This window comes from Bradyrhizobium sp. AZCC 1577 (genome assembly GCF_036924575.1).
Taxonomy (GTDB): domain Bacteria; phylum Pseudomonadota; class Alphaproteobacteria; order Rhizobiales; family Xanthobacteraceae; genus Bradyrhizobium.
This window is the reverse complement of record NZ_JAZHRQ010000001.1, coordinates 3650882-3764960: the sequence shown is the minus strand read 5'-3', so window position 1 is coordinate 3764960 and position 114079 is coordinate 3650882. Positions and strand designations below refer to the sequence as shown.

The 114079-nt window shown below is 62.9% G+C and carries 107 protein-coding genes and 2 pseudogenes (2 of these 109 cut by a window edge); 52 read left to right on the top strand and 57 right to left on the bottom strand.

What is annotated here, in order from left to right; all coding sequences use genetic code 11:
* Nucleotides 1-309 carry the 5' portion of a xanthine phosphoribosyltransferase gene (gene gpt, locus V1278_RS17470; protein ID WP_334363508.1) on the bottom strand. Its footprint begins 210 nt before the window's first position, so the window shows 309 of its 519 coding nt (coding positions 1-309); the start codon lies at nt 307-309; its stop codon lies off the left edge, out of view.
* A 54-nt stretch (nt 310-363) separates the two neighbouring features.
* Nucleotides 364-1104, bottom strand: a complete 741-nt coding sequence (locus tag V1278_RS17465) for a competence/damage-inducible protein A (protein ID WP_334363509.1) — start codon at nt 1102-1104, stop codon at nt 364-366.
* 219 nt (nt 1105-1323) lie between these two features.
* Here V1278_RS17465 and V1278_RS17460 point away from each other — a divergent pair.
* The 3 genes and pseudogenes from V1278_RS17460 (at nt 1324) to V1278_RS17450 (ending at nt 4675) form a co-directional block, all read left to right on the top strand.
* Nucleotides 1324-2743, top strand: a pseudogene (locus V1278_RS17460) (circularly permuted type 2 ATP-grasp protein).
* Nucleotides 2744-2759: 16 nt separating this feature from the next.
* Complete coding sequence (locus V1278_RS17455) at nt 2760-3704, top strand: alpha-E domain-containing protein (protein ID WP_028349886.1); 945 nt, start codon at nt 2760-2762, stop codon at nt 3702-3704.
* 131 nt (nt 3705-3835) lie between these two features.
* Nucleotides 3836-4675, top strand: a complete 840-nt coding sequence (locus tag V1278_RS17450; RefSeq protein ID WP_334381679.1) for a transglutaminase family protein — start codon at nt 3836-3838, stop codon at nt 4673-4675.
* 115 nt (nt 4676-4790) lie between these two features.
* Here V1278_RS17450 and V1278_RS17445 read toward each other — a convergent pair whose 3' ends face one another.
* Nucleotides 4791-6191: an ABC transporter substrate-binding protein gene (locus V1278_RS17445; protein WP_334381678.1), complete on the bottom strand. Its 1401-nt coding sequence runs from the start codon at nt 6189-6191 to the stop codon at nt 4791-4793.
* Between the two features lie 490 nt (nt 6192-6681).
* On the opposite strand from V1278_RS17445, the gene V1278_RS17440 reads away from it, so the two are divergent.
* The 3 genes from V1278_RS17440 (at nt 6682) to V1278_RS17430 (ending at nt 9571) form a co-directional block, all read left to right on the top strand.
* Nucleotides 6682-7440 carry a proteasome-type protease gene (locus V1278_RS17440; RefSeq protein WP_028349888.1) on the top strand — a complete coding sequence of 253 codons (759 nt, stop codon included), beginning with the start codon at nt 6682-6684 and terminating at the stop codon, nt 7438-7440.
* A gap of 13 nt (nt 7441-7453) precedes the next feature.
* Nucleotides 7454-8218: an SDR family oxidoreductase gene (locus tag V1278_RS17435; protein ID WP_065747999.1), complete on the top strand. Its 765-nt coding sequence runs from the start codon at nt 7454-7456 to the stop codon at nt 8216-8218.
* Between the two features lie 102 nt (nt 8219-8320).
* Entirely contained in the window at nt 8321-9571 is a 1251-nt protein-coding gene (locus tag V1278_RS17430) for a NupC/NupG family nucleoside CNT transporter (protein WP_334381677.1), read from the top strand.
* 51 nt (nt 9572-9622) lie between these two features.
* Here V1278_RS17430 and V1278_RS17425 read toward each other — a convergent pair whose 3' ends face one another.
* The gene (locus tag V1278_RS17425; protein WP_334363517.1) at nt 9623-10168 is read right to left on the bottom strand and encodes a cupin domain-containing protein; all 546 of its coding nucleotides are present in this window, start codon (nt 10166-10168) and stop codon (nt 9623-9625) included.
* A gap of 154 nt (nt 10169-10322) precedes the next feature.
* The gene (locus tag V1278_RS17420; RefSeq protein ID WP_212422107.1) at nt 10323-10610 is read right to left on the bottom strand and encodes an usg protein; all 288 of its coding nucleotides are present in this window, start codon (nt 10608-10610) and stop codon (nt 10323-10325) included.
* Between the two features lie 381 nt (nt 10611-10991).
* Between V1278_RS17420 and V1278_RS17415 the strand changes: the two genes are divergently transcribed.
* From V1278_RS17415 to V1278_RS17400, 4 genes are all read left to right on the top strand, one after another.
* A complete protein-coding gene (locus V1278_RS17415) occupies nt 10992-11306 on the top strand; it encodes a co-chaperone GroES (protein ID WP_334363520.1) in 315 nt (104 codons plus the stop codon).
* 90 nt (nt 11307-11396) lie between these two features.
* Nucleotides 11397-13040 (top strand): chaperonin GroEL, encoded by a 1644-nt coding sequence (gene groL, locus V1278_RS17410; RefSeq protein WP_334363521.1) that lies wholly within the window; start codon nt 11397-11399, stop codon nt 13038-13040.
* 372 nt (nt 13041-13412) lie between these two features.
* On the top strand, nt 13413-13910 hold the full coding sequence (locus tag V1278_RS17405; protein ID WP_334381676.1) for a phasin family protein: 498 nt from the start codon (nt 13413-13415) through the stop codon (nt 13908-13910).
* Nucleotides 13911-14371: 461 nt separating this feature from the next.
* Nucleotides 14372-14569: a hypothetical protein gene (locus tag V1278_RS17400; RefSeq protein WP_334363526.1), complete on the top strand. Its 198-nt coding sequence runs from the start codon at nt 14372-14374 to the stop codon at nt 14567-14569.
* A 92-nt stretch (nt 14570-14661) separates the two neighbouring features.
* Here V1278_RS17400 and V1278_RS17395 read toward each other — a convergent pair whose 3' ends face one another.
* From V1278_RS17395 to V1278_RS17380, 4 genes are all read right to left on the bottom strand, one after another.
* The gene (locus V1278_RS17395; protein ID WP_334410925.1) at nt 14662-15423 is read right to left on the bottom strand and encodes a Crp/Fnr family transcriptional regulator; all 762 of its coding nucleotides are present in this window, start codon (nt 15421-15423) and stop codon (nt 14662-14664) included.
* A gap of 611 nt (nt 15424-16034) precedes the next feature.
* Nucleotides 16035-17192 (bottom strand): DUF2778 domain-containing protein, encoded by a 1158-nt coding sequence (locus V1278_RS17390; protein ID WP_334381675.1) that lies wholly within the window; start codon nt 17190-17192, stop codon nt 16035-16037.
* A 265-nt stretch (nt 17193-17457) separates the two neighbouring features.
* Nucleotides 17458-18798 carry an RtcB family protein gene (locus V1278_RS17385; protein WP_334381674.1) on the bottom strand — a complete coding sequence of 447 codons (1341 nt, stop codon included), beginning with the start codon at nt 18796-18798 and terminating at the stop codon, nt 17458-17460.
* Nucleotides 18799-19131: 333 nt separating this feature from the next.
* Nucleotides 19132-19827, bottom strand: a complete 696-nt coding sequence (locus V1278_RS17380) for a DUF899 family protein (protein WP_334381673.1) — start codon at nt 19825-19827, stop codon at nt 19132-19134.
* 286 nt (nt 19828-20113) lie between these two features.
* Between V1278_RS17380 and V1278_RS17375 the strand changes: the two genes are divergently transcribed.
* Together V1278_RS17375 and V1278_RS17370 are read left to right on the top strand one after the other, a co-directional pair.
* The gene (locus V1278_RS17375) at nt 20114-20635 is read left to right on the top strand and encodes a FecR domain-containing protein (protein ID WP_334381672.1); all 522 of its coding nucleotides are present in this window, start codon (nt 20114-20116) and stop codon (nt 20633-20635) included.
* Between the two features lie 11 nt (nt 20636-20646).
* Nucleotides 20647-22542 carry a CHASE2 domain-containing protein gene (locus tag V1278_RS17370; protein WP_334381671.1) on the top strand — a complete coding sequence of 632 codons (1896 nt, stop codon included), beginning with the start codon at nt 20647-20649 and terminating at the stop codon, nt 22540-22542.
* Nucleotides 22543-22556: 14 nt separating this feature from the next.
* Here the strand turns inward: V1278_RS17370 and V1278_RS17365 are convergent, their stop codons facing one another.
* The 3 genes from V1278_RS17365 to V1278_RS17355 form a co-directional block, all read right to left on the bottom strand.
* Nucleotides 22557-24056, bottom strand: a complete 1500-nt coding sequence (locus V1278_RS17365) for a glycosyltransferase family 39 protein (protein ID WP_334381670.1) — start codon at nt 24054-24056, stop codon at nt 22557-22559.
* Between the two features lie 7 nt (nt 24057-24063).
* Nucleotides 24064-25194 (bottom strand): glycosyltransferase family 2 protein, encoded by a 1131-nt coding sequence (locus tag V1278_RS17360; protein ID WP_334363534.1) that lies wholly within the window; start codon nt 25192-25194, stop codon nt 24064-24066.
* Between the two features lie 244 nt (nt 25195-25438).
* Nucleotides 25439-25636: a hypothetical protein gene (locus tag V1278_RS17355; protein ID WP_334363535.1), complete on the bottom strand. Its 198-nt coding sequence runs from the start codon at nt 25634-25636 to the stop codon at nt 25439-25441.
* 216 nt (nt 25637-25852) lie between these two features.
* Here V1278_RS17355 and V1278_RS17350 point away from each other — a divergent pair, with 216 nt between their 5' ends.
* Nucleotides 25853-26461, top strand: coding sequence for a phasin family protein (locus V1278_RS17350; protein ID WP_334381669.1), 609 nt, complete (start codon nt 25853-25855; stop codon nt 26459-26461).
* A 204-nt stretch (nt 26462-26665) separates the two neighbouring features.
* Nucleotides 26666-27490 carry a DUF72 domain-containing protein gene (locus V1278_RS17345; RefSeq protein ID WP_334381668.1) on the top strand — a complete coding sequence of 275 codons (825 nt, stop codon included), beginning with the start codon at nt 26666-26668 and terminating at the stop codon, nt 27488-27490.
* Nucleotides 27491-27498: 8 nt separating this feature from the next.
* Here the strand turns inward: V1278_RS17345 and V1278_RS17340 are convergent, their stop codons facing one another.
* The gene (locus tag V1278_RS17340; RefSeq protein ID WP_334381667.1) at nt 27499-28464 is read right to left on the bottom strand and encodes a Bug family tripartite tricarboxylate transporter substrate binding protein; all 966 of its coding nucleotides are present in this window, start codon (nt 28462-28464) and stop codon (nt 27499-27501) included.
* A 144-nt stretch (nt 28465-28608) separates the two neighbouring features.
* Between V1278_RS17340 and V1278_RS17335 the strand changes: the two genes are divergently transcribed.
* A complete protein-coding gene (locus V1278_RS17335; protein WP_057843701.1) occupies nt 28609-29073 on the top strand; it encodes a DUF488 domain-containing protein in 465 nt (154 codons plus the stop codon).
* A 111-nt stretch (nt 29074-29184) separates the two neighbouring features.
* Here V1278_RS17335 and V1278_RS17330 read toward each other — a convergent pair whose 3' ends face one another.
* From V1278_RS17330 to V1278_RS17305, 6 genes are read right to left on the bottom strand one after another with little or no spacing between them, the layout of a single operon-like run.
* On the bottom strand, nt 29185-30099 hold the full coding sequence (locus V1278_RS17330) for a PhzF family phenazine biosynthesis protein (protein ID WP_334381665.1): 915 nt from the start codon (nt 30097-30099) through the stop codon (nt 29185-29187).
* Between the two features lie 11 nt (nt 30100-30110).
* A complete protein-coding gene (locus V1278_RS17325) occupies nt 30111-31448 on the bottom strand; it encodes an adenylate/guanylate cyclase domain-containing protein (protein ID WP_334381664.1) in 1338 nt (445 codons plus the stop codon).
* Between the two features lie 6 nt (nt 31449-31454).
* Nucleotides 31455-32621 carry an ABC transporter permease gene (locus V1278_RS17320; RefSeq protein ID WP_334381663.1) on the bottom strand — a complete coding sequence of 389 codons (1167 nt, stop codon included), beginning with the start codon at nt 32619-32621 and terminating at the stop codon, nt 31455-31457.
* Nucleotides 32618-33562 carry an ABC transporter ATP-binding protein gene (locus V1278_RS17315; protein WP_334381661.1) on the bottom strand — a complete coding sequence of 315 codons (945 nt, stop codon included), beginning with the start codon at nt 33560-33562 and terminating at the stop codon, nt 32618-32620. The genes V1278_RS17320 and V1278_RS17315 overlap by 4 nt, the downstream gene beginning before the upstream one ends.
* On the bottom strand, nt 33559-34344 hold the full coding sequence (locus V1278_RS17310) for an HlyD family secretion protein (RefSeq protein WP_334381659.1): 786 nt from the start codon (nt 34342-34344) through the stop codon (nt 33559-33561). The genes V1278_RS17315 and V1278_RS17310 overlap by 4 nt, the downstream gene beginning before the upstream one ends.
* Entirely contained in the window at nt 34341-35048 is a 708-nt protein-coding gene (locus V1278_RS17305) for a TetR/AcrR family transcriptional regulator (protein ID WP_334363547.1), read from the bottom strand. Before V1278_RS17305 ends, V1278_RS17310 begins: the two co-directional genes overlap by 4 nt.
* Before the next feature lie 619 nt (nt 35049-35667).
* Between V1278_RS17305 and V1278_RS17300 the strand changes: the two genes are divergently transcribed.
* Entirely contained in the window at nt 35668-36963 is a 1296-nt protein-coding gene (locus tag V1278_RS17300) for a Spy/CpxP family protein refolding chaperone (protein ID WP_334381658.1), read from the top strand.
* Nucleotides 36964-37022: 59 nt separating this feature from the next.
* Here the strand turns inward: V1278_RS17300 and V1278_RS17295 are convergent, their stop codons facing one another.
* Nucleotides 37023-38111, bottom strand: a complete 1089-nt coding sequence (locus V1278_RS17295) for a TRAP transporter substrate-binding protein (protein ID WP_334381657.1) — start codon at nt 38109-38111, stop codon at nt 37023-37025.
* A gap of 205 nt (nt 38112-38316) precedes the next feature.
* Between V1278_RS17295 and V1278_RS17290 the strand changes: the two genes are divergently transcribed.
* Entirely contained in the window at nt 38317-39393 is a 1077-nt protein-coding gene (locus V1278_RS17290) for a cyclase family protein (protein WP_334381656.1), read from the top strand.
* Between the two features lie 76 nt (nt 39394-39469).
* On the opposite strand, the gene V1278_RS17285 is transcribed toward V1278_RS17290, so the two are convergent.
* The 3 genes from V1278_RS17285 to V1278_RS17275 form a co-directional block, all read right to left on the bottom strand.
* The gene (locus V1278_RS17285; RefSeq protein ID WP_334363551.1) at nt 39470-39682 is read right to left on the bottom strand and encodes a hypothetical protein; all 213 of its coding nucleotides are present in this window, start codon (nt 39680-39682) and stop codon (nt 39470-39472) included.
* 237 nt (nt 39683-39919) lie between these two features.
* Complete coding sequence (locus V1278_RS17280) at nt 39920-40270, bottom strand: hypothetical protein (protein ID WP_334381655.1); 351 nt, start codon at nt 40268-40270, stop codon at nt 39920-39922.
* Nucleotides 40267-41583: a sulfite oxidase gene (locus V1278_RS17275; RefSeq protein WP_334381654.1), complete on the bottom strand. Its 1317-nt coding sequence runs from the start codon at nt 41581-41583 to the stop codon at nt 40267-40269. The genes V1278_RS17280 and V1278_RS17275 overlap by 4 nt, the downstream gene beginning before the upstream one ends.
* Nucleotides 41584-41970: 387 nt before the next feature.
* Here V1278_RS17275 and V1278_RS17270 point away from each other — a divergent pair, with 387 nt between their 5' ends.
* Nucleotides 41971-42288 (top strand): hypothetical protein, encoded by a 318-nt coding sequence (locus V1278_RS17270; RefSeq protein ID WP_334363554.1) that lies wholly within the window; start codon nt 41971-41973, stop codon nt 42286-42288.
* A gap of 231 nt (nt 42289-42519) precedes the next feature.
* The gene (locus tag V1278_RS17265; RefSeq protein ID WP_334363555.1) at nt 42520-42708 is read left to right on the top strand and encodes a hypothetical protein; all 189 of its coding nucleotides are present in this window, start codon (nt 42520-42522) and stop codon (nt 42706-42708) included.
* Nucleotides 42709-42771: 63 nt separating this feature from the next.
* Here V1278_RS17265 and V1278_RS17260 read toward each other — a convergent pair.
* The 12 genes and pseudogenes from V1278_RS17260 to V1278_RS17205 all read right to left on the bottom strand — a co-directional run.
* Nucleotides 42772-42906: pseudogene (locus tag V1278_RS17260) on the bottom strand (DUF2000 family protein); the annotation flags it as partial.
* Nucleotides 42907-42971: 65 nt separating this feature from the next.
* A complete protein-coding gene (locus tag V1278_RS17255) occupies nt 42972-43838 on the bottom strand; it encodes an SMP-30/gluconolactonase/LRE family protein (protein WP_334363556.1) in 867 nt (288 codons plus the stop codon).
* A 221-nt stretch (nt 43839-44059) separates the two neighbouring features.
* Complete coding sequence (locus tag V1278_RS17250) at nt 44060-44470, bottom strand: DUF2000 family protein (RefSeq protein WP_334381653.1); 411 nt, start codon at nt 44468-44470, stop codon at nt 44060-44062.
* A 114-nt stretch (nt 44471-44584) separates the two neighbouring features.
* Nucleotides 44585-44974, bottom strand: coding sequence for a DUF4189 domain-containing protein (locus V1278_RS17245; protein ID WP_334368946.1), 390 nt, complete (start codon nt 44972-44974; stop codon nt 44585-44587).
* A gap of 238 nt (nt 44975-45212) precedes the next feature.
* A complete protein-coding gene (locus V1278_RS17240) occupies nt 45213-46817 on the bottom strand; it encodes a molybdopterin-binding/glycosyltransferase family 2 protein (RefSeq protein ID WP_334381651.1) in 1605 nt (534 codons plus the stop codon).
* Nucleotides 46814-47518: an XdhC family protein gene (locus V1278_RS17235; protein WP_334381650.1), complete on the bottom strand. Its 705-nt coding sequence runs from the start codon at nt 47516-47518 to the stop codon at nt 46814-46816. Before V1278_RS17235 ends, V1278_RS17240 begins: the two co-directional genes overlap by 4 nt.
* A complete protein-coding gene (locus tag V1278_RS17230; RefSeq protein ID WP_025589337.1) occupies nt 47515-47844 on the bottom strand; it encodes an XdhC family protein in 330 nt (109 codons plus the stop codon). The genes V1278_RS17235 and V1278_RS17230 overlap by 4 nt, the downstream gene beginning before the upstream one ends.
* An 11-nt stretch (nt 47845-47855) precedes the next feature.
* Nucleotides 47856-49085, bottom strand: coding sequence for a vWA domain-containing protein (locus tag V1278_RS17225; RefSeq protein WP_442893641.1), 1230 nt, complete (start codon nt 49083-49085; stop codon nt 47856-47858).
* A gap of 38 nt (nt 49086-49123) precedes the next feature.
* Nucleotides 49124-50029, bottom strand: a complete 906-nt coding sequence (locus V1278_RS17220) for an AAA family ATPase (RefSeq protein ID WP_334381649.1) — start codon at nt 50027-50029, stop codon at nt 49124-49126.
* Nucleotides 50030-50078: 49 nt separating this feature from the next.
* On the bottom strand, nt 50079-50882 hold the full coding sequence (locus tag V1278_RS17215; RefSeq protein WP_334363561.1) for an FAD binding domain-containing protein: 804 nt from the start codon (nt 50880-50882) through the stop codon (nt 50079-50081).
* Nucleotides 50883-50951: 69 nt separating this feature from the next.
* A complete protein-coding gene (locus tag V1278_RS17210; RefSeq protein WP_028349934.1) occupies nt 50952-51431 on the bottom strand; it encodes a (2Fe-2S)-binding protein in 480 nt (159 codons plus the stop codon).
* Between the two features lie 204 nt (nt 51432-51635).
* A complete protein-coding gene (locus V1278_RS17205; protein ID WP_334363563.1) occupies nt 51636-52082 on the bottom strand; it encodes a CoxG family protein in 447 nt (148 codons plus the stop codon).
* 167 nt (nt 52083-52249) lie between these two features.
* On the opposite strand from V1278_RS17205, the gene V1278_RS17200 reads away from it, so the two are divergent.
* The 3 genes from V1278_RS17200 (at nt 52250) to V1278_RS17190 (ending at nt 54908) form a co-directional block, all read left to right on the top strand.
* The gene (locus tag V1278_RS17200) at nt 52250-53605 is read left to right on the top strand and encodes a 3-carboxy-cis,cis-muconate cycloisomerase (RefSeq protein WP_334381648.1); all 1356 of its coding nucleotides are present in this window, start codon (nt 52250-52252) and stop codon (nt 53603-53605) included.
* Between the two features lie 17 nt (nt 53606-53622).
* Nucleotides 53623-54405, top strand: a complete 783-nt coding sequence (gene pcaD / locus V1278_RS17195; RefSeq protein WP_334381647.1) for a 3-oxoadipate enol-lactonase — start codon at nt 53623-53625, stop codon at nt 54403-54405.
* Nucleotides 54406-54515: 110 nt separating this feature from the next.
* On the top strand, nt 54516-54908 hold the full coding sequence (locus V1278_RS17190; RefSeq protein WP_334363568.1) for a carboxymuconolactone decarboxylase family protein: 393 nt from the start codon (nt 54516-54518) through the stop codon (nt 54906-54908).
* A gap of 202 nt (nt 54909-55110) precedes the next feature.
* Here the strand turns inward: V1278_RS17190 and V1278_RS17185 are convergent, their stop codons facing one another.
* Nucleotides 55111-55272 (bottom strand): hypothetical protein, encoded by a 162-nt coding sequence (locus V1278_RS17185; RefSeq protein WP_171578229.1) that lies wholly within the window; start codon nt 55270-55272, stop codon nt 55111-55113.
* 275 nt (nt 55273-55547) lie between these two features.
* Between V1278_RS17185 and V1278_RS17180 the strand changes: the two genes are divergently transcribed.
* The 7 genes from V1278_RS17180 (at nt 55548) to V1278_RS17150 (ending at nt 68963) form a co-directional block, all read left to right on the top strand.
* On the top strand, nt 55548-56465 hold the full coding sequence (locus V1278_RS17180; RefSeq protein WP_028349939.1) for an ABC transporter permease subunit: 918 nt from the start codon (nt 55548-55550) through the stop codon (nt 56463-56465).
* A complete protein-coding gene (livM, locus tag V1278_RS17175; RefSeq protein WP_334381646.1) occupies nt 56465-57796 on the top strand; it encodes a high-affinity branched-chain amino acid ABC transporter permease LivM in 1332 nt (443 codons plus the stop codon). Before V1278_RS17180 ends, livM begins: the two co-directional genes overlap by 1 nt.
* The gene (locus tag V1278_RS17170; protein WP_334381645.1) at nt 57793-58626 is read left to right on the top strand and encodes an ABC transporter ATP-binding protein; all 834 of its coding nucleotides are present in this window, start codon (nt 57793-57795) and stop codon (nt 58624-58626) included. Before livM ends, V1278_RS17170 begins: the two co-directional genes overlap by 4 nt.
* A 148-nt stretch (nt 58627-58774) precedes the next feature.
* Nucleotides 58775-59509 carry an ABC transporter ATP-binding protein gene (locus V1278_RS17165; RefSeq protein ID WP_334384201.1) on the top strand — a complete coding sequence of 245 codons (735 nt, stop codon included), beginning with the start codon at nt 58775-58777 and terminating at the stop codon, nt 59507-59509.
* A 281-nt stretch (nt 59510-59790) separates the two neighbouring features.
* Nucleotides 59791-60909 carry a branched-chain amino acid ABC transporter substrate-binding protein gene (locus V1278_RS17160; protein WP_334381644.1) on the top strand — a complete coding sequence of 373 codons (1119 nt, stop codon included), beginning with the start codon at nt 59791-59793 and terminating at the stop codon, nt 60907-60909.
* Nucleotides 60910-61168: 259 nt separating this feature from the next.
* On the top strand, nt 61169-67453 hold the full coding sequence (locus tag V1278_RS17155) for a HAMP domain-containing protein (protein ID WP_334381643.1): 6285 nt from the start codon (nt 61169-61171) through the stop codon (nt 67451-67453).
* Between the two features lie 16 nt (nt 67454-67469).
* Nucleotides 67470-68963: an HWE histidine kinase domain-containing protein gene (locus V1278_RS17150; protein ID WP_334384200.1), complete on the top strand. Its 1494-nt coding sequence runs from the start codon at nt 67470-67472 to the stop codon at nt 68961-68963.
* Between the two features lie 5 nt (nt 68964-68968).
* Here the strand turns inward: V1278_RS17150 and V1278_RS36980 are convergent, their stop codons facing one another.
* Together V1278_RS36980 and V1278_RS36975 are read right to left on the bottom strand one after the other, a co-directional pair.
* A complete protein-coding gene (locus V1278_RS36980; RefSeq protein ID WP_442893642.1) occupies nt 68969-69124 on the bottom strand; it encodes a hypothetical protein in 156 nt (51 codons plus the stop codon).
* Between the two features lie 53 nt (nt 69125-69177).
* The gene (locus tag V1278_RS36975; RefSeq protein WP_442893643.1) at nt 69178-69366 is read right to left on the bottom strand and encodes a response regulator; all 189 of its coding nucleotides are present in this window, start codon (nt 69364-69366) and stop codon (nt 69178-69180) included.
* A 290-nt stretch (nt 69367-69656) separates the two neighbouring features.
* On the opposite strand from V1278_RS36975, the gene V1278_RS17140 reads away from it, so the two are divergent.
* Nucleotides 69657-72050 (top strand): MASE4 domain-containing protein, encoded by a 2394-nt coding sequence (locus tag V1278_RS17140; protein ID WP_334381642.1) that lies wholly within the window; start codon nt 69657-69659, stop codon nt 72048-72050.
* Nucleotides 72051-72119: 69 nt separating this feature from the next.
* Nucleotides 72120-73115, top strand: a complete 996-nt coding sequence (locus tag V1278_RS17135; RefSeq protein ID WP_334381640.1) for a P1 family peptidase — start codon at nt 72120-72122, stop codon at nt 73113-73115.
* A gap of 12 nt (nt 73116-73127) precedes the next feature.
* On the opposite strand, the gene V1278_RS17130 is transcribed toward V1278_RS17135, so the two are convergent.
* Nucleotides 73128-73874, bottom strand: a complete 747-nt coding sequence (locus V1278_RS17130) for an EF-hand domain-containing protein (protein ID WP_334381639.1) — start codon at nt 73872-73874, stop codon at nt 73128-73130.
* A 261-nt stretch (nt 73875-74135) separates the two neighbouring features.
* On the opposite strand from V1278_RS17130, the gene rpe reads away from it, so the two are divergent.
* Together rpe and V1278_RS17120 are read left to right on the top strand one after the other, a co-directional pair.
* Nucleotides 74136-74837 carry a ribulose-phosphate 3-epimerase gene (gene rpe, locus V1278_RS17125; protein WP_334363579.1) on the top strand — a complete coding sequence of 234 codons (702 nt, stop codon included), beginning with the start codon at nt 74136-74138 and terminating at the stop codon, nt 74835-74837.
* 281 nt (nt 74838-75118) lie between these two features.
* Nucleotides 75119-75499, top strand: coding sequence for a hypothetical protein (locus tag V1278_RS17120; protein WP_334381638.1), 381 nt, complete (start codon nt 75119-75121; stop codon nt 75497-75499).
* A gap of 32 nt (nt 75500-75531) precedes the next feature.
* On the opposite strand, the gene V1278_RS17115 is transcribed toward V1278_RS17120, so the two are convergent.
* On the bottom strand, nt 75532-76731 hold the full coding sequence (locus V1278_RS17115; RefSeq protein ID WP_334381636.1) for an NAD(P)/FAD-dependent oxidoreductase: 1200 nt from the start codon (nt 76729-76731) through the stop codon (nt 75532-75534).
* Between the two features lie 173 nt (nt 76732-76904).
* On the opposite strand from V1278_RS17115, the gene V1278_RS36970 reads away from it, so the two are divergent.
* Nucleotides 76905-77351, top strand: coding sequence for a GFA family protein (locus V1278_RS36970; protein WP_442894634.1), 447 nt, complete (start codon nt 76905-76907; stop codon nt 77349-77351).
* Between the two features lie 42 nt (nt 77352-77393).
* Here the strand turns inward: V1278_RS36970 and V1278_RS17110 are convergent, their stop codons facing one another.
* The 5 genes from V1278_RS17110 to V1278_RS17090 form a co-directional block, all read right to left on the bottom strand.
* Nucleotides 77394-79064 carry a LuxR C-terminal-related transcriptional regulator gene (locus V1278_RS17110; RefSeq protein ID WP_334381635.1) on the bottom strand — a complete coding sequence of 557 codons (1671 nt, stop codon included), beginning with the start codon at nt 79062-79064 and terminating at the stop codon, nt 77394-77396.
* Between the two features lie 155 nt (nt 79065-79219).
* Entirely contained in the window at nt 79220-79816 is a 597-nt protein-coding gene (locus V1278_RS17105) for a TetR family transcriptional regulator (RefSeq protein ID WP_334363585.1), read from the bottom strand.
* 346 nt (nt 79817-80162) lie between these two features.
* Nucleotides 80163-80771, bottom strand: a complete 609-nt coding sequence (locus V1278_RS17100; protein WP_334381634.1) for a hypothetical protein — start codon at nt 80769-80771, stop codon at nt 80163-80165.
* Nucleotides 80764-81438 carry a hypothetical protein gene (locus V1278_RS17095; protein WP_334363587.1) on the bottom strand — a complete coding sequence of 225 codons (675 nt, stop codon included), beginning with the start codon at nt 81436-81438 and terminating at the stop codon, nt 80764-80766. The genes V1278_RS17100 and V1278_RS17095 overlap by 8 nt, the downstream gene beginning before the upstream one ends.
* A complete protein-coding gene (locus V1278_RS17090) occupies nt 81435-82202 on the bottom strand; it encodes a MotA/TolQ/ExbB proton channel family protein (protein ID WP_334381633.1) in 768 nt (255 codons plus the stop codon). The genes V1278_RS17095 and V1278_RS17090 overlap by 4 nt, the downstream gene beginning before the upstream one ends.
* A gap of 204 nt (nt 82203-82406) precedes the next feature.
* On the opposite strand from V1278_RS17090, the gene V1278_RS17085 reads away from it, so the two are divergent.
* From V1278_RS17085 to murI, 4 genes are all read left to right on the top strand, one after another.
* Nucleotides 82407-83777, top strand: a complete 1371-nt coding sequence (locus V1278_RS17085) for a histidine kinase (protein WP_334381632.1) — start codon at nt 82407-82409, stop codon at nt 83775-83777.
* The gene (locus tag V1278_RS17080; RefSeq protein WP_334363590.1) at nt 83777-84430 is read left to right on the top strand and encodes a response regulator transcription factor; all 654 of its coding nucleotides are present in this window, start codon (nt 83777-83779) and stop codon (nt 84428-84430) included. The genes V1278_RS17085 and V1278_RS17080 overlap by 1 nt, the downstream gene beginning before the upstream one ends.
* A 168-nt stretch (nt 84431-84598) precedes the next feature.
* Nucleotides 84599-85906 (top strand): adenylosuccinate lyase, encoded by a 1308-nt coding sequence (gene purB / locus V1278_RS17075; RefSeq protein WP_334381631.1) that lies wholly within the window; start codon nt 84599-84601, stop codon nt 85904-85906.
* A gap of 200 nt (nt 85907-86106) precedes the next feature.
* Nucleotides 86107-86895 (top strand): glutamate racemase, encoded by a 789-nt coding sequence (gene murI / locus V1278_RS17070; RefSeq protein WP_334381630.1) that lies wholly within the window; start codon nt 86107-86109, stop codon nt 86893-86895.
* A gap of 91 nt (nt 86896-86986) precedes the next feature.
* Here the strand turns inward: murI and V1278_RS17065 are convergent, their stop codons facing one another.
* Nucleotides 86987-89827: an ATP-binding protein gene (locus V1278_RS17065; RefSeq protein ID WP_334381629.1), complete on the bottom strand. Its 2841-nt coding sequence runs from the start codon at nt 89825-89827 to the stop codon at nt 86987-86989.
* Nucleotides 89828-90134: 307 nt separating this feature from the next.
* On the opposite strand from V1278_RS17065, the gene V1278_RS17060 reads away from it, so the two are divergent.
* The 3 genes from V1278_RS17060 (at nt 90135) to V1278_RS17050 (ending at nt 92305) form a co-directional block, all read left to right on the top strand.
* Nucleotides 90135-90554 carry an organic hydroperoxide resistance protein gene (locus tag V1278_RS17060; RefSeq protein ID WP_334363597.1) on the top strand — a complete coding sequence of 140 codons (420 nt, stop codon included), beginning with the start codon at nt 90135-90137 and terminating at the stop codon, nt 90552-90554.
* Nucleotides 90555-90624: 70 nt separating this feature from the next.
* Entirely contained in the window at nt 90625-91662 is a 1038-nt protein-coding gene (locus tag V1278_RS17055) for an alpha/beta fold hydrolase (RefSeq protein ID WP_334384199.1), read from the top strand.
* Nucleotides 91663-91744: 82 nt separating this feature from the next.
* Nucleotides 91745-92305 (top strand): cytochrome P460 family protein, encoded by a 561-nt coding sequence (locus V1278_RS17050; protein ID WP_334363598.1) that lies wholly within the window; start codon nt 91745-91747, stop codon nt 92303-92305.
* Nucleotides 92306-92416: 111 nt separating this feature from the next.
* Here V1278_RS17050 and V1278_RS17045 read toward each other — a convergent pair whose 3' ends face one another.
* Both V1278_RS17045 and V1278_RS17040 read right to left on the bottom strand, forming a co-directional pair.
* A complete protein-coding gene (locus V1278_RS17045) occupies nt 92417-92887 on the bottom strand; it encodes a GlcG/HbpS family heme-binding protein (RefSeq protein ID WP_334363599.1) in 471 nt (156 codons plus the stop codon).
* Nucleotides 92888-93058: 171 nt separating this feature from the next.
* Entirely contained in the window at nt 93059-94222 is a 1164-nt protein-coding gene (locus tag V1278_RS17040; protein ID WP_334381628.1) for a mandelate racemase/muconate lactonizing enzyme family protein, read from the bottom strand.
* Between the two features lie 98 nt (nt 94223-94320).
* Between V1278_RS17040 and V1278_RS17035 the strand changes: the two genes are divergently transcribed.
* Complete coding sequence (locus V1278_RS17035) at nt 94321-95217, top strand: LysR family transcriptional regulator (RefSeq protein WP_334381627.1); 897 nt, start codon at nt 94321-94323, stop codon at nt 95215-95217.
* Between the two features lie 35 nt (nt 95218-95252).
* Here the strand turns inward: V1278_RS17035 and V1278_RS17030 are convergent, their stop codons facing one another.
* Nucleotides 95253-96119 (bottom strand): ThuA domain-containing protein, encoded by an 867-nt coding sequence (locus V1278_RS17030; RefSeq protein ID WP_334381626.1) that lies wholly within the window; start codon nt 96117-96119, stop codon nt 95253-95255.
* Nucleotides 96120-96200: 81 nt separating this feature from the next.
* Between V1278_RS17030 and V1278_RS17025 the strand changes: the two genes are divergently transcribed.
* From V1278_RS17025 to V1278_RS17005, 5 genes are all read left to right on the top strand, one after another.
* Nucleotides 96201-96980, top strand: coding sequence for an HpcH/HpaI aldolase family protein (locus tag V1278_RS17025; RefSeq protein WP_334381625.1), 780 nt, complete (start codon nt 96201-96203; stop codon nt 96978-96980).
* A gap of 191 nt (nt 96981-97171) precedes the next feature.
* Nucleotides 97172-97951 carry an acyltransferase gene (locus V1278_RS17020; protein WP_334381624.1) on the top strand — a complete coding sequence of 260 codons (780 nt, stop codon included), beginning with the start codon at nt 97172-97174 and terminating at the stop codon, nt 97949-97951.
* A 211-nt stretch (nt 97952-98162) separates the two neighbouring features.
* Nucleotides 98163-98780, top strand: coding sequence for a 30S ribosomal protein S4 (rpsD, locus tag V1278_RS17015; RefSeq protein WP_334363606.1), 618 nt, complete (start codon nt 98163-98165; stop codon nt 98778-98780).
* A 116-nt stretch (nt 98781-98896) separates the two neighbouring features.
* Nucleotides 98897-100042 (top strand): alpha-hydroxy acid oxidase, encoded by a 1146-nt coding sequence (locus V1278_RS17010; RefSeq protein WP_334381623.1) that lies wholly within the window; start codon nt 98897-98899, stop codon nt 100040-100042.
* A gap of 41 nt (nt 100043-100083) precedes the next feature.
* Nucleotides 100084-101151, top strand: coding sequence for a threonine aldolase family protein (locus V1278_RS17005; RefSeq protein WP_334381622.1), 1068 nt, complete (start codon nt 100084-100086; stop codon nt 101149-101151).
* Between the two features lie 25 nt (nt 101152-101176).
* On the opposite strand, the gene V1278_RS17000 is transcribed toward V1278_RS17005, so the two are convergent.
* On the bottom strand, nt 101177-102763 hold the full coding sequence (locus V1278_RS17000) for a glycoside hydrolase family 17 protein (RefSeq protein ID WP_334381621.1): 1587 nt from the start codon (nt 102761-102763) through the stop codon (nt 101177-101179).
* A gap of 268 nt (nt 102764-103031) precedes the next feature.
* On the opposite strand from V1278_RS17000, the gene V1278_RS16995 reads away from it, so the two are divergent.
* Complete coding sequence (locus V1278_RS16995) at nt 103032-104450, top strand: GH1 family beta-glucosidase (protein WP_442893645.1); 1419 nt, start codon at nt 103032-103034, stop codon at nt 104448-104450.
* A gap of 11 nt (nt 104451-104461) precedes the next feature.
* Here V1278_RS16995 and V1278_RS16990 read toward each other — a convergent pair whose 3' ends face one another.
* Genes V1278_RS16990 through grxD form a run of 4 tightly spaced genes read right to left on the bottom strand, consistent with a single transcriptional unit; the run spans nt 104462 to nt 107965 of the window.
* The gene (locus V1278_RS16990) at nt 104462-105769 is read right to left on the bottom strand and encodes a serine hydrolase domain-containing protein (protein WP_334381620.1); all 1308 of its coding nucleotides are present in this window, start codon (nt 105767-105769) and stop codon (nt 104462-104464) included.
* Entirely contained in the window at nt 105750-107033 is a 1284-nt protein-coding gene (locus tag V1278_RS16985) for a serine hydrolase domain-containing protein (protein WP_334381619.1), read from the bottom strand. Before V1278_RS16985 ends, V1278_RS16990 begins: the two co-directional genes overlap by 20 nt.
* Nucleotides 107034-107075: 42 nt before the next feature.
* Nucleotides 107076-107630 carry an O-acetyl-ADP-ribose deacetylase gene (locus V1278_RS16980; RefSeq protein ID WP_334384197.1) on the bottom strand — a complete coding sequence of 185 codons (555 nt, stop codon included), beginning with the start codon at nt 107628-107630 and terminating at the stop codon, nt 107076-107078.
* The gene (gene grxD / locus V1278_RS16975; protein WP_334381618.1) at nt 107627-107965 is read right to left on the bottom strand and encodes a Grx4 family monothiol glutaredoxin; all 339 of its coding nucleotides are present in this window, start codon (nt 107963-107965) and stop codon (nt 107627-107629) included. Before grxD ends, V1278_RS16980 begins: the two co-directional genes overlap by 4 nt.
* Before the next feature lie 301 nt (nt 107966-108266).
* Here grxD and egtB point away from each other — a divergent pair, with 301 nt between their 5' ends.
* On the top strand, nt 108267-109517 hold the full coding sequence (gene egtB, locus V1278_RS16970; protein WP_334381617.1) for an ergothioneine biosynthesis protein EgtB: 1251 nt from the start codon (nt 108267-108269) through the stop codon (nt 109515-109517).
* A gap of 48 nt (nt 109518-109565) precedes the next feature.
* Entirely contained in the window at nt 109566-110537 is a 972-nt protein-coding gene (gene egtD / locus V1278_RS16965; protein WP_334381616.1) for an L-histidine N(alpha)-methyltransferase, read from the top strand.
* A 969-nt stretch (nt 110538-111506) separates the two neighbouring features.
* Here egtD and V1278_RS16960 read toward each other — a convergent pair.
* Entirely contained in the window at nt 111507-112685 is a 1179-nt protein-coding gene (locus V1278_RS16960) for a low temperature requirement protein A (protein WP_334381615.1), read from the bottom strand.
* Nucleotides 112686-112707: 22 nt separating this feature from the next.
* Nucleotides 112708-112962, bottom strand: a complete 255-nt coding sequence (locus V1278_RS16955; RefSeq protein ID WP_025590827.1) for a BolA family protein — start codon at nt 112960-112962, stop codon at nt 112708-112710.
* Between the two features lie 185 nt (nt 112963-113147).
* Between V1278_RS16955 and V1278_RS16950 the strand changes: the two genes are divergently transcribed.
* Nucleotides 113148-113507: a DUF427 domain-containing protein gene (locus V1278_RS16950; RefSeq protein WP_334381614.1), complete on the top strand. Its 360-nt coding sequence runs from the start codon at nt 113148-113150 to the stop codon at nt 113505-113507.
* A gap of 144 nt (nt 113508-113651) precedes the next feature.
* Here V1278_RS16950 and V1278_RS16945 read toward each other — a convergent pair whose 3' ends face one another.
* Nucleotides 113652-113825, bottom strand: a complete 174-nt coding sequence (locus V1278_RS16945) for a DUF1328 domain-containing protein (protein ID WP_028349982.1) — start codon at nt 113823-113825, stop codon at nt 113652-113654.
* Nucleotides 113826-114011: 186 nt separating this feature from the next.
* Here V1278_RS16945 and V1278_RS16940 point away from each other — a divergent pair, with 186 nt between their 5' ends.
* Nucleotides 114012-114079 carry the 5' portion of an acyltransferase family protein gene (locus tag V1278_RS16940; protein WP_334381613.1) on the top strand. The gene runs 1117 nt beyond the window's last position, so 68 of the gene's 1185 nt are visible here — the first part of the coding sequence; its start codon is at nt 114012-114014; the stop codon falls past the right edge of the window.

Sequence of the window (114079 nt, the reverse complement as noted above, 5' to 3'; positions counted from 1 at the left end):
CTTGCCGGTGCCGCCGCCAAGTTTGGCGACATCGGGCGAGACGCCCTTCAGCACCTGCAGATCGCCCTGCTTGTCGTGGTCGTAGCTCGCGACACAGACCGTATCGATCACCCGCAAGCCCAACTCGCGGGCCACGATCGCAGCCGGCACCAGGCCGCCGCGGGTGATCGCGATCACGGCGTGAAACGGCCCGACCTCGTTGAGCCGCCAGGTCAGCGCCCGGCAATCCCGGTGAAACTGGTCCCAGGACACCGGAAAGGGCCGGCCGGCCTTCGCCTCGGCGCTCGGTTCGTAATTGTTGTCTGCCACGCTGCTTCGCCTTGTCGCTTCGTCTTGTCGCTTCGTCTTGTCCTGGCCTGTCTGCTACCGGGTGGTGACGTTCAATGCCGCCAGCATCTCCTTCACCGCGGCCATCGCGGCGTTGAGCTTGTCGGGATCGCGCGAGCGAACGACGAGGTTGGTGTTCGGCTTCTTGTCCTCGTCCATGAACGGATAGCTGCCGATGATGGTGTCGGGATGGGCGTTGGCGATCTCCCGCAACGGCCCGCCGATGTCGCCTTCGCGCGCATTGGCGCGTACCGAGTCCGACAGCATCCGCACGCCCGATTTCAGCTTGGGCGCGACGATGTCCATCATCGCCTGCATGATCGAGGGGATGCCGGCCATGACTATTACATTGCCGAGCTTGAAACCGGGCGCCAGGATGGTCGCGCTCTGGATCAGTTCGGCGCCGTCGGGCACACGCGCCATGCGCAGCCGCGCCTCGTTCAGATCCTGCTCGCTCCAGCGCTCGCGGAAGCGCGCCACCACCTCCGGATGATGACCGATCCCGACACTGAAGGCCTTAGCGACGCTGTCAGCGGTGATGTCGTCATGGGTCGGTCCGATGCCGCCGGTGGTGAAGACGTAGGTGTAGCGATTCCGCAGTGCATTAAGGGCGTCGACAATGTCGGTCTCGTCGTCGGCGACGATGCGGACCTCCTTGAGGTCGATCCCGATATTGGTCAGGTATTCGGCGATGAACCCGATATTCTTGTCCTTGGTACGGCCGGACAAGATCTCGTCGCCGATGACCAGAATACCCGCCGTGACGATCTCGCTCATGACTTCTCCCCACCTGCCCCGTACTTTGCGCAAGCAACGCATTGAAGTCACGGGGGTTTGCTGCCGAAATAAGCACCCGGCAGCCATTTTTTAGGGCAGCGCGGCCGGCTACCCACACGAAATGCCGCAAGCCAATGCATATCGCGCTGGCCCGAGCCTTGCTACCATCCTGTGAACTCATGCACCGTGCCGCATGGCTTCGAGAGATAGTCAGGATTTATGGCAGTTGCCTTCGATGAAATGAACGGGCCCGGCGGCGACCTCCGCCCGGCCTACCAGGAGCTCTCCCGCTGGCTGAAGGAGACGCCTCCGGATGCCCTGGAATATCGCCGCCAGGAGGCGGAACTGTTGTTCCGCCGGATCGGCATCACCTTCGCCGTCTATGGCGACGCCGAGGCGCAGGAGCGGCTGATCCCCTTCGACGTGATCCCGCGAATCATGTCGGCGAAGGAATGGGCCGTTCTGGAGAAGGGCCTGAAGCAGCGGGTCCGCGCGCTCAACATGTTCCTGCGCGATATCTATCACGGCCGCGACATCCTGCGCGCCAACATCATTCCCGACGACCTGATCTTCCAAAAACCCGGTCTTCCGCCCTGAGATGAACGGCCAGAGCGTGCCGCATGACGTCTACGTGCACATCGCAGGGATCGATATCGTCCGGGTCGACGCCGACAATTTCATCGTGCTGGAGGATAACGCGCGGACGCCCTCGGGCGTCTCCTACATGCTCGAAAACCGCGAAATCATGATGCGGCTGTTTCCCGACCTGTTCGCCCGCCACCGCGTTGCACCTGTAGAGCGATACCCGGACGAATTGTTGTCGGCGCTGCGCTCGGTGGCGCCGCTCTCCGCCTCGGCCGAGCCGACGGTCGCGCTGATGACGCCGGGCGTCTACAATTCCGCCTATTACGAACACTCTTTCCTCGCCGACAAGCTCGGCATCGAGCTGGTCGAGGGCCGCGACCTCATCGTCAAGAACGACGAGGTGTTCATGCGCACCACAGAGGGGCTGAAACGCGTCGACGTGATCTACCGCCGCGTCGACGACGATTTCCTCGACCCCCTCACCTTCCGGCCGGATTCGGCGCTCGGCGTGCCCGGGCTGATGTCGGCCTATGCGGCCGGCAATATCACGCTGGCGAACGCAGTCGGCACCGGGATTGCCGACGACAAGGCGATCTATTCCTACATGCCGGAGGTGGTAAAGTTCTATCTCGGCGAAGAGCCGATTCTGAAGAACGTGCCGACCTGGCGCTGCCGCGAGCCAAAAGACCTGTCCTATGTGCTCGACAATTTGAGCGAGCTGGTGGTGAAGGAAGTGCACGGCTCCGGCGGCTACGGCATGCTGATCGGCCCGGCCGCGACGAAGGCGACGATCGAGGCGTTCCGCGACAAGCTCAAGCGCGAGCCGGAGGGTTTTATCGCCCAGCCGACGCTGGCGCTCTCGACCTGCCCGACCTGCACCGCCTCCGGCCTCGCCCCGCGCCATGTCGATTTGCGCCCGTTCGTGCTGACCGGCAGCAAGCACGTCACCATCGTGCCGGGCGGACTGACTCGCGTGGCGCTGAAGGAAGGCTCCCTGGTGGTCAATTCCAGCCAGGGCGGCGGCACCAAGGACACCTGGATACTGGACGAATAGAGAGCGAAATCTTCGTATGCTGTCGCGCACTGCCGAAAACCTGTACTGGCTGGCCCGCTATGTCGAGCGCGCCGAATATATCGCGCGCACCATCGATGCGACCTTGCGAGTCACCGCGCTTCCCGCCGCCTATATCGGCAAGACCAATGAGTGGGAATCGGCGCTGCTGACGGCCGGGGTCAGCGCAAGCTTCTACGAGGCCTATCCGGAAGCCACCGAGCAGAACGTCGTCGAATATCTGGCATTCTCGCCTTCCAATCCTTCCTCGATCAAGAACTGCATCGAGGCCGCGCGGCTCAATTCGCGCTCGGTGCGCACCGCGCTGACATCGGAGATGTGGGACACCATCAACTCGGCGTGGATCGAATTGCAGGAAGTCTGGGGCAAGGGCACCTCCAGCCGCGAGGAACTGGCGCGATTCCTCCGCTTCGTGCAGGAGACCTCGCTGCGGTTCGACGGCTCGGCCTACCGGACCATGCTGCGCAACGACGCCTATTGGTTCTCGCGGCTCGGGCTGCACCTGGAGCGCGCCGACAACACCGCGCGCATTCTCGACGTGAAATATCACGTGCTGCTGCCCGAGGAAGAGCACGTCGGTGGTCCCCTGGACTACTACCAGTGGACCTCGATCCTGCGCTCGGTCTCCGCGCTAACCGCCTATCACTGGGTCTACCGCGAGACGCTAAAGCCGTGGCTGATCGCCGACCTCCTGATCCTCAACGACACGCTGCCACGCTCGCTGGCGAGCTGCTACAGCAATCTGGTGCGCAATCTCGACCAGATCGGCGTCGCCTACGGTCGCCAGGGCGCCGCCCAGCGCCACGCCCGCGGCGTCCGCAACCGGCTTGAACACAGCCATATGGACGATATCTTCCAGCACGGCGTCCATGAGTTCATCCAGGAGTTCATCGCGGACAATGCGCGGCTCGGTGAGATCATCACCAAGCAGTATTTGATTTGAGATTTCGGACGAACAAAACCAACCGCCGTCATGGCCGGGCTTGTCTCGGCCATCCACGTCTTGCTATGCCAACCGAAGAACGTGGATGCCCGGGACAAGCCCGGGCATGACGATCCGAACCTGGTCAAGCCATGCGCCTGCGAATTGCCCACTCCACCAGCTATCGCTACGAGCCGCCGGCCACGGGCGTGATCCAGATCCTGCGGATGACGCCCGGCAGCCATGACGGGCAGTATGTCGCCGAATGGCAGATCGACGTCTCGACCGACTCTCGCCTCGACATGCACCAGGATGCATTCGGCAACGTCACGCATGTGCTCACCCACGGGCCGATCGCCGACCTCACCATCAATGTCGAGGGCCTGATCGAGACCCATGACACCGGCGGCGTGCTGCGCGGTACCGACGAGCGCTTTCCGCCGAGCCTGTTCCTGCGCCAGACCGCGCTGACCGAAGTCAATCCGGCGATGGCGATCTTCGCCCGCGAGCTGCGGTCGGAGTCCGATGGCGACGTGCTCGGTTTCCTGCATGCGCTGATGGTGCAGATCAACGAGCACATGACATTCGACGAAGACCCCACCCACTCGGGCACCTCGGCGGCGGAGGCGTTCGCGCTCAGGCGCGGCGTCTGCCAGGACTATGCGCACATCTTCATCGCCTGCGCCCGATCCGGCGGCGTGCCGGCGCGCTTCGTCTCCGGCCATTTCCTGCGCTCCGACGGAATGGTGCACCAGCAGGCGGGTCACGCCTGGGCGGAAGCCTACGTGGCCGATCTCGGCTGGGTCGGCTTCGATGCCGCCAACGGCATCTGCACCACCGACGCCCACGCCCGCGTCGCGATCGGGCTCGACTATCTCGGCGCCGCCCCGGTACGCGGCACCCGCTATGGCGGCGGCACGGAAACGCTAACGGTTGCGGTCAAGGTCGAACAGGCCGGCCGGCCGGGGCAGTGGCAAAGCCAATCGCAGTGACGGCCCCGGACCTTCCCAACCGTCATTGCGAGCGCAGCGAAGCAATCCATCTCGCCGCTTGCTGAAGCGTGGATTGCTTCGTCGCTTCGCTCCTCGCAATGACGGTGGAGGGATGTCACTTATCCAACCACACATCCTCGAACCGCAGGTTGTTGTACTGGCTATTATCATGCGGCCGGAAATTCTTCACGTAAGGCTGCCAGCAATTGCCGGCCGAGGAGTGCAGGATGATCGGCCGCGCGGCGTCCTCGACCAGTAGCCGCTCGATATCCCAGACGAACTTCCTGCGCTTTTCCTTGTCGAGCTCGCGCGATTGCGCCGCCAGCAATCTGTCGACCTCGGCATTGCAGTATTGGGTATAGTTGCGCTCCGATTTGCAGGAATAGTTCTCGACGATATTGCCATCGGGATCGTCGACGCTGACGCCGGTCAAGTTCAGCCCAATCGTGTAGTCTTTCTTCGCCAGCCGCGCGTACCAGCGCGGCGTATCGAGGATGTCGAGCTCGCCCGTGATGTAGATCTTCTTCAACTGGTCGATCAGGATCACGGCGGGATCGCGATAGGTCGGCAGGTTCCTGGTCTGGATCTTGATCTGCAGCGGTTTGGCGTCGCTATAGCCGAGCTTCTGCATGATCGCTTGCGCCTCGGCGATGTCCTTCTCGGTATCGGGGCCGTAGCCGGTCAGCGACGACACCATGTCCGGCGGCATGCCCCACTCGCCCGCGGGCTTGGCCAGCATTGCCCCGCCCATCCGCGCCAGTCCTTCCATCAGGATCGTGTTGAAGGGTTTTCGGTCCAGCGCCAGCGACATCGCTTTGCGGATCTCCGGATTGTCCAACGGCGCATTGACGCGGTTGACCATCAGGTTGATCTGCACTCCCGTTGTCGTCATCTCGCAGATCGCGTGCGGCGCGCGTGCCTTCACATCCTTCATCAGGGGAATGCTGACGTCGGACGGAAAGGTGATGTCGTAATCGCCGGTGGCAAAGGCCAGCATCCGCGTTGCGCGGCTGTCGATCATCCGGAACGTGATCTCGTCGAGATATGGACGATCCTTCTTCCAGTAGTCGGGATTGCGTACCAGGCGAATCGACTCACCGCGCCTGAACTCAACGAATTTGAACGGCCCGGTGCCGATCGGCTTGGTGCGCATCACCTGCTGCGATACATGGCAGGGATAGACCGGCGAGAACGCGCTCGCCAGCAGCACCGGCAAGCTCGGCTGCGGCTCGCTCAACTCGAAGGTCGTCTCATGATCGCCGTTGATCGAGACGTCCTGCAGCTTCGTGTACCAGACCTTGCGCGGGTTGCGCTTGAAGTCCTGGGTCTCGGCCTTGCCGATCAGCATCCGCCAGGTGCACTGCACGTCCTTGGCCGTAAACGGCTGGCCGTCGTGCCATTTCACGCCCTGCCGTAGCTTGAACGTCAATTTCGTATTGGTGGAATCCCACGACCAGGTTTCGGCGAGTTCCGGAATGACCGTATCGATGCTTTCGTGGACCTTGGCCGGGATCAAACACCACGAGGTTGTTGAAGATGGCGGCGAACGGCGTCACCGAGGCGATGGTCGCTTCCTCGTGCAGCGAGGTCGAGGGCGGATTGTCGTTGTGATAGAGCCTGAGCGTGCCGCCCTTTTTCTGCGCTGAGGCGGGAACCGCCGTGAGCAATGCGATGCAAAGCATCGCCACAGAGATGGTGAGTTCGCCCGACAGCCGGCTGGCGCGCATGATGGCCTCCCAATGCTTTTTGTTCTTGTGGGAGAGCCAGCGTGCCGGAGGCCGCGGACATAATCAATATTCGCAGGCTCGATAGTTGGAGGCGGCGCAGGCCTCAGCCAAGCCTCAGTCATGGCTTAGGCCTGCGACATCGTCCCGATCTGGGTTTGCGCCTTCGGATTGCCCGCTTCCGCCAGCGGGCGGATCAGCCGGATCGAATTGGGGTTGGATGGCCCCTCGAAATTGGCTACTAGTTGGCGCCGAAAAATCAGGCGCGTTCGGGGATCTGGAATGACCTATTGCTGCGGAATTCTGGTGCGGGACGGTCTCGTCATGATCGCGGATACGCGCACCAATGCCGGCCTCGACAACGTCTCGACCTTCCGCAAACTCCATATTTTCTCAAAACCCGGCGAGCGCATCATGGCGGTCGCCAGCGCCGGCAATCTGGCGATCAGCCAGTCGGTGCTGTCGACGCTCACCGAGGGCATGGAAGATCCGCACACCGGCGAGCTCGAAACGCTGATCAACGCGCCGACCATGTTCCAGGCCGCGCAACGCATCGGCCGCGCCATCCGCGCCGTGCACGCCACCGAAGGCGAGGCGCTGCGATCCGAAGACGTCTCCTTCGATGTCTCCTTCCTGTTCGGCGGCCAGATCAAGGGCTCGCGGATGCGGCTGTTCATGGTCTACACCGCCGGCAATTTCATCGAATGCACCACCGACACGCCTTACCTGCAGATCGGCGAGCACAAATACGGCAAGCCGGTGCTGGATCGCGCGATGCATTACGACGTCGAACTGTATGAGGCGCTGAAGACCGGCCTGATCTCGATGGATTCAACCATGCGCTCCAATCTCGGCGTCGGCTTGCCGATCGACGTGCTGGTGGTGCGCGCAGATGCTTGCGAGGCCGACCTCAACCACCGCATCGAGGCCGGCGAGCCCTATTTCCACGACCTGCGTTCGCGGTGGTCGGCGGCCTTGCGGGCGGCACACCAGAATATTCCGAGACCACCCTACAAATCCGAAACAGAAACCAAGAACTGAAGGCGAGGAAACAATGGCCGAAGCAACCAACAAGATCGCGCTCGTGACCGGTGCCGGCACCGGCGTCGGACGCGCGGCATCGCTGGCGCTGATGAATGCCGGCTTCACCGTGGTGCTCGCCGGGCGTCGCATGGAGATGCTGGAAGAAACCAAGAAGCTCGGCGACAATGTCGGCAAGAGCCTGTGCGTTTCTGCTGACATGACCAAGCCCGAGTCGATTGCGGCCCTGTTTCAAAAGGTCAAGGACACCTACGGCCGGCTCGATGTTCTCTTCAACAACGCCGGCATGGGCGCGCCGCCGGTCAATTTCGAGGATCTCAGCCTCGAGCAGTGGCAGGCGGTGGTGAACACCAACCTCACCGGCCCGTTCCTGTGCACCCAGCATGCCTTCCGCATCATGAAGGACCAGACCCCGCGCGGCGGCCGCATCATCAATAACGGCTCGATCTCGGCGCACGCGCCGCGGCCCTTCTCCGCGGCCTATACGTCGACCAAGCACGCGATCACCGGCCTCACCAAGGCTTCCAACCTCGACGGCCGCATGTACGACATCGCAGTCGGCCAAGTCGACATCGGCAATGCCGCAACCCCAATGACCGACCGCATGGTCGCCGGCCCCGGTGTGATGCAGCCCGATGGCACGATGAAACACGAGCCGCGCATGGACGCGAAGGCGGTCGGCGATGCGGTGGCCTATATGGCGGGCCTGCCGTTAGATGCCAACGTGCTGTTCATGACCGTCATGGCGACCAAGATGCCGTTCGTCGGACGGGGCTGACTTTCGTGCCCCGGGCGCGGCGCATCGCGTCCGGCACACGAGTTGGGCTTTCACAAATCGACAAGGTTGGCATAATCGCTCCCCAGGGGTTTCGGGGGATTCATGCTGCAACTGCAATCGGCGTTTGGCGTGCTGGCGTTGCTGGCGATCGCATGGGCGTGCGGCGAGAACCGCCGCGCCGTGTCGCTCCGTCAGGTGGCGATCGGGCTGGCCGTCACCATCGTCACCGCGCTGGTGCTGCTCAAGCTGCCGCCGGTGGCAAAAGCCTTTGGCGCCATCAACGACGCCGTCGGCACGATCGCGGCGGCGACGCGCGCCGGCACTTCCTTCGTGTTCGGCTATCTCGGCGGGGGCGCGCTGCCGTTCGATCTCAAGGCGCCGGGCGCGGATTTCATCCTGGCATTTCAGGCGCTGCCGATCGTGCTGGTCATGAGCGTTCTGACCACGCTGCTGTTCTACTGGCGCGTACTGCCCCCGATCGTGCGCGGCATGGCGTGGCTGTTGGAGCGCACGCTCGGCGTCGGCGGCGCGGTCGGGCTATCGGCCGCGGCCAATATCTTTCTCGGCATGGTCGAGGCACCGCTGTTCATCCGCCCCTATTTGGCGCAACTCACGCGCAGCGAGTTGTTCCTGGTGATGACCGGCGGCATGGCCGGCATCGCCGGCACCGTGCTGGTGCTCTACGCCACATTCCTGGCGCCGCTGATCCCGGACGCGGCGGCGCATTTTGTCATTGCGTCCGTGTTGGGCGCGCCGGCCGCGATACTGATCAGCCTGATCATGGTGCCGGAGACTTCCGACAAGCGCACTGGCGGTTCGCTCAGTGATCCCGACATGCATGCGTCCTCGACCATGGATGCAATCACCAAGGGCACTGCGGCCGGGCTCGAACTGCTGCTCAACATCGTCGCGATGCTCTTGGTGCTGGTGGCGCTGGTTTATCTCGTCAATGCGATCCTCGGGCTGTTGCCCGAGATCGGCGGCGCCAAAATTTCGCTGCAGCGGCTGCTGGGGCTCGTGATGGCGCCGGTGTGCTGGCTGATGGGCCTGCCCTGGCCGCAAGCCGTCACGGCCGGAAGCCTGATGGGCACCAAGACCGTGCTCAACGAGCTGATCGCCTATCTCGACCTCTCGAAACTCGGCACGGACGCGCTCGATCCGCGCTCGCGGCTGATCATGCTCTACGCGATGTGCGGCTTTGCCAACTTCGCCAGCCTCGGCATCATGATCGGCGGCCTCGGCACCATGGCACCGGATCGGCGCGAGGAGATCAATGCGCTGGGATTGAAGTCGATCGTGTCGGGTACGCTGGCGACGTGTTTGATGGGGGCAGTGGTGGGGGTGATGACCTAGCGGTCATTTCGGGGCGATGCGAAGCATCGCCCGGAATGACGACCGCGAGAGTCAACTCGCTAATTCCACCGTCTTGAACTCCGCCGGTAGGATCACCTCCAGCAACTCGACATCATCGGAATAATCCATGATCAGATGCTTGATGCGCGGCGGCTGGGTCCAGGCGCTGCCTTCCTTCATCAGCGTCTCGCCCTGCCCTTCCATATAGGTCTTCACCCAGCCCTTGAGCACATAGACCATCTGGAACTCGACGTCGTGGTAATGCAGTTTTGAAACTTCCGCCGGGTTGCACGGGCCGACCAAGCGGATGACATGCGCCTGCGCCAGGCCGTGGGTCGCGTCGGCAATCCCGAGGTCGCGGTACTTTGCATAAGTGCGCAGGCCGTCGGCCTTGAAATCTTCTTCGCGGTGATGGCTGATGGCGATGCGCTGCTTCGGCCGGGCTTTGGTCGTCGTGTTTTTCGCAGCGGAAATGCGTCCCTTGGACTTGATGGTCTTGCGCGCGGAGGACTTGGCAGCGCCTTTGTACCCCGCCCATTTCTTCCTGACGGCGGTTTTGGCTGCGGCTCTTGAAGTCGCCTTCTTCGGCTTGGACATTGCCTACCTCCCTCATTCGTTTGATGTCGGAGGCTAACACAAAACTTTTTTGTAGGGTGGGCAAAGCGCAAGCGTGCCCACCGTAGCGGGCGGAGTCAGATGGTGGGCACGGCGCAAGCGCGCCTTTGCCCACCCTACGGCGCCGACCACAAAATCAATGCAGCCTGAATACCCCGTCGACTGCACGCAGCTCAGCCGGCTTGATCAGCCTGGAATGCGCCACCGTCACGGAATACAGCGGGCCATCAAGCTTTTCCTGCCAGAACGCGAGGAAGTCCTTCAGCGCCGGGAATTTCGGAAACAGATCGTAGTTCTGCCAGACATAGGTCTGCAGCAATGAAGGATGATCCGGCATCCGATACAGAATTTGCGCCGTCGTCAGCCCGTAACCCAGCACCTGCTTCCGGAAATCGTCGGAAGCAACTCCAACCCGCGAGACCATGCCAAACCTCCATTGCTGGAAGCGCATTTCACGTGGTGGCCACACACCGAGCTACCCCGGCGGAGATGCGCTCACATGAGAGAAATGTGACGCACGATACCAACCCATCACAAGCCTAAATGTTTAATGAATTGTTGAAAATTCACGCGTTAGCAGCAGCTTACCGCACGTGCTAATACGGGTCCGGAGGCTTCCGCCGCCGCGTTAATCATGCCGAACAAAATTGGCAGACGACATATTTGAGTGCCAATTTTTCTGCTAGAAGCCCTTGTCCCCCGAAGAATACTGGCCTAAATCAGCCGCAGCCGGGTTGGCACTCGCTGGCCCGGACTGCCAAAATTCCAGAATTCTACAACATTCCCAGACGTTTAGGAGGACTGCATGAACTTCCGTCCGCTTCACGACCGCGTCGTGGTCAAACGCATCGACGCCGAAGAGAAGACCGCTGGCGGCATCATCATTCCGGACAGTGCCAAGGAAAAGCCCTCCCAGGGCGAAGTCATCGCCGTCGGCCCGGGTGGCCGTGACGAAGCCGGCAAGCTGATCCCGATCGACCTCAAGGTCGGCGACCGCGTGCTGTTCGGCAAGTGGTCGGGCACCGAGGTCAAGATCGACGGCCAGGAACTCCTGATCATGAAGGAGTCCGACATCATGGGCGTGCTCGACGCCACCTCGGCCAAGAAGAAGGCCGCCTAAGACATCGCCTGCCACGCTCACCCTGAGGAGCGCCCGCAAGGCGCCTCCCCGACAGGGTGAGAAACAAAGACTAACTCAGGGAAACCAAATATGTCAGCCAAAGAAGTCAAATTCGGCGTCGACGCCCGCGACCGCATGCTGCGCGGCGTCGATATTCTCGCCAACGCCGTGAAGGTCACGCTCGGCCCGAAGGGCCGCAACGTCGTGCTCGACAAGTCGTTCGGCGCTCCGCGTATCACCAAGGACGGCGTCACCGTCGCCAAGGAGATCGAGCTCGACGACAAGTTCGAGAACATGGGCGCGCAGATGGTGCGCGAAGTCGCCTCCAAGTCCGCTGACGCGGCCGGCGACGGCACCACCACCGCGACCGTGCTCGCGGCTGCGATCGTCCGTGAAGGCGCCAAGTCGGTTGCCGCCGGCATGAACCCGATGGACCTGAAGCGCGGTATCGACCTGGCGGTGGAAGCCGTGGTCGCCGACCTCGTCAAGAACTCCAAGAAGGTCACCTCGAACGAGGAAATCGCCCAGGTCGGCACCATCTCCGCCAACGGCGACGCCGAAATCGGCAAGTTCCTGGCTGACGCCATGAAGAAGGTAGGCAACGAGGGCGTGATCACGGTTGAGGAAGCCAAGTCGCTCGAAACCGAACTCGACGTCGTCGAAGGCATGCAGTTCGACCGCGGCTACATCTCGCCCTACTTCGTCACCAACGCCGACAAGATGCGCGTTGAAATGGACGACGCCTACATCCTGATCAACGAGAAGAAGCTCTCCTCGCTGAACGAGCTGCTGCCGCTGCTCGAAGCCGTGGTGCAGACCGGCAAGCCGCTGGTCATCGTCGCCGAAGACGTCGAAGGCGAAGCCCTCGCCACCCTCGTCGTCAACCGCCTGCGTGGTGGTCTGAAGGTCGCGGCCGTCAAGGCTCCGGGCTTCGGCGATCGCCGCAAGGCCATGCTGCAGGATATCGCGGTGCTGACCGGAGGTCAGGCGATCTCGGAAGATCTCGGTATCAAGCTCGAGAACGTCACGCTGCAGATGCTCGGCCGCGCCAAGAAGGTGATGATCGACAAGGAAAACACCACGATCGTCAACGGCGCCGGCAAGAAGGCCGACATCGAGGCGCGCGTGCAGCAGATCAAGGCGCAGATCGAGGAAACCACCTCGGACTACGACCGTGAGAAGCTGCAGGAGCGTCTGGCCAAGCTCGCGGGCGGCGTAGCCGTGATCCGCGTCGGCGGCGCGACCGAAGTCGAGGTGAAGGAGCGCAAGGATCGCGTGGATGACGCGATGCATGCGACCCGCGCGGCCGTTGAAGAAGGCATCGTGCCGGGCGGCGGCGTCGCCCTGCTCCGTGCCACCGAGCAGCTCAAGCGCCTCAAGACCCAGAACGACGACCAGAAGACCGGCGTCGAGATCGTGCGCAAGGCGCTGTCCGCGCCGGCCCGCCAGATCGCGATCAACGCCGGCGAAGACGGCTCCGTCATCGTCGGCAAGATCCTCGAGAAGGAGCAGTACAATTACGGCTTCGACTCGCAGACCGGCGAATACGGCAATCTGGTCTCCAAGGGCATCATCGACCCGACCAAGGTGGTCCGTGCGGCGATCCAGAACGCAGCTTCCGTCGCGGCTCTCTTGATCACCACCGAAGCCATGATCGCCGAACTGCCGAAGAAGAACGCCGGCGCCGGCGCCGGCATGCCCCCGGGCGGCGGCATGGGCGGCATGGACTTCTAAGCGACGAAGTCGTCCCGGACGCGGTGCACCGCAGAGCCGGGATCTCGCTCCAACAAATGCAAACCCCGGCAGAAATGCCGGGGTTTTTCGTTTGCGCGGATCCGGACTGCAACGGCGCGGTGTTTCTGCAACGTCACGCTGAAGCAAAACCTTCCCGCCGCTTGAGATATCCCGGTTATGCACAGCGCGGCGTAAAATATACCAGCGTATGCGTTGACAACTTCAAAAAAACTTCTGGCGAGAGTCGCAAACCGAACCGACAGTCCCGATACTCCTGGGCAAAGTAAGATCGAGGGCTGGGCAAAATCCTCATCCACAATCTGATCGAACGCGGAGCGCGAGCTCTCGTGACGAAAGCGAACGTCGCGAGGAATGCTTTCGCTTGGGAAAGGTGATGTCGCCGTGAGTGAAAGTGAAATGAAAGTCACCGTGAACGGAACGAATATTCTCGGAATGCCGTGGTTGGACTTCTCCAAGATCGCCGCGCCTGGCGTGGTTAGCGAGCTTACCGAGCAGGGCTTCGCCCGCGCACGTGAAGGCTGCGAGAAAATCAAGGCCGCGTCAGAGGAAATGACGGAAGCGCTGCGCGAGAGCTATTCAAGCAATGCGAGGGGCGCGACCGATTACGGGCTCAAGCTGTTCGAAATCTCAAACGCCAATGCCGCCTCCACGCTTGAATACTTAGTCCGTCTGTTCGGCAGCAAGTCAGCCACTGACGTTCTTAGCGTATCCGCGGCGCAAGCGCGCAAGGCGTTCGACACCGCTTCTGACCAGAACAGGGAATTGTGGGTGCTTGCCCAGAAGCTTGCGACGGAAACGGGTGAGCCGATCAGGAAGCACTTCACCAAGGTTCTCCACCAAGCCGGCTAAAGACCGGCGTTCAATTCACACCCGAGACTACGTCAAGGAGGAATCCGGCCGGTTGGAACGAGTCCAAGCGATGAGCATGCGGCCCACTACCGATGCTCCATCAGACGCGGTGCGCGATGCCCCCCAAGTAACCCGCACCGACAAGTGACGCACTCCAACCGGCCGGTGCTTTTTCAAGCAAGAAACCAATCTCTAGGGAGGGCGATATGGGAATGGTCATGGTCAAATGTCCGCGAACCGGACATGCGATTCCCACCGGCATCAAGACTGATCGCGAGAGCTTCAGCCGCAGCGCAGTGTTTTTCTCTCGGACCCGTTGCGTGATCTGCCACGCCGATCACGCCTGGTTTGCCCGTGAAGCCTGGGTCGACGAGCCGAGCATCCGTGTGCGGAATCGCAGCGCCGGCTCCCCGGCGTAAGCATCGACACAGATCAAGTGATGATCGCGATGGAGGGGCGCCATGCCGCGCATGCAAATCTCAACCGACACATCTACCTGGCTGCTGCAGGCAAAGGAATTTCTTGACGAGGCACGACGGCTGAAGCCGGGCCCTGAGCGCGATGAGCTGCGCCAGACAGCGAAGGTGCTGCGCGAGATTGCGAAGCTCGAGGCGACATCCGAGTCAGCGCTCGAACGTGATCGGCGGCAGAGAACCTGATCTGGCGGAGAAAATCCGCCCTTCGATGTGCGTTCCGGAATGCCGCAGCAGCAAGTCGCGACGCGGAAGGTCGAGCGGTCGCGGAAACGCGCTCAGATGGCTTCGCGCGATTTAATTCCCGGAATCCGCCGATCGTCGGGCAGAACCGCCGCGCGAGATCGGGCCGAATGGAGCGCGAACATCTCCTCGACTCCGAGATGCATGACGTTGTGGCATTCGCACGCGACCGTCGCGAGCCGCGCCGGATCGATCTCGATCAGGCCTCGTCGATCGGACTTGATCGCTCCGCACGCGCGCAACTTGCGCATCAGGAGCGTCACAGTCGTGCGTCGCACACCGACTATTTGTGATAGCGCCTGCTGGGTGAGCGGGAGCACATCATGGTCGACGCGGTCGCGAAGCTGGAGCAACCAGCGAGCCATGCGCGCCTCGACCGGGTGAAGCGCATTGCAGGCTGAACCGAGTTGAAGCTGCATCAGCATAGCCCTGACGTGAATCTGGACCGCGTGCCGGATCGCGGGGCTCCGGTTGAACGCGGCGTGAAATCGCGATGCGGGGATCCGAAAGGCGGTGCCCGCCGCACGAACGATCGCCGTCATATCTGAAGGTGACGGCCCGAGCACCGAAAGCATGCCTACTGCCCCCTCACGCCCGACTGCGGCGGAGGCGACCGTGTGTCCGTCCGCCATGTCGATCATCAGCGAGATGGCGCCGCTATGAGGGAAGTAGACGTACTCGATTGCGTCACCCGCTCGCGAAAGGACCGCGTCCTGATTGAGCGCGATCGTCTCAAGCTCGGGCTCCAGCAGATCGAAGTCCGATGCCGGCAATGCTGCAAGAAGGCGATTTCCCATTCCTCGGCGAGACGTCACCGCGGGGAACCCATGGTGAGGCGTCCGCGACCATCTCCGTCTGGCGCGTCGTGGAACGGGAGCTTTAACACAAGTTTGAAAATGCCTTCCTTACGCATACTCACTCAAACGTGCTCTCAATCTCTAACAACAAATTCCAAACGCTCGGGCGCGAGGCAGGCCGCTCGGGGCGTCTCAAGAAGTTAGATGCAAATGGGCTACCGGACGCAACCGTAAAATGCGCATGGGTAACACCGTAAGCTTACGGGGACCGTATGGTTCCATTCCGGCCCACGGCAAGTCGCGGTCAAAAAGGCTGTTCCATTTTTGAAACTGCCGATCCGTGCGCTCAGAGAGATCAAACCTCGGGCGCAATGCGTCGCGAGATCGCGAACTCATATTCAGTGTGTCGCCCCTGCGAACGCAGGGACCCATAATCACAAATGCGAATTGGGAAATGAAGCTGGAGCCCGCGATCGTATCAACAACCACGAGCAGTGGTTATGGGTCCCCTGAGTTCGCAGGGACGACACCCGATGTTAGGCTCTTAGGTAATGACGTCAAATCCGTCCTCGTCATTGCGAGTAGCAGAGCGACGACTTGTTCGCATCCGCCTATTGGACCTTCACCAGCACGGCGAGCCGGCGGATGCCCTTGTTGCGATAGGCGTCGAGGAAGGCATAGTAGTCCTTGAACGAGACGCAGCCGTTGGACTGGCCGCTCGGCCCGAGCATGTAGCTGTGCGCGAGCAGTCCGTCGCGGCCGTAGATTTTTTCCTCGCCGCCGATCGGCGTCAGCCGCAGCGCCGGCACGCCGTGAAACAGCGCCTCGCGCGGCTTCAGTTCGTAAATATGCGGCGGCGTTACGCCCTGCATCCGCACATGCGAATATTTGGGATCGTCCATCTTCGAGCCCAGTCCCGAATGCGCCTCGAGCTGGGTACCGTCGGGCAGATAGACCTTGCGCGCGGTGATGTCATAGACGGCAGTCTGGCGATCATAGGGCGGCGAGCCGCCCATCATCGGGTTCTGGCTTCGCGTATCGATGATGCTGCCGGTGACGTTGGCGTCGGCGGATGCGAAAGCGAGCAGCGAGTTCTGCGAAGGCTGCTTGCCCCACAGTTTTTCAACCATGGTCTGCTTGTCGTTGGAAGCAATCGACATCACGGCGGCCTTGGCGCGCTGTGCCATATCGCGAACGGTGGAGCCGGATGCCTTCGCGGTCTTGGCTTCAGTCTCTGCCGGCGCCGGCGCAGGTGCGTTCAAGGCGAGCTTGGTGGCAGGGGCAGAAATCTTCGGCTTCGCCGCTTCCACGAGCTTCGGAGCTTGAACGGCTTTCGGCGCTTCGGCCGGCGGCGAAGCTTCCGCCAGTTTCGTCGGTTCGACGGGCTTAAATTCGACCGCTCTCGAGGGCTCGCCTTGCGCGGCGGCGGCTGCGAACCTTTCGTTGAACATCAGCGAACTCGCGACGTTCTCCGGGGCGGGCATCACCAGCGACTGTTGCGGCAGCGAGGCGAAAATCTCATTGAAGGCCGGCCGCACGGCATGCACCGCGACGGTGCTCGGGTTGTTGACGGCGGGCGCCTCGAAGCCGGCGTTGTTCACGGATGGATAGATGCTGGCGCCGAGCACGTTGGTGTAGACGGTCCAGGCGCAGCCCAGCACGAGGCCTGCGACCGCGATGCCGCCGAGAAAATATTGCGGAATGCCTTTGCGGGAGGATTTCCTGCGGCTGCGGGCCGCAGGACCGAACGCACGCGTACGCTTACTCATTCACACAACGCCCAGAACAACAATTCCACCAAGTCCCCTTTGATGCTGCGTCCGGAGACGTTGCCTGCAGCATCTCGCAGAGGCACAGAGCGTCATTAAGGCGACTTTTAGTTAAATCCGGCTTAAACGCGGGCGGATGTAAGGCGGGCTCAAATCCATGGAACTATTGGAGAAATTTCCCCACAATGATGCGGGCGCTGGTCCCCATCAGGGACACCCGGCGTGACGTAAACGCCGGATGTCCCATAACGGGCCAAGTTCGGCCTCAATCCTTGAATGGATCCAACTCGTTCTCGCCCGCCATCGCCACGGCGAACGGACGCAGCGTGTGCTGCACCCTGATCGAGCCGGCGTGCTCCGCGATCACCTCCGGCAATCGGCGATAGGCCATCGGGCTTTCATCGAGGTCCGCGCCGATCAACGCCACGCCACGCGATTGCAACCATGCGTCCATCTCGGCCCGCGTGAACCGGCGCTTGGCCTCCCTGCGGCCAAACAAACGACCCGCGCCGTGCACGGTCGAGTAGAGCGAAGCCTTCGCCTCGTCGCTGTCGACACCTTCGACGATGACAGCGTCGTCGCCCATCGATCCGCCGATGAAGCCACGCTGTCCCGGAAATGCCGGGGTCGCGCCCTTGCGAACCACCCACAAATCCTTGCCGCCATGGTTCTCCCGCCACGCGTAATTGTGGTGGTTGTGAACCATGTCGGTGATCGCGCCGCCGATGATCCGACGCACGCGCTCGACCACCCATTCGCGGCCGGCAGAGGAGTAGCGCCCGGCGAGTTGCATCGCCGCGATGTAGCGCCGCCCGATCTCGCTGTCCTCGTCGATGACGGCGGGCGGCACGTTCATGCCGTCCTTACCGCCGGCGGCCTTGAGATAGCGGGTCGCGCTGGTATGGCCGAGGCCACGGCTGCCGAAATGCACGCCGATCCAGACAAAGCCCTCCTCGTCGCGCATCAGGTCGACGTAGTGGTTGCCCGATCCGACGGTGCCGAGTTGCGACACTGCCTTCTGCCGATAGGCGCCCATGTCGGATTCACGCCACGCGTCATCATCGTCGAACAGTTCATGCTCGACCCGCTCGTCGTTGGTGCGACCGACGCCGAACGAAATCACGCTGTGCACGTCCCTGATGATCGTGCCGACATTGCTTTCGATCTGGCTGAACGGCGTATCGAGGCGCACGGCCATGTTGCCGCAGCCGATGTCGAAGCCGACGCCGGAGATGCTGATCTGCTTCTCATAGGCAATCACGCCGCCGACTGGCTGCGCATAACCGAGATGGCCGTCCGCGCAAATGACGCCGGCGACGGCGTTGCCGACCGACATGCAATTGCGCATCTGCGCGATCGTTGCGTCCTCGTGCTTGCCGAAGATCTTGAGCGGGCTGTTCTGGTATTGCGCCGCCTGCGGCTTGCTGGCGATGTCAGTGGCAACAGCCTCCGCATCGCGCACGAGCTTTTCCTTGCGCGCGGCGTCGCGAAACAGGCACCAGGTCGGCATCGGCCGCTGGCCGGGCCGGTCGATCTTGGCGTCGGGATCGAGCCCCGCTTCAACGGCCAAAGCCCTCGCGCGCTCCTGGTAGGGATCGGATCGCATCTCATCCTCCTTCACAACAATACTTCAATCCGAAGGCCGTTCCGGACTCCGGTGCGTCCCGTGTCAGTCGCGACACAGGTCGGTTGGGACAGGGAGGAATTATGAGGTCTAGCTTGCCACGAATGGCACACCGCGGATCGTTCCCTGCCTCGACGGCAGGGGGACACCCGCTGCCGTTTTACGCTGGTAGTTTGCTTTGGTGGTACGATTCACCAATCGAATACACACCAATTGCGCACGTCAAAGCACGACCGCGCCGGCGGAAGCGCGCGATCACATACATCAACTTCCGGATTTGTAAATAGGGCCTACAACGTCCGCGCGTCGCGGGCGCTAGTAGCTCAGCCGCGGATACCAGTCCTTGCCACGCCCTTCGGGCGTGGTGTCGAGAATGGTCCACAGCGGATCGAAGTCGGGCGCGCCGCGGGGGTCCTGTCCGGGATCGGCGGTCGACGGTCCCATTTCAGCGGACCAGAAATGGCAGATGCTGCCGTCACGCCGGGTGAACACGGTGTAGCCGGGCGCATCGGCATCCGCCGCACTGACATAGTCGCGCGTGTAATCGCCCGACGCATCGGAATAGATCCTGTGCCGTGTCCAGCCGCGCGCCTTCTTCGCCTCGATCAATCGCGCGATCGGCGAGCGCGCCACGAACACGAAGGCGATGCGCTGTTCGACGTCGGGCAGCTTGCCTTCCCAGGTGCTCATGAACGAGGTGCACATCGGGCACAGTTGTTCGCGCTGCGGGCCGAACATGTAGCTGTAGATCACGAGCGTCTGCTTGTCGCCGAACAGGTCCGACAAGGTGGCCTTGCCGCCCTCGCCTTCGAATTGATAGTTTTTCGTCACCGCGCCGCCCGGCGGCAACGCCCGGCGCAATTCGGCGACCCGTTCGATGTGACGGCGCAGTTCAATCTCATCGGCCAGCAATTGCTCGCGGGCGCGGCGATATTCGGCGCTCTCGTTGGGAAAGCGCACGCTGTTTCCGCGGGCGAGGTCGGCGGCGGGTTTCAGGGCGGAACTGGACATGGCAACACCTCGGTTGTGGTCGAGTGGTTACAAGACGTTTCGCGCCTCTTCGATCCGACACCTGCGCAACGGAAATTTCGCTGTTCCTGCCGCAGTTTCGGTCCATTTTCGAGCCATTTCTGTGCTGTTTTACCGGATCTTTTTGCCGAACCGCCGGATCGGAAGACTTCGCCGAACCTTACCCGCCGAAGGCCGACATACTATTGGCTTTGCATTGGATCGCGGCTCGATACGGTGCCGTATCATCCTACTCCTCTGTTTCGCCGCACCCCAAAAGGGAGCCGCCATGACAATGCTGGCACGCGCCGGATCGATCGCCTTCGCAGGCATGCTGCTGTTCGCCGGAGCGGCGGCGGCGCAGCCGGCAAAATCAGGCTGCACGTCCGCGTCGACGGCCCAGGGAACGCAAACACTGCATTGCCAGAACGCGATCACGATCGTGGCCGAAAGCGGCGCGAAGTTCGAACTCAGGGATCGCAACCGTGATGGCCAGGTCGATTCCGTCGAACTCAGTAACAAGGCCCTGCTGCTCGAAGTGCCGAAGAAGCCGGGCCGCGTCAGGCTCGAGGTGATGACGCCACAGGCGATTGCCGCGGTGCGCGGTACCAAATGGACGGTGGACGCCGAAGGTGCAAAGACATCGGTCTTCGTCGTCAACGGCCGCGTGCGCGTGGCGCGCCCCGCGGGCCGCGGCAGCGTCGTACTCGGCGCCGGTGATGGCGTCGATGTCGAGCCGTCGGGCGAGTTGATCATAAAGCGCTGGCCGCCTGCGCGCGTTGCGGCCCTGATGGCAAGATTGGGACAATAGAAGCCGAGCGGATGAATCGTCGACGCCTTCATATTCTGGTTGTATTGCTTTGCACGGGATTATGGGCAGGCGCGATATGGCTCGGCCATTCGGCCGGCCATTTGCGGTTTCTCGACCGGCTCGAGTCGGCATTGACCGACGTGCGCACGCTGGTGCGCGGCGTGAAGGCGCCGGCGGACCTCGTCACGATCGTTGCGATCGACGACACCCTCGTCAAACTCGTCGGCACCTATCCCCTGCCGCGCGCAGAGATAGCCAAAATCGTCGAGGCGATCGCGCGGCTGGAGCCCAAAGTCATCGCGATCGACCTCCTGCTGATCGACAAGGGACCGGCCGACGGCGATGCGGCGCTTGCGAAATCGCTCGCGGCGGGTCCGACGGTGCTTGCAGCGGCTGCGGTATTTTCGAACACCGTTCAGCCTTCCGCGGAGAACGATGGCCCACTGGCCGGCCTGCCGAAGGCCAGCCGCTTCCTGCTGCCGCTGCCGGCATTCGCCGACCGCGCGGAAGCCGGTATCGCCAATGTTGCGACAGGCCAGACCGGCACGCCGCTCTCGGTCCCGATGCTGTTCCGGACACGCGACAAGATCGAGCTGTCGTTTCCGCTCCGTGTCGCATCGATCGCGATCGACCAACCGCTGACGATCGAGCCCGACCGCCTCAGGTTCGGCGATCGGCTGATCCCAACCGCCTCCCACTATGCGCTGCCGATTTCCTATTACGGGCCACGCCAGACCATTCGCACGATCAGTGCCGCCAATCTGGTCGACGGCCAGATCGACAAGGAAGCGATTCAGGGCCGCATCGTCGTGCTCGGCGCGACAGCAACCGGCGCCGGCGACTTCTTTCCGACGCCGTTCGATTCACTGATGCCTGGGGTGGAAATCATTTCCACTGCGATTACGCATCTGGTCGCAGGAGACGGCCTCGTGCGCAACCAAGCGGTTCGCATCGCCGGCGCGATCACGGCGATCCTGCTGCCGATGTTGCTGGTCGGTTTGCTGGTGTGGCGGCGAAACCCGATCGGTCTCGTGGCGGTCAGCGCGGTCGTGCTGGCATGGGCGACCGCTAACACGATTGCTTTCGCGCACGGCATCTGGCTCGACGCCGCGACGACCATTGCGGCAGCAGCGCCGCCGCTCATGCTGTTCGGCGCGGTCCAGCTATGGTCGGGCCGGCGCAGCGCCCAGCATCTCGCCGTGCAAAACAGGCTGCTCGAACAATTCCAGACGCCGGGCCTGCAGGAATGGCTAACACGCGATCCTGACTTCCTGCTGGCGCCGGTCCGGCAGAATGCCGCAGTCGTGTTCGTCGATCTCTCTGGATTTACCTCGCTCAGCGAAACGCTCGATCCGGATGCCACGCGGGGGCTATTGAAGGAATTTCACGCGCTGGTCGACAAGGAAGTGACGCGATGCGGCGGCATGATCACGAGTTTTCTCGGCGACGGCGCCATGATCCTGTTCGGCCTGCCGAAGCCGGCTGAGGATGACGCTACGCGCGCGGCACAATGTTCGATTGCGCTCTGCGTCAAGACCGAACGCTGGATCGAAGCGTTGCCGCCGCCGATCGCCGTGCGGATCGGCTTCAAGATCGGCGCGCATTTCGGGCCAATCGTTGCCTCCCGGCTTGGCGGCCGCAACCATCAGCACATCACCGCGACCGGTGACACCGTCAACGTCGCAAGCCGGTTGATGGAAGTGGCGGCCCGCCACGATGTCCGGCTGGCGCTCAGCGACACGTTGCGCATCGCAGCCAAACGCACCGGCGCGCGGCTGAAAACCGGAAGCCTTGCCGGTCCCGTCGAAGCGCAGATTCGCGGCCGATCAGGCTCGCTCGCGGTCTGGCTGTGGCGGAGCGAACGCCCCACGCTGGACCAACGCACGCATCGCGACGCCGCCGAGTGACTGGCCCACGCGTCCTATCGCAGTTCCGGCGGCGGCGTGCGGTCAAACACGTCGCCCTTCGGGCCATGCATGAGATGAAGCGCATAGGTCTCGATCACGAGCGGGCCGCGCTTACGTTCGACTTCACCGATCTTCTCGACGCGGACGAACTTGTCCTTCAACGGAGCATCGTCTCGGAGGACCTCGCGGACGTAGAGCAACGGACCTGCGAGCTGCGCCGCATCTGGCACGGGCATGTTGACCCAGCGGAAGCGCTGGCTGTGCTGCGTCACGCAGGTGCCCTTCGGCAGGTAGAAAGCGAGCCAGCCGGTGGTGCCATAGTCAGAGGCCAGCACGCATGTCGCTCCCGTTCGCACCCGCGCCGCCTCAATCGCATCGGCCGTCTCGCGCCAGCCGACGCCGACGCTGCGCACGGTGGCATCGCGGCGATAGCCTGACAGCATGCCGCTGTCGGCCTGCACGACCAGCAGCACGAACATCAGGACGCCACTTGGCACCGCCCAGCGCCGGCAGAAATCGACCAGGCGCTGCCAGCGCGACTCCCACTCGACCAGATGGGCGGCGACGGCGGCGGCGATGGCAAACGCCGGGTAAACCGGCGCAAACCAGTTCGCCTCGACGCGCGCATGCAGCGAATGCCAGACGAAATAGGCGACGATGATCCAGAACATCACGTTGACCAGCGTGCGCACCGGCAGCGCGCCGGCCCGGCGGCGGAGAAGCGCGTACAGACCCATTGCGCCGAGGATCCAGACCAGCGGCGTCGCAAACGCGATCTGGGTCGGAATCAGTTCAGCGATATAGACCGGGCGGAAATCCTCGATCCGCGCCCGCCCCATCTGCTTGATGAAGGACACCCAGTGGTGCTCGGCGTTCCACAGAATGACCGGCGCGAAGAGCGCTAGCGCAACGAGCCCACCGAGATAAAGCCAGGGCGAGACCAGCCAGTGCCGCAGTTTGGGAACCGCGATCAGCCAGATCAGGATGGCGGGTCCGAAGAACAGCGCAGTGTATTTCGACAAGAGCGCGCAACCGGCCGCTGCGCCGACCGCCAGCCACCACACGCCGCGGCCGGTCTGCAGCACCTTGGCGAGCGCAAACAGCAGGAGACTGGACGCCACCAGGAGCGGCGCGTCCGGTGTCACGATCATGGTGCCGACGGCGGCCATCAGCGTGATGTTCAAAAGGATTGCCGACGAGGCCGCTACGCGCCGGCTGCCAAACAGGATGGCGGCGGCCTGGTAGATCGCCCAGCTCATCGGCAGCGCCAGCAGGATCGAGACCAGCCGCACGCCGAACTCGGTATCGCCTGCGATCAAGGTGCCGAGCCGGATCACCACGGCGACCATCGGCGGATGATCGTAATAGCCGCCGGCAAGATGCTTCGACCACATCCAGTAATAGGCTTCGTCGAAGGTGATCGGCGTGAACGCGGCAGCGATCAGGCGTAGCGCGATCAGCGCCAGGATCGCCAGACCCGTGTTGAGGGCAACCCGCGCCTCGTTCGAGGTCATCTTCCGATTATCGCCTGCGCCAGACGAACAGACCGGACATGGCATAATTCCAGACCACGCCCATCAGCGCGCCGGCAAGCCCCGCGAGCCACCAGATCGGCTCCTGCTCGAAGATCGAGAACGCCACCCCGACGTTGGCAAGCAGGCCGACGCCGCACACCAGATAGAACAGCAGCAGGCCGCGCAGGATCGCAAATCCCTTCAGCCGCTGGTCGCGATAGGTGAGGAAATTGTTCAGAATGAAATTGCTGGTCATCGCGACCAGCGCACCAATGGCCTGCGCCTCAGCAAACCGGGCATTGAAGATTTCGTGCGCGATGAACAGCGCCACGAGATGTACGACAAGGCCGGTGCCCCCGACCATCGCGAACAACAGGAAACGCAGTGACACCACGTCATGCGTCAGCTTGGCCAGCACCAGCCCGAGGAAATCCAGCGCCACCATGGAGTCGAGTTTGCTCTCGCCATGCTGGCGCGAGCCGAAGGTATAGGGAATTTCGACGGCGCGCAGCTTGCCCTGCGCCGAGGCGACGATATCGAGCAGGATCTTGAAGCCCTGGGTCGAGAGCTGCGGCGCCAGTTGCTCGAAACGATCGCGGCGAATCATGAAGAAGCCGCTCATGGGATCGGCGATCTCGACCTTCAGCGTGCGCTTGGCGACCTCGGTCGCAAGCTGACTGGCGCCTGCCCGCTGCTTGTTGAAACTGTCGGCGCTGCCGCCCTCGATGTAGCGGCTGCCGACCACCAGTTCCGCCTCGCCGCTCCGCAGCAGCGCGACCATCTTCGGCAGTTGTGCTTCGTCGTGCTGCAGGTCGGCGTCGATCACCGCAGCGTAGGGCGCGCTCGATGCCAGGATACCCTCGATGCAGGCACCCGACAGTCCGCGTCGCCCGATCCGGCGGATGCAGCGGACGCGGGAATCCTTCCGCGCCAGCCCCCGCACCACTTCCCAGGTTCCGTCGGGGGAATTGTCGTCGACAAAGACGACTTCCCAGGCGATGCCCGCCAGCGTCGCCTCCAGCCGCCGGTACAGCACCGTCACGTTGTCGCGTTCGTTGAATGTAGGGACGACGACCGAAAGCTCAGGCAAACCGGCCTGCGACGGGGTTTCGGGGCCCGGTTTGATGGCGTCATTCATGGCCGCCAGCGTATATCCGCAGCCGCCTCACATGCCAAGGGTTCCGGAACAGCCACTCAATCGGGGAAAACGGCCTTAAAGAGGAGCCTTAAATGCCAACGACCACGAACAGAGGGCGCGCGTACACCCGGCGCAGCCAAACTATTCATGGTCGTTCCAGCGTCGGAGCCTTGAAGCTTCAACGTCGCCGTTGAATATAACATGGGAACACCGCCCGCGTTCCGCAAGGGGGGATCCGTCTCTCCTAATTCGGCACTTCCCGAATCACCGGGCCGCGCGGCGCTGGCGCAACAGGCGCCGGCTGCACCGGCGCCGGTTGCTGGATGCTGGCCGGTTTGGCGGGCTTTCCATACTGGCCGATCGGCCCGTAGGCGACAGCGACCACCATCACGATCGAGGCGACGATGGCTCCCAAAAGACCGGCGAATGACTGCGAATTCATACTCTACGTTCCCCTACGCCTGACCGGGAACTGATATCATGGAAAAAGCGCGTGGAGGAATAGTCCCTGCGTCGACCATTGAGAAAACCGGCCATCGAGTCCACCTTTCAAAATCTGACCACGCGAGTGCCGCGCGACCGACAAGCAAGAACCGCGATTAGATCGCAAACATGGCGGAGTCTCGACCTTTGATTTGACAGGGAATAGGGGAAGCAGATGTCGAATACAGATCAGGGCAAGCCGACCGGGAAATCCGGACGGCGCAACCGGAAGGGAGAGCGGGGCAAAAAGGCCGCTCCCCAAGAGAACCCGACGGTGAGCCCAACGGCGAACCCGGCGCCGGTTGAATTGCAAAGCCCGGATCAGGATCCGCCGCTGCAGCCGGAGCCGGCTCACGCGGAAAGCCCGAAGGTCGATCAGCCGGCCGTCGACGAGCCAGCCGTCGCCGCATCGCCGGAACCGCAGCCGACCGCGGCGCCCTCGCCGGCCGAGGCCGCGCCAGCCGAGGCCGCATCGATCCAGTCCGCGCCCGCCGAGCCCGCTACGGAGCCTGCGCCGGTCAGCCTGCAGACCATCGCGAACGCCTATCGCGACTACACAAGGAAATCGCTCGAGGATTTCGGGTCCTTTGTCGAACAGCTCAGCGGCGTTCGCTCGCTCGACAAGGCGATGACGGTTCAAAGCGAATTTGTGAAGCGGGCTTATGAGACGTCAGTGGCCGAGTCGCAGAGGATCTGCGAACTCCACACCAAGCTCGCCAAGCAATCGCTGCAGCCGTTTCAGGGCCTGGTCGGCAAGGCGCCGGAGAGACATAACAAGCCATAACAAGCCCTGGGCGCGTTGAAACTACGGCTCTTGCGTAGAGCGAAAGGGAGAGGCTCCGGTTATCCGGAGCTTCTTTTTTTGAAATGCGCTCCACGAGACCGCGCGTTTGTATTCCGAAGGCCTTGCCGCCGCGGCGACAACTGGTCAATCGGAGCCGATTTGGCTAACATCCGTCAGCCCTCCCCCTGTCCGAAGAGTCTTCCAGTGAGCAAGCCCTCCAAGTCGACCGCAACCAGCAGCGGCAGCATCTATATCGGTATCGGCGGCTGGACCTTCGAGCCGTGGCGCGGCGTGTTCTATCCCGAGAAGCTGGCGCAGGCGAAAGAGCTATCCTACGCCGCCTCGAAGCTGACCTCGATCGAGATCAACGGCACCTATTACGGTTCACAGAAGCCGGAGAGTTTCCGCAAATGGGCGCGTGAGGTGCCCGACGGCTTCGTGTTCTCGTTGAAGGGACCGCGTTTCGCGACCAACCGTCGTGTGCTGGCGGAGGCCGGAGACTCCATAAAGCGCTTCTACGATTCCGGCGTGATGGAGCTTGGCGACCGGCTCGGCCCGGTGCTCTGGCAATTCGCGCCGACCAAAAAATTCGACGGGGCCGATTTCGGCAAATTCCTCGAACTGCTGCCGCGCAAACTCGACGGTCGCGCCCTGCGCCACGTGGTCGAGGTGCGGCATGACAGTTTCTGCGTGCCGGAATTCATCGCATTGCTGCGACAATTCGAGACGCCGGTCGTGTTCGCGGAGCACGGCAAATATCCCGCGATCGCCGACGTCGTCAGCGATTTCGTCTATGCGCGCCTGCAGAAGGGCAATGACGAACTGAAGACCTGCTATCCGCCAAAACAGCTCGACGCCTGGGCGAAGCGCTTTCAGGCCTGGGCCGCCGGTGGCGAGCCCGACGACCTACCGCGCGTCGAAAAGGCCAAGCCGAACAAGATGCCGCGCGACGTGTTCGCGTATGTGATCCACGAAGGCAAGGTGCGTGCGCCTGCGGGTGCGATGGAGTTGATCGAGCGCGTCAAATAATCAAACGCTCAGTCGAGCTTGATGCCGGCCTCGCGGATCAGTTTCGTCCAGGTTTCGTATTCGGACGCGACGAACGCATCGAGCTTGTCGTCAGGCAAATCCCACGGCTCGCCGCCGCTCTTCTCGAAGCGCTCCTCGAGTTCGGGCAGCGCGGCACGGATTTCCCGGCGCAGTTTGGCGATGATGTCCGGCGGCGTCTTTGCCGGCGCGAAAATGCCGAGCCAGGAATCGACGTCGAGGCCGGGCACGCCAGCCTCAGACATGGTCGGCACATCAGGCGCAAGCGGGCTGCGCTTCGACGACAGCACCGCAATGCCCCGCGCCTGCCCGGACTGCACGTAAGGCAGCCCGGCGGCCATCGAATCGAAGAACAGGTCGATGCGGCCCGCGAGCAGGTCGGTAAAGGCTGGCGGAGACCCCTTGTAGGGCACCTCCAGGAATTTGACGCCCGCAGCCTTCATGAAGGCAGCCGCTACCAGTTGCTGACCGGTGCCGACGCCTGCCGTCGCGACCGAGATCGAGCCGGGATTGGCCTTTGCGGCGGCGACGATGTCCGCGAGCTTGCTATGCGGTAAATCCTTGCGGCCGACCATGACGTAGCCGAACTTGTAAACCAGCGCGACCGGCACGAAATCCTTGCGCGGATCATAGCCGAGCTTGGAATAGAGCGCCGAATTGAATGCCATGTTGGAGAGCCCGCCGACCACCAGCGTGTAGCCGTCCGGCTCGCTCTGGCTTGCGGCCTGCGTGCCGACGACGGTGCCGGCACCGGGCTTGTTCTCGACCACGAAGGCCTGCCCCATCCGCTTCGACAGCGCATCCGCCAGATGCCGCCCGACCAGATCGTAACTGCCGCCGGGCCCGATCGGGACGATGATCTTCACCGGGCGATCGGGATAGCTTGTCTGGGCGTGCGCCGTGCCGCTAACGAGAAGCGCGAGCAGCCCTGCCAGCGTCCGGCAAAATCGGTTCATCGTGTCCCCCCGTGCATGCGGCCTTCGACAGGCTCTTTGCAGGGACTATGCGACATGCCGCGCCCGGCGGCAACGCGTCATATGGAAATCATCCGCGCACGACCGTAGCTTTCCCGATGACAGATCAACGCACCGGACATCGACATGGCCCGCAAGACCAAACGCCTCTTCACCATCGGCTATGAGCAAACGCCGGCGAAGGCTGTGCTCGACGAGCTGGAAGCGTCGGGCGTCAAGCTCCTGGTGGACGTGCGCGCCGTTGCTTCCTCGCGGCGGCCGGGCTTCTCCAAAACTCAGCTCGCGGCCGGCCTCGACGAGCGCGGCATCTCCTATCTGCACCTGAAGGGGCTGGGAACGCCGAAGGAGGGCCGCGAGGCGGCGCGCAGCGGCAAGTTCGATCTCCTTCACAGGATCTATTCCAAGCACCTGAAGACCGCTCAGGCCAAGGAGGAGCTCGACGAGCTTTCGGCGCTGGTGAAGCAATCGGGACCCGTCTGCATTCTCTGCTATGAGCGCGACCATTCTCATTGTCACCGCCAGTGGATTGCCGAGATCATCGAGGATCGCGACGGCGTGAAGGTGGAAAATCTGGTCGCGCCGCAGGTGTAGTCGAACCGTCATTGCGAGCGAAGCGAAGCAATCCACTTCTCCGCACGGGGATAGATGGATTGCTTCGTCGCTTGCGCTCCTCGCAATGACGGCGTAACCCGCAATCGCACCTTACCCTAGTCCATCCAGCCGGAACGTTCCCTCCATCATCTTCACGCTGCTGCCGCCGACGTGAATGGACGAAATCACGCCATTCTCTTTGCGGACGCGCGTCAGCAACAGGCTCGGCCGGCCCATGTCGATGCCCTGCCCGATCCGCAATTTCAGTTCGCCGTCCTTGGTGGGGTCGAGATCGGCAAGCAGCGCCGCACAGGCGGCCGTCGCGCTGCCGGTGGCCGGGTCTTCGGACAATCCACTGGCGCCCGGATGAAACATCCGCGCCTGCAAATCGCATGGCTTTTCGTCGGCCGGCACATCGCGTGTATAGAAATAGACGGCGTCGCTGTCGTCGCACGGGAAGGTTTTGGCGAACGCCGCGGCGTCCGGCCTGGCACGTCGCAGCGCTTCGCGGGAGGAAACTTCCACCGCGAGGAAGGCCAGGCCGACCGAGATGACCTGCGGCGGGTGACGGTCGGTCTTGACGTCGCTAGCCGACAGCGAGAGGCAAGCCGCCGCTTGTTCGACACTGACATGCGACATCCGTTTCAACGGTTGCGGCGCCGTGAATTCGGTGCTGACGACCTTGCCATGATCCGTCAGAATCTCGACCGGCACGAGGCCAGCCGCTTCCTCGAACAATAGCCGCGCCGGCGGCTTTTCCGCCAACGTCGCCAGCACGAAGGCGGTGCCGACATTGGGATGGCCCGCAAAGGGTATTTCGCGGTTCACGGTGAAGATGCGAACCTGCGCATCGTGAGTGGGCTCGCGCGGCGGCAGCACGAAGGTCGTCTCCGAATAGTTGAACTCGGTGGCGATCGCCTGCATCTGTTCGGTCGACAGCCCGTCGGCATCGAGCACGACGGCCAGCGGATTGCCGCCGAAGGCGCGGTCGGTGAAAACGTCCACAGTGATATAACGCCGCTGCATTCTTTTTCTCCCTATGCCAACCGCCACACGGCCATCGGCCGCTCATAGCCCCTGACTTCCACCTCGCCGAGCGAGACCGCATCGCGGCACGCTTCGCCGAGCGCATCGCGAACCGCTTCGGAGATCAGGAATTGCGAGTTGAAGTCCTTGTTGAGCGCTTCGAGCCGCGAGGCGAAGTTCACGGTGTCGCCGATCACGGTGTATTCCTTGCGCCGGGGCGAGCCGATGTTGCCGGCGACCACCTCACCGAGATGAATGCCGATGCCCATGCGCAGCGGCCAGCTAGTCACTTCGTTGAGCCGCTCATTGGCTTCCAGCATCTCGCGCGCCGCGGCGACCGCCCGGTGCGCCGGGTCCGGCGCTTGCAACGGCGCTCCGAACAACGCCAGGAATCCGTCACCCAAGAACTTGTTCACGATGCCGCCGTGGCGATCGAGGATGTCGACCAGCACGGCAAAGGCGCCGTCGAGCCGGTCCACCACTTCCTGCGGCGTACGTGTGCGCGCGCCGGCGGTGAAGCTGCGGAAATCGACGAACATGACCGCGACGCGGCGGGTGTCGCTGTCGGTCTTGGTGCCCTCGGCCATCAGACGTTCGACCACCTGTGGCGAGACGTGCTGGCCGAACAAATTGGTGATGCGGTCGCGCGCGGTCGCCGCCTTGATGCTCGCCTCGAACTGCCGCCGCAACTGGTGCCCGACCGCGCCGGCGAGCACGCCGCAGATCAGGATGATCAGGCTGCGCGCAGCGTGATAGTAGATACTGGGCTCGGCCTCTACGCCGGTCGGCGGGTGGTAGAACATCGCCATGCAAAACAATTGAACGGCGGCGACCGCGCCGGTGAAGGTGGAGAGCCAGAAGTCCAGCCGCAGCGTCGAGAGGATGATGAAGATGAAATAGGTCATCGGCACCACGAAGCCCAGCGCCGCGACCGACCCCATGCTGTTGATGTGCAGCGCCAGCGCGACCGTCGGCATCGAGGTCTCGATCAACGCGCCCAGATAGCGCCGGAATATCGGCAGGTCGCGCCCCTGACGCATGTGGCGGGCGATCGCCCCATGCACCCATAACTCGAACAGGATGAACGGCACGATGATCGAATAAAGATAATGCGGCTTGAGATTGCCGTGCCACACGCGGCTCACCGCCTCGGGCGCAACCAGGTAGACGGTCCAGAGAATGAGCGCCAAGAGCGCTGTGGTTGCGATCAGTGCCTTGATGCGCAGCAGCTCGGTCGCCATCACTTCCTGTGTCAGCGCGCGCTGGAAGTCGGCCGACACCGCCGGCTCTTGATCGCTCTTCCCCTTGCCCCAGAACTTCACTGTCTTCTCCGGAATGACGATGCGCATATAATCTCAATCGAGCGTGCGACGGAAGCGTGTCACGGCGATGGTCATCGCCACCAGCATCAGTGCAATGAGTGCAATCGTGTCGTATTGCAGGTTGGAAGGAGCCGCACCCTTCAGCATGATGGCACGGACGATGCGGATGTAATGGGTCAGTGGCAGTCCCTCGCCGAGATACTGCGCCCAGACCGGCATGCCCGCGAACGGAAACATGAAGCCGGACAACAGAATGCTGGGCAGGAAAAACATCATCGACATCTGCATCGCCTGCAACTGGTTCTGCACGATGGTGGAGAAGGTATAGCCGATCGACAAATTGGTGGTGATGAACAGCGTCGTCAGCGCCGCCAGCAGCGCCACGCTGCCGAGAATCGGCACCCCGAACAGCAAGGTCCCGATGCCGACGATCAGGGACGCCTGGATGAAGCCGACGATCACGTAGGGAATGATTTTGCCGAACATCACCTCCACCGGCCTGATCGGCATCGACAACAGGCTCTCCATGGTGCCGCGCTCGATCTCGCGCGTCACCGACAGCGCGGTGAAGATCAGCATGGTCATGGTCAGGATGGTGCCGACAAGGCCCGGCACGATGTTGAGCCGCGATTCCGCGGCCGGGTTGTAACGGGCATGTGCCCTGATCTCGAACGGCATCGCGGGCGGATCGCCGATGTGGAGGTCGTGCGCGAGCGCGGTCTGCACCACTGCGCCGAGCGTGCCCAGCGCGGAGCCGGCCGCGACCGGATCGGTTGCATCAGCCGCGACAAGGAGCGCCGGACGGTCGCCGCGCCGCACCGCCCGTTCGAAGCCACGCGGGATCTCGACCCCGAACAGCACCTTGCCGGACTGCAGCAGATCGTCGAATTCGGCGACGCTGTGTACTTCGCGGGTGAAGCGGAAATATTTGGTATTCTCCAGCGCCTTCAGCACCGATCGCGCCAGATCGCTGTCCTCCTGGATCAGCACCGCCGTCGGCAGATGACGCGGCGTGGTGTTGATGGCATAGCCGAACAGCAACAACTGCATCACCGGGATCATCACGATCATCGCGAACGAGACTCGGTCGCGGCGGAGCTGGATGAATTCCTTGACCAGCATCGCAAAGCTGCGCCGCCAGAAGCCGAAAGCAGGCTCCGGCACGTCGCGATTTTGGCTAGCAGCATCGGTTGCACTCATTGGAAATTGTCCTTTGAGCGGTTCATGAGATCGATGAATACGTCTTCCAGCGACGGCTCGCTGTCCTCCCAGCGCCATCCCCTCTTATCGCGATAAGGCGCGATGGTTGTCTGCAACGCGGACTTGTCGCGCCCCGAGACGTGCAGGCTGGTACCGAACGGCGCCACCATGTCGATGCCGGGCTTGCCGGCAAGCTCGGCCGCAAGCCCGTTGAGGTCGTCGCCGGAAACCGTGTAGGTCGACAACGCCGATTTCGCGATCACGTCGTCCACCGTGCCGTGCGCCAGCAGGTGGCCATAGGCGATATAGGCGATCTCGTGACAGCGCTCGGCCTCGTCCATGTAATGCGTCGAGACCAGCACCGTCAGCCCTTCGGCGGCGAGCGCATGGATCTCGTTCCAGAAATCGCGCCGCGCCTTGGGATCGACGCCGGCCGTCGGCTCGTCCAATAGCAGCAGTTGCGGATTGGGCAACGTGCAGGCGCCGAGCGCCAGGCGTTGCTTCCAGCCGCCGGAAAGTTCTCCGGCAAGCTGCTCCTCGCGGCCGCTCAGGCCGATCCGCCGGATCATGTCACGTGCAGCGCCCCGCGCGTCGCGCATGCCGTAAAGCCGCGCGACGAATTCGAGATTCTCGCGTACCGAGAGATCCTGATACAGGCTGAAGCGCTGCGTCATGTAGCCGACCAGGCGCTTGATCTTGTCGGCGTCGCGGCGGATGTCGTAGCCGAGGCAGGTGCCCTCGCCGGCATCCGGCGTCAATAGCCCGCACAGCATGCGGATGGTGGTGGTCTTGCCGGAGCCGTTCGGCCCGAGAAAGCCGTAGATCGAGCCGCGCCTCACCTGCATCGAGAGGTCATGCACGACCTCGCGGCCGCCGAACGATTTTGATAGGCCCTCGACGTTGATGGCGATGTCGGGGCCTGATGCAGGCACTGTATTCATCGCTTGTCCGCCATCGGCGTCCGGGGATTAAGGAACACGCTGATCGGCTGGCCGACACGCAAGACGTCGGGCCGGCTCGGCCGCGCCTGGATCAGGTAGACCAGCTTGTTGCGCTCATCGAGGCTGTAGATCACCGGCGGGGTGTATTCCGCCGTCGTCGCGATGAAGTAGATTTTTGCGGTGAGATCGGGCGCGCAATTGTCGCAGGTCACCCTCACCTCGTCGCCGATCGCAAGCTTCGGCAGTTCTGTCTCGGGCACGAAGAAGCGAATCTTCATGTTGCCGGGCGGCATGATCGACAGCACGGGCCGCTGTGCCGGCACCATCTCCCCTTCGCGGAAATAGATCTGCTGGACGGTGCCGCCGACCGGCGCGAAGCCGCTCCGCCGCGCGAGGCGAGTCTGCGAAGTATTGACGCGGGCTTCCGCGACGCGCAACGCCGAGGTTGCCGAATCGAGGTTGGCCTGCGTACCGGAGCCGGTCTTGCTCAGCGACGCCGCGCGGTCATAGGTCTGCTGCGCATTGGCGAGCGTCGCCTTGTTCTGATTGAGGTCGGCCTGCTGCAAATCGTCGTCGACGGTGTAGAGCTGCATGCCGGGCTTCACCTCGTCGCCCTCGCGCACATTGAGTTTTGTCACACGGCCGCTTTCGTCGGGGCTGACAAAGATCATGTCGGCCTCGACCCAACCCTGAAAACCCGGGTCCCTGCGCTCGTTGCAGCCCGAGAGCACGGCGGCGAGCGCCAGCGCGGCCAGGATCGTTATCGTTCGCGACGAAGTCATGCCGTCCTCCGCTCGCCAAAAATCAGATCGAGATGCACCCGAAACATTTCGAGGGCATCCAGTGGCGCATGTCTGCTGAAAAGGCTCTGCCAGATCACGGCAATGAGCGCGGGCGCCACCATGATTTGCGGAAACCGCGCCAGGTTCTTGTGTTGAATCTCGCCGCGCGCGATGCCGAGTTCGATCAGCGCGCGCATGCCCGCAAGGCCTCGCGACACCACTTCGCGGTAGTAGAAGTCGGCTACTTCTGGAAATCGCGGGCCTTCGGCAACGATCAGCCGCACGAGGTCGCCGCGCCGCGTGGCGGCCACCTCCTCGATGAAGGTTTTGGCAAAGCCCTCCACCATGTCGCGCACCGATGCCCCGGGCTGCGGGGGCGTCGCCCAGAGGCGGGTGACCAGCGGCACGATCGCGGTCCGGATCAATTCCTCGAACATCGATTCCTTGTCCTTGAAGTGCAGGTAGATCGTGCCCTTGGCGACGCCGGCGCGCTTGGCGATGTCGTCGAGCCGCGTCGCCGCAAAGCCGCGCGCGATGAATTCGTCCATCGCCGCCGCGATGATGGCCCCGCGCCGCTCGGCAGCGCGCTCGGCGCGGTTGGAGGCCGGCTTGGGTTTCGAGGAGGCCGGTGCCCTCGCCGCGGCTCGGCGCTCGGCCGGCTTCGGGGCGGATTTCCTGGCGCTTTTGGTGGCTTCATTTGTCATGCCCTATTTATGACTGACTGGTCAGTCATTGTCAATTTCGAACAGAGCCGAGGCTTTCACATGGACGTGACCCGGGCTGGAGATTCCTCGATCGCGCTGCCTCTTGGAGGATCTTGCGCCTAGCGGAAGGAGCGTCACATCCCATGCATGCGGGATGGGTCCTTGCGAGCGCCACAACGGGTCGTCATGCCCCGCGAATGCGGAGCATCCAGTACGCCGCGGCCTCTCGGTTCAATCATTGGCGTCTCTGGAATACTCGATCGTCCGCCGGACGCCTGTCATCGGGCGCGCATTCGCGCGACCCGTTGGCGGACGATGACAGTGAATATGCGTCAGCGCTCTCGCGACGCATCGCATCTCTTTGCGCTTATTGCACACGAGACCGCGGGTGCAGCAAGCACCCGGCATTCCCCGCTCCCTCGTTCTCGAGGAGGGACGCCAGATTGGCAAGGCAGCGATCTACGCGACAAGGGGGCAGCCACGCGCTCAGTTCGGGTCGATCGAAGAGCCGCTGCCGTTTTTAAGCGCGATGCCTTGGTTTGCATGATTGCTTACAAGGAACTTTCGGTCCTGTGCGGCGTCATAAGTGATGCGGCCAAGGCTTGGCACGGGAGGTGCCATGTCGAAGTTCGGCGTTACAGTGATCGCTGTCGTACTGGTGACCGCGCTGTCGAGTGCCGCCACTGCGAAAGGGCGCGGACATTTTGGTCTCGGCCCACTGAGCAGCGTGAAATCCGCATTCGCCCGCGTGCTTGCGCCAGGGCTGATTCTTGGCCGCCCCAAGCATCATCGCCGGGTACATGTCCGTAGGATCAAAAACGCTCCCGTCGCTTTAAAAAACGCACCGGTCGCTTTACAAAACATCCCGTCCGCGACGAACCAGCCCTCCGGCGAGGAGGGGTTGGTTGTTGGCAGGCTATTCACCGACCCTGCGGCACGAAAGCAGATTGCCGCGACTGCCGCGCTTGCTCACTGGCATGGTGACCGTGACACTACAGACGGGTGGTGGTCGCATGGCCATGGCGGATATGGCTGGGTTGGGCCGCTGTTCTGGCCGTTCGCCTACAATGATATTTATGGTTATGCCATCTTCGGCGATGGCATGGGCTTCTGGGACTACGGCTACCCCGACATTTACGCCGGAATCTTTGGGCCTTACGGCAGTGACGAACTAGCTGCTTACATGACTCCGGATTCTTCCGGCCGAAGAGAACGAAGGATCCCGCCGCTGCAGCAGCTCTGCGGTGATGCCGGCCACGAAATTGCCGGTCTCGCCATTGATCAGATTCAGCGGGCGATTCAACCGACCGAGGCGCAACGGGCCGCTCTGGATCGTCTTGCCGACACATCTAACTCGGCCGCTCAGATCATTCAGGCATCTTGCCCGATGCAGCCCGCATCAACCGCGCCGGCCCGATTGGCCCTGATGCAGCAGCGCACAGCGGCTATTCTCACTGCAGTAATATCCCTGGAGCCGCTGCTAGGGGAGCTTTATGATCTGCTGAATGATGAGCAGAAAACACGGCTCAACGCGCTCGCTGACGATCAGCTCAAGACGGCGTCCGCAAACGGGGCCATGAAAGCGTCGGCCCAAGGCTGCGAAGCGTCCCTGCCAGCCGCGTTGCAATGGCCGGCTGGCGAGATCGAGGCCGCGCTACACCCGAACGAAGCCCAACGCGACGCGCTTGAACGGCTGCGGCGTGCCAGCGCCAGAGCTGTCGAGATGCTGAGCTATGAATGTCATCCGAAAGATGCGATCACCCCACGCGCTCGCCTCGCCGCGATGGATGGTCGGCTCAGTACCATGCAACAAGCCATCAATCTGGTGAGCGACGCTCTGGAAGACTTCTATGCTACGCTGAGTGATGAGCAGAAGTCTCAATTCGAGCTGATCGGACCAAAACGAGCGCCGTAATCAGACGGCTTCCTGGCGCCAAACCGACCGCAATTCCAGTTCCCGACCGATCGGCGCGCTCACCCCTTGCGCATTTTGCTGAGCAGGTAGTTGTCGTAATAGTTCTCCGCGATCTGCGTATAGAACAGCACTTCCTTCATGTACGCGTCGTGGCTCTCCTTGGTCTTCTTGAACAGCGGGCTCTTCTCGGCGATTTCGTTCAGATGGTCCTGCGTGGCCTTGTAGCAGGCTTCCATGACCGGCTGCGGAAATGCGCGCAGCTCCGCTCCATTGGCGACAAGCCGCTTCAGCGACGCAGGATTGACGCTGTCATATTTTTCGATCATCCACGCGCCGGCTGCCGAAGCGGCCTGGTTGAGGATCGCCTGGTATGGCTTGGGAAGCGCATTCCACTTCTCCTCGTTCACGGCCATGTGCAGCATGGCTCCGCCTTCCCACCAGCCGGGAAAATAGTAATACTTCGCCACCTTGTAGAAGCCGAGCTTCTCATCGTCATAGGGACCGACGAACTCCGCGGCATCGATCGTTCCTCGCTCGAGCGCCGGATATACGTCACCGCCCGCGATCTGCTGCGGCACGACGCCCAGCCTTGCAAGCACATGGCCGCCCATGCCTGCGATGCGGAATTTCAGGCCTTTGAGATCGTCGACGGTCTTGATCTCCTTGCGGAACCAGCCGCCCATTTGCGTGCCGGAATTGCCGCACAGAATCGCGTGCGCCTTGAAAGGCTTCAGCGCCTCGTTGCAGAGATCAGCGCCGCCGCCGAACGTCCACCAGGAATGCTGATGGCGATGGTTCATGCCGAAGGGCGCGCCGGTCGCGTAAGTCAGCGCCGGCTCCTTGCCGATGTAGAAATACAGCGGCGTCTGCGCGATCTCGACGGTCGAGGAGCTCACCGCATCAAGCGCCTGCAGGCCGGGCACGATCTCGCCGGCCGCAAAGGTTTGAATCTGAAACTTGTTGTCGGTGGCATCAGCCACGTATTTCGCGAAAGTCTGCGCCGTGCCGAAGATGGTTTCGAGCGACTTCGGAAAGCTCGAGGTCAAACGCCACTTGATCTCGGGCGCTGCTTGCGCGATCGCAGGTGCCGCAACCAGCGTCGTCGCGCCGACCACGGCGCTGCCTTTGAGGAACGTACGGCGTTTCATGATGTGCTCACTCCCTTAAAGGAATGCCGATTGGCGTGGGGCAAAGCGCCTTCCGGGTCCGTTTGATCTCATCATAACGGACTTCGAGGCATGCGTGAAAGCACAACCTCGTCAGGCGAATTGTCGCTTGAACCGCCTCAATCGGACCAGCATTATTTGTCCCAGGGGTGCCGTCTCCAGAGCGCCCTCTCCTGGGAGGTTACCGATGAAAGCATTCACATTGGGTGCGGCGATCGCGCTTGCGTTCTCCGCCGCTGCCTACGCGCAAGCGCCAACCTGGACCGTTCCGTCCGAAAGCCAGCGCTGTCCGTCGAAATGGGGCGCGGCCGACGAGCGCGGTTCGGCCAATCACCAGAAGCCCGCGGCCGTGATGAACGCGGCGAAGCTGATCAGGAACGGCGAGGTGATCGAGCTCGCGCACGTGCTCGGTCCCAGCATGGCGTTCTTCGGAACGCGGCGCTTCGACATGCATACCAAGCGCACGTTCATGAACCAGTTCTCCAACATGCGCGGCTCGAACGAAGAGATCATCATTACCGAACTCGGCCAGGTCGGCACGCAGTTCGACGGCTTTGCGCACCAGACCCATCTCAATAGCTGGTACAATTGCCAGAAGGTCGACGAGAATAGCGATCGCACCGGATTCAAGAAGTTCGGAATCCATAATGTGGGCACGCTGTTCACGCGCGGCGTGCTGATCGACGTCGCGGGCTTCAAGGGCGTCGACATGCTGGGCGACAATTACGAAATCACCGTGGAAGATCTCGAAGGCGCCCTGAAGAAGCAGAACCTGACGCTGCAGCCCGGCGACGCGGTGATCATTCACACCGGCTGGGGCAAGCTCTACGGCAAGGACAACCCGCGCTATGTGAAATCCTGCCCGGGCATCGGCGTGCCAGCCGCGCTCTGGCCAGCCGCAAGGGACCCGATGCTGCTCGGCGCCGACAACTGGCCGGTCGAAGTGGCGCCCAACCCCGACAAGCAATTGTCGCTTCCGGTGCACCAGATCGCGCTCGTGGTGAACGGCATCCATCTGTTAGAGAATCTCAAGCTCGACGAGCTCGTGCAAAAGGGGCGTCGGAGAATTCGCCTTCGTGATGCAGCCGCTCAAAATTCAGGGCGGGTCCGGCTCCACGGTGTCGCCGATCGCGGTGAGGTAACGAGTAGTGAACAAGTAGCCCGCACGAGCGAACGGGCCGCGCATTCGCGCGACCCGTTGGCTCATGCGGGCTACGCTTGCTACTCCTCGGTCGGGCCCGGAAGGAGGCGGCGAAGGCGCTGAGCTTCGCGCCACGTCGCAAGACCCTCCTTCCCAAGTCGAGCGAGCCTGGTTGCCAACTGCACGAGGATGAGCGTGATCATGGCTGCCGGCCCGCTTTAGCAAGCAGACGCCCGGCCTGATGCTCGGCGTCGTCGGTCGGTTTGAACCCGCGGGCGGCAAGGTACTGCGCAACGACACGGTCAGCCCGCCGCTGACGGGCTTCGATTTGAACGCGCAACAATCGGGTGAAGAACGAGGGCTTTCCGGTCGGGGCAGAAAACCAGGCCCCAGTGGTGAGTACGTTCGCCATGGATGGCTCCTTTATCGGAGTTGTCCCTGGGCGAATTTCCTTCCCTGATGCGAGACATAGGTATTGGTGCCAACAAATGCGAGACCAAATACCTCGCACCCATGCATCAATTTTGCACCTTGCCGCGCAAAATGCCCGGCGCAATCACATGGCTGTAGTATCAAATACGCATGTCCGCCGACCCAGGCGAATCATCTGATCTGCGAAATCACTGGGCGGAGTGCGAGTCGCGAGCGCTCACTTCGCGAACGGGTTCACCCAGCCTCCCCGGCCCGTGGGCGCGCGCGGCGGATAGGCGGTCTCGAGATAGCTCAGGACCTTTTCGCGATCCCCATCGTCGAGTGGCGGCATGTTGTGGCGGCGGATCATCAGGTTGATCGAATCCTCCCACTGCGCGCGCGTCATGCCCTGCTGCGCCACCAGGCGGAAACCGTGGCAGGCGGTGCAGGCGTAGAAGGTCTCGTCGCGGCCGGGACCTGCGGGAAACTGCTCCGGACTTTCCTCGCGTGGCGCAAAGCTTGTCTGCGCCGTGGCCGACACGATCCAGAGCGCGCCGGCCATCGCGAGCCACACCAAGCGCTGCATCATCCGACCAGCACGGCGATTCGGTGCATGGCGTTGCCGCCATAGCCTTGCGGATTCCAGAAGCCGGCCTGATGCGGCTGCATCGCGCCCTTGGAATCGGTGGCGCGCGCCCAGATCTCGAAATAGCCGTCACTCGGCAGTTTCAAGGTCGCGGTCCAGCGCTGCCAGTCATACTTGTTCTTCGGTTTCTCGAGCTTGGCCCGCTGCCAGCTCGCGCCGAAATCGGTCGAGACATCTACCTGCTTGACGGTGAGATCGCCGGCCCAGGACGCGCCGCGCAGCTTCAGCTCCTTGGTGCCGGCCGCGAACTTCGCTCCGTTCGCAGGATTGGTGATGATCGAGCGCACCGGCATCGATTCCAGAATGCGGAAGTTTGCCGGATCGGCCTTGTCGCCGGGCACCATCGGCTTGATCGGGGTGCGGTAGGAAAACTCCGTCATGCCGGGGCCGTCATGCTCGCGGTCGCGGATGGTGATGCGCGTCAGCCATTTCTGCGAGGCCGAGCCTGACCAGCCCGGGACGATCAGGCGTACCGGCCCGCCATGGATGTTCGGCAGCGGCTTGCCGTTCATGGCCCAGACGATCATCGTGTTGGGGTCCACCGCCTTCTCCAGCCGCACGCCGCGCGAGATGGTCGGCTTGCTGGCATCGCCGGACAGATGAAGATCGGCCGCATAATGTGCGGTGTATTTTGCTGATGGCTTCAGGCCCGCCTTCTTGAGCAGATCGGCGAGCGGCACGCCGGTCCATTCCGCGCAGCCCGCCCCGCCATTGGTCCACTGGTTGCCACGCGCCGGCGGTGAGAACTGTGACCGGCCGTTGCCGCCGCATTCCAGCACCATGCGCCGCGTCACGGCCTTGTATTTCGACTTCAACTCGCCGAGCGTGATCTCTATCCTGTTGTTGACCTCGCCATCGATGGTGATCTTCCAGGCGTCGGGATCCTTCGCCGCCTCGGGGATCTGCCCGTTGTTGCGGATGTAGAATTTCTCGATCGGCGTGGTGTCATCGTCGAGCAGGCTTTCGGGCGTCTCGGCGACCAGCGGCCGCTCGCCGAGCACGACCAGCCCCTCGCTCTTGCCAGGATATTTCAGGTGTTGCGGTCCCTTGGCCGGCGCGGGCGTGGCGGCCGACGGGGGCGCGGCCGGAGCGGCCTGCGCATGGGCCTGAGGGATTCCGCCGCCGTTGCGCGAGAGCGGCATCCCGCCTCCGATGACGGTGCCGATCGCAGCCAGTCCTGAGCTGCCCAAAAATCTGCGCCGGCTGGTATCGAAATTGTTGCCATTGGGCGCATCGCGCCCGGACTCCCGCGCCATGATATCCTCCCTCGTTGCCCTATGCCGGGCTTTTTGGCCGCAGTTCCCTTCCGGAAACCCGGCTGGCGGGAGTATTTGCGGTTTGCGGCCCTGCCGCAAGATGGCCTGGAGGAGCTGCCGCGCAGGATCGTGCGCTTCGAGGCGTCCGGCATTGGCGTCAATTTGTCGCTCGACAGGGCCCACAAACCTTGCGAGATTCGCAAAATGCGACCGCCGCACGAGGAAGGCGGGACATGCTTGTCGTCAGACTCTTGTCGTCAGACTTGCATTGCTCGCAACTTTTGTACTGGCAGCAGTCATCATCACCGGTCGCTGAGGGGCAGTATCGTCGTCTATCGAGGCATCGCCCGATAGCCAAGTCAAAGTTGGAAACAGCGGAGACCTGCCATGACTAGTATCGAAGAAGCTCCGAGCAAGCTCGTTCTGAAAGCGGGCTCGACCACGGTTACGTTCGACAAGGATGCCGGCAAAGCGATACTGCAGAAAAAAATGCTGCTATGGAACAAGAAGCCTGTCGAGTTCCCGCTCTCCGAAATCGACGATATCGCGGTGAAGTCCGAGGTGGACGGTCTTTCAGGCGCACCAATCCACCACAGCGTTATGCACAGGCGTAATGGCGAGATCACCGTCCTGACAACCGAGGAAGCCAAGGACGCCGCCGAGACGGTCAAGAAGCTGCGTGGATTTGTCGGACTGCAGAGTTGAGGCGCAGCAGGACGGTTGCCGCTCGGTATCCGCTCTTGTGCGGACACGACGGCACGCTGTCTGACGGCACCATTTCGGCCATTGGAACAAGCTGACATTGTCACCGCTCCCGATGGGTGTCCGCTGGCGAAGGAACGTGAGTCGGAACGATGTCCGTTCGTCGGGGCTTGTAGCGGCGTGACCGATTGCCCGCCTCGTAGGCTCACACGGTCACATCCAAGGAGCAACAACATGACCCCACACATCTCCGAGGAACCTTCTGCCAGGTTGATCGACTGGAATTCCTTCGTCATCGTGGGCAACACAATGCCGCCTCGAGATCCTGAAGACGAAGACGACGAAGAGGAAGAGGAAGAGGACGAAGAGGAGGAGGAGGGCGCAGACGAAGCGCCGGTCATACGCGAGCCGGACGAAGACTAAGCGAGATGCCTGCGCATCAAAACGAACGCCCGCCGACCGCTCTGAGCTTGTCGGTCGACTGCTCTAGGTATGAAACTTCAGCCCGTCGACTATCTTGTCGATCACCTTGCGCTCGGCACGAACAGCGAACGCCGACCAGGTTGAGTTCGGCGCGGATCACGCCCTTAACCACCCGCGGTTGGCAGCGTCATGCGTCGACCATCGTGGCCGAAGCGCACTTCATCAGAAGCCACGCCCGGCTCAGCCTAGTCGCACGCCTGTTCTCAGCGTGTATCGACCCTGTAAGCCACAACAGTGCCCTCCATCATCATCGGGATCATGACGATGCCATCCGGCCCCATCCCGAGATCGGCGCTTCCCTTCGCAAGCGGAAGGAGGCGCGTCGCTGTGCCATTGCTCGCGATGCGGAACAGCCCGCCGGTCATCCAATCGGTGACAAGAAAGCCGCCCTTGCCATCGGGTTCGACGCCGTCGAGATTGCCGACTGGTGCCGAGCTTCCTAGATCAGACACTTTCTTCGTCGCGAGATCGACCGTCTTCATGTGGCCGGGCACCTTCGTCGAGAAGTCGGGAGCCATCTTGCCCCACGACGCGACCACAAGCCGGCCCTCCTCGACGAGGAGGCCGTTCGGATTTTCGAGCGCGTCATCCTGCATCAGGAGAGACAGCTTGCCGCCGTCGAGCACCCAAATGCTGTTTGACACCATATCGGAAGCGTAAATCCGTCCACTCTTGTCAGCGGCGAGGTCGTTCAAAAACTTGGATCCGGGTGCCTCGAATCGGTTCGTGACTTCGCCCTTGGCGAGGTCGATTTCCGCAATCCGGTCCACATCTGCGACGTAGAGCTTGCCATTGGCAAGCGCGAGCCCGGTCGGACTATCGAGTCCCTTGACCCACTCGATTGTTACGACCTTTCCATCGGGCCCGAGCTTTGAAACGAAGCCGTTGCCATCCTTTTTCATCGGATCGCCGTTGACGTTCGACACATAGATGGCCCCCGCAGTTCGGTCGAAGACCGCCGATTCGGGGTTCTTGAAGCCACTCGCCTCCCACAGTTTCTGAGGTTCCGCGGCGCCGGCGCTGAAGGTAAGAACAGCTAACATTAGTGCGGAGAGCTGAGGTGTCCTCATGGTAGCCTCCTCGTGCTGCCCCGACGAACGAACAAGCCTGTTACGGCAGATGTTCCTCGGCTCTTCTTTGAAATTGCGCAGCCAGGTTAGTCGGGCAGATGCAGTCTGACTTGGTAGGTCAATCGCAGTGGCTGCCTTGAGGTCACTCGTTATTCTATTACCTCTTCAACGAGGCCAGCTTGGCGCAACGCTGGGCCAATAGCTCAGGCTTTCGAAAACGCCTAGCTGTGATACTTCAGCCCGTCGACGATCTTGTCGATCACCTTGCGCTCGGCGCGCATCGCGAGGCCGACGAGGTTGAGCTCGGCGCGGATCACGCCCTTAACCACCTCGCGGTTGGCGGCGTCATGCGTGGTTTTGAACATGTCCTCGGTGTAGACGGCGGGCGTGACGTTGCGGGCGAGCGCCCGTTCGAGCGCGCGGGACAGCGCCGGACGATCGGCGCCGTAGATCAGGACCGGCTGGCCGATCAGCGACAGATATTTGGTGCCTGAGCCGTCGCCATAGGGCTCACCGATACATTCGGGGAAAGCGGCGGCGATGCCGCCGGCCAGAAAGGACGCGACATTGAGCTTCTGCCAGGCTTCGAGATCGGTCCGGATCACGACCGCGATCTTGGTGTCGAATTGCATTGCTTTCCTCAAATCGTCATTCCGGGCTGCGCCGACAGGCGCAGATCCGGAATCTCGCACTCATTATATCGAGATTCCGGGTTCGATGCTTCGCATTGCCCCGGAATGACGAGATCACCCCTTGGCGTCGCAGGCCCAAGCGCGGATGACGCATTCCTTGCCGCCGAATTCGTAGCACTTCTTTGTCGCGGCGTTGAGCGAGCTCGAAATTTTGGGCTTCACCGCATAGCCGTGGGGACCGCAGGGATTGGTCATGTCGACGGCGAACGCAGCGCAGGCGCGTTTCATGGTGACCGCGGTGCAGGTGCCCTCGCACTGCTTCAGCGCCGCGGTGCGCGCGTCGGCCTCGGCGGCATAATCATAGGCCTTGCCGTAAGCGCCGCACTTGCCGATCGCAACCGCGCCGGCCGCCCATGTCTTGGTGATGTAGCTCGAGACGGCCAGTATCAGTGTCAATGCAACGACAAACAGCGCGCGGCGCTGTGCCGCGACAGTCGAAACAATCAAAATCCCCTCCCCCGAGGTAACGGGTAGAATCTAAGCCGGAGGGAGTTTCCACTTGGTGAACGGTTGATTGAGAATGGAAGCGTCAGTCTATCCACGTCGTCGTCCCGGCGAACGCTGAGGATCCATAACCACAGGATGACGTGTTGGGGCTAGGCTGTGGCCCCAGCTCGTCGCAACAATCGGCAGCGGTGGTTATGGATCCCGGCTCAAGGCCGGGACGACAGCGGTGGTTGCTTTACGACCGCCGCGCCGCCTCCAGCGCCTGCGGCGTGTCGATGTCGAGAAACGCGCTTTGACCCTCGACCGGCACTTCGGCCACGGCCTCAGTGTGCTTGGCGATCAGGTGACGGGCGCCGACGTCGCCGTCCAGCGTCATCAATTCCTTGAAGAAGCGGCGCGACCACAGCACGGGATTGCCGCGGCGGCCGTCGCTGACGGGGACGGCGATCAGGTGCCCGCGGTCCGGCGCAAACGTCTCGATCAACTGGTCGATCAGTGTTGCCGAGATCAGCGGCATGTCGCCGAGGCAGATAATGGCGCCGTCGGCGCTGTCGGGCACCGCGGCGATGCCGGCCTTCACCGATGAGGCCAGCCCGCCGGCGAAATCCGGGTTGCGGACGAACTTTACATTGAGGCCTGCCAAGGCCTGCTCGACCAATTCGGCCTGGTGGCCGGTAACGACGATCACATCCGTTGCCTTCGAGGCCAGCGCCTGCTCGGCGACGATGCGCACCAGCTTCTTGCCGTCGATCTCGGCCAAGAGCTTGTTGGGGCCGCCCATGCGGGTCGAACGGCCGGCGGCAAGCACGATGGCCGTGACGTTGCGGTTGGCTTCGGTATCGGCAACGGTGCGCGGCTGCGGCCTTGTCACGATTTCCATCAACAGGCCGCCGACGCCGAGGCCGGTGATTTCAGCGCGCGTGACCTTCAGCCCAGCGAGAAGCCGCATCAGCACCCAGTCAAACCCGTTTTCGACCGGCGAACGTGCGCAGCCCGGCGCGCCCAGCACCGGCACGCCGCCGGCGCTGCCGATCAGCAGCAGATTGCCGGGATCGACCGGCATGCCGAAATGCTCGATCGCGCCGCCGATTTCGCTGATCGCGGCCGGAATCACGTCGCGGCGGTCGGCGATGGCGGACGCGCCGAACACGATGACGAGCTCGGCGCCGAGGCCGAGCAATTCCTTGATCGAGGAAGCCAGCGCCGCCTCGTCATGCGGCACGCGCCGTTCGGCAATGATGCTGGCACCGGCCGGCGCCAGTCGCTCCGCCGTCACCCGCAAGGTCTTGTCGATGACTTTTGGCGAGAGCCCTGGCAGTAGCGTCGAGACCACGCCGACCCGCTTGATGACGTAAGGCGCAATCCGCAGCACGTCGCGGCCTGCCGCGGCCACGGCCGCGTCGCGCAACTTCGCTTCGACGCCGAACGGAATCAGTTTTACCGTTGCGATCATCTCGCCTTCGACCACCGGCTTGAAGGCCGACAGCGTGGCGAAGGTGATGGCTTCGTCGACGCCGTTGATGCGGTCGACCGCGGCGCGGTCGACCACCAAGACGCCGGCCTGTGCTGCGAACAGATTGGCGCGGCCGGTAAAGGCGCGCTCGACATTGACGCCCTCGCCCGCGACGGCCTGCGCGATGCTGGCGGCGGCTTCGTCTTCGGAGACGTCGCCCTCCTCAAGCCGCACCACGACGATTTCCTTGACACCCGCCTTGTCGAGCGCCTCGACTTCGGCAGGCCCGATCGTGGTGCCTTTCTTCAGCACCAGCGGCCCCTGCCGCAGCGTATGCACGGTGACGCCGCCAATCGCATCGGCCGGACTGGCGGGACCGAACTTCATGCCGCCTGCACCTTCGCGGTTTCTTTCGGCAGCCGCAGCTCGGCGGTGACCTCGGCCATGATCGCGACCGCGATCTCCGAGGGCGACACCGCGCCGATCGAAAGGCCGATCGGCGCATGGATGCGCGCAATGTCGGCGTCGGATGCGCCCTGCGCCTTCAGCCGCTCGGCGCGCTTGGCGTGGGTCTTTCGCGAGCCGAGCGCGCCGATATAGAAGCAGTCGCGCTCGAACGCGTGCAGCAGCGCCGGGTCGTCGATCTTCGGATCATGGGTCAGCGCGACGAACGCGGTGTAGTGATCGATGTTGAGCGGCGGCAGCGCCACATCGGGCCATTCCGCGATCAGCGGCACATCGGGAAAGCGCTCGGGGCTTGCAAACGCGGTGCGCGGATCCACCACCGTCACGTCGTAGTCAAGCGAGCGGGCGAGCGGCGCCAGCGCCTGGCTGATATGGACTGCGCCGACAATGACAAGTCGGGCGGTCGGCGCATAAACGTTGAGGAACAGCTTCTTGCCGCCGCTCTCGACCATACCGCTCTTGCCCATGCGGAGCTGTTTTGAAAGCTCGGCGCTCAGCGGATCGGTCGCGATGTCCTTGGCCTTCACGAGCCGCTGATCGCCATTGGCGACATCGGTGACCACGATGACCGGGCGGCGCGCGGCACGCTCGGCATTGACCTGAGTGAGGGTTTCCAGCTTCACGACTGCCCCACCTTTTCAACGAACACACGGATGGTGCCGCCGCAGGACAACCCGACATTCCAGGCGGTCTCGTCGGCAACGCCGAATTCGAGCATTTTGGGCTTGCCGCTGGCGATCACGTCGAGTGCCTCAGTGACGACGGCGCCTTCGACGCAGCCGCCGGAGACCGAGCCCAAGAACGTGCCATCGTCGTTGATGACGAGGCTGGAGCCGGCCGGCCTCGGCGCCGAGCCCCAGGTCTCGACCACGGTCGCCAGCGCCACGCCGTGACCGGCCTTCTGCCAGTTTTCGGCGGCCTGCAGAATGTCTTCGTCGCGATTGAGCATGGGATGCCCTTTCAAGCTGCTGAGCGGATGCGGCTCATGTGGTGCGGCGGAGGCGGCGCCGAAAGCGCCTCGATCAGCCCTTCCATCGAGGTCAAGTTATGCACCGGGCGGAATTCGTCAACGTGCGGCAGCATCATTTTGATGCCCTGCGCCTTGGCCTCGAATCCGCTGTAGCGCAGCAACGGGTTGAGCCAGATCAGGCGGCGGCAGGACCGGTGCAGCCGGTCCATCTCGAAGGCGAGCTTGGCATCCGCCTCGCGCTCCAGCCCGTCGGAGATCAAGAGCACGATGGCGCCCTGCCCGAGCACGCGGCGACCCCACAATTTGTTGAAGGAGTGCAGCGAGGTAGCGATGCGGGTGCCGCCGGCCCAGTCTTCCACCGAAGACGAACAGCTCGCCAAGGCTTCGTCGGGATCACGCGCCCGCAGCGCCCGCGTCACGTTGGTGAGTCGCGTGCCGAACAGGAACACCGAGACACGCTTGCGCGCGTCGGTGATGGCATGGAGGAAATGCAGAAACAGGCGGGTATATTCGCTCATGGAGCCGGATATATCGAGCAGCGCCACGATCGGCGCCGGCTTTTCGATCCGGCCGAGCTTTCGGATATCGATGATCTCGCCGCCGGTGCGGAGACTGCTGCGCAAGGTTCGGCGCATGTCGAGGCGCAGGCCTTTTGCATCGGGCTGATAGCGGCGGGTGCGCAGCTCGGCCTGCGGCAGCTTCATGTTGGCGATGGCGCGGGTCACTTCCGCGATCTCGGCCGCGCTCATCTGGGCAAAGTCCTTCTTCTGCAGGATCTCCTTGTCGGAGACCGACAGCCGCAGTTCCTGCTCCTGGACCTGCGGTACGTCATCGCGCGCCGACGGCTGCGCCAACGCCTCCTGCACGCGGCGCGAGGCCGGCGGCGGCTTCTTTTTGGCGTGATCGGGCAACGGCACCGAATCCAGCATGTGCTTCCAGTCCTCGGCGGCGCGGAAGAACAGGTCGAAGGCCTGCGCGAAGATCAGCATATGCTCGTGGCGCTTGACGAAGATCGCTTCCAGCGTGGCGTAGACATCGGCACGGTTGCCGATCTCGATCGCCTGCAGCGCGTCGAGGGCGTCGATCACGGCGCCGGGACCCACGGGAATCCCGGCAGCGCGTAGCGCGCGGCCGAAGCCGACGACATTGTCGGCCATGTGGCCGGTCGGGGGATTGAGGTGGTCGATGGTGGTCATGGTGCAACTAACCTCTGCCGTCATTCCGGGCTCGCGCCAAGAGGCGCGCCCCGGAATGACTGCTAATCGCTCGTCGCGTCCTTCAAAACCTTTTGCAGCGTATCGCCCTGCATGCGCGCGATGTCGTCCTGGTATTTCAGCAGCGCGCCGAGCGTGTCGCCGACCAGTTGCGGCGTCAGCGAGCGGGCGTCGAGCTCGGTCAGCGCGGTGGCCCAGTCGATGGTCTCGGCAACGCCCGGCGACTTGTAAAAATCCTGCTCGCGCAGCGCCTGCACGAAGTGAACGACCTGCTGCGACAGCTTTGCGGAAATGCCCGGCACGCGCGACTTGACGATCGCAAGCTCGCGCTCGGCCTCGGGGTAATCCACCCAGTGATAGAGGCAGCGGCGTTTCAGCGCGTCGTGGATCTCGCGGGTGCGGTTCGAGGTGATGATGACGATCGGCGGATGCGGCGCCCTGATGGTGCCAAACTCGGGGATCGTGACCTGGAAGTCGCTGAGAATTTCGAGGAGATACGCCTCGAACGCCTCGTCGGCGCGGTCGAGTTCGTCGATCAGCAGCACCGGAGCGCCTGCAACGTCAGGTTCCAACGCCTGCAGCAGCGGACGCTTGATCAGGAAACGTTCAGCGAAAATATCCGACGACAATTGCTCGCGATCGGTATCGCCGGCAGCCTCCGCCAGGCGGATTGCGATCATCTGCGCCGCGCTGCTCCACTCGTAGACCGCGGAGGCGACGTCGAGCCCCTCATAGCACTGCAGGCGGATCAGCTTGCGCCCGAGCGCCGCCGACAGGACCTTTGCGATTTCGGTCTTGCCGACGCCGGCTTCGCCTTCGAGAAACAGGGGCCGACCCATGCGCAGCGACAGATAGGCGACCGTCGCCAGCGACCGCTCCGCGAGATAGCCGCGCGAAGTCAATAGCTCCAGCATCCCATCGACGGATTTGGGTAGCGTCGATGCACTCATGCGATGGCCAATCTTGATGCGCCGGAAATCGGCAAAATAACCGGCAAGCCTACTTCGCCGTCGCGGCTTCGACGGCGCGGCGCGTCAGCACGCCGATCAGATGCGCGCGATATTCAGCGCTGCCGTGTAGATCGCTGTTCAGCCCTTCGGGCGATGCCGAAATACCGTCGAGTACCTTGTGCGAGAAACGCTTCTTCAGCGCTTCCTCGAACTGGGTGGCGCGGAATACGCCTTCCGAGCCGGCGCCGGTGACGGCGACGCGCACGTCGGACGGGCGCCTAGCGACGAACACGCCGACCAGCGCATAACGCGAGGCCTGGTTGCGGAATTTGACGTAAGCCGCCTTCTTCGGCAGCGGGAACATTACCTTGGTGATGATCTCGTCGCTTTCCAGCGCCGTCGTGAACAGGCCCTGGAAGAATTCCTCCGCCTTCAGCCGGCGCTTGTTGGTGACGATGGTGGCGCCGAGCGCGAGCACCGCCGCGGGATAATCCGCCGTCGGGTCGTTATTGGCGAGCGAGCCGCCGAGCGTGCCCTTGTGACGCACTGCGGGGTCGCCGATTCCGCCAGCGAGTTCGGCGAGCGCCGGAATGGCTTCGCCGACGATCGGCGACGTCGCGACATCGGCATGCTTGGCGGTCGCGCCGATCACCAGCGAACGGCCCTTCATCTCGATCGCATCGAGCCCTTCGATGTGCGAGAGATCGACCAGATGCGGCGGGCTGGCAAGCCGCTGCTTCATGACCGGCACCAGCGTGTGGCCGCCGGCGATCACCTTGGCGTCTTCGTTCTTCACCAGGAGATTGGCCGCCTGCCGCACGGTCGCCGGCCGATGATATTTGAATTCGTACATGAGAACTTCCTGATCGCTACTCGCGAAGAAATCGATTAGGCGGACTTGTCGATTAAGCGGGCATGTCGGTTAAGCGGATTTGGCCATGGCCTTGGCGCCGGCGGCGATCGAGGTCACGATATTCTGATAGCCGGTGCAGCGGCACAGATTGCCTTCGAGCTCCTCGCGGATGACATGGTCCGAAAGGTCGTGGCCCTTGCGGTTGACCAGATCGACCGCGGTCATGATCATGCCAGGCGTGCAAAAGCCGCACTGCAATCCGTGATGCTCGCGAAAAGCTTCCTGCATCGGGTGCAGCGGCGCGCCGTCGGGCGCCAGGCCCTCGATGGTCTTGACCTCGTGGCCGTCAGCCATCACCGCGAGCGTGGTGCAGGACTTGACCGCCTTGCCGTCGAGATGCACGACGCAGGCGCCGCACTGCGAAGTATCGCAGCCGACATGGGTGCCCGTCAGCCGGAGATTTTCCCGCAGAAACTGGACCAGAAGGGTACGGGGATCGACGTTGGCGTTTACGGGATTACCGTTCACGATCAGGGAAATCTTGGCCATCACCACTCTCTTGGGCCGCACTGCCGGAGCGGGCAACGCAGACGTTTATAGTCATTCCAAGGCCCATAATATGGGCCATCCCGATAATGAGCAACCTCAGGAGCCCCAACGAGCCCCTCTTCTGGGGCATGGCCTGAGTGACTTGACGGGGGCTATCGGACGGGGCTTGCGGGATTGGACTCGCCAGAATCAGCCTCGTCAGAATCAGCCTTGTACGGCCTTGCCGAAATTGGCGAAGAATTCGTCGGCCAGCTTCTTGGCCGCGCCGTTGATCAGGCGCTGTCCGAGCTGGGCCAGCTTGCCGCCGATCTGCGCTTCGACGTTGTAGCTCAAGAGTGTGCCGCCGTCCTTTTCGGTCAGCGCCACCGTGGCGCCGCCCTTGGCGAAGCCGGCAACGCCGCCCTCGCCTTCGCCGGAGATCTTGTAGCCGTTGGGCGGGTCGAGGTCGCTCAGCATAACCTTGCCCTTGAAGCGGGCGGAGACCGGCCCGACCTTCATTTTGGCGATGGCGCGGAAGCTGGTTTCATCAGTCTTTTCCAGCTCCTCGCAACCGGGAATGCAGGCCTTCAGCACTTCCGGGTCGTTCAGTTTGGCCCACACGGCCTCGCGCGACGCCGCAAGCTGGACTTCGCCGTTCATCGTCATGGCCATGGGGGTGCCCTCCTGGATCGCGTCAATCTGATAGTCCCCAAGTAAAGCACGCCCGGGCCAAAAGGAAGGCCGCCGACGCAATGGGCGATGCATATTCGCAACCGCAGCAGGCGCGAACCCGACAAGGGGCATTGGCATTGACTGGCCGGAATGGTTAGGTCGCGTCAATGAGCACGTCCCTCTCCCCCTTGCTTGCCCCGATGCTGTCGAGCGCGGCGATGCGCGCCGTCTGCGACGACACGGCAAGCCTGCAGAACATGCTGGATTTCGAGGCGGCGCTGGCGCGCGCCGAGGCTGCAGCCGGGGTGATTCCGGCAAGCGCGGCCGACCCGATTACCAGCACGTGCCGTGCCGAATCATTTGACATCGCCGCATTGGCCGACGCGGCGACCAAGGCTGGCAACCTCGCCATCCCCCTCGTCAAGGCGCTGACCGCAAATGTCGCCAAATCGGACGCGGCGGCCGCGCGCTATGTGCACTGGGGCGCGACCAGCCAGGACGTCATCGACACCGCCGCCATGCTCGGTCTTCGTGCCGGCATCGATGTGCTGCTCGCCGACATCGATGGCGCGATCGCAGGCTTTGCCGGACTGGCGCGACGGCACCGCCACACGCCGGTCGTCGCCCGCACCTGGCTGCAGCATGCGCTGCCGATGCCGTTCGGACTGAAGCTCGCCGAATATGCCGCTGCATTGCATCGCTCGAAGCTGCGCCTGCAGCGCGTGCGTAGCGAGGGGCTGGCCCTGCAATTCGGCGGCGCCGCCGGCACACTCGCAGCCCTTGGAGACAAGGGATTAGCAGTCGCGGAAAAGCTGGCCAAGGAACTGAAGCTGCCGCTGCCGGACGCGCCCTGGCACACCCACCGCGACCGCATCGCCGAAGCGGCTTCTGTATTGGCCATCGTCGCCGGCACTTGCGGCAAGATCGCGCGCGACGTGTCGCTGATGATGCAGACCGATGTCGGCGAAGCGTTCGAGCCCTCGGGCGAAGGCCGCGGCGGCTCTTCCACCATGCCGCACAAGCGCAATCCGGTGGCGGCAGCCAGCGCGCTCGCGGCCGCCACCGTGGCGCCCAATCTCGCGGCGACCATCCTTGCAGCGCAGGTGCAGGATCACGAGCGCAGCGCCGGCCCCTGGCACGCGGAATGGCCGACGCTGCCGACGCTATTGCTCGTCACATCAGGTGCGCTTGCAGCCATCGTGGACATCGCGGAAGGGCTCGAAGTCGATGCCGCGCGCATGCGCGCCAATCTCGACGCGACCGACGGGCTGATCATGGCCGAAGCGGTGGCGATGGCATTGGCCGAAAAGATCGGCAAGAGCGACGCGCATCACTTGATCGAGACGGCGAGCAAGAAGGCGGTCAAGGAGAAGAAACATCTGCGCGACGTGCTGACGGCGGATTCCAAGATCACCGCACAGCTCGGCGCCGACAGTATTGCAAAACTGTTCGAGCCGATGGCCTATCAGGGCGCTTCGCAAGCCCTGATCGACCGCCTGCTCGCTTCGCTGGACGACAAATAAGAAGCCGGAGAACTGCCATGCCGATGATCAACGCCGACGGTTGCCTGCTCAACGTATCCGTCGAAGGCCGCGACGGCGGACCGACGCTGATGCTGTCGAACTCGCTGGGCTCGACCATGCAGATGTGGGAGCCGCAGATGAAGGCACTCACCCAGGTGTTCCGCGTCATCCGCTACGACCGGCGCGGCCATGGCAAGTCGAGCGTGCCGCCCGGGCCCTACTCGCTGGAACGCTTCGGCCGCGACGTGCTGGCGATCCTCGACGATCTCAACATCGCGCGAACGCATTGGTGCGGCTTGTCGATGGGCGGCATGGTCGGGCAATGGCTGGGCGCCAACGCGCCCGACAGGTTCGGCAAGATCATCCTGTCCAATACCACCTGCTATTACCCGGACCCGACGCGCTGGCACGAACGCATCAAGGCGGTGAAGGAAGGCGGCATCGCCGCGGTGGCCGATACCGTTATTGCCGGCTGGCTGACCGCGGACTTTCGTGAGCGCGAGCCGCAGATCGCCGCCAACATGAAGGCGATGATGCTGACCACGCCGGTCGAGGGCTACATCGCCTGCTGCGAGGCGCTGTCGACGCTAGACCAGCGCGAACTGCTGCCCAAGATCAAGAGCCCGACGCTGGTGATCGCCGGCCGCCACGACATGTCGACGACGGTCGCCGACGCCGAATTCATGCGCAGCCGGATTCCCGGCGCGAGCATGACCATCCTCGATGCCGCGCACATTTCGAATGTCGAGCAACCGCACGCCTTCACCGATGCGGTGATCGGTTTTCTGACGCAACGGTAGCTAACCAGAGACGTCATTGCGAGCGAAGCGAAGCAATCCATTTCACCGCTTGCGGATACGTGGATTGCTTCGTCGCTTCGCTCCTCGCAATGACGGAGAGAGGTCTTACCATGGACGACAACCAACGCCGCGACGACGGCATGGCGCAGCGCCGCAAGGTGCTCGGCGATGAATGGGTCGACAAGTCGATCAAGAACCGCAACGCGTTCAATACCGATTTTCAGGACCTGATCACCCGCTATGCCTGGGGCGACATCTGGACCCGGCCGCATTTCGACCACCGCACCCGCCGCGTGCTCGTGATCGGCACCATGGTGGCGCTGGGACAGTGGGATGAATTCCGCCTGCATGTGCGCGCGGCGCTCACTGAGGGCGGCTTCACGCCGGACGACATCAAGGAAATCCTGCTCCAGCAGGCGATCTATTGCGGCGTGCCGGCAGCCAACCACGCCGTCAAGGAGGCGAACGCGATCATCGCCGAACTCGGTTTGCTGAAGAGCTAGCCCGGCACTATCCCGTGTCCCGGACGCGGCGCGGCATGAAGTGGCGCGACGCAGAGCCGGGACGCGAGGCGGCTGCATCTGGGTCCCGGCTCTGCGGCGCACCGCCAAGGGCGCTGCGTCGCGTCCGGGACACGGAAACGCCACGCACAAAAAGAAAAGCCCCACCTCTTCGGCGGGGCCTTTTCTGTCTGCATGTGCCCTTCTACTCTGGCATCTGCCGTGGATCCTGACTGGGTTTCTGGCCCTGACGGCCCGGATCCTGCTGCTGCTGGCCCGGCTTCTGGCCGCCGCCCTGCTGCTGCTGACCGGGCTTCTGACCCGGGTTCTGGTTCTGCTGGCCCGGGTTCTGGTTCATCTTGCTCATCGAGGGATCTCCGTTGTTGAGGCGTAGCCCGAACCAACGGAGAGCCACGGCGTCGGTTGCAGCGGAACAGCGGTTCCGGTGGGATCATCGGACGGCAATGCCGTGTCCGGAGTGTGGCGCCGGAACCGCCTGCGCAAAAACTAGCGCTGTACAAGCCAAATAAGCCGCAGCCGGCGCTGTTGCCGCCCCCAGTTCCCACTGTTAGAAAATGCCACGACGCGTCGTCATGGGCTGCCGGAGCTCTCGCCGCGTCCTCATGCAACAAACGGCAGCGCATGGATTATTTCGCCCAGCAACTAATCAACGGCCTTGTGCTCGGCTCGATCTACGGCCTGATCGCCATCGGCTACACCATGGTCTACGGCATCGTCGGCATGATCAATTTCGCCCACGGCGATATTTTCATGATCGGCGGCTTCATCGCCTTGATCACCTTCCTGATCCTGGTCTCGTTCGGGCTTACCGCCATCCCGCTCATCCTCCTGGTCGTGCTGCTGGTGTCGATGGCGATCACGGCGCTCTATGGCTGGACGGTGGAGCGCATCGCCTACCGGCCGCTGCGGCACTCGTTCCGCCTGGCGCCGATGCTCTCGGCTATCGGCATGTCATTCGTGCTGACCAATTATTCGCAGGTCGCCCAGGGCGCACGCGTCAAACCGGTGCCGCCGATCATCACCGGCGGCTATACCCTGCATGAGGGTTCTGAAGGCTTTGTCGTGCAGCTTTCCAACATCCAGATCATCGTCGTCGTCACCACGATCGTGCTGCTCGCGCTGTTCACCTGGCTGGTGTCGAGCACCCGGCTCGGCCGCGACATGCGCGCCTGCGAACAGGACCAGACCATGGCCTCCCTGCTCGGCGTCGACGTCGACCGCACCATTTCCATGACGTTCGTGATTGGCGCTGCGCTCGCTGCGGTCGCCGGCATGATGTACCTGCTCTATTACGGGCTCGTCGATTTCTTCATGGGCTTCGTCGCCGGCATCAAGGCCTTCACCGCGGCCGTGCTCGGCGGCATCGGCTCGCTGCCCGGGGCGATGCTCGGTGGTCTCCTGATCGGCCTGATCGAGACGCTGTGGTCGGCCTATTTCTCGGTCGAATACAAGGACGTCGCCGCGTTCTCGATCCTGATCGTGGTCCTGATCTTCCTTCCGACCGGCCTGCTCGGCCGGCCTGAAGTCGAAAAAGTCTGATGGGCCGCAGCGTGAGCGCACCCCCCGCCGCCCAAACCTCGCGCACCCCTGGCGCCGCCTTCATCCTCAAGAAAGCGCTGATCAGCGCGTTCGTGGCGCTGGTGCTGTTTTCGATGATGATCGGCGTGCGCACCGAGGCCGGCCCGCAGGGGCAGTTGGTCTACTGGACGCGCTTCGACGACCTCGCCGTTATGGTCGCAGCCGTGTTCGGCGGCAGCATCCTCGTCGAGCTGCTGCGGCGATGGTGGGGACCGGTCGACGCCGTCAGGGTGGTGCCACCTTCGGTGCAAAGCGCGCTGTCGCTTGCAGGACGCCTGGTCGCGCCGGCGCTGCTGGTGTTCACGTTCCTGGTGCCGGTCCTCTTCTACGATGAGCGCTACATTCTCGACCTCGCCATCCTCGTGCTGACCTATGTGATGCTCGGCTGGGGGCTGAACGTGGTGGTCGGCCTCGCCGGCCTGCTCGACCTGGGCTATGTCGCGTTCTACGCGGTCGGCGCCTATTCCTACGCGCTGCTCGCCACCAATTTCGGGCTGTCGTTCTGGATCTGCCTGCCGCTCGCCGGCATCCTGGCGGCCTTCTGGGGCGTGCTGCTGGGCTTTCCTGTGCTGCGGCTGCGTGGCGATTACCTTGCCATCGTGACGCTGGCCTTCGGCGAGATCATCCGCCTCGTCCTGATCAACTGGCAGACCCTGACCGGCGGGCCGAACGGCGTCACCGGCATTCCCCGACCGACCCTGTTCGGCATTCCGCTGACGCCGGCCGATGACGGGCTGGCGGCCCTGCTCGGCATCGAATTCTCGCCGACGCACCGCATCGTATTTCTGTTCTACATTATCCTGGCGCTGGCGCTGCTCACCAACTGGGTCACGATCCGCCTGCGCCGCCTGCCCCTCGGCCGCGCTTGGGAAGCGTTGCGCGAAGACGAAGTCGCCTGCCGCGCGCTCGGCATCAACACCACCACGACCAAGCTGACCGCATTTGCAACGGGCGCGTTGTTCGGCGGTCTTGCCGGCGCGTTCTTCGCCACAAGACAAGGCTTCATCAGCCCGGAATCCTTCACCTTCCACGAATCGGCATTGGTGCTGGCGATCGTGGTGCTGGGCGGCATGGGCTCGCAACTCGGCGTGGCACTGGCGGCGCTCACCATGATCGGCGGCTTCGAGCTGTTCCGCGGGCTCGACCAATACCGCATGCTGGTGTTCGGCATGGCGATGGTGCTCTTGATGATCTGGCGGCCGCGTGGCCTGGTCGGCCATCGCGCGCCGACCGTATTCCTCAAGCATAGCCAGGCGATCTCGTCCGACCTCGTCAAGGAGGGACACGGATGAGCGGCGATCCGATTCTCTGCGTTGATCGCCTGTCGATGCGCTTCGGCGGCATCGTCGCCGTCAACGACCTCTCCTTCGACGCCGAGCGGCGCAAGATCACCGCGCTGATCGGGCCGAACGGCGCCGGCAAGACCACCGTCTTCAACTGCATCACCGGCTTCTACAAGCCGACCTCGGGCGCCATCGGCCTTACCCATGATGACGGCCGCGCCATCCGGCTCGAGCGGCTGAACGATTTCCGGATTGCCAAACTGGCCAAGGTCGCGCGCACCTTTCAGAACATCCGCCTGTTTCCCGGGATGACGGCGCTGGAAAACCTGATGGTCGCACAGCACAACGCGCTGATGCGCGCTTCCGGGTTGACGTTCCTCGGCCTGATCGGCGCGCCGTCCTGGCACCACGCCGAACAGGCCGCGATCGATCTGGCGCGGACCTGGCTCGACCGCATCGGTCTTCTGGATCGTGCCGACGATGCCGCCGGCAACCTGCCTTATGGCGACCAGCGGCGCCTGGAGATCGCGCGCGCAATGTGCACCCAGCCTGCGCTACTCTGCCTCGACGAGCCGGCTGCGGGATTGAATGCGCGCGAAAGCGCTGCTTTAAGCGAATTGCTGCTCTCGATCCGCGCCGACCAGGGCACCTCGATCCTTTTGATCGAGCACGACATGAGCGTGGTGATGCAAATCTCCGACCACGTCGTGGTGATGGACCACGGCATCAAGATCGCCGAAGGCACGCCGCGCCAGATCCGCGACGATCCCAAGGTGATCGCGGCCTATCTCGGCGCCGACGAGGAGGAAGCCATCGCGGTGATGGAGAGCGGAACGTGAGCGAGGCGCTGCACGTTTCCCGGATGCGGTGCAGCGTGCAACGCTGCTCCGCTGTTCCGGGATCCGCCTTTGTGCGCGGGAGCATGGGTCCCGGTTCTGCATCGCGCCGCTCCGCGCTGCGACGCGCCCGGGACACGGAAGCAACGTCATGACTCACGCCCTGCTCGCGATCCGCTCGTTGCGGGCGGCCTACGGCAAGATCGAGGCGCTGAAGGGCGTCGACCTCGACATCAACGCCGGCGAGATCGTCGCCCTGATCGGCGCCAACGGCGCCGGCAAGTCGACGTTGATGATGACGATCTTCGGCCGGCCCCGTGCCCGCGCCGGCCGCATCGAATTCGACGGCCGGGACATTACCGGCGTGCCGACGCATGAGATTGCGCGGCTGCGGATTGCCCAGTCGCCCGAAGGCCGCCGGATTTTTCCGCGCATGAGCGTGGCGGAAAACCTGCAGATGGGCGCGGATGCGACCGACTCCAGCGAGGCCGACCGGGCGAGCGGCCTGGAACGCGTCTTCGCGCTGTTCCCGCGGCTCAAGGAACGCATGACCCAGCGCGGCGGCACGTTGTCCGGCGGCGAGCAGCAGATGCTGGCGATCGGCCGGGCCCTGATGAGCCGGCCGCGCCTGTTGATGCTGGACGAGCCGTCGCTGGGGCTGGCCCCCCTGATCGCGCGGCAAATTTTCGATGCGATCCGGACCCTGAACCGGCAGGACGGCCTGACCGTGTTGATCGTGGAGCAGAATGCCAACCACGCGCTGAAACTGGCCCATCGCGGCTATGTCATGGTCAACGGCCTGATCACGCTGTCCGGAACCGGCAGCGAATTGCTGCAGCGCCCGGAAATCCGCGCCGCCTATCTGGAGGGCGGCCGCCGGGAGTAGCGAAGTGGGATATCTCCCCGGGTCGTCCCCGCGAACGCGGGGACCCATACGCCGCGGCCCACCCTTTAGGGGGACGGGGTAGCTACCTTCTGCCGCAGTCAGCGCCGGTGGTTATGGGTCCCTGCTTTCGCAGGGACGCTGCGGCAAGATGTTGCGAACCGAACGTCGATTGCCCGAAATTTGCCGATGACTTCGCCGTAAAATCAGCCGACAATAGGCGTGATTTTGGTACCCGGCCTGCCGGGTGCTTCCTGAAATCGACTGACCTGCGAGGACACCTCATGAAATCACTGAAACTTATCGGCCTGGCATTGGGCGCATCGCTGGCGCTGTCGACAACGGCGCTGGCGCAGGACATCTCCATCGCAGTGGCGGGCCCGATGACGGGCGGCGAATCCGCATTCGGCCGCCAGATGAAGAACGGTGCCGAACAATTCGTGGCCGACATCAACGCCGCCGGCGGCGTGCTCGGCAAGAAGCTGGCGCTGCAGGTCGGCGACGATGCCTGCGACCCGAAGCAGGCGCGCTCGATCGCGGAAAAATTCGCCAGCGCGAAAATCCCGTTCGTCGCCGGTCACTTCTGCTCGTCGTCGTCGATCCCGGCATCGGAAGCCTATGCCGACGGCAACGTGCTGCAGATTACGCCGGCCTCGACCAACCCGCTATTCACCGAGCGCAAGCTCTGGAACGTGGCGCGCGTCTGCGGCCGTGACGATCAGCAGGGCCTGGTTGCCGCCGACTACATCGTCAAGAACTACAAGGGCAAGAACATCGCCATCCTCAACGACAAGACCACTTACGGCAAGGGTCTCGCCGACGAAACCAAGAAGGCGCTCAACAAGGCCGGCGTCACCGAAAAGTTGTTCGAGTCCTACAACAAGGGCGACAAGGACTTTAACGCGATCGTGTCGCGCCTGAAGCGCGACAATATCGATCTGGTCTTTGTCGGCGGCTATCATCAAGAATCCGGCCTCATTCTGCGCCAGATGCGCGACCAGGGCCTCAAGACGGTGTTGATGGCGGGCGACGCGCTGAACGACAAGGAGTTCGCCTCGATCGCCGGTCCGGCCGCGGAGGGCACGCTGTTCACCTTCGGTCCCGATCCGCGCAACAAGGCGACCGCGAAGGCGATCGTCGAGAAGTTCAAGGGCAAGAACATCGATCCCGAAGGCTACACCCTCTACACCTACGCCGCGATGCAGGTGTGGTCGCAGGCGGTGGCGAAGGCGAAGACGACCGAGCCGAAGAAGGTCATGGAGACCATCAAGGCCGGCGAATGGGACACCGTGCTCGGCAAGCTGGGCTTCGACGCCAAGGGTGACATCAAGGTGATCGACTACGTCGTCTACAAGTGGGACGCCAAAGGCAACTACGCCGAGATCCATCCGAAGGCCTCCTGATCCCTTCGACGATCACAACATCAAACGCCCCGGCCTACCGGGGCGTTTTTATTTTCGGTTCCAAATAATTTTTAACCGGCTGGAACAATTAGGTTCCCACGGCATTGTGGAGGGTTGGGGCTGAGTTCCATGTCATTGATTTCACGACCTTAACCGTTATTCCAGCTTGATCTGCCGCAGGGCAGCGGGTCTATTTCGTGAAATTGCATCTCAGCCAATGAGATTTTGAGATTTTGCGCGAACTGGCCGAGGAGACACCATGAGTGATCTTTCCCCTGGAGCATCTCCCTCCGCTCGCCGGGTCGCCAAACCCAAACCACCCCACACCAACGGCACATCCGATCCGATGCAGGATCTGCTGCACGCGTTGCAGGCAATGCGCGCCGGCGATTTCTCGGTACGCATGACCGGCGATCATCTCGGCATCGAGGGCAAGATTGCCGACACCTTCAACGAAATCGTCGCCTCCAACCAGCGAATGGCGCAGCAACTGGAGCACGTCGGCCAGGTCGTCGGCCGCGAAGGCAAGACGCGCCAGCGCGTCAAGTTCGACCTCTCGAGCGGCTCGTGGGCGGACATGGAAGGCTCCGTCAACACGCTGATCGACGATCTGCTGTGGCCGACCCGCGAAGTCACGCGCGCGGTCGCCGCAGTGGCACAGGGCGATCTGCTGCAGACCGTGCAACTCAACGTCGACGGCCGCCCGCTGGGCGGCGAATTTCTGCAGTCTGCCACCATCGTCAACACGATGATCAAGCAGCTCGGCGTGTTCACCTCGGAAGTGACGCGCGTGGCCCGCGAAGTCGGCACCGAGGGCAAGCTCGGTGGCCAGGCCCAGGTGCCGGAAGTGACCGGTGTCTGGAAAGACTTGACCGAGAGCGTCAACTCGATGGCCAACAACCTCACCGGCCAGGTCCGCAACATTGCCGAAGTTACCATTGCGGTCGCCAATGGCGACCTGTCGAAGAAGATCACCGTCGATGTCCGTGGCGAGATCCTGCAGCTCAAGGAAGCCATCAACACGATGGTCGACCAGCTCCGCTCCTTCGCTTCCGAAGTGACGCGCGTGGCCCGCGAAGTCGGTACCGACGGCAAGCTCGGCGGCCAGGCAATCGTCCCCGGCGTCGCCGGCACCTGGAAGGATCTGACCGACTCCGTCAACGCGATGTGCGGCAACCTCACCGCACAAGTCCGCAACATCGCCAACGTTACTACCGCTGTCGCCCGTGGCGACCTCTCGCGCAAGATCACGGTCGACGTCCGCGGCGAAATACTCGAGCTCAAGGACACCATCAACACGATGGTCGACCAGCTCAACTCGTTCGCCTCGGAAGTGACGCGCGTGGCGCGCGAGGTCGGCACCGAAGGCAAGCTCGGCGGTCAGGCCCAAGTGCCTGGTGTGGCCGGCACCTGGAAGGACCTCACCGACAACGTCAACTTCATGGCTTCCAACCTGACGGCGCAGGTTCGCAACATCGCCGATGTCGCGACCGCCATTGCCGGCGGCGACCTTTCCAAGAAGATCACGGTGAACGTCTCGGGCGAAATCCTTCAGTTGAAGGAAACGCTGAACACGATGGTCGACCAGCTCAATGCCTTTGCTGGCGAAGTGACGCGCGTGGCCCGCGAAGTCGGCACCGAAGGACGGCTCGGCGGTCAGGCCAACGTGCTCGGCGTCGCCGGCACCTGGAAGGACCTCACCGAGAGCGTCAACTCGATGGCCTCCAACCTGACGGCGCAGGTCCGCAACATCGCCGAGGTGACGACCGCGGTCGCCAATGGCGACCTGTCGAAAAAGATCACGGTGGACGTCCGCGGCGAAATTCTGGAGTTGAAAGACACCATCAACACGATGGTCGACCAGCTCAACGCGTTTGCCGGCGAAGTGACGCGCGTGGCGCGCGAAGTCGGCACCGAAGGCAAGCTCGGCGGCCAGGCCAACGTGCGCGGCGTCGCCGGCACCTGGAAGGACCTCACCGACAACGTCAATTCGATGGCCGGCAACCTCACCGCTCAGGTTCGCAACATCGCCGAAGTCGCGACCGCGGTGGCGAAGGGCGACCTGTCGAAGAAGATCACGGTCAACGTCTCGGGCGAAATCCTTCAGTTGAAGGAAACGCTGAACACGATGGTCGACCAGCTCAACGCCTTTGCATCAGAAGTGACGCGCGTCGCACGCGAGGTCGGCACCGACGGCAAGCTCGGCGGCCAGGCCCAGGTGACCGGCGTCGCCGGCACCTGGAAGGACCTGACCGACTCCGTGAACTCGATGGCCGGCAATCTGACCGCCCAGGTGCGCAACATCGCGGAAGTGGCGACCGCGATTGCCGGCGGCGACCTCTCGCGAAAAATCACCGTCGACGTGCGCGGCGAAATTCTGCAGCTCAAGGAAACGCTGAACACGATGGTCGACCAGCTCAACCGCTTTGCGGGCGAAGTGACCCGCGTGGCGCGCGAGGTCGGCACGGAGGGACGGCTCGGCGGCCAAGCCAACGTGCCCGGCGTCGCCGGCACCTGGAAGGACCTCACCGACAACGTCAACTCGATGGCGGGCAACCTGACCGGCCAGGTCCGCAACATCGCCGAAGTGACTACGGCGGTAGCGAAGGGCGACCTGTCGAAGAAGATCACGGTCGACGTCAAGGGCGAGATTCTCGAACTGAAGAACACCGTCAACACGATGGTGGACCAGCTCAACGCCTTCGCCTCGGAAGTGACGCGCGTGGCGCGCGAGGTCGGTACCGAAGGCAAGCTCGGCGGACAGGCCCAGGTGCCTGAAGTCGCCGGCACCTGGAAGGACCTGACCGACAACGTCAACTTCATGGCCTCGAACCTGACGGCACAGGTCCGCAACATCGCCGAGGTCGCAACCGCGATCGCCGGCGGCGACCTCTCCAAGAAGATCACGGTGGACGTCCGCGGCGAGATCCTGCTGCTGAAGGACACCCTCAATACGATGGTCGAGCAGCTACGCTCCTTCGCCGCCGAAGTGACGCGCGTGGCGCGCGAGGTCGGTACCGAGGGACGGCTCGGCGGCCAGGCCGTGGTGCCCGGCGTCGGCGGCACCTGGAAGGATCTGACCGACAACGTCAATCTGCTGGCGGCCAACCTCACCACGCAGGTGCGCAACATCGCGGAAGTCACGACCGCCGTGGCGCGCGGCGACCTGTCGCGCAAGATCACCGTGGACGTGAAGGGCGAAATCCTCGAACTGAAGAACACCATCAACACGATGGTCGACCAGCTCAACGCCTTTGCCGGCGAAGTGACCCGCGTGGCGCGCGAGGTCGGCACCGAGGGCAAGCTCGGCGGTCAGGCGCAGGTCCCGGGCGTCGCCGGCACCTGGAAGGACCTCACCGACACCGTCAACTTCATGGCGGCGAATTTGACCGAACAGGTCCGCGGCATCGTCAAGGTGGTGACGGCGGTCGCCAACGGCGACCTGAAGCAGAACCTGACGGTGAAATCGAAGGGCGAAGTCGCAGCCCTTGCCGACACCATCAACAACATGACCGAGACGCTCGCGACCTTTGCCGATCAGGTCACCAGCGTGGCGCGCGAAGTCGGCGTCGAGGGGCGGCTCGGCGGCCAGGCCAACGTGCCCGGCGCGGCCGGCACCTGGAAGGACCTCACCGGCAACGTCAACCTGCTCGCCGCCAACCTGACCTCGCAGGTACGCTCGATCGCCGAGGTGGCGACCGCCGTGACCAAAGGCGACCTGACCCGCTCGATCCAGGTCGACGCCCGCGGCGAAGTGGCCGAACTCAAAGACAACATCAACACCATGATCGGCAACCTGCGGCTCACCACCCAGGTGAACACCGAGCAGGACTGGCTGAAGACAAACCTCGCAAGATTCACCAACATGTTGCAGGGCCAGCGCGAGCTGTCCACCGTCGGCCGGCTGCTGCTGACCGAACTGGCGCCGCTCGTCAACGCGCATATGGGCGTGATCTACCAGGTCGAGAACGCCGAGAGCCCGCAATTGCACCTGCTCTCGTCCTACGCCGGCGACGGCGCCCATCCGCATCCGCAAGTCGTTCAGTTCGGCGAAGGATTGATCGGCCAATGCGCCATGGACAAGCGCCAGCGGCTGGTGTCGGACATCCCTCGCGATACGGCGCCGGTGAATTCGGCACTGCTACGCGCAATCCCGAAAAACATCGTCGTGCTTCCGGTACTGTTCGAAAACCAGGTGAAGGCCGTGATCGAGCTTTCCTCGATCTCGTCGTTCACGACGTCACAGATGACCTTCCTGGAACAGCTCACCGACAGCATCGGCATCGTGCTCAACTCGATCGAGGCCACGATGCAGACCGAGGGCCTGTTGAAGCAATCCCAGCAGCTCGCCGGTGAACTCCAGACGCAGCAGAAGGAATTGCAGCAGACCAACGAACAGCTCGAACAGAAGGCCCAGCAGCTCGCCGAACGCAACGTCGAGGTGGAACGAAAGAACCAGGAAATCGAACAAGCGCGGCGCGCGCTTGAGGAAAAGGCAACGGAACTTGCGCTGACATCGAAGTACAAGTCCGAATTCCTTGCCAACATGTCGCACGAGCTGCGCACGCCGCTCAACAGCATCCTGATCCTCGGCCAGCAGCTTACCGAAAACCCCGACGGCAATCTGTCGCTGAAGCAGGTCGAGTTCGCCCGCACCATCCACGGCGCCGGCACCGATCTTCTCAACCTGATCAGCGACATCCTCGACCTGTCGAAGATCGAATCCGGCACGGTGACGGTCGATGCCGAGGAAATCCTGACGTCGAGCCTGCTGGAGACCGTCGGACGGCCGTTCAAGCACGAGGCCGAAAATCGCCACCTCTCGTTCAGCATCAATGTCGACGAGACCCTTCCCCGCAGCATGGTGACCGACTCCAAGCGCCTGCAGCAGGTGCTGAAGAACCTGCTGTCGAACGCATTCAAGTTCACCGCGGAGGGCGGCGTGAAGTTGAACGTATCGGCCGCCCTTGGCGGCTGGAGCGCCGAGCACCCGATCCTCAATCACGCACCCGCTGTCGTCGCCTTCGACGTGACGGACACCGGCATCGGCATTCCCCTGGAAAAGCAGAAGCTGATCTTCGAGGCGTTCCAGCAGGCGGACGCCGGCACCAGCCGCAAATACGGCGGTACCGGCCTCGGCCTTGCCATCAGCCGCGAACTCGCGAGCCTGCTCGGCGGCGAAATTCATCTTCGCAGCGCGCCCGGCAAGGGCAGCACTTTCGTGCTTTACCTGCCGTTGCATTATTCCGGCCCCACCGTTGCGCCGCGCTCCCCTGCCTCGTCGGCATTCACACCCGCGCCTGCGCTGCAGGCGACACAAGAGCGCGCCGTCGAGCAATTGCCGGACGACCGCCTCGATCTCGCGCCGGGAGACAACATCCTCCTGATCGTCGAGGACGATCCGCATTATGCGCGGGTCCTGATCGATCTGGCCCGCGACAAGGGCTTCAAGGTACTGGTCGCCAGCCGCGGCGCCGAAGCGCTCGAGCTCGCCAAGCAGTTCCAGCCGACAGCGGTTTCGCTCGATGTGTTCCTGCCTGACATGCTGGGCTGGACCGTGCTGAGCCAACTCAAGCACAGTCCGCTGACGCGGCACATTCCGGTGCAGATCATCACGCTTGACGAAGACCGCCAGCATGCGCTGGCGCGCGGCGCGTTTTCCTTCGTCAACAAGCCGACGACGACCGAGGGCGTCAGCGCGGCGCTGTCACAGATCAAGGAATACGCCAAGCCCCGCCGCAAGCGCCTGCTGATCGTGGAGGACAATGCCGCCGAGCAAATGAGCATCACCGAGTTGCTCGGCCATGACGACATCGAGATCCTCACCGCCGACACTGGCGCCGATGCCTTGTCGACGTTGCGGAACCAGCCCTGCGACTGTGTCGTGCTCGATCTGCGATTGCCTGACATGAGCGGCTTCGAGGTGCTTGACCGGCTTCGCAACGACGAAACTCTATCGAACGTACCGGTCGTGGTGTTCACGGGGCGGGAACTTTCGGCCGAGGAAGATGCGGAACTTCACACCATGGCGAGGAGCATCGTGGTGAAAGGCGTCGAGTCGCCGGAACGCCTGCTCGACGAAACGTCGCTGTTTTTGCACCGTGTGATCACGGAATTGCCCGTCGAGAAGCAGAGAATGCTCGAAAAGCTCAATAGCTCCGATGAGGATCTTGTTGGCAAGACCGCGCTTCTGGTTGACGACGACGCCCGCAACATTTTCGCGCTATCAAGCGTTCTCGAACGGCGCGGGATGAAGGTGCTGACCGCGACGACGGGCCATGAGGCCATCGCTCTGGTCGAATCAAATCCAAATATCGCAATCGTGCTGATGGATATCATGATGCCGCAGATGGACGGATATCAGACCATCGGTGTCATCCGCGAAAATCCGTCCTTCAGCCGCCTGCCGATCATTGCGCTGACCGCCAAGGCGATGAAGGGCGACCGCGAGAAATGCCTCGAAGCCGGCGCTTCGGACTATCTCGCCAAACCCGTCAATACCGAGCAGTTGCTGCTCGCCATCCGAATGTGGTTGCACCGCTGACGGGCGTAAGCAGATGATGGATCAAGAGAAGGTAAACATTCTTCTAGTTGACGATCAGCCGGCGAAGCTGCTCGCCTATGAGGTCATCCTGAAAGAACTCGGCGAGAACCTGGTCAAGGCCTCGTCTGGGCGCGAAGCGCTCGAATTCCTGCTCAAGAACGATGTTGCCATCATACTGGTCGATGTCTGCATGCCGGAACTCGACGGGTTCGAGCTCGCCGCCATGATCCGCGAACATCCCCGCTTCCAGAAGACGGCGATGATCTTCATCTCCGCGATCCAGGTCAGCGACATCGACCGGCTGCGCGGCTATGAGATGGGCGCGGTCGACTACGTTCCGGTGCCTGTGGTGCCCGAAGTGTTGCGCGCCAAGATCAAGGTGTTCGCGGAGCTCTATCGCAAGACGCGCCAGCTCGAACGGCTCAACGTCGAACTCGAGGACCGGGTTCGCGCGCGCACCGCCGAACTCGAGGAATCGCACGCCAGGCTTCTGGAAAGCGAACAGCGCCGCAGTCTGGCGATCGCGGCCGGAAAGATGGGCTCCTGGGACTGGGACTGGGTCAATGGCGACTTTATGTGGGACGAAGGCCAGTATCAGATCCTCGGCGTCGATCCCGGCAAGTTCGAACTGACGCCGGCCAATATCCAGGCGCTGCTTCACCCTGACGACGTTCATGAACTGCACGAGGCGTGGGCCAGCTTCGCCCGGGGCGCGAAATCATACGAAGCGGAATTCCGCATCATCCGGCCGAATGGCGAAGTGCGCTGGTGCGCGGGAACGGCGGCGGCAAGCACCGACAAGGGCGGCCGCGTCATCCGCGTCAGCGGCGTCACCGTCGACATCACCGAACGCAAGCAGGCCGAAGAGCGGCAAAGCCTGCTGGCACGGGAGGTCGACCACCGCGCCAAGAACGCGCTGGCGCTCGCACAATCCATCGTCCGATTGACGCGCGGCGACAATGTGAAGAGCTACGTCCGTTCCGTCGAAGGACGGATCAATGCGCTTGCGCGCGTGCACACCGTGCTCTCGCTCTCAAGCTGGCAAGGCGCCGAAATACGCAAACTGATCGATGAGGAGTTGGCGCCCTATTCCACCGGCGACCAGATCGACTTGTCCGGCCCGGAGATCCATCTCGAGCCGGCGACGGCCCAGACGGTTGCACTGGCGCTGCACGAGCTCGTAACCAATTCGGCGAAGTACGGCGCGCTGTCTGCGTTGTCGGGCCGGCTGTCGGTGTGTTGGGAAGACCAGGCGGGCCTTCTCAAGATCATATGGTCGGAGACTGGCGGGCCACATGTCGAGAAGCCGGTGTCGCGAGGGTTCGGAACCAGAAGCGTCATCGCCAGCATCGAGTCGCAGCTCGGTGGCCGGGCGGAATTCGACTGGCGCCCGGAAGGCCTCGTGTGCCGCCTGTCGGTTCCGTTGTCGCAACGGCAGTTTGGCGCCGATCCGGTTTCGATCCTTGAGGCTGCTGTCGATGGCAATGGTCTGCGACGCGCTGAGCGGTAAGACTGCTAACGTGCTGCTCCCGCAACGGCAGCGCCCGGCGGCCGGGCCGGTCCCATCGCCGATTCGATCGCACGCATCAAATCCGGCGGACGAAACGGCTTCTGCAGACAGATGACGTCGGAAAGTTCTGGCGTTTCGGACAGAAAGTCCAGCGCGGTCATTCCCGAAATCGCAATGACAGGCAGGTCCGGCACGCGGGCGCGCACCGCTGCAATCAGATCGGGCCGTTGGTGCCCCGCAAAAAGATGTCGACGATCGCAAGGTCGAAGCTCGCATCTTCGAACAACTTCAATGCGGATGCGGCGCTATCTGCCTCGACGATTTCGAAACGATGGATACGCAGCACGATGGAAATCACCGTGCGGACGTCGGCCTGATCGTCAACAACAAGCACGCGGGGCATCGAAGCCTCCCGGGTCGATCGCACGAGCTTACGACGCGAATCCGTAGTTTCGGCAGTTCCGCAGCCTTTATTCAGCCGGTCGGTAAAGAGGCGGTTACCCCAACCGGCTTCCCTGCTGTTTCCTTCAGGTGATACGTGACCTTGGGTTGATTCCCGCCGCGGCGTCGCTAGCGTAGCTTGGCGGTGCGGTTCCTACTGGTATCATGTCCGGCCGCATCGGATGCATTGTTGTTGCGGGTCTTATAGCTTCTGTGATGGCGCGTTCGCTGCCAGTTTGGCCGGAAGACGATATGGGTAACGAGCGCAACATCTTTCTTTCCACGATGAAGGCGACGCGCAGCGATCGCACGGCTGCGCTGGCCGTGGTCGGCTTCTCGGCGGTGCTGTTCGCCTGCGCCGTGCCATTTGCCGGCGTGCCGCTTGCCCCGGTCCCCGCGTTCGTCGCCAGCTACCAGTCCGCATTGGCGATCAACGACCTGATCACCGCTGTCCTGCTGTTTTCACAGTTCGCGATGACCCGCTCACGGGGGCTGCTGTTGCTTGCGAGCGGATATTTGTTCACGGCGATGGCGGCCATCGTCCATGCCCTCACCTTTCCCGGCCTGTTCGCGCCCGGTGGGCTGCTCGGTGCGGGACCGCAGACCACCGTTTGGCTCTACATGGTCTGGCACGGCGTATTCCCGCTACTGGTGCTGGGTTATGCGCTACTGAAGGCGACGGACAACGAGGAGATGCGAGGCTCGGCCGGCACGGCCGTCGTTACGAGCATCGTTGCGGTCAGTGTCGCGATGGCCGCATTCACCTGGCTCGTCACCGCCCAGCACGATCGTCTGCCGATCCTTCTAAGCGGCGGTCATTACACGCCCATCATGCTAGGCGTGGTCTCGACCGTATGGTGCCTGAGCTTCGCTGCATTGACGGTGCTGTGGCTTCGCAGGCCGCATTTCGTTCTCGACGTCTGGCTGATGGTCGTGATGAGCGCCTGGTTGTTCGACATCGCCCTGTCGGCGATGCTGAACGTGGCGCGGTTCGATGTCGGCTTCTATCTCGGCCGCATCTACGGCCTCTGCGCCGCGAGTTTCGTGCTCGCCGTGCTGCTCGTCGACAACGTCGGCCTGCAAGCCAAGCTCGCGCGTCTGCTCGGAACATCGCGTACGGAAAGCAAGCGAACGGAGCAGGCGCTCGACCAGGAGATGGAGGAACGGCGGCGCATATTCGAATCTTCGAACGACCTCATCCTGGTAAGCGATTCTGTGGGGAATTTGATCCAGGTCAGCCCGAGCGTCAGCGACATCCTTGGCTATCAGCCCTCGGAAATGGTCGGGCACAACGCGATCAAGTTCATCCACCCCGACGACCTCGAACACACCCGCAGGGAGATGCGGGCGGGGCGACGGGGACAAAGCAAGCGCAACTTCGAGACGCGCTATATCAGCAAGGAGGGGAAGACCGTCGCGCTGAACTGGACCGGCACGTGGTCGGAGCCGGTCCGCCGCCATTTCTTCATCGGCCGCGACCTGACCGAAAAGCAGGCTGCGGAAGCCCAATTGCGGCATGCGCAGAAGATGGATGCGGTCGGCCAGCTCACAGGCGGCGTGGCGCACGACTTCAACAACATCCTGACCGTGATCACCGGCACCATCGGCATTCTAGAAGAAGCGGTCGCCGATCAGCCCCAGCTCGCTGCGGTCACCAAGCTGATCGATGAGGCCGCCGAACGCGGGGCCAATTTGACCAAGCATCTGCTCGCCTTTGCACGCAAGCAGCCGCTGCAGCCCGTCGAAGTCGACGTCAATGCGCTGGTGCTGGAGGCGGCCAAGCTACTGCACCCCACGCTCGGCGAACACATCGAAATCACGCCGCTACTGGCCGAGGATGCGTGGACCGCGCTGGCCGATCCGAACCAGCTCACCACGGCCGTCCTCAATCTGGCCATCAACGCGCGTGACGCCATGCCCAATGGCGGCAAGCTTGCGCTCGAGACCGGCAATGTCTTTCTCGACGAAACCTATGCGAGCATGCAGAGCGAGGTCACATCAGGCAATTACGTGATGATCGCAGTCAGCGACACTGGCTCCGGAATCCCGCCCGCGCTGCTCGAACGGGTATTCGAACCCTTTTTCACGACCAAGGAAGTCGGCAGGGGCACCGGCCTCGGGCTGAGCATGGTGTTCGGCTTCGTCAAGCAGTCGGGCGGCCACGTCAAGATCTACAGCGAGGAAGGCCACGGCACCTCCGTCAAGATCTATTTGCCGCGGGCAACGGGATTGCAGCAGACCGCGGCGGAAGCTCTGGTCTCGGGAAATATCGAGGGCGGTAACGAAACTGTCCTCGTCGTGGAGGACGATGCGCTGGTGCGGCGCTATGTGATCACCCAGATCGAGAGCCTGGGCTACACCACCCTGGAGGCAGCCAACGCTTCCGATGCGTTGCGCATCATCGACGATGTCCCGAACGTCGACCTGCTGTTTACCGACGTAATCATGCCCGGCATCATGAACGGCCGCCAGCTCGTCGACGAAGCGCTGAAGCGCCGACCTGACCTCAAGACGCTCTACACCTCGGGATATACCGAAAACGCCATCGTCCATCACGGCCGCCTGGATTCCGGCGTGTTGCTGCTGGCAAAGCCCTATCGCAAATCCGAGCTTGCCCGGATGATCCGGCTGGCGCTTGCCAGTTGAAGCAAGCCCGGCGGCTGATATATCCGTGGATGGCACGCCAAAACGGATGCAGCCCCACGGACCGGCGCTTTGAAAAACCTGCTCACCGATATTTCCGGCGTTCGCGTCGGCCACGCCCATGACGCTAGCGTCGCCTCGGGCGTCACCGCGATCCTGTTCGACTCGCCCGCGGTGGCCTCGATCGACGTGCGCGGCGGCGGCCCCGGCACCCGCGAGGAAGCGCTGCTCAGCCCTGAGAGCACCGTCGAGGCAATCGACGGCATCGCGCTTGCCGGCGGCTCAGCGCTCGGACTGGATGCCGCCGGCGGCGTGCAGGCCTGGCTTGCCGAACAGGGGCGCGGTTTTCGCATCCGTGACGCGGTCATCCCGATCGTTCCGGGCGCGATCTGCTTCGATCTGCTCAACGGCGGCAACAAGGCATGGGGACGCTTTCCCCCCTATCGCGATCTCGGCTACGCCGCGGCCAATGCAGCGGCTGCCGATTTCGCGCTCGGCAGCGTCGGCGCCGGCCTTGGCGCGACCACTGCCAATTTCAAGGGCGGCCTCGGCTCCGCTTCGGCACAGACCGACGGCGGCGTGACCGTCGCCGCGCTTGCGGTGGTCAATGCGGTGGGCAGCGTGACGATCGGCGACGGCCCGTGGTTCTGGGCGGCGCCGTTCGAGAAGGACAACGAGTTTGGCGGGCGAGGACTGCCGCCCTCGTTCACGCCCGATATGCTGAGAGCCCGCCTCAAGGGTGCGCCGTTAGCCACTCCGTCGCAGAACACCACGCTGGTGGTCGTCGTCACCGATGCGGTGCTGACCAAACCGCAGGCCAGGCGGCTCGCAATGATCGCGCAAACCGGCATGGCGCGCGCCATCTATCCCGTGCATGCGCCGCTGGACGGCGACGTGGTGTTTGCCGCCGCGACCGGCAAGAAGCCGATCGATCCACTGTTCGGCCTCACCGAACTCGGCATGGTGGCTGCCAATACGGTCGCGCGCGCAATCGCGCGCGGCGTCCATGCTGCGACCGCGCTACCTTTTCCGGGTGCGCTCCCGGCATGGAGCGATCGGTTCGGTTAGAGCATGGTCCGCTCAGGCGCTGACCGAGAGCGAGGCGGTGGCCGCGGACGCAATCGCCTTGGCTTCGCGCTGAATCATCTGCTCGATGAAATTGTAGGACGATGTCGCTGATGCGGACGAGCTTCCGGAAGCCGGCGACGTCATCGCCACTTTCGAGCCATCCGCATAGGTCAGCGACGTCGTTACCGAACCGTCGCTGTTGGTGACGGTCGTGGTGGTGGCACCTTGCCATGTCTGGGAGACTGGATCGGAGCCTGATCCATCACTACCGCCCGCCTCATCGCGATCGCGATGATGGCCCTTGTCGGGCCGGAGCGCCGATGCCAGCTCCTTGATGCTGACCGAGCCGTCGCCGTCCTGATCGAGTTTTCCGAACACGCTATCGGCCTGCCCAATGTTGGTGCCGCCCGCGCCAAGCGCCTCTTCGAATTCCGTCTTGCTGATCTTGCCGTCACCGTCGCCGTCGATCTGCCCGAACAGGTCCCTCAGCGCGGCGTGGCGGGTCTTTAAGGCCGTCCCCGATCCTCCCGAGGACTGGCTTTGCGCGTCAAGCAGCGCGCTCATGGTTTCCGGCGATATCGTCGAAAAGCCGTTGCTTGAGCCTGCCTCTGGACCGATCGAAGCCGGCGCAGTCGGGGACGACTGGCCGAAGCTTGCGAAGTTCTGGCTGAGGCCGGTGGTTGGCGCAGACGATTTCGACGACGTCAGCGCCTTGAGGGCATCGATGGCCGATGACGCGGCGCCCAGAGCAAAGAACATGGCGGAACTCCAACAATGCCGCGCGTAAAGCGGCCCACAGCTCGTGTTCCGTTTTCCTCAGCAAGCGCCATGCCATGAAGAAAAAGCCAATAAAATTGGGCTTTCCTTCACCCCTTCCGGTCCAGCGAAGTCGGCAATAGATGCCCGCCGCGGCAGATTTTTCCGCCCACAGGAGACGGCGGCGCCGCGCATTGCCCCGGGCCCTCCTGCATGTTACGCGGGGCCGTTCCTCCTTCTCGCAAGCCTTTCGGGAAAACGCACATGTCCCAGCAGTTTGTGTCGCGTCCCCTGGTCATCGCACCGTCGATCCTGGCGGCGGATTTCGCCAAGCTCGGCGAGGAAGTCCGCGCTGTGGACGCGGCGGGCGCTGACTGGATCCATCTCGACGTGATGGACGGACATTTCGTGCCGAACATTTCCTACGGCCCCGATGTCATCAAGGCGATGCGCCCGCATACCAAGAAGATTTTCGACGCGCATCTGATGATCTCGCCCTGCGATCCCTACCTCGAAGCGTTTGCCAAGGCCGGCTGCGATCACATCACCGTCCACGCCGAGGCCGGCCCGCATCTGCACCGCTCGCTGCAGGCAATCCGCGCGCTCGGCAAGAAGGCCGGCGTCTCGCTCAATCCGGGCACGCCGGCGAGCGCGATCGAATATGTTATCGACCTGATCGATCTGGTGCTTGTGATGTCGGTCAATCCCGGCTTCGGCGGCCAGGCCTTCATCAAATCCGCGCTTAGCAAGGTCAGCGACGTCAGGGCTATGGCCGCGGGACGTCCGATCGACATCGAGGTCGATGGCGGCGTCGGTCCTGATGTCGCCGGCCAGTTGGCCGCAGCCGGTGCCAATGCGCTGGTCGCGGGCTCGGCGGTGTTCAAAGGCGGCACTGTGGACAGCTACAAAGCCAACATATCCGCGATCCGCAACGCGGCGGCGCTGGCGCGCGGCGAAGCGGTCTAGCGCCGCAATGTCGTCCCTGCGAACGCAGGAACCCATACCCACCAGCCTACATTGTTGAAAACGTAGCCGTCGCTCGAGTGCCCATTCCGCCGGCCGCGGCGTATGGGCCCCTGCGTTCGCAGGGGCGACGGCGATATCGTCGAAAAAGAGTCGGCAGGAAAGCCACACTCGGGCGCGCAGTGAGCCATGGAACCCGAAAGTCCACGCTCCGGCCACAAAGCTTCACGCATCTCGCCATAAACGCGGACCAGCATCCCGCCTTCCACGGACGGGACAGAAATATGATCAAGGCGTTCATCACAGCCGCAATGCTCCTGGTACTCGCGCCCTCTGCCGCGCTCGCGCAGCGCGCAGGCGACGCGGCCCTCGGCGCCGTGGCCGGCGCCGTCGTGCTGGGGCCGATCGGGGCTGTCGCCGGCGCCTTCGTCGGCTATACGGCCGGGCCTTCGATATCGCGCTCGTGGGGACTGGAAGGCTCGCGCTCGTCGCGGCACCGCAGACAGGCTTCAAGGGACAGCGTGCGAGGCGCCAGGGCGGAAGCGGTAGGCCCCGCATCCAATTCCGCCGGTCAGGCCGAACGGAGCAGCCGCGTCACCAGCTATCCCGTGCCGAACCCGCCGCGCTCCGGCACAACGCTGCCTCCGGTCCAGACACTCGACTGAACGCACGCGCCGTCTGATCGCGGCGTTACGTCCTAAGCGGCCGTAATCGCATTGACGTTTTCCGGCGCGAAGAACTCAGCGGGCGATATTGTTCCGGCATTCATCCGCGCGAACGCATCCATAGCTTTCTGATTGCCGTGAATCGCGCCAAGGAGGTGCTGCATATCCGGTGGCGGTGGTTCCAGCGTCGCCAGCATGCAGGTGAATTCATACATTGCCGCCACCCGTGTATCGCGCGCGCGATGGTACTCGCTCATCGCCGCGTCGAACGGCTGCGCTCCCGAGAAGGCCCTGTCGAGCGCGACCGCGCAGAGCTCGGCGTCATGGAAGGCGTCCATGATTCCTTGTCCGGTGATGAAGTCCCGGTTGTAGCCCGCGTCGCCCACGAGCACCCAGCCGGGGCCGTAGGGCTTGCGAAAGTAGTTCGGCACCGCCGCACCGACGAAGCGCGCTTCCCGCTTGGCTTCGTGCAGGCGATCGGCGAACGCCGGCGCCAACGCGATGGTCTTCAGGTAATTCCCTTCGATGTCCTTCTTGCAATCGTCGAACCTTGCGTATGGCCAACCGACGATCACCATCGTCAGCCCGTCATGGGTTGGAGCGGCGGCAAATCCGGTCCCGTCACGGATATATTGCTCAAACTTGCCGAACATCGGTAGTCCGCTCCAGTAGGTGTAATACGCGACGAGCAGAATGGGTTTCTCGTCATAGTGCTCTGGCCGGACCGCCTCGGCCACGAACGAGTGTCTGCCGTCGGCGCCGACGACGATTTCAGCGCGCTCGGCGATAGGGCCGCCATGCTTCGAGCGGCCCTTGATGCCGACCGCCCGTCCGTCCTCGATCAAGATTTCATCCACGGCGAAGCCTTCGCGAACTTCCGCGCCGGACTGAGCCGCAGCATCGACGAGCAGCTTGTCGAGTATCGTGCGGCGCGGACAGTACGCAACCGGAGCTTCACTCGTGCCTGGCGCGCCCACAATCGTGAAAGGACCAAAGTCGAAAGCATAGCTGTCGATCGGCGGGCACCCGGTCGCAGTCAGACGATCGAGAAGGCCCCAACTGGACAGGGCACTTACGCCAAAGGGATGCAAGATGTGCGTAGAGACCGTGTCGCTCGGAAAAGTTGCGCGGTCGACCACGAGAACCCGATATCCTTTCCGGGCCAGCAGCATTGCGGTCGGCGATCCCGCGCAGCGGGCGCCCACTACGATTGCGTCGAATGCTTTGGTCATCGCGGCTCTCTCCTTGTGCTGACAAATCAGACGCGGGCTCGGCGCATCGCGGATCCGCGGCGTACCATTGCTGTGGTGCTAGAGAGAAACGGGAGCAGGCGCTTCGGGAGAACGCCCCAATCAGGCCCTTGCAATCGTATGGGTGATCTTCCCCATTCGCGGGCGCCGTAGGTATGGCACGATCGCGACGTGTTAAAGCCGGCGGCAAGCCGCCGGGAAGGAGAAACGATATGAGCGATACATTCGAGGGGCGTTGTCTCTGCGGTGCCGTACGCTTCCGTGCGGCTGGGCGCCCGAAATGGGTCCTGTGGTGCCACTGCGAGAGTTGCCGGCGCCATACCGGGGCGCCGGCATCCGTCTTCGTTGCCTTCGACGACTCCGCCGTCACGGTAACAAGCGGAGCGATCAGTAAATACAATTCATCACCGGGCGTGGAGCGCGGCTTCTGCGCAAGGTGCGGCTCGACCCTGACCTGCGCGAACCATCGACGGCCCAATGAGACGCACTTTCATCTCGGCGCGTTCGAAGAACCCGAGAAGCTCAAGCCCACGGGAGAGGCGTTTGCAGGCGAAAGGCTCTCGTGGTTGCGCCCGGAAGCCGCGTCCGGCTCGCCTGTTTGACCGTCCGAAGCTGATCGAAACCTTCGACCTTAATCTCAGTGTTCAGATCAGCTTGTGTCGGCACGCAAAGGCCGCCGCCGCGGCTCGCGAGGGGACATCAAGCTTGGCGAGGATGTTGCTGACGTGCCGGTCGACGGTCTTCTCGCTTCGGGAGAGCCTGCCAGCAATCGCCTTGTTGGTTTCGCCGGCGGCGACCAGGCGGAGAACATCAAGCTCACGCGGGGTCAGGCGATGCACATTGCTGCAAGCGACGCCCTTCGTCAGTGAGCCGATCTGCGTGAGATCGGGGCCGGCACCTAAACGCTCGAAAATGGTCCGGGCCGCGTCGAACTCCAGATCGGCAGCGTCCTCGTCTCCGAGGGCGCGGCAGGCCTGTCCGATCAGCACGCGCACGCGCGCAGCCGCGTAGGGCGCCGGGATCCCCTGCCACACTTCGAAGGCACGGCGCAGCGAACCGAGTGCGGCCCGCGCGTCCCCTTCGGCGAGGTCCACCGCTCCGCAGGCCTGCGCGGCAATTGCATCCGGCACGCTCGTATCGAAGCTCCGCGCAATGTCCTCGAGTTCTCGGCAGGCGTTGCGTGCGTCCTGAACGTCACCGGCGGCCAACGTGACCTCGATATAGGCGGGCAGCAAACCCATGCGTTTCAGGCGGCTCACCGTCGTGCCTGCGACGCGGCGAATGGCGGTGGCGGCCGCATCGGTGCGTCCCTGCACAAGGCGCAGCAACGCTAAGCCCGGCTGGGGCTCCAGGCCAAGCTGGCTCGCGCCTCGATACGCCTCTTCAGCCGCTGCAAACTCCCCTTTCAGACGATGGACCTCTGCCTGCTGGTAGAGCGCTCCGGCGGCAGCCCGCCGGTCGAAGCCCTGCGAGCGCGCGCAGGCGCGCCGCGCTTGCTCGATCGCCTCAGGCCAGGCGCCCTGTAACTGCAGGATCTCCGCGCGATGCACTTGGCAAACCCCGGCGAAGGCGACCATATCGGGCTGGCCCTCGCACCACCGCGCCAGGGCGCCTGTCCATTCGCGGGCTCGGTCGAGTGCGTATACCTGCTGACAGGCCGCGATCACGCTGCAATACATCAAGCCAGTCACCAGCGGCGACAGCTCTCCAGCAGTGACCATGACCATGGTCTCATCCAAGAGCGCGAGTCCGGCTCCGAGCTGCGCCTGCTGCAGTCGTATGCGGCCCTGCTGGTGGCGGGCACAGGCGACGAGGTCCGGGTCGCCACAGCGCTCGCCGACTGCGGCGGCCTCGGCTGCAGCGGCGAACGCGGCCTCGTACTCACCAGATCCGAGGCGTTGCTCGACGACCGGCAGCAGCAAATAGCCCCGCTCGGCGCATTCGCGCGTGTCACGCTCCAGCAAACGTTGAGCACGGGAAAACCAGCCGCTCGCACGGCCCATCTCGCCGCGCATTAGCAGGCGAAAGCCGAGCCAGAACGCGCAACGGACGGCGCGAAGACGCCGGGGAGTATCCCGGTGCGCATTGTAGGCCCGTTCGAGCGCCTTGAGATAATCCTCGTCCCGGCCGACCAAGTATGCGGTCATCGCCAGCAGTTCGAGAGCTTCGGCAGTTAGCGAGGTTTCCTGGTCGGCGCGCAAGAACGCCTGGTAAGCGTCGGCCCAGGCGCGCTGTCGATAATATTCACGGGCCAGATCGAGGTCGCCGGATTTGCTCGCACCTCCGCGCTTCTGCTGGCCCGGACACTGCTTCATGCGCTTGCTCCAGTCCCCCAAGAGATAAGCGGACCCATGAGATTTGCCAAAGCATCATATGCGGAACAGTCGACAGGCAGGATGCCTTTCGCGCGAGTGGATTTCCGATGGCGGGAAAACGGGCTTTGTCTTGCAAGTCGGTTTCAGAAGGATCGTCAGTGCTTGCGCGGTGCTTCCAGCCCCTTGAGCACGAGCGCCAGCAGCGCATCGATCCGTGCCGGGGCACCCGGCTCGTTCCATTCCTCGGCATGGGCGGGATGGTGGAAGCGGCTGGTGGCGTCGAAAATGGCGCGCGCCGAAACCATGATGTCGGCGACCTCGAACTCACCCTGCTTCACGCCGTCGGAGAGGATCCGGGCAATCTGATCGACCAGGCAGTCCTTGTGGCAGCTCACGGATCTGCAGGCCTCCCGCGCCAACGCCAGGTAAGTCGCAAACATCTCGGGATCGTCGCTGAGCCGCTTGTGCTTGATCGAGAACATCGTGCGCAGCCACTTCTCCAGCCGGGCGGGCGCCGGGCCGGAAGCTTCTGCGATCTTCAGGAGCGGCGCGCTGAGACGGTCGAGCCAGCGCTTGGCCACCGCCTCGCGCAGCGAAGCCTTGCTGGGAAAATGGCGATAGACGCTGCCGTGGCTGACATCGAGCGCCCGGGCAACGTCCACCACCGTTGCTTTGGCCAGCCCGTAGCGGCGCAGAACGTCCTCGGTAACCTCCAGAATCCGTTCGGGGGTCAGAACCACGACTTCGTTCATGCGCGCACCTGCGAAACGATGTGACGGGTGGTCATTCTAATCCCCTTGCGATCCGCGTTGTAAATCCTTTGGCGGATTAATGTTTCACCGGTTCCAATCGCTCGGCCTGGGCGGCCAGATGGCGGGCGACGCTCTGATTGAGCCAGCGCTGGAGTTGGGCGGTGAGATGAATGAGATGGGCAGTCATGGCGTAGTCCTTTGCAAGTCCCCGGGCTCCGGGCCAACGAGCCGGGTGACGCCCAGTACCGGCGTCGGCAATGGATATAGCATCTCTCGCTGACAGATTTCAATATCTGTCAGTCAATAATCCGTGATTGACTGGCTTCCGGAGACCCCCGCCCCAAGCCTACTGCTCGTCCTTGGGCGGCATCCGCGGCGGGAGCAGCGGCGTAAACGACACTCCGTCGCCGTCGCGGGGAGCCGCGGCCAATCCGCCGCCCGTGGAGGGGTCGCCTCCCGACGTATCTATGATCGCCGTGGGCATGATGTACTCCCGGGCGGCTTCGAGCAGGCGGCCCCCGCCATCGCCAAAATCGGCGGCGCGGCCGCCTTGCGGCCGGCCAGCGGCGATCTCACTGGCCGCCTTGTCGGTCTTCTGCGCGAGTTTGTCGCTATAGGGAATGCGAAAGGCCCTTGGCACACCGCTCGGCCGGTTGCCGTCGTCGAGCGTTTCGACCCAGAGATAGATCGAGCCCGGATCGCCTTCCAGCGAGTGCGGCTCCACGATCCGGGCCTGCAACAGCTTGAAGCTTGCGGGCAGCCTGTCGATGCTGGCCCACCCCAGCAGGCCGCGCACGCCCATGAAGCTCGCAATGTAGAACGCGCTCGTCACCACCACGGCGACTGCCTTGGCCGACCAGGGCAAGCGCGCATAGACTAGGACAATCAGCAACAGCGCGCCGATCAGCGCATAGCTGAGAGAGAGCGTAAGGACGACATCTTGCAGGCTACTCACGGCGCGGCATCCTGACGCCGGTTTTCGGATCGAGATCCGCGCCATTGGCGCGGACGTTGCGGAACGTCTCCATCAGCGACTTATGCCGCTGCTGAACGTCGAGCACCTTGCCTTCGGCATCGAGCCAGAACCGCAGCGCGGTCTTTTCCTCGCCGGTGTGGTCGAGCGTCAGCTTGTTGTCGAAGATCACCTGCGCGGTCGGATTGAGTTTTTGGACTTTCACGCTCACCGTGACGGGCTGCCCGGTCGTCGCCTGGAAGTGCGAGACGTTGACGGTGTATTCGCCGGCGACGATGCCGCGCACGGTGACGATCTCTTCCCTGATCGGCGACGCAATCTTCTTGCCATTGACGATGATGAAATTGTTGGCGCCGCCGCGGTCGTCGCGATCGAGCGTGAGGAAACCGGCTTCGCGGTGGCGATACCAGGCGATGTTGCCGGCGGGGTCCTGCACGAACAGATCAAGATCGTCGGGATGATTGTCCGGCCAGTCCATCGTGATGATGAACTCGGCCTTGGAATCGATCTTGCCGTCCTTCGCGTCCGGCGAGACCGCAAGCAGCGCCAGGAAGAACAGGAACGCAATCACCTGAAGCGCCTTGAACAGCATGACGCCCAGCGGATCGAAGGCCTCCTCGCGCGGATAGAGACCGAAATCATCCATCATGCCGGCGTTCCAAGATGGCGTTCCAGGGCCGGGGTGACGTGCGTCTCGGTCAGCATGACGGCATCGGAAAATACCCGCTGGGTCGCGGCATCCAGCATGTAGTACTGGATCTTCACGAGGATGGAGCCGATCAGGCCGGCTAGCGTCGTGTACATGGCCACCGCCATACCGTCGCTCATCAGGCCCATCGATGATTTCATCGCGACCTTGTCGGCCGCATCGAGGGTGGCAATCGGCGCCAGCATGATGATGAAGCCGATGATGGTGCCGAGCAGCCCGAGCTTCATTAGCGTGTCGGACACGAACGCGCCAAATCCGTTGGAGCCACGCAGCCGGTCGGCGAGCGAGCGGAGCAGCAGCGTCTGGTCGATGCGCCCGGCAGCCTGTGCGCTGGCCTTCTGCACCAGGCTGCGGATGTGATCCGTCACCAGCCCGCCCGGCAAGGCGCGTGCATCCTCGTCCAACCCCCTTGCGCCGCCCGGGACCGACAGGATCGCGCGGCAGCGTCGCGTGATCTCGCCTTCGCGCGCGATCGCGCGCGTCCGCCAGAAGCAATGGAAGCAAGTGACGATGTAGAGGACAGCAATGACGCTCGAAATGTAGGTGCGGTCTGAAATGATCATCAGATGGAGCAACCCGTATCGCCATAAGACGACCACGGCGAAAACAGAGAGCCCGGTGAAAATCATCCACAACAGGAGAACGCTGCGTTCCGACGTATCCGCGCCGGACGATGCGGTCTCGGCGCCAGCCGTTGCACTCATGCTGCGTCAGCTCCCTGGAATGGCGCGCCGCGGCCGGAAGGCCGCCTGCAAGCACGTCCCTTGGCTTTGATAGACCAGCGGTCACGACCGCGTCCAAAGACATATGCCCACGGTTGGTTGGGAAATTTTCCCGAATTGGAACGCACTGCATTGGCACGGGTTGGCGGTGCTGTTACGCTTATCCGCACCTTCGGGAGTGATCGCATGCGCCTCGTGCTTCAGCTCGTTGCCCGCTTGTTTCTCGTGGTCATCCTGTGCCTGGGAGCGGCGACTATCTGGGCGACGATCGACGCGCATCGCAGCGTCGATCGTGCCACGGCCGCTTCCGCCGAGCGTGTCTCGGTGGCGCTGGAAGCGCTCTACTGGCGCGAATTGACGTTGCGCAGCAACAGGATGCGCGAGCAACTGCTGCCGGTGCCGGAATGGCGCACCATCGAAACGATGGGGCTGATCTCGCCGGGTATCTGCGTCCGGCTCGAGCCGGCGGGCGCGTTCGAGAAGCCGCTTTGCGGACAGAGCAAGGGAATCGGCCAAGCTCCGCCGCGCTGGTTCGCGGCCACCGTGCAGACACTGCTTGGGGATCACGCCGCGTTCGTCCGGCCGATCAGCGCCCGCGCGGCCAACGCAGGCAGCGTCTCGGCCGCTGCCGATCCAAATGCCGCCATAGCACTCGCCTGGCAGCACATCCTCGACAACATCCACGTCGCCCTGCTGATGGCGGTGGCGATCGCGCTGCTTGCCTCGCTGGCAATTGCGCACACGCTTGCGCCGGCGCAGCAGATCGTCGCGGCGCTGCAACGGATGGCGCGCGGACAATACAGCACGTCACTGCCCCGCTTCCGATCGATGGAACTTGCCATGATCGGACAGGCCGTCGGCGATCTCGGCGATCGACTCGCGCAGTCCATGGAGGAACGCGCCGCGCTGACCCGGCGCCTGCTCGAAATCCGCAGCGACGAGCGGCGGGCGCTTGCCCGTGAACTGCATGACGAATTCGGACAGAACCTGACGGCGATCCTCGCTTTCGCCAACACGATCGAAGCAACCAGCGCGCGGGAAAAGGCGAGAAGCGAGGTCGCGCAGGACGCGCGGATGATCTCGCAAGCCACCCATCGCATCATGGCGTGCCTGCGCGATACGTTGAACCGCTTGCGCCATCCGCCCGCCGAGGAACTCGGGCTTGAGGCCTGCCTTGTCGATCTCGTCGATAGCTGGCGCTCGCGGAATGCGACGCAGCCGATGATCCAGCTCGATCTCAAGGGCGATCTCGCCGACGTCCGCGGCGCCGTCGCTGCGACCGCCTATCGGGTTGCCCAGGAGTGCCTGACCAATTCCTTGCGGCACAGTTCGGCGCGGGTGATCGTGCTGCGGATCGAGCGGCGCACCGGCGCGGAAAACGCGCTGCTAGTCCACGTCGAGGACGACGGTGGCGGCGATGCGGCCAAACTGGCCCGCTCTCCCGGCTTTGGCCTGACCGGCATTCGCGAGAGGGTCGCCGCGCTCGGCGGCTCGCTGTCGATCGCGGATGCGAACCGCGGGGTAAGCGTGGCCGCCACGATCCCGCTTGCAGCCTGATGACCGCGTCGCAGACCAAAGGCATTTCGATCCTGCTCGTAGACGACCATCCCGTGGTCCGGCAAGGCTACCGGCGCGTGCTGGAGCACCAGGACGATTTCCAGGTGGTGGCCGAGGCCGAAAACGCTGCCGACGCCTATCGCGCATTCAAGGCGCATGCGCCTGACGTCGTGGTCATGGACATATCGATGCCGGGCGCCAGCGGGCTCGAGGCGATCAGGAATATTCGCGCCCGCTCCTCCGACACCCGCATTCTCGTCTTCAGCATGCACTGCGAGGCGGCGCAGGTGAAGGCCGCCTTCAATGCCGGCGCGAACGGCTACGTCACGAAGGGCTCCGACCCATCAGCGCTGATCCGGGCGATCCGTTCGCTAGTCCGCGGCGAACAGGCGATGAGCGACGACATCGCCCGCGTGCTGGCGCTGGAAAGCCTCTCCCCCTCGGGATCGCTGCTCGATCAGCTAGGCGAGCGGGAAATCGAGATCCTCAGGCAATTGGCCGCCGGCGCGACCACCGAGCAGATCGCCTCAAATCTCAATCTCAGCATCAAGACCGTGCAGAACTACCATTATTTGATCAAGACCAAGACCGGCATGCGGACGGATGCGCAGCTTGTCCGCCTGGCTGTGGAATGCGGACTGGCCAGCCTGTAGCGGCGGGCCCGGTTTTCGTCCGGCCAGGCCCTTGCAAAGGCCCGGTTTTCCCCGCTCGCGGCCGCCGTACGGGTGGCCTCCCCCGGAACGATTTGCTAAAGCACGGCGTAAAAACAAATCGGCCGGGAGCCGCCTCGCGCGCCTCGCCTGCCCGCCTTGGAGTTGTCGATGATCCCCCGCTATACCCGCCCGGAAATGGCTTCCATCTGGGAGCCGCAGACGCGTTTCAAGATCTGGTTCGAGATCGAGGCGCATGCGGCTGATGCGCTGGCGGAACTCGGCGTGATCCCCAAGGAGGCGGCGAAGACGATCTGGGCCAAGGCCAAGCATGCGACGTTCGACGTGGCACGGATCGACGAGATCGAGCGCGAGACCAAGCACGACGTCATCGCCTTCCTGACCCATCTGGCCGAAATCGTCGGCCCCGAGGCGCGTTTCGTCCACCAGGGCATGACCTCCTCCGACGTGCTCGACACCTGCCTCAACGTGCAGCTCACCCGCGCCGCGGACCTCTTGATATCGGACCTCGACAAGGTGCTGGCCGCGCTGAAGAAGCGCGCCTTCGAGCACAAGATGACGCCGACCATCGGCCGCTCCCATGGCATCCATGCCGAGCCTGTGACGTTCGGGCTCAAGCTCGCTTATGCCCATGCGGAATTCTCCCGCGCCCGCGAGCGGCTGGTCGCCGCCCGCAAGGAAGTTGCGACCTGCGCGATTTCGGGCGCCGTCGGCACTTTTGCGCAGATCGATCCGCGCGTGGAAGAGCATGTCGCCAAGGCGATGGGGCTGGAGCCGGAGCCGATCTCCACGCAAGTGATCCCGCGCGACCGGCATGCGATGTATTTTGCGACGCTTGGCGTGATTGCCTCTTCGGTCGAGCGGCTCGCCATCGAAATCCGGCACCTGCAGCGCACCGAGGTGCTGGAGGCCGAAGAATTCTTCTCCGAGGGCCAGAAGGGCTCGTCGGCCATGCCGCACAAGCGCAACCCGGTGCTGTCGGAAAATCTGACCGGCCTGTCGCGCATGGTGCGCGCCTATGCGATGCCGGCGATGGAAAACGTCGCCCTCTGGCACGAACGCGACATCTCGCATTCTTCTGCCGAACGCATGATCGGACCGGACGCCACCGTGACGCTGGACTTCGCGCTAATGCGGCTTGCCGGCCTGATCGAGAAGCTCCTGATCTATCCCGCCAACATGCAGAAGAACCTCGACCGCCTCGGCGGTCTCGTGCATTCGCAGCGGCTTCTGATCGCGCTGACGCAGAAGGGCGCCAGCCGCGAGGACGCCTACAAATACGTCCAGCGCAACGCCATGCCGGTCTGGCGCGGCGAAGGCGACTTCCAGACGCTGCTGAAAAAGGACCCCGACGTGAAGAAGCACCTGAGCGATGCCGAAATCGAGGAGCAGTTCGACCTCGGCTATCACTTCAAGCACGTCGACACGATCTTCAAGCGCGTGTTCGGCGAGAGCTGACTATTGCGCCGGCGCGGGGCGCGCCGCCTTCGCCGGCCGGCGGTCGGGCCCCGCCTTTTGGCCTCCTGGGTGGCCAAACCAGCAGTTTTCCGGCCTTGCCAAGCCGAATTAAATGCTTCCAAGTTGTCACAACCGCCGTGACTCCCGCCGGCACCCTCGAAGCAACCTAACGGTAACCGCAAATCGGCTAAGGTCGCAGCGTGTCATCACCGCCGAAAATCCTCATCTTCGACTCCGGCCTTGGCGGCCTCACGGTCCTGCGCGAGATCGTCCGTGCCCGGCCCGATGCGCACTACGTCTATGTCGCCGACGACGCGTTCTTTCCCTATGGCCATCACGGCGAGGAAGAGATCATCGCCCGCGTGGTGCCGCTGGTCGGCGAGTTGATCACACGCCACGCTCCGGCCCTGGTGGCGATTGCATGCAACACCGCTTCCACGCTCGTGATGTCGCATCTGCGCAGCGCCTATAGCGTGCCGTTCGTCGGCACCGTGCCTGCCATCAAGCCGGCCTGCTCCAGCTCGAAGACCAAGCGCGTCTCGGTGCTCGGCACCAAGGGCACCGTCAAGCGCGAATACACCAGGCGCCTGATCGATGATTTCGCGCAAGGCTGCGAAGTGACGCTGGTGGGATCGGCGGAACTCGCCTCTCTCGCCGAATCCGCACTCAGCGGCAACGACGTGCGCGACGAGGATATTGCGGCGGAGCTTGCCCCCTGCTTTGTCGGCAGTGGCGAGCATCGCACCGACACCGTCGTGCTGGCCTGCACCCACTTTCCGCTGTTGCTCGACCGGTTGACCAAGCTTGCGCCGTGGCCGGTCGACTGGATCGACCCAGCACCCGCGATCGCCCGGCGCGTGTCCGAACTGCTGGGGTCGCCAGGCCGGCAAAGCGATGACGTCGGAGCTGAGATGATCTTCACGTCCAACCGACCGCACACGCTGAGCCGGGCGCTGATGCCGTTCTTCGGCGGCCGCGTGCCGGCGTAGCGTCACCCGTTGGCGCATATTTTCAAAATCAGTTGAACGAAACCCGGCGCCCGCGGACAATAACATCCGGGTAAGTGGAGCGTTGCGGCCTTCACAATATCTCCAGCAGTTGCTTGGCGGCTCTGATATCCGCAGTATCCGAGCCCTCCACGAATTTCTCGAGCACGGGTAGCAGCAATAGTCTTGCTTCTTTGCGTCGGTCGCGCGCAGCGAAAAGCTCCGCAAGATCGATCGCGGTCCGCAACTCCCAAGCTACCGCACGCTGACGACGGCTAAGTTCGAGCGATTCCATGAAACAGCTCTCTGCGTCATCGCTTTTCGGCTGCGGCAGGGAAAGCAAGGCCTTCCCTTTCATTCGCAGCAGTTCGGGCATGTAGAAGCGATCTCCGTTTTGGTTGACCAGGTTTATCGCGTCATCGATCAAAACTGCGCTTTGCTCGAATTGGCCGAGTGACAGAAGACCTTGAACCAGCGCAATGTTAAAAGTCGTCGTGAGCAGTTCATAGCCTGCTTCGTGCAGCTCTTGAAGGCAGCCCATTATCGTCTGCACACCGTCCTTGGCATTACCCCGCAGGACAGCCAGTTCGCCTTTCACGCCTTTCCCTACCGCAAGGTAAGGCCCAAGGGATCTCGACCGGGCGAGAGCGATGAATCGATCGATACTCTCTTCCGCGGTTTCGAGATCTCCGGTCCAAAGAAAAATGGAGACCGCCCAGATCAGCGCAATGCATAGCGTTATGGGGTGATCCATCTGTGCGGCCTCGGCGACAGTCTGCCGCGCCAGTTGCAGTGCGTTCGAGGGGTGGCCCTGCAACCAGAGTTCCCTCGCGAGGGTTATGTTGGCACGATTTCCATGATCGAAGCCATAAACCGTGCTGATCCGTTCCGTACCGGGCCCCTCCAACACGACTTCAAGCATCTTCAGCGCTTCGCGATGATGACCAGCCAGATGGAGCGAGACCCCCAACAAGGAATGCGCCAGAGCGACAGCGGCAGGTTCTCTGAGGACTTTGGCCACCACCAGGCTCCGCTGCGCATATCGCAGGGCGGCATCGAACTGCCCCATGCGCTCGTGGAAGATGTGCATCCGGCCGAGCAGTTGGAGTTGGTTCAGGTCGTCACCACGCTCCTCGGCAATCTCGAGGCTCCTGCTCAACGCCGCGCGCGCGGCTTCGCTACTTCCGAGCGTAAACATCAGGGTCAGTCCTAAGGCCGCCTGGATGTGCATTTCGTCGACACTGCCACGTGGGAGGTAATCTATCGACAGGAGAGCCCGCTCCGACCAGCGGCGACATTCGACAAGGAGCGACATCGCCAGAAAGATGGGTGCCGCCGCAGCCGTAAGCCCGATGCCAATCTGGATGTCGCCGTCGGCGCCGAAGCACCATTCCAACGCAGCGCGCACATTGTGAAGGGCTGAAAAGTGAATCGCTCGTTCGTCTGGGCTCGGCAATGTCTCCCATTTTTCGCCGGCATGCTCCATCCAGCGTCGGTAGTAAGTGGCATGGCGGGCGGCGAGCGTGGCGTCGTTGATCTGCACCTCAAGCAAGTAAGCTCTCGTGGTATCCAGGAGGCGATAGCGCATCATGGCGCCGATGGGACGTGGTGCGACCATCGATTTTGCGACAAGGCTGTCGATGGCGTCAAACAGAACGGATCGGTCAACGCATTCGTCCGGCACAACCTCAAGCGCCGCATCGATCGTGAAATGCCCGGCGAAGATCGCGAGCCTGCGGAGCACGAGGCGCTCAAGATCGGACAAGAGTTCGTAGCTCCAATCCAGCGTGGCCCGCAATGTCCTCTGCCGCGGCAGAGCGGTTCGCTGACCCTGCCATAGCAGGCTCAGGCGCTCATCCAGAAGCTCCGCGGTTTGCTGCAAGCCGTAGGCTTCGACCCTGCCTGCGGCCAACTCGATCGCCAGCGCCATGCCGTCTAGCTTCCTGCAAATGTTAGCGACAATCGCAGCATTGGAATCGTTGAGCTCGATGCGTGCACCACCGGCTGTTGCGCGCTCCAGGAACAGTTGAACCGCGGGATAGTTACGGGTAACAGCGGCAGTCAGGCCGGGGACATCCGGCGGAACGGCAAGAGGCGCCAATCGATAGACCTGCTCGCCCTCAACCCTTAGAGATTCCCGGCTTGTAGCCAGAATGTGAACCAGCGGCGCGGCTTGAAATATTCTCGCAGCCAAGGGGGCGACAGCAGCGATGACGTGCTCGCAATTGTCCAGAACCAGCAGCATCTTTTTGTCGTGCAAATGGGCAAGCAGGGCCGGCACCGGATCGTCGGCCTGAACTGGCAATCCAAGCATGAGCAGGAGCGAGGTGGTCACGAGATCGGGATTGCTGAGAGCGCCAAGATCCACGAAGTGGATGGCATGGGAAAAATTCTCAAGCAAATCGTGAGCGACGGTCACCGCAACGGCGGTCTTCCCCACGCCGCCCGGACCGACGATCGTGACAAAGCGTGAAGCGATGAGCTTCTCTGAAAGCGCGACGACCGCATCTGCCCGCCCAACCATCCGTTGGAGCCGATTTGGCAGCTTGGCGGATGACGTTTCCACTTTCGGCGCCGAGCGCCCAGGCGCCGGGAGCGCCGTTTGCGAGACCGGCGCCACAAAGCAATAGCCTCGTCCCGACAAGGTGGTGATGTAACGCGCGCCGTTCTTGCCATCACCCAATGCCTTTCGGAGCGCAGCGATATGAAAGCGCAGGTTCGCTTCCTCTACGGTGGCGCCAGGCCAAATGCAGGCCATCAGATCCCATTTGCTCACGACTTCATTGGGACGCGACACAAGGGCGATCAGGGCATCGAAAGTTCTGGCCCCCAACGTCAGTGCGACGCCGTCACGTGTCAGAAGTCTCTCATGAGGCCTCACGGTAAATGGCCCGAACGATAGCGCCCCCGGCGCGGGCTCGGTCAACTTGGTCATTGCGCAATCTCTTCGATTTCAACGCATCGGATAGCCAGCGGACCGCGATCGAGCAAGATCGCCTTTGCATCGAGATCAGAACGCACGTGCAGACCTCCCGCAAGCCGGGTTCCAGCAAGGGGATCGGGTGGTGGATCCTCACGCAGCGCTAATGCTTGTGTGCGTCAGTTCGTCCCGCCGCGAGAAATTTCGTAGCAGCAACGGGTCTCACAACTTCTCACAAACGTAAACGGGCGTCCTGCCGGGACGGCTGCTAGGGCAATTGGGCGCCTCGCCGAAGGTTGCTGTTGTTGTGAAGGAGACCGTCATGCCCCCATCCGGAAAAGTGCTCTACACAGCTCGGACCCATACCACCGGGGGACGGGAGGACGGCGTGTCCCGTAGTTGCGATGGCCGTCTGGATGTGAGGCTCTCGCCTCCCGGTGGCGCAGGTGTCGGCACGAATCCGGAGCAGTTGTTCGCCGCCGGCTGGTCGGCCTGCTTCGAAGGCGCCATGGAAATCGCGGCCCGAAAGAGGAAAATCCCTCTTCCCAAGAAGTGCGCGATCGATGCGGAGATCGACTTGATCCTGGCCGCTGGCGCCTACTCCCTCAGAGCACGTCTCAATGTCAGCCTGCCGGGGCTCGATCGCGACGTTGCACGCGATCTCATCAACGAAGCACACGAGACCTGTCCTTACTCCAAGGCTGTCCGCGGCAATCTCAACGTCACCATCGACCTCCTCTGACGAATTCTTCACCGATCCGGCCGATGTCGTCAGTCGGACCACCAACAACCATCCAAAAGGCAGAAGCAGCATGAATCATACTACCGACCATCATCGGCGCCAATTTTTGGGCGTCGCAGCAGCAACCGTCGCTGCCGGCCTCGGCGTTATCGGGGCCAGTGCCGAAGCGGATTTTTCACGATCGTCCGGATTGAAGACGGACACGAACACGTCGTTTGGTAAGCTCAAGCAGATCAACGCCGGCGTCTTGAATGTCGGTTATGCAGAAATGGGCTCGACTACCGGCCCCGTGGCAATCCTCCTCCACGGCTGGCCTTACGACATTCATAGCTTCGTGAACGTCGCACCCCTGCTCGCCGAGGCGGGCTATCGCGTGATCATTCCCTATTTGCGTGGCTATGGTACGACGCGGTTTCTTTCCGCGGAAACAATGCGCAACGGCGAGCCTGCAGCATTGGCCATCGACGTCATCGACTTGATGGATGCACTCGGCATCAAGCAGGCGGTCATCGCCGGTTTCGACTGGGGCGCGCGAACGGCCGACATCCTCGCGGCGCTGTGGCCTGAGCGCTGCAGGGCGCTGATTTCCGTCAGCGGCTATTTGATCTCAGGCCAGGCTGCTGGAAACGTTCCGTTGTCGCCCAAGGCTGAATTGCAATGGTGGTATCAGTTCTACTTCGCGACCGAGCGCGGCCGTGTCGGATATGACAAGTATCGGCATGATTTCGCAAAACTGATTTGGAGGCTCGCGTCCCCGCAATGGAATTTCGATGATGCTACATTCGATCGAAGCGCCGTGGCCTTTGACAACAGGGACCATGTGGCGATCGTGGTCCACAATTATCGCTGGCGCCTCGGGCTCGCCCGAGGCGAAGGAAAGTATGAGCACATCGAGAACCGGCTAGCGACGGCTCCGATTATTACTGTACCGACGATCACGCTCGAAGGTGATGCCAACGGCGCACCTCACCCCGAGGCAAGTGCTTATGCCGGCAAATTCTCGGGCAGATATGAACATCGCCTCATAAAGGGAGGCATCGGGCACAACCTGCCTCAAGAAGCGCCGAAGGCGTTTGCCAAAGCCGTCATCGATGCAGATGGAGCCTGAAGGTCTTTGAGCGCCTCGGTTCAGCTTGGCTGAACCGAGAATACCCCCTTTTCAGCTTGATGGGACATGATGGAAGTCGACGATGCCCGAAAGAAGAATATTTCCTTCATACCGAACCGTGGTCGTGCTTGCAGTGGCTCTCATCGCCGTTCTGCTCACATGCGTGCCATTCCTTGTGGCAATCGTTGCCGCGGAGGAACCAGTGAAAGAACCGAGTGGTACCGCAGATGCGTCACCGATCTTCGGCGTCACCGTTCCCTCGGGATACAGGCGCTGGGAACTGGTGGCTCCGGCCGAAGAGGCGGCCCCCCTGGATGAACTTCGAGCCGTCGTTGGCAACAAGACCGCAATCGATGCCTATGGTGACGGAAAGCTGCCGTTCCCTGACGGCACCGTTCTCGTCAAGCTGGCTTGGAAGCGTGTTCAGTCCCCCGAGTTTGCATCGGCGTCGATTCCCGGAAGCGCCACGACGGTCCAGATCATGGTGAAAGATTCGCACAAATATGCAGCCACCGGTGGATGGGGATTTGGCCGATTTGTAGACGGCAAGCCGGTGGACGAGGCTCAACACCGCACATGTTTTGCCTGCCATGAAGCCCGCGCGAAGGGCCACGACTTTGTCTTTACGAGGCTTGCTCGCTGATTTGCAGCATGCCGTTCGTCGCCGCTGTTTGGAGCGATGCGTCTACCGGCCGGCACGGGGTACAACAGAACCGTGCCGGCGCTTGTACGCCGGGGTGCAGGATGCAATTCCTTATGTAGTCCCAAGGCCGGCCTTGGCACATTGCTCGTCCTGGTCGCCGGTGACGCCGCTCACTCCTACGCCGCCAGTGACTTTGCCATCGACCATGATCGGCAATCCGCCCGGCGAGGCGAAGACACCGGGAAGCGTGGCCGTGGCCGGCCCGCCCTTGTTGATCGCCTCCATGAAAACGCGTGTCGGGCGCCGATAGGTCGCCGCGGACCTCGCCTTACCGACGGCGATGTCCATGCTGCCCGTCTGCGTGTTGTCCATTCGTTCGAAATACACGAGGAATCCGTGATTATCGACCACAGCGACAGCCACGTTCCACCCGTTCTTCTGGCATTCGGCGAGGACGCCAGCTGCGATCTTCTTCGCACCCGCGGCATTGACCGCTGTGCCGTAGTCAGGGCGCTTGTCCTGAGCAGATGCGCCGGTGGCAAGGGCGACGAGTGCAGCGGCGACCAGAATTGTCCTCATCATTGTCTCCTCCCTTAGGTTTATTGTGCAGGGGACTATACCCGGGCGGATGAAAACGTCGATGTGACCTTATGGTCCCTCGCCGAATGATAATTGCGGACATCGCTGCGGAGCTTGCACCCTGCCTCGTCGGAGATGGCGAGGATCGCAACGACACCGCAGATCGCGTTACGCTCACTCAGCCAGATCGCGCATGACCTTGATAAGGTCCGACTTGCCCTCGAACCCGATTCCGGGAAGCTCGGGCATGACGATGTGACCGTTCTCGACTTTCACCCCATCCGGAAAGCCGCCGTACGGCTGGAAGAGGTCAGGATAGCTCTCATTGCCGCCCAACCCCAGTCCTGCTGCGATGTTAAGCGACATCTGATGGCCGCCGTGCGGAATGCAGCGGGACGGCGACCAACCGAATTGATTCAGCACGTCGAGCGTGCGCAGATATTCGACCAAGCCGTAAGACAGGGCGCAGTCGAACTGCAGCCAATCGCGGTCCGGGCGCATTCCACCGTAGCGCAGAAGATTGCGCGCATCCTGGTGCGAGAACAAGTTCTCGCCGGTAGCCATCGGGCCGGGATAGAATTCCGAGAGCGCTGCCTGAAGGGCATAGTCGAGGGGGTCACCGACCTCCTCATACCAGAACAGCGGATACTGGCGGAGCATTTTGGCATAAGCGATGCCGGTCTGAAGGTCGAAACGGCCGTTGGCGTCGACAGCCAGTTGAGCCTCGGAGCCGATCTCGGTCAGAACCGCCTCGATGCGGCGCTGATCCTCGTCAATGGATGCGCCACCGATCTTCATCTTCACGACGTTGTAGCCGCGATTGAGATATCCGCGCATTTCTGCCCGCAGCGCCGCATTGTCCTTGCCGGGGTAGTAGTAGCCGCCGGCGGCGTAGACGAAGACGCGAGGGTTGGCCTCGCGCCCCTTTTGCTCAGCGAGCAACCGGAACAGCGGTTTTCCCGCGATTTTGGCCGTCGCGTCCCAGACCGCCATGTCGAGCGTTCCGACCGCAACTGAACGCTCGCCGTGACCGCCGGGCTTCTCGTTGCTCATCATTACCGCCCAGAGCTTGTGCGGATCGAGGTTATCACCGGATGGGTTGAGGACGCTTTTGGGGTCTGCTTCCAGAATGCGGTTGCGAAAGCGCTCGCGGATGAGACCGCCCTGGCCGTACCGGCCGTTCGAGTTGAAGCCGTAGCCAATGACCCGGCGACCATCGCGTTCGACATCAGTCACGACAGCGACGAGGCTCGCGGTCATCTTCGAAAAGTCGATATAGGCGTTGCGGATGGGCGACGAGATCGGCTTGGTGATCTCACAGACGTCGATGATGCGCATGATGTTCTCCTTGGGGCGATCTGCTTCGATGGGTACTTCTGGACGGGCGGATTGGCCAATGCCATGATCGGTTCGCGTTATGCGCAAACGGCATCGACATGGATCTCGACTGGCTCAAAGACTTCCTGGCGCTGGCAGAACTGAAGAGCTTCTCGCGCGCAGCCGACGCGCGGAACGTAACACAGCCGGCTTTCAGCCGGCGCATACGCGCGCTTGAGGACTGGATCGGCACCCCGCTTTTCGTGCGGGGCGCTCAAGGCGCCAGCTTGACGCCAGCCGGCCAGCACTTTCAGCCGCTGGCTGCCGACATGATCCGTGGTTTGGAAAGGGCGCGACGCGATACCCGATCGGTGGGCGAGCGAAATACGATCGCTCTGTCCATCGCAGCAACGCACGCGCTTTCCTTCACGTTTTTCCCCGAATGGATTCGGAACCACCTGCGCTTTGAGGCCCTCGGCGCCCTCAACCTGGTTTCGGACAGCATGGAAGCTTGCGAAGAGATCATGCTCGGCGGAGAGGTGCATTTCCTGCTGTGTCACTATCATCCAGAGGTGCCGACGCGTTTCGAACCCGACCGTTTCCAGAGCGTGCGGGTCGGCGATGATTGTCTGGTCCCGCTCTGCGCGCCCTATTCCGACGGGCGGCCTGCATGGCCGCTCTCCGGCACATCGGCTCGACCGACACGCCTCCTCGCGTATAGCCATGCCTCCGGACTTGGCCGGATCCTCTCCGCCCATCAGATGAGCCGGGATGCGATCGCGCAAATGGAGACCGGCTTTACCTCACATCTCGCCGCGACGCTGATGACGATGGCGCGCGAAGGCCATGGGGTCGCGTGGCTTCCGCGAACATTGGCAAAACACGATCTGGAACAGGGACGGCTCGTTGGCGCGGGGCCACCGCAGTTCGACATACCGATAGAGATCAGATTATTCAGATCGCCCGACTGTCGCAATCACGCAGCAGACGAATTGTGGCATGCGTTGGCCCAATAGAAGCAATGAGCGGCGGTCGTGTCGATACTCGCTCGTTACTTTCGCATCGACCAGAGGATAGCGTTGGTGAGGAGCCGCTGGTAGCGGAAGTCCTGCCAGACTGACGGCTCGTGGCCCAGCGCCGCATAGAATACGCGCCCCTCGCCGTAGAGGCGGGTCCATGCGAGAGGCCAACCATAGAAACGCTGATGCACGCCGCTCTTGCCGAGGTCCACCGAGTTTGGGTCAAGGCGCAGAAGCACACTTGATCCACGATAGTCGAAGTCGCTGATCTGGTAGATCTCGTCCTCGATCTGGAATGAACTCCCGAGAAACGCCACCAGAGGGTCGCTGGGATCAACCACCTTGATGGTCACGGCCTGATGCCAGGGATGACCATTGAAGTAGCCGCCGACCAGATCGAGATAGTCCGGCCAAGTGTAGAATGTGTCCGTCGCCGAATGAACACCGATGAACCCACCGCCCGAACTCACAAAGTTGAGAAGAGCCATCCTTTGTGCGTCGCTCATCGGAAGTTCTCCGGATGTGAAGAACATCACCGCGGCGTAGCGCGCGAGGTTTTCGGTCGAAAATTCAGACGGGTCTTCCGTTGCAGTGACCTCAAAGGTACCCGAATTGCTTCCGAGCTGAGTCAGGATTGCCTTGGAAAGCGGCAGGACCTGATGCCGGTAGCCGGCAGAGTGAGTGAAATAGAGGACGCGCGCTTTCGGGCGCTGCGCATGCGCGCCGAGTGGTCGCGCTGCCGCCGCGCCTCCAAGGAGCGCGATGAACTCACGTCGCCTCACAATCCGCTCCGCAAGACCATAGGCAATCATGTGCTGAAAAAAGATTAGCACAAATAGGACCAGCGCTGGCGTTGCTCCGCCTCTGGCGTCTGAAATGATGGCAAGGCGCAGAAACAATGTGGCTCGATAAGCGGTGAATTTGACCTTATGGTCCCCTCGCCCAATGATCAGTCGGTCATTTCAGCAGGGAGTTTCCGCTTGACCACCGCAAAGCCTGCGCCGCTCAACCGCCTCCGCCAGGCGTGGCGGGAGGGACGTCCGACCTTCGGCGCGATCGCGACCATCCCCTCGATCCAGACCGTGCAGATCATGGCGCGTTCGGGGATCGACTTTATCATCGTCGATCTGGAACACGGCCCGATCGATCTCGGCTCGGCGCATGCGATGATCACGGCGACTTCTGGCACGCCCTGCGTACCGATGGTGCGGATAGCCGCCAACGAGCCCTGGCTGGCGAAAGCGCCGATGGACCTTGGCGCGCTCGGCATCAATTTTCCGATGATCTGCAGCCGCACTGAGGCCGAAAAAGCCGTGCGCAGCGTGCGCTATCCGCCGAACGGCGACCGGCTGTGGGGCCCGTTCCATGCGCCGTTGCGCTGGGGCGTGTCGATGGCGGATTACATGGCGACCGCGGACGACGACATGATCTGCATGGTCACCATCGAGCATGTCGAAGCGGTCGAGCGCATTGACGAGATCATGGCGACGCCTGGCATCGATGTCGCCGTGATCGGCCCCGGCGATCTCGCCACCTCCATCAATAAGCGCGGCCTGCCCGATGATCCCGAGGTGGTGGCGCTGATGAAGCGGGCCGAGGAAGGCATCCTCAGGAGTGGCGTACCAATCGGCGGCGTCGCGCGCACGGCCGAGCAAGCCAACAAGATGATCGACCGCGGCTACGTCGCGCTGGCGCTCGGCTTCGACTGGTCGCTGTTCCAGCGCGGCATCGCGGCAAGCTTTGAAGGGATCAAGCGATAGGTGCCGAGACGGCGGCAAGCCCTTCAAAGTTCTCGGGGTTCCTCGGGGGCATGGCGCCGCCAACAGGGGCGATCCGGATTCGAACCTTCTGGCGTCAAAACGCCTTGTTCGTGCTAGATGAGGTGCTGGCAGGTTGCGGGGGCGGCCTGCCGGCTTTTTGATTGATCTATTGCGGAAACGCGGGCGGAGCGATGCGCGGAACGGCTCGAAAAATCACACTACCGCGCCGTCTGGTCGCCGACCTCATGCACGCCTCGAACCGCGTGCCCTTTGTTTCGCTCTCGCGTCCCCTCAATATTCGAGCCCTGCAGGAAGCCCGCGCGCAGGCCGCTCAGCGGCCGGGCTGGGCCGCGATTTTCGTCAAGGCCTTCGCGCTGGTGGCCAAGGAACAGCCGATCCTGCGCACCCTCTACGTCAAATGGCCGATGCCGGCCTTCTATGAACTGCCCCGCAGCGTCGCGATGGTGGCGATCGCCCGGGTCGAGGATGGCCAGGATTGCGTGCTGCCACAAAAGGTCGCCGCGCCCGATGAAATGCCGCTTGCCGAAGTCGACGCCCTGATCCGGCACGCCAAGGTAGCGCCGATCGACGAGGTGCCGGCGTTCCGGAAGATCCTGCGAACCACGCGGCTGCCGCTGCCGCTGCGGCGGCTGTTCTGGGCGGTCGGGCTGAATTTCGGCCGCCAGCGGGCCAATTATTTCGGTAGTTTTGGGGTCACCTCGGTGGCCGCCTATGGCGCGGGCCAGCTCCATGCCATCAGCCCCGGACCCTTTGTCCTGAGCTATGGGGTGGAAAAGTCCGACCAGACCATCGATATCGTCTTGCGCTGGGATCACCGGATTACCGATGCCGCCCCGATGGCCAAAGCGTTGAACCGGCTGGAACAGGTACTGAACGGCGAAATATCAGCCGAATTGCGGACCAATCGGCAGCAAACCGAGCCCAAACCGGTCCGCGCGGTCGCGACTTGACGGCCCCCGGTCGCCGTGAGGTCCCTTTTCGTTGACAGAACAGCGGTTTCTCCCTAAGAACCCGCTTGCTCGCGGGCCGGTTTCGGCCCGCGATGCGTTTCGCGACCCGTGGTCCTCCCCGAGCTTTCGAGGCGGACCTGTCGGCCCCGGCAACCCCGGTGCACAGGAGGGCGCGTTTCCTCAACACTCAAACTCTTAAGCAGAGGACGCGATGACAAAGCGCAGTGAGGCGAAATACAAGATCGATCGCCGTATGGGCCAGAACATCTGGGGCCGCCCGAAGAGCCCCGTGAACCGCCGGGAATACGGCCCCGGCCAGCACGGCCAGCGCCGCAAGGGCAAGCTGTCCGACTTCGGCGTCCAGCTCCGCGCCAAGCAGAAGCTCAAAGGCTACTACGCCAACATTTCCGAGCGCCAGTTCCACGGCGTCTATGTCGAGGCCGGCCGGATGAAGGGCGACACCGGTGAGAACCTGATCGGCCTCTTGGAGCGCCGTCTCGACACCGTGGTCTATCGCGCCAAGTTCGTCGCGACCATGTTCGCCGCGCGCCAGTTCATCAACCACGGCCACATCAAGGTGAACGGCCGCCGCGTCAACATTCCGAGCTACAAGCTCCGGCCCGGTGACGTCGTCGAGGTCAAGGAATCCTCCAAGCAGCTTACTCCCGTTCTGGAAGCAAGCCAGCTCGGCGAGCGCGATGTGCCCGACTTCATCGAAGCCGATCACTCCAAGATGACGGCGAAGTTCACCCGCATCCCCGCGCTGTCGGACGTGCCGTTCGCAGTTCAGATGGAGCCGCATCTGATCGTCGAATTCTATTCGCGCTGATCGGTTTTCAGTTACGAGATATCAAAGGCCCCGGTTTTGCCGGGGCCTTTTTGTATGCGAGTATGCGTCGTCTCAACGCCGAGCCTCGCCGTGGGCTGAATCAATGCGGGTCCAACATGCGCTTGCGCGACTGCCACAACTTTCATGACTTCCGCAGGCTGGCCCGGCGACGGCTGCCCGGCCCTATCTTCGATTACATCGATGGCGCGGCTGACGACGAGGTGACCCATCGCCGGAACACCGCAAGTTTCGAGCGTTGTGACCTGGTACCCAATGTCCTGCGCGGCGTCGAAAACATCGATATGTCGGTGACAGTGCTGGGCCAGAAGCTCGCGATGCCGATCTATTGCTCTCCGACCGCACTGCAACGGCTGTTCCACCATAGCGGCGAACGCGCCGTCGCCGCTGCTGCGGCGAAGTATGGCACGATGTTCGGCGTATCCTCGCTCGGCACGGTAAGCCTCGAGGAACTGCGTCAGGCGCACGACACGCCGCAGGTTTATCAATTCTACTATCACCGGGATCGCGGTCTCAACCGCGCGATGATGCAACGTGCCAAAGAAGCCGGCGTCCAGGTGATGATGCTCACCGTGGACAGCATCACGGGCGGCAACCGCGAGCGCGACAAGCGCACCGGCTTTTCGATTCCATTTCGGCTGACGCTTGCCGGGATGTATCAGTTCGGGATCAAGCCGGCCTGGGGCATCAATTATCTCACGCATGAGCGGTTCAAGCTTCCGCAACTGGACCAGCACGTCGACATGGGCAGCGGCGCGCTGTCGATCTCCAAGTATTTTACCGAGATGCTCGACCCCTCGATGAACTGGGACGATGTGGCTGAAATGGTCCGGCTATGGAGCGGGCAATTCTGCCTGAAGGGCGTCATGTCGGTGGCGGACGCCAGGCGCGCCGTCGAGATTGGTTGCACCGGCATCGTGCTGTCCAATCATGGCGGCCGGCAGTTGGACGGTTCCCGCGCGCCATTCGACCAGTTGGCCGAAATCGTGGACGCGGTCGGCGATCGAATTGACGTGATCATGGACGGCGGAATTCAGCGGGGCACCCATGTCTTGAAGGCATTGTCGCTTGGAGCCAAGGCCGTAGGCGTCGGACGCTATTATCTCTATCCTCTCGCGGCGGCCGGCCAGGCCGGCGTCGAGCGGGCTCTCGACCTGATGCGGTCGGAACTCGAGCGGGGAATGAAGCTGATGGGATGCACAGCGATCAATCAGCTCTCTCGAGAAAATCTGCGGTTCAGATAATTTCTGTCCCGCCATCAAGTCAAAAGAGACGAGAAACTGCCATGCACTACACCCCTGCCCCGCGCGATCCCAAGGCCGATCCCATCCGCATCAACCTGCTGTCGGACACCCAGACGCGGCCGACGCCCGCGATGCGCGAGGCTATGGCGCGGGCGGAAGTCGGCGACGAGCAGATCGGCGACGATCCGACGGTGAATTTGCTTTGCGAGCGCGTGGCTGACCTGCTCGGCAAGGAAGCCGCCGTGTTCATGCCGTCAGGTACCATGTGCAACGTCTCGGCCACTCTCGCCCATTGCCGGCCGGGCGATGAAATCCTCGCCCATTCCACCGCGCATATCATTGCCCGCGAAGGCGGCGCGCATGCAGCGCTCGGCGGATTCCAGATCATGCCGCTGCCGGGCGATGACGGGCAATTCACGCCCGAAACGTTCCGCGCCGCGCTGCACCCGCGCTCGCGCTACCAGCCGCCGCAGACCGTCGTCAGCGTCGAGCAAACCGCCAATATCGGCGGTGGCACGATCTGGAAGAAGGCGGCGCTGGATGAAATCGTCGAGATCGCCAAGGCGCATGGGCTGATCACCCATATGGATGGCGCGCGGCTGTTGAACGCTTGCGTCGCCACGAAAATATCGGCGCGCGACATGGCCGCGGGATGGGATTCAGCGTGGATCGATTTCTCCAAGGGCCTCGGCGCGCCGATCGGCGGCGTGATTGCGGGCTCGCGCGCCTTCATCGACGACGTCTGGCGCTGGAAGCAGCGCCTCGGCGGCTCGATGCGGCAAGCCGGCATTTGTGCCGCGGCCTGCGTCTACGCGCTCGACCATCACGTCGACCGCCTCGCCGACGATCACGCCAATGCGCGTGCGCTGGCGCGGGGGCTGTCGCAGATCGACGGCATCGAGGTGCAAGAGCCTGAGACCAACCTGGTGTTCTTCAAGCCTGACAGAGCCGGCATCGCCGGCGACAAGATGGTCGAAGCCTTGCGCAAGCGCGGCGTGCTGCTCGCGATGATGGACGGCCGCATTCGCGCCTGTACGCATCTCGACGTCAGTGCTGCGATGATCGAGGAGACTGTCGGGCTGGTCCGCGAGATCGTACGCAGCGCGTAAGAAGCATCAGCCCGAGGGCGTGAACTTAGGCAACGGCTGATGTGCGCGCCCGCCACAACGCGCTGCCAAGCAGCAGGTACACCGCGCCCGTCCACATGGCCTGCCAGTTCTGGAAGCCTTCGTTGAGGACGATATAGATCGCCGCCAAAGCGAAGAGTCCGGCAAACACGGCCTCAGAGAGCGGCCGCTCGCCGGATTTCGATCCGTTGAGAAACGCCAATGTCCAGAATGGCACCACGGCCATGGTCAGGGCGGCGAATGGGAAATCGCGCCAGCGCGCGTCGAATATCAGGCTGAGCGCGGTCTGCGCGGCAATCAGCGTCGTCACGATCAGCGTCACGCCCAGTATGTTGCTCATGAACAATGGGGTCAGGCTCTTGCGCGGCCCCAACACTTCAAGAAACGCTGGAAGCCCCCGCCCCGACATCAGCGCGTAGGTGGCCAGCAGCGGCGCTGTCACGGCCGCCGTCAGCAGAAAACCCTGAACCAGCCAACCGCCGAGCCCGTAGCTTTCCTGGAGCATCTTGTCGATGCTGATGCCCAGCAAGATCCCGCCAGCGGTCGCGGATGCGGTGACCGCGGCCCACGATGTCAACGGCGCCGCGGCCTGCTGGCGCTTCCGCGTGAACCCGGCAACTGCGAATACACAGAGGCAAAGCAGCAGCCCGCCTGCCATCTGCAGCTTCCAGAACGGGTAATTGCTGATGGCCACGCCGGCCGGATATTTCAGCTTGCGTTCGGCCCCGTCGAACAGTCCCCAATAGCCCCCCACCGTTCCTTCCCAGCGGCGCTTCCACGGCTCGTCATAGGCCTCGAACAAATTGACGCGGAAATTATCGCGCCGTGCTCGCTCGAGAATCTCGGAAATGAAACGTGCCTGGTTGACGCGGGACGCCAGCGCGCCGTCGCGCATCCGCCCGTGGCTTGGCCAGCCGGTTTCGCCGATCAAAATCTCCTTGCCGGGAAAGGCTGCCGCCACTTGCTTGCGTATCTCATCTATATGCGCGGCCGCATCCTCGGCGCGCGGGGGAACGTCTTCCCAATAGGGCAGGAAATGGGCGGTAACGAAATCGACATCGGCGCCTACCTCGCGGTAGCGCAGCCAGAATTCCCAGACATCGGCATAGGTCACCGGAATGTCCACGCGCGGCTTGACCGACTGGATCGTTTGGCGAAGGTCGCCGACGGTCATGTCGCCGCGCAGCAGCACTTCGCTGCCGACGATGAGCGCTGCGACCGTACCGGGATGATCCTTCACCAGCGAGACCGCAATGTCGGCGAGTTGCGCGTTCTTCGCGCGATCACGTCCGATCCACAGGCCGAGCAGAACCTTCAATCCGACCCTGGACGCAAGCTCTGGCACCTTGTCCAGACCGTTGTCGATGGAATAGGTGCGGATGCATTTGGAGACCTTGGCAAGCTCCTCCAGATCCTCCGCGATCTGCTCCGGCTTGACGATGAGCGTCGGATCGTGCGGCGTCTGATCGTTGCGGAACGGCGCGTAGGAAACGCATTCCAGCTTCGATGCATCATCAATCGGCGCGCGCGTCAGCGCTACCGGCGTGGCCAGCCACCACCACACCGCGACAACGATGCCGAGCGATAGAAACAAAAGTGCCAGCGGCGTGCGAAAGCCGATTGGTCCTGCTCCCCTAATAGGACGAATGGATGTGCCTGTTTAGCCCTGCGCGGCAGGCATGTCGACCCGCTGGTCCCGCCATGTGTACAATTGCGCGAGAGCACGGAAGCGGCGATATTGAGCCCTTCAAAAGTGAGCTTTGTTTGCGCAAAATTGATCGCGCCTGACGAGTGAAATGATGGCATTCAAGGGATTTTCCCGGCGACAATTTGGCAGACTTGCAGGCTGGTCGGCTCTTGGCATGTCGATACTGTCAGCCAAATCCAGCACTGCGCAATCGGATCGAGCGACCGGAACACAGAATCAGCGCCCCTCGTCGGATTTCCCGAGCGGCTTTCTGTGGGGCACGGCGACCTCGGCCTATCAGGTCGAGGGCGCGGTCAACGAAGACGGCCGCGGGCCGTCGATCTGGGACCGCTTTGCCCACACGCCCGGCACCATTTCCGATCGCAGCAATGGCGACACTGCGACCGACCATTATCGTCTCTACAAGCAAGACATCGAGATCATGAGGTCGCTGGGCGCAAAAGCCTATCGATTCTCGATCGCATGGCCGCGCGTCTTCCCGGATGGGACCGGACCGGCAAATCCAAAGGGCCTCGATTTTTATCACCGCCTTGTCGACGAATTGTTGGCCAACGGCATCGAGCCGTTTGCGACGCTGTACCATTGGGACCTGCCGCAGGCGCTGCAGGATCGCTTCGGCGGCTGGACTTCGCGCGACACCTCGAAGGCATTTGCGGATTATGCCGCCCATGTCACTGCCCGCTTGAGTGATCGCGTGAGGCATTTCTTCACGATCAACGAATGCTCCAGGCTCGTTCATCTCGGCCACGGCCTCGGCGCCGACGCGCCCGGCCTCAAACTGCCTCAATCAGGATTGAACCAGGTCCGTCACCATGTTGCGCTGGGACATGGTCTCGCCGTTCAGGCCATCCGCGCCCATGGCCGAGCCGGAACGAAGGTCGGTCCGGCGGAGAATGCCGTGAGCTGCATCCCCGCCATCGAAACATCAGCCAACATCCGCGCCGCCGAGATGGCGACGCGCGAGCTCAACGCGGGCTACCTGACCGTGATGCTCGAAGGAACATATACCGAGGCGTATCTGGCGCGGTCCGGCCAAGACGCGCCGAAATTCACCGCTGAGGATCTCAGCGTCATTTCATCCCCGATCGATTTCGTCGGGCTGAACGTCTATATGCCGGACCACTATGTCGTTGCCGCCGACAACGAGCGCGGCTTCACGCTGGCGCCGTTTCCCGCCTCGTTTCCGCACATGAAAGCGAGCTGGCTCAGGCCCGGCCCCGAAGCCATCTATTGGGTGCCGCGTCATGTCGCAAAACTTTGGAACGTGAAGTCGATCTATATCACCGAGAACGGAACGTCGGGGAGCGACCAGCCGGCGCCGGACGGAACCATCTACGACGTCGACCGCATCATGTATCTGCGCAATTATCTCACGCAGTTGCAGCGCGCGACATCCGCGGGCGTGCCCGTGCTCGGATACTTCCTGTGGAGCCTGATGGACAATTTCGAATGGTCTGATGGCTATGAGCAGCGCTTCGGCATCTACCACGTCGACTTCGATTCCAAGCGTCGTACGCCCAAGCTGAGCGCGTCGTTCTATCGCGAGACGATCGCGAAAAACGCCGTGGCGTAATCAGGCGATTGTCAATCCTTGCGCAGACCTTTCCCAAGCGCCTCGTACATGATCGTCTTCAGCGCCAGTTGAATTCGCCCGCCCTGCGTCGGAGCCTGCACCATGAAGACAACGAGCAAGTCGTCCTGCGGATCGACAAAATAGAAACTTCCGCCTGCGCCATCCCACCGGTATTCGCCGAGCGGCCATGTCGTGTTTGGCGGCGGTGAGGTGCGCACGGCAAAGCCAAGACCGAAGCCGCTGGATGGGCCCGGAAAGTAAAAGGGATCATGAATGATCCTGGTTTCAGGACCGATCTGATCCGAGGTCATCTGCGCGACTGTCTCGGGCTTGAGGTACCGCTTGCCGTCCAGCGTACCTCCATTCAGCAGCATTTGCAGGAATCGGGCATAGTCGGCGGCCGTCGAGACCAGACCCGCGCCACCAGATTCCCACCGCCGCAGCACTGTCGGGTCTCCGATTCCGGCCACCCGAAAACGATCAACGGGAAATGGCTGGGCGATGCGCGGCCACTTCGCGTCATCTGCGACATAGTATGCGGTCTCGGACATGCCTAGCGGATCGAACAGTCTCTGCTTCTCGAATTGAAACAGCGTCTGCCCCGAGACCACCTCGACGACGCGGCCGAGCACGTCGGTCGAGTGGCTGTAGTTCCAACGCGTTGCCGGTTGATCGGCGAGCGGCAGTACCGCAATGCGGTCAGCGAATTCAGCGTTGTCGAAGTCGCCGGCGTATAATCTTGGATTGGCATAGAGTTTCTGCACCGCGGTTTCGCCGAAGAAGCCGTAAGTGATGCCGGACGTATGCCGCAGCAGATCCCTGATCGTGATCGGGTGCTTCAGCGGCTCGAGCTTGAGCGGGTACTGTCCTGCTTCATCGGAAAGATCGACACCGACTTTCGCATCCGCAAAGGCACGAATGTATTTGGACACGGGATCGTCGAGGGCCAGCTTCCCGTCGTCGATCAGCATCATCGCGGCGACCGAGGTGACGGCCTTCGACATCGAATAGATCTGGAAAATGGTGTCCGGCGTCATCGGCTGGCTGGACGCAGGGTCCCGCACGCCGAAACATTCAAGATAGACTGATTTGCCGTGCTGCTGGATCAGAAGCACCGCACCGGGAATCTTGCCGGCCGTGACCTCGCTGCGAACGTAGTCACCAATCCGGTCAAGGGCCGCTCGCGAAAAAGTTGGCGCGGCTGCCATTTTCGGCTCGGCCCGCGCCTCCTGCGGCTGGCCGCCGACCAGGGAAACCACAAGCACCGCCGCAGCAAGGCAACGCCCTGCCGTGGTGCCATCAGTTCTCCAGCGCTTCATAGACCAACTGCTTCAGCGTCCGCTGGATGCGCTGGCGTTCCGTCGGCGTCTGCTCGAGCAGCACGAAGAACATGTCCTGCTTGCGGTCGACCACGAAATAGCAGCCGCTGGCGCCATCCCATTTCAATTCGCCAAGCGATCCCGGCGGCGGCGGCTTGGCATTGCCCGGATCGGTGCGCACCGCAAGGCCGAGGCCCATTCCGAAGCCGTCCCCGGGGAAATAGAAATAGTCCCGCTCGACCCCAGACCCGGGGCCGACATAGTCGGTCGTCATCAGCTTGAACGTTTCGGGTTTCAGATAGGTCTTACCCTCGAACGTGCCGCCATTGAGCAGCATCTGCGTAATGCGGCGGTAGTCCGCCATCGTCGAGTACATGCCGCCGCTGGCGAATTCGATCTTTTTGACATTGGTCGGGTTGGTGTCGCGGCCGACGCGAAAGTTGCTGTCGTTGGGTACCGGCAGTGCCATCCGCTTCTGCTTCTCCGGATCGGTGATATAGAAGCCGGTGTCGACCATGCCAAGCGGATCGAGCAGCCTTTCGCGCATGATCGTGAACAGGGATTTTCCCGACGCGACTTCCATCACCCGCGCCAGGATGTCGGTGGAATGTCCGTATTGCCATAGCGCGCCCGGCTGGTTGTGCAGCGGCAGTTTGGCGATCCGCTCGGCGAACCCGGCCAGATCGAAATCTCCGTCATAGATATTGGCGGCCGCATAGGCCTTGCGGACCAGGGTGTCGCCGTAGAAGCCGTAGGTGATCCCCGACGTATGCACCATCAGGTCGCGGACGGTCATCGGCCGGCTCACTGGCACCAGCTCGAGCGTCTTGGTGCCGTCCTCGGCCTTCTTCTCGACACCGACCTTCACATTCGCGAAGGACGGAATGTACTTTGAGACGGGATCGTCGAGCTTGATCGTGCCGTCTTCGATCAATTGCATGGCCACGACCGACGTGATCGCTTTCGTCATCGAGAACAGGCGGAAGATGGTCTTGTCAGTGATTGGCTTCTTGGACTCCACGTCCTGAACGCCGAAGGTTTCGTGATAGACCGGCTTGCCATGCTGCTGGATCAGGACGTTCGCACCCGCGATCTTGCCGGTCGCCACCTCGTTCTTGAAGAATTCGGTGATCTTCGTAAGCTTGTCCTTGTTGAAACGCGCGCCGGCGGGAATGTCGAAGGTGCCTTCGGCGCGGACTTGCGGCGTAACCGCCAGCATCAGCGCGCCGCAGGCAAGCGCGCGCAGCATTTGACGCAAGTTCATTGGAACCCCCTCCAGAATTCGGAAAGGAGTGTAGCTGCGGCGTCAGTCGGCGCAAGGGCTGCCAAAGGCTGCCAGCGCCTGTTCATGCAGCAGGCCGCCGTCAGGGGAGAAACAGCAGAAGATGACCCTTGTCACGGCAGGCGCCGCGGCCAGTCCATCGACGACGGTTGCGACGGCGATGCCCGCCGCACGGTCGGCAGGGAAGCGATAGACGCCCGTAGAGATCGCGGGAAATGCCAGAGAGGAGAGCGCATTGGTCTGGCAGAGTTCGAGGGAGCGCCGATAGCAAGAAGCGAGCAACCCGTCCTCTCCAACATTGCCGCCGTGCCAAACCGGCCCGACGGCGTGGATTACATGCCTGGCCGGCAACCGGTATCCCCGGGTGATCTTGGCGTCGCCGGTCGCGCAGCCGTTTAGCGTGCGGCACTCGGCAAGCAGTTCAGGTCCTGCCGCCCGATGGATCGCGCCATCGACGCCGCCCCCGCCGAGCAGGGACGAGTTCGCGGCGTTGACGATGGCGTCAACGCGGAGCGTGGTGATGTCGGCAACAATGACTTCCAGCCGCGCCTGGCCGACCTGGCGCGCCAGCCCGCTCAGGCGGAAGCCGCCGCGTTGACGGTGACGCCCTTGTCGACAAAGAGCTGCTGCAATTCACCGGCCTGGAACATCTCGCGGATGATATCGCAGCCGCCGACGAATTCGCCCTTGACGTAGAGCTGCGGGATGGTCGGCCAGTTCGAATATTCCTTTATGCCGTTGCGAAGCTCGGCGGATTCCAGGACGTTCAGCCCCTTATAGCCGACGCCGATGTGATCGAGGATCTGGACCACCTGGCCTGAGAAACCGCACTGCGGAAACTGCGGCGTGCCCTTCATGAACAGCACGACGTCGTTCGACTTCACTTCGTTCTCGATGAATTGTTCGATGCTCATATTGCTTCCTTTTGGGGCTCAGCCCCCTGCGGCGTCGCGTAACGGGCCGGCTCGTCCATGTAACCCGGATACTTGTCATATATGTAGCCCAAACCGTTGTTCATCCAAAGTAAAATGGCGAAGAGCTGGCATGCGCGGGGTCGCCTCAGGGCGCCCGGGCAACCGCAGCCCATAGAATGACAGCATTAATGTCATAGCGCGGGCAGGCTTTTTTCCCGCAACGGAACCCCTATCTAGGACGGACTGCCCGTCAGGAACCAGTTTGCCAGCCTAACGTTCTCTCCTTTCACTGGAGATACCTGTGACGAAACCAGTATCCGCCGCCGCGTTCGCCGCCCCTGCCCCGTCACTTTTCTCGGATTCCGCCGCCCTCGCCCAGAATTTGGTGGAAGCCTATCTGGCCGTCCGCGGCGAGACCGAGCGCCGGGCCGCTCCGTTGAGCCCCGAGGACCAGCTCATCCAGTCGATGCCGGACGCCAGCCCGGCCAAATGGCACCGCGCTCATACCACCTGGTTCTTCGAGCAATTTCTGCTCGGCGAGCACTGCGAGGGTTACCAGCCCTTCCACCCCGATTATGCGTTTCTATTCAATTCCTATTATGTCAGCGCCGGACCACGGCACGCCCGTCACCAGCGCGGCCATTTGACCCGCCCGAGCGCCGACGAGATCACCGCCTATCGCCGGCATGTCGATGCCGCCGTGGTCAAATTCTTCCAGACCGCCGGCGAGGAGCGCCTCACAAAACTGGTCCCGCTGGTCGAGGTCGGCCTCAATCACGAGCAGCAGCATCAGGAATTGATGCTGACCGACATCCTCCACGCCTTTGCCCAGAACCCGATCCCGCCGGCCTACGATCCATCCTGGCGCCTCCCGACAGCGCACCGTTCGGCAGAGGAGTGGACCACTCTCAACGAGGGCATCCACACCGTGGGCCACGCCGACGACAGCTTCCATTTCGACAATGAAACGCCCGCGCACCGCGCCCTGGTCGGCCCGGTGAGGCTCGCCCGCAACCTCGTGACCAATGCCGAATGGCTCGCCTTCATGCAGGACGGCGGCTACGGCACGGCCACGCTGTGGCTGATGGACGGCTTTGCCACGGCGACCAACGAGGGCTGGCAGGCGCCCGGCCACTGGCGCCAGGTCGACGGCGAGTGGCGGATCATGACGCTCGGCGGTTTGCAGCCGATCGATCCGGCTGCCCCGGTCTGCCATGTCAGCTATTACGAGGCGGACGCGTTTGCACGCTGGGCGGGCCGCCATCTGCCGACCGAAATGGAGTGGGAGGTCGCCGCCCGCGCCGGCCAGCTCAACGATGCCTTTGGCATCGTCTGGCAGTGGACTCGCAGCTCCTACTCCCCCTACCCCGGCTACCGCGCCATCGAGGGGGCGCTCGGGGAATACAACGGCAAGTTCATGGTCAACCAGCTCGTGCTGCGCGGCTCCTCGCTTGCAACTCCGGCCGGCCATAGCCGTATCACCTACCGCAACTTCTTCTACCCGCACCACCGCTGGCAATTCACGGGGTTACGCCTCGCCGATTACGCCTGACATTTTCGATCATCGAAGCGCGCCGGAAAGCGCGTTCAGGAGAGTATCATGAATGTGCATGCCGCCGCTTTGGCCCAAACGCACCCGTTCGACGAACAGACCTCCGCCTTTGCCGGCGACGTGATCGGCGACCTCTCGCAGTTCCCTAAGCGGCTGTCGCCGAAATATTTTTACGATGCTGCGGGCTCCGAGCTGTTCGAGCAGATCACGGTGCTGCCGGAATACTACCCGACCCGCACCGAACTCGGCATCCTGCATAGCCGCGGCGATGAAATCGCCGCACTCATTCCGAAAGGTGCGGCCCTGGTCGAATTCGGCGCCGGCGCGACCACCAAGGTCCGCCTGCTGTTGGAGCGCTGCGATTTTTCCGCCTATGTCCCGGTCGATATTTCCGGCGATTTCCTGAATGCGCAGGCCAGCGGCTTGCGCAAGGATTTCCCCGATCTCGGCGTTTATCCGGTTGCCGCCGATTTCACCGCGCCGTTCGAGCTGCCGGCGGAAATCGCAGACCAGCCCAAGGTCGGCTTCTTTCCGGGATCGACACTCGGCAATTTCGAGCCGCACGAGGCGCGCGCCTTCCTGCGCAGCGCACGCGACATTCTGGGCAAAGGCGCACAGATGATCATCGGCGTCGACCTCGAGAAGAACGAGCGGGTGCTTTACGACGCCTATAACGACGCCGCCGGCGTCACCGCGCGGTTCAATCTCAATGTACTGGTCCGCATCAACCGCGAGCTCGGCGGCAATTTCGACGTCTCCGCCTTCATGCACCGCTCGGTCTATAATCGCGAGCGCCATCGCATCGAGATGCACTTGATTTCCAAGAAGGCGCAGAGCGTGCGCATCCTAGGACGGAATTTTTCATTCCGTCCCGGCGAGAGCATCCACACCGAGTCGAGCTACAAATACAGCTTCGACCGCTTCACCGCGTTGGCGCGCGAGTCCGGCTGGTCGGTGCGGGAATCCTGGAACGATCGCGACCAGATGTTCTCCGTTCACGCGCTGGCGGCGTCGGACTGAGGATTAGAGCGTTTTCAAGCGAAAGCCTGCCCCGGACTTGATCCGGGGTGGACACCGGTTCGCGTCAAGAAAGCGCGTCAAAACAGGAATCTAGAGCCCGGTTCTGATTCAATCAGAACCGAAAGGGCTCTAGCCGCGGGTTTTGCAGCTCACGTCTTGCAGACGGACCGCCTGCGGTCCGGTCGCGGCCTGCGTGTCGGCGCAATGCGGGGAGCGACAGATATCCAATCATCGGACAATCGGTCTGCACCCAACAGCCACGCGTGAATGATCCGCCACTTGTCTTGCCCGCGGGACTGGAAATCCAGAAGCGGAGATCCTGCGTCCTGCAGTTCGTGGAAAAATTTCAAAGAATCTTTTCCAGTCGGTCCGTCCGGCTCGATCATCTGCGTCAAGATCCAGCGGTCCCACTCTTCAATAATGCGTACTCTTGCTTCACTCTGTTTCATAGGCGCGTATTCCCAGCCACGGCTCCCCCGTGGGCACTGACTGATCGCGCTGGTCAAGTTTGATGGAAGGTGCCTACGCCGCCGCGCGTCCCCGCACCTTGCCGGGCGCAGTATAACCAAACTTCTTAACAAGTATTCATCTTTATTACCCCGCCCGCAAAACGGTCCATCTGCGCTGTCGTTTCCCCTTCGAAATGTCCAACTTTTGACGCGGACTCAGCCGAGCCTCCGCGGCAGCATGGCTTGGGGTGAGTTCGTGCCAGGGGATTTCAGTCATGGGCAACGCATTTCCAGCGTCAAGCAACCACGGGCAACGTTCGGCATCTTCGTCTGTTCACAGTGATACGGACACGGGCTGGGATGAGGGAGCAGACACCGAGCGGGCAGCGCTTCGCGAGGAAAATGCGAGGCTCCGCGCTCTCGTCGTCCAACTGTCGGATCTCGTCCTCAGAAATGTCGTCGATCATCACAACTCGCCGCAACTGGTGCCGATGAGGCGGCCCAGGCTGGATTAAAGGCACTATTCTGCCGGGTCGGATCGCAGCGAGACCGTTTCCCACACCGCGACCGCGATCATGATCGCGGTGGTCAGGATCGACAGCATCAACGGCGACAGCTCGCTTGCGAACCAGGCGAGCGCGCAAAGCGCGATGATGCCCGCCCCGTGGGAGAGCTGAAGGAAGCCGCGAAAGCTCAGCTTGAACAGGATGGTCCCGAGCAGAAACAGCAAGGGGCCGCCGATCGCGCTCAGTACGGTCTTGAGATCGGAATGTCCGCCGGGGTGTTTCAGCACCAGTTCGTCCGCCACCGCCGCGACGATGATGCCGGCCACGATCGGCATGTGCAGATAGGTATAGGCGAGCCGCGCCAGCCTTCCCGGCTCGCTCGATTTTGAAAGCTGTTCGGAGCCGGCTTCGGCGCCGATGTGGAAATAGATCCACCACATCGCGATGCTGCCGAGGAAGGCCGAGATGAACGCCAGAACGTTTTCGGTGGTCCAGGTGAGTTCGGCAAAGGTTGCGCCGATCACCACGACGGATTCGCCGAGCGCGATGATGATGAACAGCGCGCAGCGCTCGGCCATGTGGCCGCCTTCGACCATCCAGTCCGCGACCGAGGACGCGCCGTGGCGGGGAATCCAGAACCGCACCGCCGGCGAGATATATTCGATGACGAGCGCAATGGCCCACAGCATCAAGCGCGGCTGCCCCTCCGCTATCCCTCCGGCGATCCAGAAGACGGCCGACACCGAAAGCCAGGCGGCGATCCGGACGGCATTCATGCGTGCCCGCGGCCGCGACGGCGGCGTCGACAACCACAGAAATATCGTCTTGCCGACCTGCATCGCCGCATAGGCGATGGCAAACCATAAGCCGCGCTCGTCAAATGCCTTTGGGATGGACGTCGATAGCACCAGCCCGCCCAGCATCATCGCGAACAGCAGCAGCCGGACCGGGGTCTTTTCGGGATTGAGCCAGTTGGTGATCCAGGTAGTGAATACCCATACCCACCAAACCGCGAGAAACAGCAGCGTGACCTGCAATGCGCCCGGCGGCGTAAAGTGAGCCAGCAGCGTGTGCGAAATTTGCGTGACCGCAAAGACGAAAACGAGGTCGAAGAACAGCTCCGCGTACGTGACGCGGCTATGCTGGTGCGGCACGATCCGGCGAAACAGCGCGCCGTGTGCGTTGTCTGTCATCGATGCCCCCGCCGTCTGGGGACTACCTCTCCGGTACCCCGGGTCCGCCAGGTACCCCGGTCTGCAGCGCCAGCGCATGCAGCAAGCCGCCCATCTGCCCCTTGAGCGACTGGTAGACGATCTGGTGCTGCTGCACCCGCGACTTGCCACGGAACGACTCCGAGATCACGGTCGCGGCGTAGTGGTCGCCATCGCCTGCGAGATCGCGGATCGTCACCTCGGCATCGGGGATAGCTGCCTTGATCATCGACTCGATATCGTGGGCATCCATCGGCATTCCAGCATGTCTCCGTCAGGTGTTTCGAATCACGGCCGGCTCGCGCGACCGTGACGGCCAAACCTAGCGCGTACGCTCTTCTAGGTCACGCCTGGCGGCACTATATTCCGGGCCGAAGCGTTTGACACCGCGAGATCGCGTCGCGCCCGATCATTTCGGGCTGACCGAAAAAGAGGCTCAAAATCATGAAATTGCCCGGTCCCGACCATCCGATCACGATTACGGCAAACCCCAAGCGCGTCCGGGTCTCGGTGGGCGACGTGGTCATTGCCGATACCACCCGCGCGCTGACCTTGAAGGAAGCCAGCTATCCGGCGGTGCAATATGTGCCGCGCGAGGACGCCAACATGGCGTTAATGTCCCGCACCGAGCGGACCACGCACTGCCCCTACAAGGGGGACGCGAACTATTTCAGCATCAACGCCAACGGCAAGAGCCTCGAAAATTCGATCTGGACCTACGAGACGCCCTTCCCGGCCATGGCCGAGATCGCCGGCCATCTGGCGTTCTATCCGGACAAGGTGACGATCGAGGAAGTGGCGTAGTCAGAGGCGATATCATTCCGGGGCGATGCGAAAGCATCGAACTATGGTGCGCAATTGCGCCCCTGAGAATCCAGGGATTCCCCGGGGTGCAATTGCACCCCGGGGATCTGGCGCTTCGCGCCATCCCGGAACGACGGCGTGGAGCTACACCCTGAATATCGTGAGCCCGAGGATCAGGAGCACCAGGAAGATCACGACGAAGACATAGAACAGGAAGCGGGCGATGTCGGCGGAGGCCTCCGAAATGCCGGTGAAGCCGAGGATGCCGGCAACGATCGACACCAGAAAGAAGATCAGCGCCCATTTGAGAATTGTCATTGCGTGCTCCGCGACCTCTGAGGCCGTACCAGAGGTGGCCCCTCAATTTCACCTGACCTAACGGCCGGTTGCACCGCCGGTTCCGATCAGCCCGGAGATGCGGGTTCGCCAGCGCCCCAATTGGGCCTTGCTGAATCAGGTTCCGGGCGGCAACATTTGGCCACACAGCCTGGCTGGGAGGCGCGCATGACATCGATTTCCACCATGGGGCATGCCGACGTGGGCGCAGTGCCCAAGGCCAAATCGCGAAACCT

Bases quoted from the DNA above. Each gene is read 5' to 3' on its own strand.
- V1278_RS17465 (WP_334363509.1), bottom strand. From the start codon at position 1,104: ATGAGCGAGATCGTCACGGCGGGTATTCTGGTCATCGGCGACGAGATC.
- V1278_RS17455 (WP_028349886.1), top strand. From the start codon at position 2,760: ATGCTGTCGCGCACTGCCGAAAACCTGTACTGGCTGGCCCGCTATGTC.
- V1278_RS17450 (WP_334381679.1), top strand. From the start codon at position 3,836: ATGCGCCTGCGAATTGCCCACTCCACCAGCTATCGCTACGAGCCGCCG.
- V1278_RS17440 (WP_028349888.1), top strand. From the start codon at position 6,682: ATGACCTATTGCTGCGGAATTCTGGTGCGGGACGGTCTCGTCATGATC.
- V1278_RS17435 (WP_065747999.1), top strand. From the start codon at position 7,454: ATGGCCGAAGCAACCAACAAGATCGCGCTCGTGACCGGTGCCGGCACC.
- V1278_RS17430 (WP_334381677.1), top strand. From the start codon at position 8,321: ATGCTGCAACTGCAATCGGCGTTTGGCGTGCTGGCGTTGCTGGCGATC.
- V1278_RS17425 (WP_334363517.1), bottom strand. From the start codon at position 10,168: ATGTCCAAGCCGAAGAAGGCGACTTCAAGAGCCGCAGCCAAAACCGCC.
- V1278_RS17420 (WP_212422107.1), bottom strand. From the start codon at position 10,610: ATGGTCTCGCGGGTTGGAGTTGCTTCCGACGATTTCCGGAAGCAGGTG.
- V1278_RS17415 (WP_334363520.1), top strand. From the start codon at position 10,992: ATGAACTTCCGTCCGCTTCACGACCGCGTCGTGGTCAAACGCATCGAC.
- groL (WP_334363521.1), top strand. From the start codon at position 11,397: ATGTCAGCCAAAGAAGTCAAATTCGGCGTCGACGCCCGCGACCGCATG.
- V1278_RS17405 (WP_334381676.1), top strand. From the start codon at position 13,413: ATGCTTTCGCTTGGGAAAGGTGATGTCGCCGTGAGTGAAAGTGAAATG.
- V1278_RS17400 (WP_334363526.1), top strand. From the start codon at position 14,372: ATGCCGCGCATGCAAATCTCAACCGACACATCTACCTGGCTGCTGCAG.
- V1278_RS17395 (WP_334410925.1), bottom strand. From the start codon at position 15,423: ATGGGAAATCGCCTTCTTGCAGCATTGCCGGCATCGGACTTCGATCTG.
- V1278_RS17390 (WP_334381675.1), bottom strand. From the start codon at position 17,192: ATGAGTAAGCGTACGCGTGCGTTCGGTCCTGCGGCCCGCAGCCGCAGG.
- V1278_RS17385 (WP_334381674.1), bottom strand. From the start codon at position 18,798: ATGCGATCCGATCCCTACCAGGAGCGCGCGAGGGCTTTGGCCGTTGAA.
- V1278_RS17380 (WP_334381673.1), bottom strand. From the start codon at position 19,827: ATGTCCAGTTCCGCCCTGAAACCCGCCGCCGACCTCGCCCGCGGAAAC.
- V1278_RS17375 (WP_334381672.1), top strand. From the start codon at position 20,114: ATGACAATGCTGGCACGCGCCGGATCGATCGCCTTCGCAGGCATGCTG.
- V1278_RS17370 (WP_334381671.1), top strand. From the start codon at position 20,647: ATGAATCGTCGACGCCTTCATATTCTGGTTGTATTGCTTTGCACGGGA.
- V1278_RS17365 (WP_334381670.1), bottom strand. From the start codon at position 24,056: ATGACCTCGAACGAGGCGCGGGTTGCCCTCAACACGGGTCTGGCGATC.
- V1278_RS17360 (WP_334363534.1), bottom strand. From the start codon at position 25,194: ATGAATGACGCCATCAAACCGGGCCCCGAAACCCCGTCGCAGGCCGGT.
- V1278_RS17355 (WP_334363535.1), bottom strand. From the start codon at position 25,636: ATGAATTCGCAGTCATTCGCCGGTCTTTTGGGAGCCATCGTCGCCTCG.
- V1278_RS17350 (WP_334381669.1), top strand. From the start codon at position 25,853: ATGTCGAATACAGATCAGGGCAAGCCGACCGGGAAATCCGGACGGCGC.
- V1278_RS17340 (WP_334381667.1), bottom strand. From the start codon at position 28,464: ATGAACCGATTTTGCCGGACGCTGGCAGGGCTGCTCGCGCTTCTCGTT.
- V1278_RS17335 (WP_057843701.1), top strand. From the start codon at position 28,609: ATGGCCCGCAAGACCAAACGCCTCTTCACCATCGGCTATGAGCAAACG.
- V1278_RS17330 (WP_334381665.1), bottom strand. From the start codon at position 30,099: ATGCAGCGGCGTTATATCACTGTGGACGTTTTCACCGACCGCGCCTTC.
- V1278_RS17325 (WP_334381664.1), bottom strand. From the start codon at position 31,448: ATGCGCATCGTCATTCCGGAGAAGACAGTGAAGTTCTGGGGCAAGGGG.
- V1278_RS17320 (WP_334381663.1), bottom strand. From the start codon at position 32,621: ATGAGTGCAACCGATGCTGCTAGCCAAAATCGCGACGTGCCGGAGCCT.
- V1278_RS17315 (WP_334381661.1), bottom strand. From the start codon at position 33,562: ATGAATACAGTGCCTGCATCAGGCCCCGACATCGCCATCAACGTCGAG.
- V1278_RS17310 (WP_334381659.1), bottom strand. From the start codon at position 34,344: ATGACTTCGTCGCGAACGATAACGATCCTGGCCGCGCTGGCGCTCGCC.
- V1278_RS17305 (WP_334363547.1), bottom strand. From the start codon at position 35,048: ATGACAAATGAAGCCACCAAAAGCGCCAGGAAATCCGCCCCGAAGCCG.
- V1278_RS17300 (WP_334381658.1), top strand. From the start codon at position 35,668: ATGTCGAAGTTCGGCGTTACAGTGATCGCTGTCGTACTGGTGACCGCG.
- V1278_RS17295 (WP_334381657.1), bottom strand. From the start codon at position 38,111: ATGAAACGCCGTACGTTCCTCAAAGGCAGCGCCGTGGTCGGCGCGACG.
- V1278_RS17290 (WP_334381656.1), top strand. From the start codon at position 38,317: ATGAAAGCATTCACATTGGGTGCGGCGATCGCGCTTGCGTTCTCCGCC.
- V1278_RS17285 (WP_334363551.1), bottom strand. From the start codon at position 39,682: ATGGCGAACGTACTCACCACTGGGGCCTGGTTTTCTGCCCCGACCGGA.
- V1278_RS17280 (WP_334381655.1), bottom strand. From the start codon at position 40,270: ATGATGCAGCGCTTGGTGTGGCTCGCGATGGCCGGCGCGCTCTGGATC.
- V1278_RS17275 (WP_334381654.1), bottom strand. From the start codon at position 41,583: ATGGCGCGGGAGTCCGGGCGCGATGCGCCCAATGGCAACAATTTCGAT.
- V1278_RS17270 (WP_334363554.1), top strand. From the start codon at position 41,971: ATGACTAGTATCGAAGAAGCTCCGAGCAAGCTCGTTCTGAAAGCGGGC.
- V1278_RS17265 (WP_334363555.1), top strand. From the start codon at position 42,520: ATGACCCCACACATCTCCGAGGAACCTTCTGCCAGGTTGATCGACTGG.
- V1278_RS17255 (WP_334363556.1), bottom strand. From the start codon at position 43,838: ATGAGGACACCTCAGCTCTCCGCACTAATGTTAGCTGTTCTTACCTTC.
- V1278_RS17250 (WP_334381653.1), bottom strand. From the start codon at position 44,470: ATGCAATTCGACACCAAGATCGCGGTCGTGATCCGGACCGATCTCGAA.
- V1278_RS17240 (WP_334381651.1), bottom strand. From the start codon at position 46,817: ATGAAGTTCGGTCCCGCCAGTCCGGCCGATGCGATTGGCGGCGTCACC.
- V1278_RS17230 (WP_025589337.1), bottom strand. From the start codon at position 47,844: ATGCTCAATCGCGACGAAGACATTCTGCAGGCCGCCGAAAACTGGCAG.
- V1278_RS17225 (WP_442893641.1), bottom strand. From the start codon at position 49,085: ATGACGGCAGAGGTTAGTTGCACCATGACCACCATCGACCACCTCAAT.
- V1278_RS17220 (WP_334381649.1), bottom strand. From the start codon at position 50,029: ATGAGTGCATCGACGCTACCCAAATCCGTCGATGGGATGCTGGAGCTA.
- V1278_RS17215 (WP_334363561.1), bottom strand. From the start codon at position 50,882: ATGTACGAATTCAAATATCATCGGCCGGCGACCGTGCGGCAGGCGGCC.
- V1278_RS17210 (WP_028349934.1), bottom strand. From the start codon at position 51,431: ATGGCCAAGATTTCCCTGATCGTGAACGGTAATCCCGTAAACGCCAAC.
- V1278_RS17205 (WP_334363563.1), bottom strand. From the start codon at position 52,082: ATGGCCATGACGATGAACGGCGAAGTCCAGCTTGCGGCGTCGCGCGAG.
- V1278_RS17200 (WP_334381648.1), top strand. From the start codon at position 52,250: ATGAGCACGTCCCTCTCCCCCTTGCTTGCCCCGATGCTGTCGAGCGCG.
- pcaD (WP_334381647.1), top strand. From the start codon at position 53,623: ATGCCGATGATCAACGCCGACGGTTGCCTGCTCAACGTATCCGTCGAA.
- V1278_RS17190 (WP_334363568.1), top strand. From the start codon at position 54,516: ATGGACGACAACCAACGCCGCGACGACGGCATGGCGCAGCGCCGCAAG.
- V1278_RS17185 (WP_171578229.1), bottom strand. From the start codon at position 55,272: ATGAGCAAGATGAACCAGAACCCGGGCCAGCAGAACCAGAACCCGGGT.
- V1278_RS17180 (WP_028349939.1), top strand. From the start codon at position 55,548: ATGGATTATTTCGCCCAGCAACTAATCAACGGCCTTGTGCTCGGCTCG.
- livM (WP_334381646.1), top strand. From the start codon at position 56,465: ATGGGCCGCAGCGTGAGCGCACCCCCCGCCGCCCAAACCTCGCGCACC.
- V1278_RS17170 (WP_334381645.1), top strand. From the start codon at position 57,793: ATGAGCGGCGATCCGATTCTCTGCGTTGATCGCCTGTCGATGCGCTTC.
- V1278_RS17165 (WP_334384201.1), top strand. From the start codon at position 58,775: ATGACTCACGCCCTGCTCGCGATCCGCTCGTTGCGGGCGGCCTACGGC.
- V1278_RS17160 (WP_334381644.1), top strand. From the start codon at position 59,791: ATGAAATCACTGAAACTTATCGGCCTGGCATTGGGCGCATCGCTGGCG.
- V1278_RS17155 (WP_334381643.1), top strand. From the start codon at position 61,169: ATGAGTGATCTTTCCCCTGGAGCATCTCCCTCCGCTCGCCGGGTCGCC.
- V1278_RS17150 (WP_334384200.1), top strand. From the start codon at position 67,470: ATGGATCAAGAGAAGGTAAACATTCTTCTAGTTGACGATCAGCCGGCG.
- V1278_RS36980 (WP_442893642.1), bottom strand. From the start codon at position 69,124: ATGACCGCGCTGGACTTTCTGTCCGAAACGCCAGAACTTTCCGACGTC.
- V1278_RS36975 (WP_442893643.1), bottom strand. From the start codon at position 69,366: ATGCCCCGCGTGCTTGTTGTTGACGATCAGGCCGACGTCCGCACGGTG.
- V1278_RS17140 (WP_334381642.1), top strand. From the start codon at position 69,657: ATGGGTAACGAGCGCAACATCTTTCTTTCCACGATGAAGGCGACGCGC.
- V1278_RS17130 (WP_334381639.1), bottom strand. From the start codon at position 73,874: ATGTTCTTTGCTCTGGGCGCCGCGTCATCGGCCATCGATGCCCTCAAG.
- rpe (WP_334363579.1), top strand. From the start codon at position 74,136: ATGTCCCAGCAGTTTGTGTCGCGTCCCCTGGTCATCGCACCGTCGATC.
- V1278_RS17120 (WP_334381638.1), top strand. From the start codon at position 75,119: ATGATCAAGGCGTTCATCACAGCCGCAATGCTCCTGGTACTCGCGCCC.
- V1278_RS17115 (WP_334381636.1), bottom strand. From the start codon at position 76,731: ATGACCAAAGCATTCGACGCAATCGTAGTGGGCGCCCGCTGCGCGGGA.
- V1278_RS36970 (WP_442894634.1), top strand. From the start codon at position 76,905: ATGGCACGATCGCGACGTGTTAAAGCCGGCGGCAAGCCGCCGGGAAGG.
- V1278_RS17110 (WP_334381635.1), bottom strand. From the start codon at position 79,064: ATGAAGCAGTGTCCGGGCCAGCAGAAGCGCGGAGGTGCGAGCAAATCC.
- V1278_RS17105 (WP_334363585.1), bottom strand. From the start codon at position 79,816: ATGAACGAAGTCGTGGTTCTGACCCCCGAACGGATTCTGGAGGTTACC.
- V1278_RS17095 (WP_334363587.1), bottom strand. From the start codon at position 81,438: ATGATGGATGATTTCGGTCTCTATCCGCGCGAGGAGGCCTTCGATCCG.
- V1278_RS17090 (WP_334381633.1), bottom strand. From the start codon at position 82,202: ATGAGTGCAACGGCTGGCGCCGAGACCGCATCGTCCGGCGCGGATACG.
- V1278_RS17085 (WP_334381632.1), top strand. From the start codon at position 82,407: ATGCGCCTCGTGCTTCAGCTCGTTGCCCGCTTGTTTCTCGTGGTCATC.
- V1278_RS17080 (WP_334363590.1), top strand. From the start codon at position 83,777: ATGACCGCGTCGCAGACCAAAGGCATTTCGATCCTGCTCGTAGACGAC.
- purB (WP_334381631.1), top strand. From the start codon at position 84,599: ATGATCCCCCGCTATACCCGCCCGGAAATGGCTTCCATCTGGGAGCCG.
- V1278_RS17065 (WP_334381629.1), bottom strand. From the start codon at position 89,827: ATGACCAAGTTGACCGAGCCCGCGCCGGGGGCGCTATCGTTCGGGCCA.
- V1278_RS17060 (WP_334363597.1), top strand. From the start codon at position 90,135: ATGCCCCCATCCGGAAAAGTGCTCTACACAGCTCGGACCCATACCACC.
- V1278_RS17055 (WP_334384199.1), top strand. From the start codon at position 90,625: ATGAATCATACTACCGACCATCATCGGCGCCAATTTTTGGGCGTCGCA.
- V1278_RS17050 (WP_334363598.1), top strand. From the start codon at position 91,745: ATGCCCGAAAGAAGAATATTTCCTTCATACCGAACCGTGGTCGTGCTT.
- V1278_RS17045 (WP_334363599.1), bottom strand. From the start codon at position 92,887: ATGATGAGGACAATTCTGGTCGCCGCTGCACTCGTCGCCCTTGCCACC.
- V1278_RS17040 (WP_334381628.1), bottom strand. From the start codon at position 94,222: ATGCGCATCATCGACGTCTGTGAGATCACCAAGCCGATCTCGTCGCCC.
- V1278_RS17035 (WP_334381627.1), top strand. From the start codon at position 94,321: ATGGATCTCGACTGGCTCAAAGACTTCCTGGCGCTGGCAGAACTGAAG.
- V1278_RS17020 (WP_334381624.1), top strand. From the start codon at position 97,172: ATGCGCGGAACGGCTCGAAAAATCACACTACCGCGCCGTCTGGTCGCC.
- rpsD (WP_334363606.1), top strand. From the start codon at position 98,163: ATGACAAAGCGCAGTGAGGCGAAATACAAGATCGATCGCCGTATGGGC.
- V1278_RS17010 (WP_334381623.1), top strand. From the start codon at position 98,897: ATGCGCTTGCGCGACTGCCACAACTTTCATGACTTCCGCAGGCTGGCC.
- V1278_RS17005 (WP_334381622.1), top strand. From the start codon at position 100,084: ATGCACTACACCCCTGCCCCGCGCGATCCCAAGGCCGATCCCATCCGC.
- V1278_RS16995 (WP_442893645.1), top strand. From the start codon at position 103,032: ATGTCGATACTGTCAGCCAAATCCAGCACTGCGCAATCGGATCGAGCG.
- V1278_RS16990 (WP_334381620.1), bottom strand. From the start codon at position 105,769: ATGAAGCGCTGGAGAACTGATGGCACCACGGCAGGGCGTTGCCTTGCT.
- V1278_RS16985 (WP_334381619.1), bottom strand. From the start codon at position 107,033: ATGAACTTGCGTCAAATGCTGCGCGCGCTTGCCTGCGGCGCGCTGATG.
- grxD (WP_334381618.1), bottom strand. From the start codon at position 107,965: ATGAGCATCGAACAATTCATCGAGAACGAAGTGAAGTCGAACGACGTC.
- egtD (WP_334381616.1), top strand. From the start codon at position 109,566: ATGAATGTGCATGCCGCCGCTTTGGCCCAAACGCACCCGTTCGACGAA.
- V1278_RS16960 (WP_334381615.1), bottom strand. From the start codon at position 112,685: ATGACAGACAACGCACACGGCGCGCTGTTTCGCCGGATCGTGCCGCAC.
- V1278_RS16955 (WP_025590827.1), bottom strand. From the start codon at position 112,962: ATGCCGATGGATGCCCACGATATCGAGTCGATGATCAAGGCAGCTATC.
- V1278_RS16950 (WP_334381614.1), top strand. From the start codon at position 113,148: ATGAAATTGCCCGGTCCCGACCATCCGATCACGATTACGGCAAACCCC.
- V1278_RS16945 (WP_028349982.1), bottom strand. From the start codon at position 113,825: ATGACAATTCTCAAATGGGCGCTGATCTTCTTTCTGGTGTCGATCGTT.